Origin of the sequence: Vibrio sp. RW (genome assembly GCF_027587105.1) — a bacterium.
Taxonomy (GTDB): Bacteria; Pseudomonadota; Gammaproteobacteria; order Enterobacterales; family Vibrionaceae; genus Vibrio; species Vibrio toranzoniae.
This window is the reverse complement of record NZ_JAPPTM010000013.1, coordinates 1-115343: the sequence shown is the minus strand read 5'-3', so window position 1 is coordinate 115343 and position 115343 is coordinate 1. Positions and strand designations below refer to the sequence as shown.

General features: G+C 44.6%; 102 protein-coding genes, 8 tRNA genes and 1 other RNA gene (1 of these 111 running past the window's edge). 79 read left to right on the top strand and 32 right to left on the bottom strand.

What is annotated here, in order from left to right:
• Positions 1–273, top strand: the 3' end of a protein-coding gene (mscS, locus tag OCT63_RS13385) for a small-conductance mechanosensitive channel MscS (RefSeq protein ID WP_161674841.1). It extends 594 nt beyond the left edge of the window; only the last 273 of its 867 coding nucleotides appear in the window; its start codon lies beyond the left edge, outside the window; its stop codon occupies positions 271–273.
• A gap of 99 nt (positions 274–372) precedes the next feature.
• Here mscS and OCT63_RS13380 read toward each other — a convergent pair whose 3' ends face one another.
• Positions 373–624, bottom strand: coding sequence for a hypothetical protein (locus tag OCT63_RS13380; protein ID WP_161674844.1), 252 nt, complete (start codon positions 622–624; stop codon positions 373–375).
• A 115-nt stretch (positions 625–739) separates the two neighbouring features.
• On the opposite strand from OCT63_RS13380, the gene OCT63_RS13375 reads away from it, so the two are divergent.
• A complete protein-coding gene (locus tag OCT63_RS13375) occupies positions 740–1261 on the top strand; it encodes a TetR/AcrR family transcriptional regulator (RefSeq protein ID WP_060468636.1) in 522 nt (173 codons plus the stop codon).
• Positions 1262–1327: 66 nt separating this feature from the next.
• On the opposite strand, the gene OCT63_RS13370 is transcribed toward OCT63_RS13375, so the two are convergent.
• On the bottom strand, positions 1328–1957 hold the full coding sequence (locus OCT63_RS13370; protein WP_161687800.1) for a LysE/ArgO family amino acid transporter: 630 nt from the start codon (positions 1955–1957) through the stop codon (positions 1328–1330).
• Positions 1958–2099: 142 nt separating this feature from the next.
• Between OCT63_RS13370 and OCT63_RS13365 the strand changes: the two genes are divergently transcribed.
• Positions 2100–2996, top strand: coding sequence for a LysR family transcriptional regulator ArgP (locus OCT63_RS13365; protein ID WP_161679719.1), 897 nt, complete (start codon positions 2100–2102; stop codon positions 2994–2996).
• A 110-nt stretch (positions 2997–3106) separates the two neighbouring features.
• Complete coding sequence (locus OCT63_RS13360) at positions 3107–3820, top strand: oxidative stress defense protein (protein WP_017056550.1); 714 nt, start codon at positions 3107–3109, stop codon at positions 3818–3820.
• A 113-nt stretch (positions 3821–3933) separates the two neighbouring features.
• Here OCT63_RS13360 and serA read toward each other — a convergent pair whose 3' ends face one another.
• From serA to zapA, 5 genes are all read right to left on the bottom strand, one after another.
• Entirely contained in the window at positions 3934–5163 is a 1230-nt protein-coding gene (serA, locus tag OCT63_RS13355; protein WP_161674852.1) for a phosphoglycerate dehydrogenase, read from the bottom strand.
• A gap of 261 nt (positions 5164–5424) precedes the next feature.
• The gene (gene rpiA, locus OCT63_RS13350; protein ID WP_060468632.1) at positions 5425–6081 is read right to left on the bottom strand and encodes a ribose-5-phosphate isomerase RpiA; all 657 of its coding nucleotides are present in this window, start codon (positions 6079–6081) and stop codon (positions 5425–5427) included.
• Between the two features lie 103 nt (positions 6082–6184).
• The gene (locus OCT63_RS13345; RefSeq protein ID WP_161687802.1) at positions 6185–6784 is read right to left on the bottom strand and encodes a 5-formyltetrahydrofolate cyclo-ligase; all 600 of its coding nucleotides are present in this window, start codon (positions 6782–6784) and stop codon (positions 6185–6187) included.
• Positions 6785–6790: 6 nt separating this feature from the next.
• Positions 6791–6974: non-coding RNA, 6S RNA (gene ssrS, locus OCT63_RS13340), on the bottom strand.
• 11 nt (positions 6975–6985) lie between these two features.
• Complete coding sequence (gene zapA, locus OCT63_RS13335) at positions 6986–7294, bottom strand: cell division protein ZapA (protein ID WP_004735366.1); 309 nt, start codon at positions 7292–7294, stop codon at positions 6986–6988.
• 308 nt (positions 7295–7602) lie between these two features.
• On the opposite strand from zapA, the gene OCT63_RS13330 reads away from it, so the two are divergent.
• The 3 genes from OCT63_RS13330 to OCT63_RS13320 are packed head-to-tail and all read left to right on the top strand — an operon-like array spanning position 7603 to position 10616.
• Positions 7603–8178: a YecA/YgfB family protein gene (locus OCT63_RS13330; RefSeq protein WP_019826273.1), complete on the top strand. Its 576-nt coding sequence runs from the start codon at positions 7603–7605 to the stop codon at positions 8176–8178.
• 23 nt (positions 8179–8201) lie between these two features.
• Complete coding sequence (gene ubiH / locus OCT63_RS13325) at positions 8202–9380, top strand: 2-octaprenyl-6-methoxyphenyl hydroxylase (protein WP_269983869.1); 1179 nt, start codon at positions 8202–8204, stop codon at positions 9378–9380.
• A gap of 12 nt (positions 9381–9392) precedes the next feature.
• The gene (locus OCT63_RS13320; protein WP_269983866.1) at positions 9393–10616 is read left to right on the top strand and encodes an FAD-dependent 2-octaprenylphenol hydroxylase; all 1224 of its coding nucleotides are present in this window, start codon (positions 9393–9395) and stop codon (positions 10614–10616) included.
• Between the two features lie 126 nt (positions 10617–10742).
• Here the strand turns inward: OCT63_RS13320 and OCT63_RS13315 are convergent, their stop codons facing one another.
• From OCT63_RS13315 to ygfZ, 3 genes are all read right to left on the bottom strand, one after another.
• Positions 10743–10949: a DUF1107 domain-containing protein gene (locus tag OCT63_RS13315; protein ID WP_269983865.1), complete on the bottom strand. Its 207-nt coding sequence runs from the start codon at positions 10947–10949 to the stop codon at positions 10743–10745.
• A gap of 561 nt (positions 10950–11510) precedes the next feature.
• Entirely contained in the window at positions 11511–11972 is a 462-nt protein-coding gene (locus tag OCT63_RS13310) for an aminoacyl-tRNA deacylase (protein ID WP_161674858.1), read from the bottom strand.
• Between the two features lie 4 nt (positions 11973–11976).
• Entirely contained in the window at positions 11977–12948 is a 972-nt protein-coding gene (ygfZ, locus tag OCT63_RS13305) for a tRNA-modifying protein YgfZ (protein ID WP_161674861.1), read from the bottom strand.
• A gap of 167 nt (positions 12949–13115) precedes the next feature.
• On the opposite strand from ygfZ, the gene OCT63_RS13300 reads away from it, so the two are divergent.
• Together OCT63_RS13300 and OCT63_RS21510 are read left to right on the top strand one after the other, a co-directional pair.
• Positions 13116–13376 (top strand): FAD assembly factor SdhE, encoded by a 261-nt coding sequence (locus OCT63_RS13300; protein ID WP_004735374.1) that lies wholly within the window; start codon positions 13116–13118, stop codon positions 13374–13376.
• Complete coding sequence (locus OCT63_RS21510; protein ID WP_306345493.1) at positions 13336–13743, top strand: protein YgfX; 408 nt, start codon at positions 13336–13338, stop codon at positions 13741–13743. The genes OCT63_RS13300 and OCT63_RS21510 overlap by 41 nt, the downstream gene beginning before the upstream one ends.
• 48 nt (positions 13744–13791) lie before the next feature.
• Here the strand turns inward: OCT63_RS21510 and nadB are convergent, their stop codons facing one another.
• The gene (gene nadB / locus OCT63_RS13295; protein ID WP_136979121.1) at positions 13792–15408 is read right to left on the bottom strand and encodes an L-aspartate oxidase; all 1617 of its coding nucleotides are present in this window, start codon (positions 15406–15408) and stop codon (positions 13792–13794) included.
• Positions 15409–15795: 387 nt separating this feature from the next.
• On the opposite strand from nadB, the gene rpoE reads away from it, so the two are divergent.
• The 11 genes from rpoE (at position 15796) to acpS (ending at position 25231) form a co-directional block, all read left to right on the top strand.
• Entirely contained in the window at positions 15796–16374 is a 579-nt protein-coding gene (rpoE, locus tag OCT63_RS13290) for an RNA polymerase sigma factor RpoE (protein WP_004739025.1), read from the top strand.
• A 26-nt stretch (positions 16375–16400) separates the two neighbouring features.
• Positions 16401–17024 carry an RseA family anti-sigma factor gene (locus OCT63_RS13285; protein ID WP_161674865.1) on the top strand — a complete coding sequence of 208 codons (624 nt, stop codon included), beginning with the start codon at positions 16401–16403 and terminating at the stop codon, positions 17022–17024.
• Positions 17021–17983, top strand: a complete 963-nt coding sequence (gene rseB, locus OCT63_RS13280) for a sigma-E factor regulatory protein RseB (protein ID WP_077680884.1) — start codon at positions 17021–17023, stop codon at positions 17981–17983. Before OCT63_RS13285 ends, rseB begins: the two co-directional genes overlap by 4 nt.
• The gene (locus OCT63_RS13275) at positions 17980–18450 is read left to right on the top strand and encodes a SoxR reducing system RseC family protein (protein ID WP_161749605.1); all 471 of its coding nucleotides are present in this window, start codon (positions 17980–17982) and stop codon (positions 18448–18450) included. Before rseB ends, OCT63_RS13275 begins: the two co-directional genes overlap by 4 nt.
• A 137-nt stretch (positions 18451–18587) precedes the next feature.
• Positions 18588–20381 carry a translation elongation factor 4 gene (gene lepA, locus OCT63_RS13270; protein WP_017056563.1) on the top strand — a complete coding sequence of 598 codons (1794 nt, stop codon included), beginning with the start codon at positions 18588–18590 and terminating at the stop codon, positions 20379–20381.
• A 244-nt stretch (positions 20382–20625) separates the two neighbouring features.
• Positions 20626–21522 carry a signal peptidase I gene (gene lepB / locus OCT63_RS13265; RefSeq protein WP_269983864.1) on the top strand — a complete coding sequence of 299 codons (897 nt, stop codon included), beginning with the start codon at positions 20626–20628 and terminating at the stop codon, positions 21520–21522.
• 26 nt (positions 21523–21548) lie between these two features.
• Complete coding sequence (gene rnc / locus OCT63_RS13260; RefSeq protein WP_017056565.1) at positions 21549–22226, top strand: ribonuclease III; 678 nt, start codon at positions 21549–21551, stop codon at positions 22224–22226.
• The gene (gene era, locus OCT63_RS13255; protein ID WP_017056566.1) at positions 22219–23190 is read left to right on the top strand and encodes a GTPase Era; all 972 of its coding nucleotides are present in this window, start codon (positions 22219–22221) and stop codon (positions 23188–23190) included. The genes rnc and era overlap by 8 nt, the downstream gene beginning before the upstream one ends.
• A 102-nt stretch (positions 23191–23292) precedes the next feature.
• Positions 23293–24021, top strand: coding sequence for a DNA repair protein RecO (gene recO, locus OCT63_RS13250; protein ID WP_269983863.1), 729 nt, complete (start codon positions 23293–23295; stop codon positions 24019–24021).
• Positions 24018–24755, top strand: a complete 738-nt coding sequence (gene pdxJ, locus OCT63_RS13245) for a pyridoxine 5'-phosphate synthase (RefSeq protein ID WP_102508279.1) — start codon at positions 24018–24020, stop codon at positions 24753–24755. The genes recO and pdxJ overlap by 4 nt, the downstream gene beginning before the upstream one ends.
• A 95-nt stretch (positions 24756–24850) precedes the next feature.
• Complete coding sequence (gene acpS / locus OCT63_RS13240) at positions 24851–25231, top strand: holo-ACP synthase (protein WP_161687814.1); 381 nt, start codon at positions 24851–24853, stop codon at positions 25229–25231.
• 127 nt (positions 25232–25358) lie between these two features.
• On the opposite strand, the gene barA is transcribed toward acpS, so the two are convergent.
• Positions 25359–28172, bottom strand: a complete 2814-nt coding sequence (gene barA, locus OCT63_RS13235) for a two-component sensor histidine kinase BarA (protein WP_161687816.1) — start codon at positions 28170–28172, stop codon at positions 25359–25361.
• Positions 28173–28337: 165 nt separating this feature from the next.
• Here barA and rlmD point away from each other — a divergent pair, with 165 nt between their 5' ends.
• From rlmD to rpoS, 13 genes are all read left to right on the top strand, one after another.
• Positions 28338–29657: a 23S rRNA (uracil(1939)-C(5))-methyltransferase RlmD gene (rlmD, locus tag OCT63_RS13230; RefSeq protein ID WP_161679709.1), complete on the top strand. Its 1320-nt coding sequence runs from the start codon at positions 28338–28340 to the stop codon at positions 29655–29657.
• Between the two features lie 115 nt (positions 29658–29772).
• Positions 29773–31995, top strand: a complete 2223-nt coding sequence (relA, locus tag OCT63_RS13225; protein ID WP_060468616.1) for a GTP diphosphokinase — start codon at positions 29773–29775, stop codon at positions 31993–31995.
• Positions 31996–32287: 292 nt separating this feature from the next.
• Positions 32288–33085 (top strand): nucleoside triphosphate pyrophosphohydrolase, encoded by a 798-nt coding sequence (gene mazG, locus OCT63_RS13220; RefSeq protein WP_060468615.1) that lies wholly within the window; start codon positions 32288–32290, stop codon positions 33083–33085.
• A gap of 150 nt (positions 33086–33235) precedes the next feature.
• A complete protein-coding gene (locus OCT63_RS13215) occupies positions 33236–34876 on the top strand; it encodes a CTP synthase (RefSeq protein ID WP_060468614.1) in 1641 nt (546 codons plus the stop codon).
• Positions 34877–34956: 80 nt separating this feature from the next.
• The gene (eno, locus tag OCT63_RS13210; protein ID WP_017056575.1) at positions 34957–36255 is read left to right on the top strand and encodes a phosphopyruvate hydratase; all 1299 of its coding nucleotides are present in this window, start codon (positions 34957–34959) and stop codon (positions 36253–36255) included.
• A gap of 267 nt (positions 36256–36522) precedes the next feature.
• Positions 36523–36804 (top strand): cell division protein FtsB, encoded by a 282-nt coding sequence (gene ftsB, locus OCT63_RS13205; protein WP_060468612.1) that lies wholly within the window; start codon positions 36523–36525, stop codon positions 36802–36804.
• On the top strand, positions 36804–37505 hold the full coding sequence (gene ispD / locus OCT63_RS13200) for a 2-C-methyl-D-erythritol 4-phosphate cytidylyltransferase (protein ID WP_161687818.1): 702 nt from the start codon (positions 36804–36806) through the stop codon (positions 37503–37505). Before ftsB ends, ispD begins: the two co-directional genes overlap by 1 nt.
• A gap of 2 nt (positions 37506–37507) precedes the next feature.
• Positions 37508–37987 carry a 2-C-methyl-D-erythritol 2,4-cyclodiphosphate synthase gene (gene ispF / locus OCT63_RS13195; RefSeq protein ID WP_161679740.1) on the top strand — a complete coding sequence of 160 codons (480 nt, stop codon included), beginning with the start codon at positions 37508–37510 and terminating at the stop codon, positions 37985–37987.
• Positions 37988–38009: 22 nt separating this feature from the next.
• Positions 38010–39056 carry a tRNA pseudouridine(13) synthase TruD gene (gene truD / locus OCT63_RS13190; protein ID WP_269983862.1) on the top strand — a complete coding sequence of 349 codons (1047 nt, stop codon included), beginning with the start codon at positions 38010–38012 and terminating at the stop codon, positions 39054–39056.
• Between the two features lie 75 nt (positions 39057–39131).
• Positions 39132–39875 (top strand): 5'/3'-nucleotidase SurE, encoded by a 744-nt coding sequence (gene surE / locus OCT63_RS13185; RefSeq protein WP_060468608.1) that lies wholly within the window; start codon positions 39132–39134, stop codon positions 39873–39875.
• A complete protein-coding gene (locus tag OCT63_RS13180) occupies positions 39876–40502 on the top strand; it encodes a protein-L-isoaspartate(D-aspartate) O-methyltransferase (protein ID WP_017056581.1) in 627 nt (208 codons plus the stop codon). It abuts the gene before it with no gap.
• Positions 40503–40537: 35 nt separating this feature from the next.
• Positions 40538–41452 carry a murein hydrolase activator NlpD gene (gene nlpD / locus OCT63_RS13175; RefSeq protein ID WP_060468607.1) on the top strand — a complete coding sequence of 305 codons (915 nt, stop codon included), beginning with the start codon at positions 40538–40540 and terminating at the stop codon, positions 41450–41452.
• 98 nt (positions 41453–41550) lie between these two features.
• Complete coding sequence (gene rpoS / locus OCT63_RS13170; protein ID WP_065311187.1) at positions 41551–42531, top strand: RNA polymerase sigma factor RpoS; 981 nt, start codon at positions 41551–41553, stop codon at positions 42529–42531.
• Positions 42532–42666: 135 nt separating this feature from the next.
• Here rpoS and mutS read toward each other — a convergent pair whose 3' ends face one another.
• The gene (mutS, locus tag OCT63_RS13165; RefSeq protein ID WP_269983861.1) at positions 42667–45228 is read right to left on the bottom strand and encodes a DNA mismatch repair protein MutS; all 2562 of its coding nucleotides are present in this window, start codon (positions 45226–45228) and stop codon (positions 42667–42669) included.
• A 124-nt stretch (positions 45229–45352) separates the two neighbouring features.
• Between mutS and pncC the strand changes: the two genes are divergently transcribed.
• The 22 genes from pncC (at position 45353) to luxS (ending at position 64136) form a co-directional block, all read left to right on the top strand.
• Complete coding sequence (gene pncC, locus OCT63_RS13160; protein WP_060468640.1) at positions 45353–45847, top strand: nicotinamide-nucleotide amidase; 495 nt, start codon at positions 45353–45355, stop codon at positions 45845–45847.
• A gap of 139 nt (positions 45848–45986) precedes the next feature.
• On the top strand, positions 45987–47027 hold the full coding sequence (recA, locus tag OCT63_RS13155) for a recombinase RecA (protein WP_060468604.1): 1041 nt from the start codon (positions 45987–45989) through the stop codon (positions 47025–47027).
• A 314-nt stretch (positions 47028–47341) separates the two neighbouring features.
• The gene (gene alaS, locus OCT63_RS13150; RefSeq protein ID WP_060468603.1) at positions 47342–49924 is read left to right on the top strand and encodes an alanine--tRNA ligase; all 2583 of its coding nucleotides are present in this window, start codon (positions 47342–47344) and stop codon (positions 49922–49924) included.
• 215 nt (positions 49925–50139) lie between these two features.
• On the top strand, positions 50140–51321 hold the full coding sequence (locus OCT63_RS13145) for an aspartate kinase (RefSeq protein ID WP_082710351.1): 1182 nt from the start codon (positions 50140–50142) through the stop codon (positions 51319–51321).
• 92 nt (positions 51322–51413) lie between these two features.
• On the top strand, positions 51414–51611 hold the full coding sequence (gene csrA, locus OCT63_RS13140) for a carbon storage regulator CsrA (RefSeq protein ID WP_009847619.1): 198 nt from the start codon (positions 51414–51416) through the stop codon (positions 51609–51611).
• Positions 51612–52083: 472 nt separating this feature from the next.
• Positions 52084–52176 (top strand) — tRNA-Ser (locus OCT63_RS13135).
• Positions 52177–52219: 43 nt separating this feature from the next.
• Positions 52220–52296 (top strand) — tRNA-Arg (locus OCT63_RS13130).
• A 44-nt stretch (positions 52297–52340) separates the two neighbouring features.
• Positions 52341–52433: transfer RNA gene (locus tag OCT63_RS13125), tRNA-Ser, on the top strand.
• 89 nt (positions 52434–52522) lie between these two features.
• A tRNA-Arg gene (locus OCT63_RS13120) sits at positions 52523–52599 on the top strand.
• 80 nt (positions 52600–52679) lie between these two features.
• Positions 52680–52756, top strand: a tRNA-Arg gene (locus OCT63_RS13115).
• A gap of 79 nt (positions 52757–52835) precedes the next feature.
• Positions 52836–52912 (top strand) — tRNA-Arg (locus OCT63_RS13110).
• A 75-nt stretch (positions 52913–52987) separates the two neighbouring features.
• Positions 52988–53064 (top strand) — tRNA-Arg (locus tag OCT63_RS13105).
• Positions 53065–53145: 81 nt separating this feature from the next.
• Positions 53146–53222, top strand: a tRNA-Arg gene (locus tag OCT63_RS13100).
• 375 nt (positions 53223–53597) lie between these two features.
• Positions 53598–53855, top strand: coding sequence for an oxaloacetate decarboxylase subunit gamma (locus tag OCT63_RS13095; RefSeq protein ID WP_017056589.1), 258 nt, complete (start codon positions 53598–53600; stop codon positions 53853–53855).
• A 31-nt stretch (positions 53856–53886) separates the two neighbouring features.
• Positions 53887–55662: a sodium-extruding oxaloacetate decarboxylase subunit alpha gene (gene oadA, locus OCT63_RS13090; RefSeq protein ID WP_060468595.1), complete on the top strand. Its 1776-nt coding sequence runs from the start codon at positions 53887–53889 to the stop codon at positions 55660–55662.
• A gap of 9 nt (positions 55663–55671) precedes the next feature.
• Complete coding sequence (locus OCT63_RS13085; RefSeq protein ID WP_060468594.1) at positions 55672–56802, top strand: sodium ion-translocating decarboxylase subunit beta; 1131 nt, start codon at positions 55672–55674, stop codon at positions 56800–56802.
• 172 nt (positions 56803–56974) lie between these two features.
• Positions 56975–57928 carry an NADP-dependent oxidoreductase gene (locus tag OCT63_RS13080; RefSeq protein WP_060468593.1) on the top strand — a complete coding sequence of 318 codons (954 nt, stop codon included), beginning with the start codon at positions 56975–56977 and terminating at the stop codon, positions 57926–57928.
• A gap of 6 nt (positions 57929–57934) precedes the next feature.
• Complete coding sequence (locus tag OCT63_RS13075) at positions 57935–58396, top strand: YqaA family protein (protein ID WP_060468592.1); 462 nt, start codon at positions 57935–57937, stop codon at positions 58394–58396.
• 9 nt (positions 58397–58405) lie between these two features.
• Positions 58406–61264, top strand: a complete 2859-nt coding sequence (locus OCT63_RS13070) for a M16 family metallopeptidase (protein WP_269983860.1) — start codon at positions 58406–58408, stop codon at positions 61262–61264.
• A gap of 99 nt (positions 61265–61363) precedes the next feature.
• Entirely contained in the window at positions 61364–62932 is a 1569-nt protein-coding gene (gene gshA, locus OCT63_RS13065; RefSeq protein WP_269983859.1) for a glutamate--cysteine ligase, read from the top strand.
• A 10-nt stretch (positions 62933–62942) separates the two neighbouring features.
• Complete coding sequence (locus OCT63_RS13060; protein ID WP_102507340.1) at positions 62943–63593, top strand: transglycosylase SLT domain-containing protein; 651 nt, start codon at positions 62943–62945, stop codon at positions 63591–63593.
• A gap of 24 nt (positions 63594–63617) precedes the next feature.
• Positions 63618–64136 (top strand): S-ribosylhomocysteine lyase, encoded by a 519-nt coding sequence (gene luxS, locus OCT63_RS13055; RefSeq protein WP_017056597.1) that lies wholly within the window; start codon positions 63618–63620, stop codon positions 64134–64136.
• A gap of 112 nt (positions 64137–64248) precedes the next feature.
• On the opposite strand, the gene OCT63_RS13050 is transcribed toward luxS, so the two are convergent.
• Together OCT63_RS13050 and OCT63_RS13045 are read right to left on the bottom strand one after the other, a co-directional pair.
• Positions 64249–65520 (bottom strand): HlyC/CorC family transporter, encoded by a 1272-nt coding sequence (locus OCT63_RS13050; protein ID WP_161672936.1) that lies wholly within the window; start codon positions 65518–65520, stop codon positions 64249–64251.
• A gap of 128 nt (positions 65521–65648) precedes the next feature.
• A complete protein-coding gene (locus tag OCT63_RS13045; protein ID WP_046223306.1) occupies positions 65649–66443 on the bottom strand; it encodes a cytochrome C assembly family protein in 795 nt (264 codons plus the stop codon).
• Positions 66444–66643: 200 nt separating this feature from the next.
• Here OCT63_RS13045 and ffh point away from each other — a divergent pair, with 200 nt between their 5' ends.
• The 5 genes from ffh to rplS all read left to right on the top strand — a co-directional run bounded on the left by ffh (position 66644) and on the right by rplS (position 70248).
• Positions 66644–68029 (top strand): signal recognition particle protein, encoded by a 1386-nt coding sequence (ffh, locus tag OCT63_RS13040; protein ID WP_060468587.1) that lies wholly within the window; start codon positions 66644–66646, stop codon positions 68027–68029.
• Positions 68030–68240: 211 nt separating this feature from the next.
• Positions 68241–68489, top strand: coding sequence for a 30S ribosomal protein S16 (rpsP, locus tag OCT63_RS13035; protein WP_004735508.1), 249 nt, complete (start codon positions 68241–68243; stop codon positions 68487–68489).
• 24 nt (positions 68490–68513) lie between these two features.
• A complete protein-coding gene (gene rimM, locus OCT63_RS13030; protein WP_017056602.1) occupies positions 68514–69068 on the top strand; it encodes a ribosome maturation factor RimM in 555 nt (184 codons plus the stop codon).
• Between the two features lie 26 nt (positions 69069–69094).
• Positions 69095–69835: a tRNA (guanosine(37)-N1)-methyltransferase TrmD gene (gene trmD / locus OCT63_RS13025; protein ID WP_269983858.1), complete on the top strand. Its 741-nt coding sequence runs from the start codon at positions 69095–69097 to the stop codon at positions 69833–69835.
• A 59-nt stretch (positions 69836–69894) separates the two neighbouring features.
• Entirely contained in the window at positions 69895–70248 is a 354-nt protein-coding gene (rplS, locus tag OCT63_RS13020; protein WP_046223309.1) for a 50S ribosomal protein L19, read from the top strand.
• Between the two features lie 193 nt (positions 70249–70441).
• Here rplS and yacG read toward each other — a convergent pair whose 3' ends face one another.
• From yacG to nadC, 8 genes are all read right to left on the bottom strand, one after another.
• Positions 70442–70639: a DNA gyrase inhibitor YacG gene (gene yacG / locus OCT63_RS13015; RefSeq protein WP_017056605.1), complete on the bottom strand. Its 198-nt coding sequence runs from the start codon at positions 70637–70639 to the stop codon at positions 70442–70444.
• Between the two features lie 80 nt (positions 70640–70719).
• Complete coding sequence (gene zapD / locus OCT63_RS13010; protein ID WP_029627015.1) at positions 70720–71460, bottom strand: cell division protein ZapD; 741 nt, start codon at positions 71458–71460, stop codon at positions 70720–70722.
• A 26-nt stretch (positions 71461–71486) separates the two neighbouring features.
• Positions 71487–72101: a dephospho-CoA kinase gene (coaE, locus tag OCT63_RS13005; protein WP_060468586.1), complete on the bottom strand. Its 615-nt coding sequence runs from the start codon at positions 72099–72101 to the stop codon at positions 71487–71489.
• Between the two features lie 2 nt (positions 72102–72103).
• The gene (locus tag OCT63_RS13000; protein ID WP_269983857.1) at positions 72104–72973 is read right to left on the bottom strand and encodes a prepilin peptidase; all 870 of its coding nucleotides are present in this window, start codon (positions 72971–72973) and stop codon (positions 72104–72106) included.
• 67 nt (positions 72974–73040) lie between these two features.
• Positions 73041–74270: a type II secretion system F family protein gene (locus OCT63_RS12995; protein WP_060468584.1), complete on the bottom strand. Its 1230-nt coding sequence runs from the start codon at positions 74268–74270 to the stop codon at positions 73041–73043.
• Positions 74271–74285: 15 nt separating this feature from the next.
• Positions 74286–75971 (bottom strand): type IV-A pilus assembly ATPase PilB, encoded by a 1686-nt coding sequence (gene pilB, locus OCT63_RS12990; protein WP_161685598.1) that lies wholly within the window; start codon positions 75969–75971, stop codon positions 74286–74288.
• Complete coding sequence (locus OCT63_RS12985; RefSeq protein WP_161685601.1) at positions 75972–76370, bottom strand: pilin; 399 nt, start codon at positions 76368–76370, stop codon at positions 75972–75974. It abuts the gene before it with no gap.
• Positions 76371–76626: 256 nt separating this feature from the next.
• The gene (gene nadC, locus OCT63_RS12980; RefSeq protein ID WP_161685604.1) at positions 76627–77517 is read right to left on the bottom strand and encodes a carboxylating nicotinate-nucleotide diphosphorylase; all 891 of its coding nucleotides are present in this window, start codon (positions 77515–77517) and stop codon (positions 76627–76629) included.
• 83 nt (positions 77518–77600) lie between these two features.
• On the opposite strand from nadC, the gene ampD reads away from it, so the two are divergent.
• The 5 genes from ampD to lpdA all read left to right on the top strand — a co-directional run bounded on the left by ampD (position 77601) and on the right by lpdA (position 85782).
• Positions 77601–78200: a 1,6-anhydro-N-acetylmuramyl-L-alanine amidase AmpD gene (ampD, locus tag OCT63_RS12975; protein ID WP_161678964.1), complete on the top strand. Its 600-nt coding sequence runs from the start codon at positions 77601–77603 to the stop codon at positions 78198–78200.
• Positions 78201–78681: 481 nt separating this feature from the next.
• On the top strand, positions 78682–79443 hold the full coding sequence (pdhR, locus tag OCT63_RS12970) for a pyruvate dehydrogenase complex transcriptional repressor PdhR (RefSeq protein WP_161685606.1): 762 nt from the start codon (positions 78682–78684) through the stop codon (positions 79441–79443).
• A 62-nt stretch (positions 79444–79505) separates the two neighbouring features.
• Positions 79506–82184 carry a pyruvate dehydrogenase (acetyl-transferring), homodimeric type gene (gene aceE / locus OCT63_RS12965; protein ID WP_161672952.1) on the top strand — a complete coding sequence of 893 codons (2679 nt, stop codon included), beginning with the start codon at positions 79506–79508 and terminating at the stop codon, positions 82182–82184.
• Positions 82185–82210: 26 nt separating this feature from the next.
• Positions 82211–84109, top strand: a complete 1899-nt coding sequence (gene aceF, locus OCT63_RS12960; protein WP_161672954.1) for a pyruvate dehydrogenase complex dihydrolipoyllysine-residue acetyltransferase — start codon at positions 82211–82213, stop codon at positions 84107–84109.
• A gap of 242 nt (positions 84110–84351) precedes the next feature.
• Positions 84352–85782 (top strand): dihydrolipoyl dehydrogenase, encoded by a 1431-nt coding sequence (gene lpdA / locus OCT63_RS12955; protein ID WP_017056618.1) that lies wholly within the window; start codon positions 84352–84354, stop codon positions 85780–85782.
• 312 nt (positions 85783–86094) lie between these two features.
• Here lpdA and OCT63_RS12950 read toward each other — a convergent pair whose 3' ends face one another.
• The gene (locus OCT63_RS12950) at positions 86095–86700 is read right to left on the bottom strand and encodes a LuxR/HapR/OpaR family quorum-sensing transcriptional regulator (protein ID WP_032547912.1); all 606 of its coding nucleotides are present in this window, start codon (positions 86698–86700) and stop codon (positions 86095–86097) included.
• A 333-nt stretch (positions 86701–87033) separates the two neighbouring features.
• On the opposite strand from OCT63_RS12950, the gene hpt reads away from it, so the two are divergent.
• A complete protein-coding gene (hpt, locus tag OCT63_RS12945) occupies positions 87034–87564 on the top strand; it encodes a hypoxanthine phosphoribosyltransferase (protein WP_017056620.1) in 531 nt (176 codons plus the stop codon).
• A 104-nt stretch (positions 87565–87668) separates the two neighbouring features.
• Here the strand turns inward: hpt and can are convergent, their stop codons facing one another.
• On the bottom strand, positions 87669–88328 hold the full coding sequence (gene can / locus OCT63_RS12940) for a carbonate dehydratase (RefSeq protein WP_046223321.1): 660 nt from the start codon (positions 88326–88328) through the stop codon (positions 87669–87671).
• Positions 88329–88614: 286 nt separating this feature from the next.
• Between can and OCT63_RS12935 the strand changes: the two genes are divergently transcribed.
• From OCT63_RS12935 to OCT63_RS12925, 3 genes are all read left to right on the top strand, one after another.
• Entirely contained in the window at positions 88615–90246 is a 1632-nt protein-coding gene (locus tag OCT63_RS12935; protein WP_046223322.1) for a SulP family inorganic anion transporter, read from the top strand.
• Positions 90247–90549: 303 nt separating this feature from the next.
• On the top strand, positions 90550–91467 hold the full coding sequence (locus tag OCT63_RS12930) for an ABC transporter ATP-binding protein (RefSeq protein WP_161685616.1): 918 nt from the start codon (positions 90550–90552) through the stop codon (positions 91465–91467).
• Between the two features lies 1 nt (position 91468).
• Positions 91469–92239, top strand: a complete 771-nt coding sequence (locus OCT63_RS12925) for an ABC transporter permease (RefSeq protein WP_161685619.1) — start codon at positions 91469–91471, stop codon at positions 92237–92239.
• A 107-nt stretch (positions 92240–92346) separates the two neighbouring features.
• On the opposite strand, the gene panC is transcribed toward OCT63_RS12925, so the two are convergent.
• From panC to sfsA, 7 genes are all read right to left on the bottom strand, one after another.
• Positions 92347–93237, bottom strand: coding sequence for a pantoate--beta-alanine ligase (gene panC, locus OCT63_RS12920; protein ID WP_161685622.1), 891 nt, complete (start codon positions 93235–93237; stop codon positions 92347–92349).
• Positions 93238–93245: 8 nt separating this feature from the next.
• Entirely contained in the window at positions 93246–94040 is a 795-nt protein-coding gene (panB, locus tag OCT63_RS12915; protein ID WP_161678958.1) for a 3-methyl-2-oxobutanoate hydroxymethyltransferase, read from the bottom strand.
• 22 nt (positions 94041–94062) lie between these two features.
• Positions 94063–94548, bottom strand: coding sequence for a 2-amino-4-hydroxy-6-hydroxymethyldihydropteridine diphosphokinase (gene folK / locus OCT63_RS12910; RefSeq protein WP_161685625.1), 486 nt, complete (start codon positions 94546–94548; stop codon positions 94063–94065).
• The gene (gene pcnB, locus OCT63_RS12905; RefSeq protein WP_060468572.1) at positions 94545–95900 is read right to left on the bottom strand and encodes a polynucleotide adenylyltransferase PcnB; all 1356 of its coding nucleotides are present in this window, start codon (positions 95898–95900) and stop codon (positions 94545–94547) included. Before pcnB ends, folK begins: the two co-directional genes overlap by 4 nt.
• 159 nt (positions 95901–96059) lie before the next feature.
• On the bottom strand, positions 96060–96959 hold the full coding sequence (gene gluQRS, locus OCT63_RS12900) for a tRNA glutamyl-Q(34) synthetase GluQRS (protein ID WP_161685627.1): 900 nt from the start codon (positions 96957–96959) through the stop codon (positions 96060–96062).
• A 222-nt stretch (positions 96960–97181) separates the two neighbouring features.
• Complete coding sequence (dksA, locus tag OCT63_RS12895; RefSeq protein ID WP_004738189.1) at positions 97182–97628, bottom strand: RNA polymerase-binding protein DksA; 447 nt, start codon at positions 97626–97628, stop codon at positions 97182–97184.
• Positions 97629–97763: 135 nt separating this feature from the next.
• On the bottom strand, positions 97764–98507 hold the full coding sequence (sfsA, locus tag OCT63_RS12890) for a DNA/RNA nuclease SfsA (RefSeq protein ID WP_269983856.1): 744 nt from the start codon (positions 98505–98507) through the stop codon (positions 97764–97766).
• Between the two features lie 94 nt (positions 98508–98601).
• On the opposite strand from sfsA, the gene hrpB reads away from it, so the two are divergent.
• The 10 genes from hrpB to OCT63_RS12840 all read left to right on the top strand — a co-directional run bounded on the left by hrpB (position 98602) and on the right by OCT63_RS12840 (position 115342).
• On the top strand, positions 98602–101040 hold the full coding sequence (hrpB, locus tag OCT63_RS12885; protein WP_269983868.1) for an ATP-dependent helicase HrpB: 2439 nt from the start codon (positions 98602–98604) through the stop codon (positions 101038–101040).
• Positions 101037–103436 carry a penicillin-binding protein 1B gene (gene mrcB / locus OCT63_RS12880; protein WP_269983855.1) on the top strand — a complete coding sequence of 800 codons (2400 nt, stop codon included), beginning with the start codon at positions 101037–101039 and terminating at the stop codon, positions 103434–103436. The genes hrpB and mrcB overlap by 4 nt, the downstream gene beginning before the upstream one ends.
• Before the next feature lie 38 nt (positions 103437–103474).
• On the top strand, positions 103475–105808 hold the full coding sequence (locus tag OCT63_RS12875) for a patatin-like phospholipase family protein (RefSeq protein ID WP_269983854.1): 2334 nt from the start codon (positions 103475–103477) through the stop codon (positions 105806–105808).
• 271 nt (positions 105809–106079) lie between these two features.
• The gene (gene acnB / locus OCT63_RS12870) at positions 106080–108668 is read left to right on the top strand and encodes a bifunctional aconitate hydratase 2/2-methylisocitrate dehydratase (protein WP_161752762.1); all 2589 of its coding nucleotides are present in this window, start codon (positions 106080–106082) and stop codon (positions 108666–108668) included.
• A gap of 282 nt (positions 108669–108950) precedes the next feature.
• Positions 108951–109319 (top strand): YacL family protein, encoded by a 369-nt coding sequence (locus tag OCT63_RS12865; protein WP_269983853.1) that lies wholly within the window; start codon positions 108951–108953, stop codon positions 109317–109319.
• A 219-nt stretch (positions 109320–109538) separates the two neighbouring features.
• A complete protein-coding gene (glnK, locus tag OCT63_RS12860; protein ID WP_017056636.1) occupies positions 109539–109877 on the top strand; it encodes a P-II family nitrogen regulator in 339 nt (112 codons plus the stop codon).
• A 27-nt stretch (positions 109878–109904) separates the two neighbouring features.
• On the top strand, positions 109905–111134 hold the full coding sequence (locus OCT63_RS12855) for an ammonium transporter (RefSeq protein ID WP_017056637.1): 1230 nt from the start codon (positions 109905–109907) through the stop codon (positions 111132–111134).
• A 294-nt stretch (positions 111135–111428) separates the two neighbouring features.
• On the top strand, positions 111429–112442 hold the full coding sequence (locus OCT63_RS12850; RefSeq protein ID WP_060468566.1) for a Fe(3+) ABC transporter substrate-binding protein: 1014 nt from the start codon (positions 111429–111431) through the stop codon (positions 112440–112442).
• Positions 112443–112688: 246 nt separating this feature from the next.
• The gene (locus OCT63_RS12845; RefSeq protein ID WP_161678952.1) at positions 112689–114314 is read left to right on the top strand and encodes an ABC transporter permease; all 1626 of its coding nucleotides are present in this window, start codon (positions 112689–112691) and stop codon (positions 114312–114314) included.
• Positions 114314–115342: an ABC transporter ATP-binding protein gene (locus OCT63_RS12840; RefSeq protein ID WP_161672982.1), complete on the top strand. Its 1029-nt coding sequence runs from the start codon at positions 114314–114316 to the stop codon at positions 115340–115342. Before OCT63_RS12845 ends, OCT63_RS12840 begins: the two co-directional genes overlap by 1 nt.
• Position 115343: the final 1 nt, after the last annotated feature.

Below are 115343 nucleotides of genomic sequence, written 5' to 3'. Positions count from 1 at the left end.
TCTTATAGCGCTGATCTTCAGAAGACAAAAGCATTACTGACTAAGATCTGTGAATCTGATGAACGTATATTAAAAACACCAGGTGTTAAAGTTGGTGTTCATACGCTAGCGGATTCTTCAGTAAACTTCGTAGTTCGTCCATGGGTTAAAACTGCAGAGTATTGGGATGTTTACTTCGACTTAATGCAAGAAATCAAAGAAGGCTTGGATAAAGAAGGTATCGAAATTCCATTCCCACAAATGGATGTGCACATGAATAAAGTAGAAGCTTAATTTCTAGGTAGTTTTTATAGCTATAAGCTTTTATAAGGAAAGGCGGATAACTTAGGTTATCCGCCTTTTTATTGTCTTCAATATCACTTCTCTTGTTCGTTAGTTGTTATCACGGCTTAGCTTCTTTCTTTGTATATCCCTATTTTTCGTTCTACTCGACGTTGGCCACAACGATGCTTTCAACATCGCATATAAGGGCTTTCTTACTTCTTGTCCTCCCAAAATAGCCAATAAACATAAACCGCCAGGAATCAAAATCATCATCAGTAGTGGTCGAAGTAGGTAAGAGAAGCAAAAGATCGTGGGCAGAAAAATCAGTACTTGTCCCAGTCGGTTTAATATATTCATCATGTCCGTATCTCCAAGATAAAAATGAGCATGCTCATTTTATAATTGAGCGCGCTCAATTTGTCAAATTAAAGCACTAAGAGTATGATCAAGCTTGATTTGAGAAGGGTGTATTTTCGTGAGTAAGAGAGAGATAACGAAACAGAAGATCTTAGCGTCTGCTTGGGAGTTGTTTGGGGAGAATGGTTATGACAACACCACAACTCGACAGATCGCTCGTCACGCGGGTGTGGCAGATGGCACGGTGTTTAGTCATTTTGAAACTAAGCTGACGATTCTTCGAGAAGGGATGCTATCGCAGTTGGAAAAGATTGGTCAGGAGGTGTTAGCTGCTGACCAAGATAAACGTGCTGTGGATGTCGGTATCTCGCTGATTGAACACTACTACCGCTATTATTTTGATAATGTTGAGTTAAGTCGAGCGTTACTCAAAGAGGTCATTTGGGATCTAGATTATTACCGCACCTTTGATCAGGCACTCTTTCAGACGGTTAATGTCGATGTATCTATTTCTGAAAAAATGCCATTGATTATGGATAGCTATTTCATGACCTTGATAAATCACTTGAGCCAACCAGAGCCAAGCCTTGAAGCTGCGTTGAGTGAACTGAACAGTAAAATTCGAGTCATTCTAGCGTAACTCATTATATTAATGAGTTACTTACGGCGTGTCTGGCTTGGTCGGTAGTCTTTGTTCTTTAAGTGGTTACCAGTATTGTTCAATCAGTCCATGAGTAAGCACAGCAGCAATTGCGAACATCATGGTCGCTACTGCGATATCAATGCCTTTCTTAACATTCGGTTTAGATAGCGTTGGGCCTAGCTTTGCTGCGCCCAATGACAAAGAGTAAAACCAAACGAACGAAGCCAAGATAGTCCCCATAGCAAAAGCAATTCTGTCGTTACCTTCAAACTGCCCGCCAATCGAACCAAGAATCACTACGGTATCCAAATAGAGGTGTGGGTTTAATACGGTAACCGCCAATGCACCCAAAATAACGGTGCGCTTACCACGAGCCAGTATCTCTCCTTTTGACTCCTCGTTTGAGGGTGCTTTAAAGGCACTGCGTAGCGACAACAAACCATACACGGTTAGAAAAGCGATACCACCTAACGTTACTGAGGTGAGTAGCAATTCATTTTGCGACAAAATCGCACCACCACCAAAAATACCCAATGAGATAAACAGAGTGTCGAGCAGGCTACAAATTGTCGCAGTGGTTAAATGATGGTTGCGCTTTATCCCTTGATTTAAGACGTACGCATTCTGAGCGCCAATAGGGATAATCATGCTTGCCCCTAGACCAAAACCTTGTAATAAAACCCAAAAACTCATTTTAACCTCCACTGATTTAACGATATTTACGTGCTATATGGCGAAGATACTCTGACCTTTTGAATAAGTATAATTAATGATTTTAATCTATTATTAGAGTTGCTAATGTGGCGTTGAGTTAGCTTAAAAAGGAAGCAAATTGATGCGTGGATTAGATTATAAGTGGATAGAAGCACTGGATGCTGTGGTGAAACAACGTAGCTTCGAAAGGGCTGCGGAGCAGTTATATATCTCCCAGTCTGCGGTGTCTCAACGTATCAAACAACTGGAAAAGTGGCTAGCTCAACCTGCTTTGGTGAGAGAAAACCCGCCAAGGCCAACCCCTGCGGGTAAAAAGTTATTGGGTTTGTATCGCCGGGTTCGTTTGTTAGAGCACGAACTTGTCCCTGAATTAATGAATGAAGATGGTAATCATCCTCTTTCTATATCGATAGCAACCAACGCAGATAGTTTGGCGACATGGCTGTTACCAGCATTATCGGATGTGATGAGGTCTCGCCAAGTGGAACTGAACCTCGCGATTCATGGTGAGGCGAGAACCATTGATAAGATAAAAAGTGGTGAGGTTGCCGGCGCGATCAGTTTGGAGTCTCAAGCGATTCCAGGCTGCAGTGCTGATTATCTCGGCAGAATGGATTATGTATGTGTGGCGAGCCCTGACTTCCATCAGCGCTATTTTTCTGAGGGCGTAAACTACGCCACATTAAGCAAGGCACCAGCGGTCTCTTATGACCAATATGATGACCTGCATAAGAAGTTTCTTCATGACCATTTTAATGTACCAAGAGACAGTGTGATCAATCATACAGTAGGTAGCTCAGAAGCGTTTGTACGTTTGGGTTTATCAGGTGTTGCCTACTGTTTGATCCCTCGATTGCAGATCATTGATGAGTTAGAGTCTGGGGCATTGATTGATATCACGCCTGGTTTTCTGCTGTCTTATCGCATCTACTGGCATCACTGGCAGCTTGAAAGTGGGGTACTCAAAGAGATATCTCAAGCGATATTAAGTTATGCTCACAACCACTTGCCTCAGTAATCTGTCGATTTTTTCATCGTCAATGTTCTGTTAGAAATGAGAGGTTAGGATTGGCTAAACGACAAATTGCTCTATGATGAAAGTACATTTGCTTAGCACAGGTCTACCTAATGAAGTTTGCACCAAAGATGTTAGTAACGTCTCTTACTCTTACTGCAGCGTTGAGTGCTGTGAGTTTTCCTTCATTGGCAAACTCCCCCTCTTTTCCGCATATTTCAACGACGGGCTATGGTGAAGTAGTTGCGACACCTAATATGGCAACATTTTCTGTTAGAGTCGTAGAATCGACGATGACGGCTGAACAGGCAAAAAAAACCGTTGATAAAGTTGTAACGGGTTTCCTCAACAAGCTGCATCACGCTGGCGTCAAGGAAGAGAGTGTACACAGCTCTAATCTCTATCTGTCTCCTCAATACCATTACCCTAAAGATGGCAAGCCTGAGCTAGTTGGCTATAGAGCTTCACGTAACGTGACGGTTCAAGTGAACGATTTAGCTAACTTAAATGAGTACATGGATATTGCTATTGGGCAGGGTATTAATCAGATCGATAATATTCAGCTTCAGGTTCGTGACGAAGCTAAGTACCAAGAACAAGCGCGCTTAGAAGCAATTAAAGATGCAAGGTTGAAAGCTAAGTCGCTAGCGAGTGGTTTTGAACGTGAGTTAGGTGATGTATGGCGTGTAGATTACAACGCACAATCTTCTCAGCCCGTACTGATGCGCTCAATGGCGATGGATGCGAGAACAGAGTCGAACTCTTATGAAGATTCAACGATCACTATCCGCGATCGTGTTAATGTGATCTATCAACTAGAAGAATAGGGAACGCATATCTGAGAGGTATTAGATCACTATGATCTAGTTACCTACGATAGGCCAAATAGTAAAAAAGCTCTCATAATGAGAGCTTTTTTACTAATGATCGAGTTTGATGATTAGTGAAGTAGACGAGCACGGATTGTGCCTTCGATCTCTTTCAGTTTAGCCAGTGCTTCTTCTGAACGATTTGCTTCCACATCAATAACCACATAACCCATATCTGCCGCCGTCTGTAAGTACTGACCTGCGATGTTGATGCCTTCTTCTGCGAAGATGGTGTTGATCTGAGTTAGAATGCCAGGACGGTTTTCGTGGATATGGAGCAAACGAGACGTTCCAGTATGCAATGGCAGTGATACTTCTGGGAAGTTAACACTTGATAGCGTTGAGCCGTTATCTGAGTATTTCGCTAGCTTACCTGCTACTTCTACACCAATATTCTCTTGTGCTTCTTGTGTTGAACCACCTACGTGAGGAGTCAAGATGACATTGTCGAACTGCATTAACGGAGACTCAAATGGGTCTGCATTGGTTTTTGGTTCTGTTGGAAAAACGTCGATCGCTGCACCTGCAAGGTGACCAGAATCTAGAGCACCACACAGAGCCGGGATATCAACCACAGTGCCACGTGCCGCATTAATAAAGATAGAGCCTGGCTTCATTCGCTCGAACTCCTCTTTCCCCATCATGTTCTTAGTTTCTTTAGTTTCAGGTATGTGTAAAGAGATCACATCGCACTTGTTTAGCAATTCAGTCATAGTATGAACTTGAGTGGCATTACCTAGAGACAGTTTGTTCTCGATGTCATAGAAGTAAACACGCATCCCAAGATTTTCCGCAATAATACCCAGTTGAGTACCAATGTGACCGTAACCAATAATGCCTAAACGCTTACCACGAGCTTCGTAAGAGTTGTCGGCACTCTTCTTCCAAATACCACGGTGAGCGAGAGCGTTCTTTTCTGGGATACCACGTAATAGCAATAAAACCTGGCCAAGAACCAATTCAGCAACACTTCGTGTATTTGAAAATGGCGCATTGAATACAGGAATACCGCGCTTCGCCGCAGCTTGAAGGTTTACTTGGTTTGTACCGATACAGAAACAGCCGACAGCAACAAGCTTTTCAGCCGCATCAATAACTTCTTGGGAGATGTTTGTGCGAGAACGAATACCAATGAAGTGAACATCTTTAACAGCCTCAAGAAGCTCATCTTCTGGTAATGAGCCTTTATGATACTCAATATTGGTATAACCAGCGGCTTGCAGTACTTCTACAGAAGAAGGGTGAAGACCTTCTAGAAGTAGAATTTTTATTTTGTCTTTTTCCAGTGAAACTTTGGCCATTGTTCTCGTCCTTAAAGTGGAAAGGTGGGGCAAATGCGGCGCACGTGCAACAAAATGGCTGAGAGGGGAACTAATTCACCATTTTGTCAGGAGACAAACGTTTTCCTTGTGCGTCTTCTGAACAATAAAGTAACAAAAAAAAAATGTTTTGGGTAAGAAAATTACGGAATAAGACATAATTTTACGGGGACAAAGCAAAAAAAACGGCGCCCTTGGGCACCGTATGTAATGAAGTAACAGAAAAACTCAATCTCCTGGTATTTATTCTTCTATTTTTGCACCTTCAGGCGTGCCAGTGATCACCACATCTGCGCCGCGGTGAGCAAACAGACCAACTGTAACTACACCAGCGATAGCATTGATATTATCTTCTAATTGTTTTGGATTTTCGATCGCCATGCCGTACACGTCTAGGATCATGTTACCGTTATCCGTTGTGCAACCATCGCGGTAAACTGGGTCACCACCAAGTTTCACGAGCTCGCGAGCCACGTATGAACGTGCCATTGGAATAACTTCAACAGGAAGAGGGAATTTACCTAAAACATCAACCGCTTTCGTGCCATCTACGATACAAATAAACTTGTCTGAGATTGCCGCTACGATTTTTTCACGAGTAAGAGCAGCGCCGCCGCCTTTGATCATATCACGTGAACCGTTAATTTCGTCAGCGCCATCAACATAAACGTCTAGTTTGAAAACGTCGTTGCACTCAAATACTTTGATTTCTAGTGCTTCTAGTTTTTCAGTAGAAGCGACAGAGCTTGAAACCGCACCTTTGATTTTGTCTTTCATGGTGCCAAGTGCGTCGATGAAGTGATTTACTGTAGAGCCAGTACCTACACCTACAATGCTGCCTTCTTCAACATATTGAAGTGCTGCCCAGCCAGCTGCTTTTTTCATTTCATCTTGAGTCATGCCATTCTCCTGAATAAGGTCGTGCGCTTTGAGTTAATCGTTCGCGTATTGAAGTTAACGTTTGTATATCGAGGTTAACGTTTGCGGGCGCGATTATAGCGCTTTAATGGTTATTTTCCCATTGCCAAGTTTTACTCGGAGTCACGATTTTAGGTAAGGGAATGTCCCATTCCTCAATTGGCAGCGTATCGACATGTTGGCAATCGTGAGCCAAACCAATAGGGGTTGCGCCATTACCTGTCTCAAACCATTTCGCTAAGGTGCGATCGTAATATCCGCCGCCCATCCCTAAACGATGGCCTTGAGAGTCAAAGCCGACAAGGGGGGTTAGGATGAGGTCGAGTTGCTGACAAGGTTTCACCAACATTTGATTAAGCTGAGGTTCGACAATGCCGTACTTATTCAAAACAGTGGGTGTGGTTGGAGAGTAGTGCAGAAACAAAAGATGTCCGGCTGAGAAGGGGTGCAATACTGGTAAATAAGTTTGCTTACCTTGCGACCATAACCATTCAATTAAAGGCTGGGTATCGAGCTCGCCATCAATCGAAATATAAAGAGCAATATGCTGAGCAGACTGAATCTCATCAAGCTGCATGCACTGCTTAACGAGGTCTAAACCGGATTGAGTTTGTTGTTCGCCAGATAAGGCATTGCGTTTGATACGGATCTGTTTGCGAAATTCGCTGCGTGTGAGCGTCTTCATAAGAAGGGATACCCCAAAGTGCCGTTGAGAATAGATGGCCCTTGAACCAGCGAGTTCAAGGCGGGTCAGCAATGATTACCGTAGGCTTCTCGGTCGGGCCGAGCATGCTCAATAGCATTCAAGTACTAACCCTTAGGGATTGCTTATCGGCTCGGGGACGTGAATCCTCTGACAAACACTCCAGGGTAAATTTTGTGTACGCTATTGCTGTCCGTGCTTAACTTTACTGAGGACATCTGAAAGTGATGTCGTGAGCTGTTCCATTCGCTCGGTCAGTGCGTTTTGTTCGTCATTTGCTTCAAACTTCTTCGTTTGTAATTCGTAGCAAATATTCAGAGCTGCAATCGTTAGCAGCTTCACTTCATTGGTTACCTTAGTACGTTCAGCCATCTCTTTCAATCGATTATCGAGATCGGCCGCCGCTGCAATCAATGACTCTTCTTGCCCTGGTGGACAATTCACTCGAGTCAGTTTTCCTAATATTTCAACGTCTACCGCTTGATTACTCATGATGGATGAACTCTTTAACGCGCTATTTTAAGGCTGTTGCCCTTCGCCATTTTTTGAGAAAGAAAAAGTGCAAGTACCGATGAGGAAGCAATCTCCTCTGAGGGAGAAACTATAGGTAAACCGCTATTAAGATTCAAGCTTTTCAGAGTGACTGTTTGTAAATGAGAGCTTGAGCACACAGTAATTCAGCAAATTGAACAATTGGTAGTCAGTCATCCTTCAATTGCTAGGGATCGATGCTTACCAGAATTGGGGTGAAGTGGTACGATTATACTATCGATATAAAGAATAACTGAGCGAGCTATCTGATGAGCGAAACTACTTTACCTGACTACCTAACGGTTGCGACTGAACTTCAATCGGCAAGTCTAGCCGTAACCCCTGCTGAGATGCATGGTTTATTAACGGGTATGTTAAGCGGAGGCTTAAACCTTGCAGATAAAAGCTGGCAACCACTTATCTTCGATTACACCAATGAAGGTATGGGCTGGCCAGATCGCGCGCTAACGCTAGCGGAAGCAACACTGAAAGTCACAACAAGCGAAATCACAGGCTCAGGCATGGAGCTGTCTATGTTGCTGCCGGACGAAGATGCAAGCGCGAGCGTGTTTGATCTTGCTGATGGTGTGTCTGATTGGATTAACCATTTCATCTCTGGTTTGGGCCTTGTTGGCGCTCAATTGAACAAAGCATCTGAAGGCACGAAAGAAGCCTTGGCTGATCTTGAAGAGATGGCGAAGCTAGGCATTGACGAAGAAGATGATCTGGAAGAGCAAGCACAACTTCTAGAACACGTTATTGAGCACGTAAAAGCGTGTGCATTAACGATTCATGCTGAATTTGGTGCACGCCCATCTGAAGATGCGGCGCCAACCATTCACTAATCGTTTGTCGGTTTGAGGTTATGATGGCTCAGTATGATGTTGTAATTGCTGGTGGTGCAATGGCGGGGGCAACTCTCGCCCTTGCTTTGAATCACCTAAGCCAAGGTTCGTTGTCGATTGCGGTCGTTGAGCCTTATCAGGTTGATCATCAAGCTCACCCTGGGTTTGATTCTCGTTCGATCGCTTTGTCCTATGGCACGGTCCAGATCCTAGATTCATTGCACTTGTGGCAATCTATCGCTCCTGTCGCTACCCCGATTAAAGATATCCATGTATCAGATCGCGGGCATGCAGGGATGACGGATATCTACAGTGAAGAACTGGCTGTAGATGCACTTGGCTATGTGGTCGAGTTAGCGGATGTCGGTCGAATCTATCAGCAGAAGCTGGAATCAGAGGCGGCAATTACGATGCTTTGCCCTGACTCAGTGGCGAAAATTGAACGCAGTGAATCACTGACGATTATTGACCTCAACAGTGGCCAAACCATAACGACTAAGTTACTGCTTGCGGCTGACGGCGCAATCTCAACCTGCTGCCAACAACTCAATATCTCATTGAGTGAGCATGACTTTGAACAGGTTGCTGTGATTGCCAATATCGTGGCGAGCGAACCTCATCAAGGTCGAGCGTTTGAGCGTTTTACTCATCATGGGCCAGTTGCTCTATTACCGATGAGCGATAACCGTTTGTCTCTGGTTTGGTGTTTGCCGCCGGAGCAAGCCGATAAAGTTATGGCTTTCAACGACGACGAATTCCTTGAACAGCTTCAGAACGATTTTGGTTGGCGATTGGGTCGACTAGAAAAGGTTGGTAAGCGTGCAAGCTACCCACTAATTCTTCGTCATCGTAAGCAAAATATTTCTCATCGATTCGCGATTGTAGGCAATGCAGCTCAAACACTTCACCCAATTGCAGGGCAAGGGTTTAACCTCGGTATTCGTGATGTGGCCTCTTTAGCGGAAGAATTGTGTACTCAGTTGGATGATGTAGGTCGTTACACTGGTCTTGTTAACTTTAGAAAACGTAGAGAACAAGACAGAGGCGCGACGATTACGCTGACTTCAAGTCTTGTTCATCTGTTCTCAAACGATTTCTTAACCGCTCGAATCGGGCGTAATCTTGGGTTAGCCGTAATTGATAACCTTCCACCACTTAAAGGTCCACTTTTGCGTCATACGCTTGGCCTAGTAGAAAGATAAGGTAGATAAATAATGATGCAAAGTGTTGATATCGCGATTGTTGGTGGTGGCATGGTTGGCCTAGCGCTCGCGGCTGCATTGAAAGACAGCGATCTAAGAATTGCCGTGATAGAGGGCAAAGCACCTAGCGAAGGTCTGAATGAATTACCGGATGTTCGTGTGTCGGCATTGAGCCGCTCAAGCGAAGTGATTCTACGTAACCTAGACGCATGGCAAGGTATTGAACAAAGACGTGCTGCACCGTATCAAGCGATGGAAGTGTGGGAGCAAGACAGCTTTGCTCGTATTGAGTTTGATTCAACGTGTTTAGCGCAGCCTAATCTAGGCCATATTGTTGAAAATCGCGTGATTCAATTAGCCTTGCTTGATCAGGTTAAGAAGCAAGACAACGTCAGCCTCTACATGCCTGCAACGTGCAAAACAATGGCAATTGGAGAGAGCGAAGCGTGGCTAACTCTAGACAACGGCCAAGCACTGACCGCTAAGCTAGTCGTCGGTGCGGATGGCGCTAACTCTTGGGTTCGTAAGCAGCAAGATATCCCATTAACACATTGGGATTACGGACACAGTGCGATTGTCGCGAACATCAAAACTACAGAACCGCACCACAGCGTTGCCCGTCAAATATTCACACCTCAAGGCCCGCTGGCATTCTTACCAATGCAGCCGAGCAACATGAGCTCGATTGTTTGGTCTACCGAGCCTAATCGTGCCGAGAATCTCGTATCCATGTCGGATGCTGAATTCAATAAGCAGTTAACGGCAGAGTTCGATTCAAAGCTTGGATTGTGCGAAGTCGTCGGTGACCGTTTTGCCTTCCCGCTGCGCATGCGATATGCACGAGACTTCGCTGTTGATCGTGTGGCTTTGGTCGGTGATGCGGCCCATACCATTCACCCACTAGCAGGGCAGGGTGTGAACCTTGGCCTATTAGATGCTGCAAGTTTAGCGCAGGAGCTGTTAAAGCTGTGGGCTGCTGGTGAAGACATTGGTACCAAACGTAATCTACGTGGTTATGAGCGCTGGAGAAAAGCTGAAGCGGCGAAGATGATTGCTTCAATGCAGGGCTTTAAAGATCTGTTTGAAGGCGACAACCCGGCTAAGAAGCTGATTCGTGGCATCGGTATGAAGCTTGCGGGTCAACTACCTGGTGCGAAAGATGAAATAATGAAGCGGGCACTTGGTCTATCAGGAAATTTTCCTGAGTTAGCCAAGCGCCCGGTGACTCATCGGTAGTCGTTCAATGTTTCAGGTGGTTAGTCACCTGAACTAACGCCTTAGCGTCACTCTCAGCGTCATGAGTACGAAAAAAGGGTTGGCACATGCCAACCCTTTTTGTTTTGGATTCTTTAGATAATCAGATTAGGCGTAAGCACAGCGCAGCTTCATGATTTCACTATTTATTTCTTTTACCGTTTGAAAGTGGCGCTTCTCTGCTCGATCTGGCAGGACTAGCTTGCCGTTATCAAATTCAAATTTCCCGATGCCGTAAATGTAGATTCGTCCTTTGAAAAGTCGACTTACATGTTTAGCAATCATACTCGGTGTATAGCGCTTAAACAGTCTCATTCTTAATTATCCTTATATTTACCTAGCCTGCATATTATAGAAAAACTCCAAGATCATAATTGTGATAAGCATGGAGTAATACGCAGTAGAGTTGACGTTAATTAGATATTTGTGCTGTTCGAAGCACTTTCTTCAGTAAATATCTTTTTTTACGTGAGCTCGTCCCCAAAATAATGCTGAGTGGTGAACTGCCGTAAACTTTCCTGTCCGGTATTAAGCAGTGACAATGTTACAAATATAAGAATAGGCGGGATTTTTTTGTTTGTGTAATCAAATTGTAAATTTTGGACAAAAAAAAGCCCGTCTAAAACGGGCGAATAGTCACAGATGCATTACACAAAAGTGGATACTGATATTACTCAGTGGATTCACTTATACTGATTACCTAAAGGCTAGTCAGCAAACTCACAATAACGTAAATATTATCTTTTGACTACTTATGCTTTTATTTTGATTAACTATTTAATTGTGGCGTGTCCTTCTTATGATGAAGTTCACACTAAAAATGTACTCAATGAAATAATAGGATGAAGCTTGCGATCTACGACGCGATCGAGAGGATCATCGACTGATGTCTGCAACGATCGGTACGCATAGGGCCATAAGATCATTGAGTTCCATCGCTACACCAGCCCTTCGATCACCTGAGCTAATAGTCACGGTTGAGTTGTTCTGAATGGAAGGGTCAAAAATGATCGGCATATGTCTTTTTAGGACTAGAGGGCCGACACATCCAACTTTAAAGCCGGTGATGGCCTCAACATCATCGAGTGATACGCAGGTCATTCGGCGGCAATTCAGTATCGAGCGTACTTTCTTGGGGTCGACAGAGCGATTACCAGCAGTACAAGCCAACGCATACTGGTTCCCCATATCTTTCAGCAGGATGCATTTAACCATTTGAGAGGTGTCGATACCTCGTTCTTGTGCTGTTTCTTCGATGCTGGTGGTTGGTTTACTTTGTATCAGCAGGCGATAGTTCACCTGCTGTTGATCCAGCCATTGTGTAATCGGTGTTTCCACGTGATTACTCGTCGTCGAGGCTGTAAGGCAATGGTAGGATGTTCCACGCTTGATCAGGTTGTGCAGTCAATCGAAGCTGAACATCGTCATCAAGGTTGTTTGGTAACACCATCAAACCAATCGCTTGGTTATCAGAAAATTGATAGACGTTTAAGAGTCGGCCAGCACTACGCCAGTTCTCACCAACGCTACGCTCTAGTTCAATAGGACTCTCTAGAGACAACACGTCCGCTGTTGTGCCTGACACAATACGCATCTCACGCTTGTTCATGCCACGATACTTGGCGCGTGCTACGGTTTCTTGACCTGTGTAACAACCCTTTGAAAAGCTAATGCCGCCAAGAGCATGTAGGTTCAATGCTTGCGGGATGTGTTCGTTTTGCTCTGCTTTCGATAGATTAGGCTGAGCATCAAGAATCTCATGATACTGCCATAACGCCTCTGATACTTTCTCCGCAGTGCTGCTTGATACCAAGGCTTCAGCGGCTTCTTCTGTAACAAGCAGAGCCCAACGGTTGTCTGATACTAAAACGGCTGTGCCGCCAGAGATAGCACGCACATTGCCTTGGCTTTCTGAGATAGAATTAATGTATTGATTCGCAGACGCCCCCATCACACCGATAACAACGTCAGACGTTTGTTCGATATCGACCTTAGAGAATACAGCATACTTCTTGATTTCAACTAATTCGATCTCAATAGCAGATTTAGGTTGCATGAGTGCGTAGCCACCATTGTGGTGGAATAAGCGAAAGATGCTCCATACCTTTCCTTTTGCATCGCAGTGCGCGCCTAACGTGGATTCATCACTAGGAAGAGTGACGACATCACATGTTATTTGACCTTGCAGGTATGATTTTTTGTCATCGCCTACCATGGTAATGGCACTCCAGTCTGACACGTGTGTCATCATCAGTTCTGGAAGCGAATCATTTTGTGTATGAGCGAGCGGCTGAAATGTATTTTTCCAATCCATATTATCTTTCCTAAGAATTTTATTTTCCTCTATGTTAATCCGGTTCTGTTTCTTTGTCAGCCTAGGTTTTTTTGTGAGCTTAGATAGGGACTGTGACTCACACAGTAGTTGCAGAGCGCCTGACTTGTTACACTCCGAGAAAGCAAAATTATAGGTGAGGATAGCTAATGTACACTGCAGAGCAGAAAGCACGAATTAAATGGGGTTGCCGTCGGGGCATGTTAGAACTTGATGTCGTCATCATGCCATTTTTTGAAGAGTGTTTTGATTCATTGCAAGAGCAGGAGCAGCGAGAGTTTGTTTCTCTACTAGAGTGCGATGATCCAGATCTGTTTACTTGGGTAATGGGGCATGGACGCAGTGAGAACTTAGGTCACGCATCAATGGTTGATAAAATTGTCGCACATAACCTCAGCAAGGTTCGTTAAGCTTCAGCTTAACCCTTCATATTCTGCATTATTCGCAAAAGGCACTATTTTTGGGTGCCTTTTGTTTTTCATTGTTCTTTCTTCCATTCCGCTCGTTATTAGCCTCTATTGCTTACCTTTAATAATCAACTTGTTTAGAACAAATAATGTGATATTGAATTCCGCTTATGGGCACTTTGATTATAAAGATGATGGTGAGATAAAGCTGAATGACCAAGGTTATAAATTAAAGTCCGTTGACAAAGTCTGGGCACAGTTCTTTGTCAAACTGCAATTCGAGTGTGGACACTCTGTCTTACTATGGCGAGACAGCTGTCGTGAGCGTGAGTATCGTCATTTACTGGCACACTTACAACGAGAGCGCTAGATAAAAAAAAGGAGCACTGGCTCCTTTTTATTTATCTGTTACTTATATTTACGATTGGGTTTTCTCTGGTGTAAGAATTGTTGGGCCACTGTCTTTTGCAAGCTCAGGGTAATCTAACGTGTAGTGTAATCCGCGGCTCTCTTTACGTTGCATTGCACAGCGAACCATTAACTCAGCAACCTGTAGCAAGTTACGCAGTTCTAACAAGTTATTCGAAACCCTGAAGTAGCTGTAGTACTCATGAGTTTCTTGTTGCAACATCTGGATACGGCGTAGTGCACGTTCTAGTCGTTTATCGGTTCGAACAATCCCCATGTAATCCCACATGAATAGGCGTAGTTCGTGCCAGTTGTGCTGAATGATAACCTCTTCATCACTGTTGGTGACTTGGCTTTCATCCCATGCTGGTAGTTCAGCACAAAGCTGAGACTGATCGATGTTTTCCACGATGTCTTTGGCTGCCGCCCATGCGTAAACCACACATTCAAGCAGTGAGTTAGAAGCCATACGGTTCGCACCGTGTAGGCCGGTGTAGCTCACTTCACCAATCGCATATAGGTTAGTTAAGTCGGTTTGACCTTGCTTATTTACCATCACACCACCACAAGTATAGTGAGCAGCTGGTACGATAGGGATCGGCTCTTTGGTCATGTCGATACCCAAATCCATCAAACGCGTGTGGATCATTGGGAAGTGCGTGGTGATGAACTCTTCAGGTTTGTGACTGATATCGACATACATGCAATCAGCACCTAAGCGCTTCATTTCAAAGTCAATTGCACGAGCAACTACATCACGCGGAGCCAATTCACCGCGCTCATCGAAATCTTTCATGAAGCGGGAGCCATCTGGACGACGAAGGTAGGCACCTTCACCACGCAGTGCTTCCGTTAGTAGGAAGTTGCGCGCTTCTGGGTGGAATAAGCACGTTGGGTGGAACTGGTTGAACTCAAGGTTGGCTACTCGGCAACCCGCACGCCAAGCGATAGCAATGCCATCACCTGAAGAGACATCTGGGTTGGAGGTATATTGGTAAACCTTTGAAGCGCCGCCTGTTGCTAGCACAACAAATTTAGCGCGCACGGTTTCGACGTGTTCTTGGTTACGGTTCCAAATGTAGGCACCGATAACCTTGTCTTTCGAACCACCAATTTTATCTTCAGTGATCAAGTCCAGCGCATTGTGGCGCTCGAAGATCTCGATGTTGGGGTGGTTGTTGACGTTATCTTGTAGCGAAGTTTGCATCGCCATGCCGGTGGCATCGGCTGCATGCAGAATTCTGCGGTGGCTATGTCCCCCCTCACGAGTGAGGTGATATTTTGGCTGACCTTCCGTGCTGTTCTCATCTTTATCAAATGGAACACCACCATCAATCAGCCATTGCACACACTCTTTAGCATTTTCAGCAATGAATTGAACGGTATCTTCTTCGCATAACCCGGCCCCAGCAATTTGAGTATCCTCTACATGAGACTCAATACTGTCCGACTCATCGAACACCGCGGCGATACCACCTTGTGCGTAATACGTCGATCCTTCGCTGCGTGGTCCTTTGCTTAATACAATTACTTTTGCATGTTCTGCTACGCGTAAAGCTAATGACAAGCCTGCCGCCCCACTTCCTACCACTAATACATCACACTGATGTTCACGGTTTGCGTTCATAAAACTTATTAAATCCCGGGCTATAGTCGAATTGTCTACACTCAATTGACTTTGTCTTGTTTTAGGAGTTGCAGTAAGACTGTTATAATCTTCTGAGTCATCCTAAAACGCTATGCAAAATCAAGATATAGACAGCTATCTAGAAATATTTAATTGCTCAATACCATTGCTTTTGCTCAAGTTTTCCCAAATTGATAGGGATAGCTATTTTCATTACATCACATTGTGAAACAATAATGGCAAATAATTTTAAGAAAGTTGGAACTTTCAGTATTTGGCTTAGTCACAATAGTGCTCTTGTAGACGGTGGTGTCAATACTACATTTCGCATAATTAGTACCCATATCTGTGAAGGTAAGGGTTATAACAATAGGAGTACCCGCTCGAATGAACGAGCAGCTAACCGATCAAGTGTTGATTGAGCGAGTTCAGAGTGGAGATAAGCAGGCGTTTAACTTATTAGTGGTTAAGTATCAAAATAAAGTCTGTAATCTTATCTCTCGATACGTGAATAATTCCGGTGATGTACCTGATGTAGCACAAGAAGCTTTTATTAAAGCTTACCGCGCGATACCTAACTTTCGTGGCGAGAGTGCCTTCTATACATGGCTGTATCGAATTGCCGTGAACACCGCTAAAAATCATATCGTTGCCCAGGGCCGCAGGCCGCCAGCAACGGATGTAGATGCAGAAGATGCAGAATATTACGAAACAGGCAGCGCGTTAAAAGAAATATCGAACCCTGAGAACTTAACGCTGTCAAAAGAGTTGAAACAAGTTGTTTTTGGTGCGATTGAAGCGCTACCAGAAGACTTAAAAACTGCAATGACGCTGCGTGAGCTCGAAGGTTTGAGCTACGAAGAGATTGCAGAAGTAATGGATTGCCCTGTAGGAACCGTACGTTCGCGTATTTTCCGAGCTCGTGAAGCGGTGGAAAAGAAAATTAAACCTCTTTTGCAACGCTAGAACTTGTAATAATTATGGTGAAAATAATGGCTGATAAAGAAAAGCTTTCGGCACTCATGGATGGTGAAACGATCGATAAAGCTCTCATAGTAGATCTTGAATCTGATCAAGAAAGCATGAATACCTGGCAGAGTTACCATTTAATTGGTGACGTGATGCGTGGGGATGCGCCAGAAACGAAAAATTGGAACATTGCTGACAGTGTGGCAGCGGCGCTTGAAGCCGAGCCTGCGCATAGTGCAATGCCAAACCTGCACCAAGTGAATGTTGAACCTACGGTTGCTCCAATCGAAGAGCAACCAAAGCCTCAGCAAGCGAAACGTCAGCTTCCTGCATGGCTACAACAGTTTGGACAAGTTGCCGTGGCAGCGTGTGTTTCATTAGCGGTTGTATTGGGTGTTCAGCAGTATGGTGGTAACGATCCAGCAGCACCAGAGCAGTTACCTGTATTACAGACGATTCCATTTGCGGGCTCTGCAGAACCAGTAAGCCTAACGCGAGACTCTGTTTCTAAGCCTGTATCTGAGGCTAACTTACAAGAACAACGTAAACGCGTTCATGCATTGCTGGAAGATTATGAACTGCAGTTAAGATTAAACGGTGACGCATCATCAATGGAAGATGCACATTTAGAATCGGATATTGAATGAAGAAAATCCTGGTCAGTGCACTGACACTGTTCAGCTTGATGTCTCCAACAGCCTTTGCAGAAGAACTCTCTGCAAAGGCGTTATTGCATCAAATGAATGAGGCCAGTCAGCATCTAAATTACGAACTCTCCTATATATTGATAAAGAAGAGCAGTATTGAGCCTCTGCTTTATCGTCATGCAGTTAACGACGATCAACAGCTCGCACACCTTGTTTATCTCAGTGGCCCTGTGCGTGAAGTCATTCGACGTGGCAATGAAGTTAGCTACGTCGAGCCGGGGACTGAGCCATTTACTATTTTGTCTGGCAGTATGGTTGCCCCTGTCATTCCGATGATTAATAGAGATATCGATTCTCTTAACCGGTACTACGACTTCGTAAAAGTTGGGCGATCTCGTGAAGCGGGGAGCACAACACAAGTATTACGCGTGGTGCCGAAAGATGGCCTTCGTTACTCTTACGTAGTTTGGGTCGACGAGAAAACTCATCTTCCTTTACGTGCCGATCTTTTAGATCGTGATGGCGAAGTGCTAGAACAGTACCGCACTATCTCTTACGTGGTGAATGATAAGATCGCAGAAGCAATGGGTGGCTTGAATCAAGTTAAACTGCCGAAGGTTTTGTCATTACCAGAAGGCTTGGTGAGTGAAACTAACTGGCAAGCTTCTTGGATTCCTGAAGGATTTAAGTCAAAAGAGCTTAGCCGTTATCAAATGGCGGTGACCGAAAAAATGGTTGAGAGTCAACTTTTCAGTGATGGGTTGTTTAGTTTTTCGGTGTATATCGCCGACAAAGATGAGCACTCATTGAAAGGGCAATTGGTACGTCAAGGGCGCAGAACCTTACATAGTTTAGTGATGGGCAACAGGGAAGTATCTGTAGTCGGCGATATTCCGCCTGCAACGGCTAAGCGTATCGCTCAATCAGTCACGTTCAATAACTCGGTACCAGTGCAATGATGACCGCGCTGGCGACCGTTAGCTCAGTCGAGCAAAAAGGTAAGCAATATTTTGTTCAACTGAGCTGCGAACAGCAAACCAGTTGCAGTAGTTGCTCTTCTCAAAAAAGCTGCGGAACCGGTATTGTCACCAAGGCCGTTGGCAATAAAGCTTTGTTTTGGCAGTTTAAAACCAAAAGCCTTGTTAAAGCCGGACAAATTGTAGAGATTGGCTTCCCAGAAAAAAGTCTGCTTCAGTCGGCGGCTATTGTTTACCTCGTCCCACTTTTCATGTTGATGATTGGTGCTGGCTTTGGACAACTCTTGTTACAGCCCTTGCTCCAAGGGGGCGAAGGGGTTGTTATACTCTGTGCTGCACTATTTACCACTGGTGGTATTGCTTTAGCGAAGCGGTTAGCCAAACCAATGGAAGACAAATCCAAGCAAGAAGTCGTCTTGATTCGAATTCTAGGTGAGTCTCTCGTCTAATTTATGATGCGTCTTGCCCTTAAATTGGGTAGAATCTGCCAACTTGATTGAAATGCCGCCACCAATGCTAATATTAGGTTGGAAGCATAGCGGCTTTCTTATTATCCCTATACAAAGAGTTTAGTCATACCAAGCCTATGAAGCACATTCGTAATTTTTCGATTATCGCCCACATCGACCACGGTAAGTCGACCCTTTCTGACCGCTTAATCCAAGTTTGTGGAGGATTAAGTGAACGTGAGATGGCAGCTCAAGTCCTCGATTCTATGGATATAGAACGCGAACGTGGTATTACAATTAAAGCGCAGAGTGTGACTTTAGATTATAAAGCTAAAGATGGTGAAACTTACCAACTTAACTTTATCGACACCCCTGGACACGTAGACTTTTCTTATGAAGTATCTCGCTCTCTAGCGGCTTGTGAAGGCGCGCTACTTGTAGTAGATGCTGGTCAAGGTGTTGAAGCACAAACTCTAGCAAACTGTTACACAGCAATCGAAATGGAGCTGGAAGTGGTGCCAATCTTGAACAAGATTGACCTACCCGCAGCTGAACCAGAGCGTGTTGCTGAAGAAATCGAAGAGATCGTTGGCATCGATGCTATGGAAGCGACTCGCTGTTCTGCGAAAACAGGGGTAGGTGTTGACGATGTTCTAGAAAACATCGTAACGGCTATTCCACCACCGGAAGGTGATCCAGATGCGCCTCTACAAGCCCTTATTATTGACTCTTGGTTCGATAACTACCTTGGCGTAGTTTCTTTGGTACGTATCAAAAACGGTAAGCTGAAGAAGAATGACAAGATAAAAGTCATGTCGACAGACCAAGTTTGGGGAGTTGACCGTCTAGGTATCTTCACACCTAAGCGAATCGACACCACTGAGCTGAATACTGGCGAGGTAGGTTGGGTTGTTTGTGGCATTAAAGACATTCTAGGTGCGCCTGTTGGTGATACCTTGACGCTTGCTAAAGGCGGCTGTACTGAACGTCTACCTGGATTCCAAAAAGTGAAGCCTCAGGTATATGCAGGCCTGTTCCCTGTTTCATCTGATGACTACGAAAACTTCCGTGACGCACTAGGCAAACTAAGCCTAAATGATGCATCACTGTTCTACGAACCAGAAAGTTCAGCAGCACTTGGCTTTGGTTTCCGTTGTGGCTTCTTAGGAATGCTTCACATGGAGATCATCCAAGAGCGTCTAGAGCGTGAATACGACCTAGACCTCATCACAACGGCTCCAACCGTAGTGTATGAAGTTGTAAAAACAGATAAAACAGTTCTGTACGTTGATAGCCCGGCTAAACTGCCAGCGGTTAATGACCTCGAAGAAATTCGTGAACCAATTGCACGCTGTAATATTCTGGTACCTTCGGATTACCTAGGTAACGTAATCACACTGTGTGTTGAGAAGCGTGGCGTACAAGTAGACATGGTTTACCATGGTAACCAAGTTGCTGTGACGTACGATCTTCCTATGGCAGAAGTGGTTCTAGACTTCTTCGACCGTCTGAAGTCAACGTCTCGCGGTTACGCATCATTGGATTACAACTTCCAACGCTACGAGCCATCAAACATGGTACGTGTAGACGTATTGTTGAATGGTGAAACGGTTGATGCACTAGCGATCATTACGCACAAAGACATTGCTCAGTCTCGTGGTCGTCTACTGGTAGAGAAGATGAAAGAATTCATCCCTCGTCAGATGTTCGATATTGCGATTCAAGCTGCGATTGGTAACCACATCATTGCTCGTTCTACAGTGAAACAACTGCGTAAGAACGTAATCGCAAAATGTTATGGTGGTGATATCAGTCGTAAGAAGAAACTTCTTAAGAAACAAAAAGAAGGTAAGAAGCGTATGAAGCAGATCGGTAACGTTGAACTGCCTCAAGAAGCTTTCCTTGCCATCCTTCACGTTGGAAAAGACTAGTATCAATCGTACTAACTAACTGCTAAATATTACTGGTTAAAATCGCTTATTTCTTTGTTGCAAAGATAGCAATTAGGCCCACTAGTCACTGCACTTTGCATCTAGAACTAAGCGATTTTTCCTGCGTAATCTTTTAAGCATCTAGTCAGTGTGATTGATAATAATTAGAAATATTAAGCAGAGTGAAAGGGTTATACTCTTTCACTTTCGTTATTTTTAAAGAAATGAAATTTAAGGGATATCAATGGCTAATACATTTTCACTTATCTTAGTGATCGTAACTCTAGTGACTGGCATTGTATGGGCATTGGAAAAGTTGTTGTGGGCAAAGAAGCGCCAGCAGAAACTGGCTGACGTTGAAGCACAATCGACAGGCCTAGACGCTGAAACTAGCGCAAAAGTTACGGCTCAGCCTTGGTGGGTTGAGAACAGTGTTTCCATTTTCCCGGTCATTGCATTTGTTTTGATTCTGCGTTCATTTATTTATGAACCGTTTCAGATCCCGTCTGGCTCGATGATGCCAACCCTTTTGGTGGGTGATTTTATCTTGGTAGAGAAGTATGCGTACGGTCTAAAAGACCCGGTATGGCGTACTCAACTGGTTGAAACGGGCAAACCAGAACGTGGTGATTCAATCGTATTTAAGTACCCACCTCAGCCTAATATCGACTACATCAAGCGTGTTGTTGGTATGCCAGGTGACACCATTCGTTACAGCAGTCGAAAAGAGATTTGCATTCAAGCGAAGGGTACAAGTAGCTGTGATCCAGTGAAACTAAGTCACGTTGAAGAAAGCCAATTTGTTCAAGATGGTGTGCCTCTTATTCAGCTGAATGAACAGCTTGGAGACGTAGAGCACCAAATTTTAGTTAACCCATTACGCCGTGATCGTGTGCAAGCATATCAGCCCCGTAATGGTGTTAACGAGTGGGTCGTTCCAGAAGGCCAGTACTTTGTGATGGGTGATAACCGTGACAACAGTGCCGATAGCCGTTACTGGGGCTTTGTCCCTGAAGCAAACCTTGTTGGTAAGGCCGTTGCGATTTGGATCAGCTTCGAGTTCGAACGTGGTTCAGACAGTGTACTTCCAACATGGATTCCTACTGGTGTGCGTTTTAATCGCATCGGTGGGATTCATTAATCGATCAATTAACACATCGAGAGATCATGAATTCTCCAATTGATAAACTAGAGAGAAAGATTGGCTATCAGTTTAATGATGCCGATCTTATCCACTTGGCGCTGACTCACCGCAGCGCCGCAGGTAAACATAACGAACGTCTTGAGTTTCTGGGCGATTCAATTTTAAGTTTTGTTATCGCTGATGATCTTTACCACCGTTTTCCTAAGGTAAACGAAGGTGACATGAGCCGTATGCGTGCAACACTGGTGCGTGGTCATACATTGGCTGAACTAGGTCGTGAATTCGAACTAGGAGATTACTTAAAATTAGGTCCAGGTGAGTTGAAGAGTGGCGGTTTCCGTCGTGATTCTATTCTAGCGGATGCGGTTGAAGCGATTATTGGTGCTGTCTATTTAGATAGTGATACCGAGACGGTTCGTCGCATTATTTTGAGCTGGTACCAATCTCGCCTAGAAGCTATTCAGCCTGGAGTATCTCAAAAAGATCCAAAAACTCGCCTTCAAGAGTTTTTACAAGGTCGAAGAAATCCTCTACCTGTCTACACAGTGACTAATATTAAAGGTGAAGCACACAACCAAGAGTTTACGGTTGAGTGTGAAGTGGCAGGTGTGGATAAACCTGTTATCGGTAAAGGCACTAGCCGCCGCAAGGCAGAGCAAGCGGCTGCTGAAACAGCATTAGAGCAACTAAGCAATGTCTGATAACAACCAAGATTTCGATATCGATGCATTTTTTTCATCTGATAGCAAAAAAACGGGCCTACCGGAAAACCAACACTGTGGCTTCATCGCTATTGTAGGTCGCCCAAACGTAGGTAAATCGACGCTTCTGAACCATATTCTGGGACAGAAGATTTCTATTACATCACGTAAACCACAGACGACACGTCACCGCATTATGGGCGTCGAAACTGAGGGGGATTACCAAGCGATCTTTGTTGATACTCCTGGACTTCATATTGAAGAAAAGCGTGCAATCAACCGTTTGATGAACCGTGCGGCGAACAGTTCTCTGAGTGATGTGAACCTAGTTTTCTTCCTTGTGGATGGAACACACTGGACTGACGACGATGAAATGGTTCTGAACAAACTGAAGAAGACGGACTTCCCAGTTGTACTTTGCATTAACAAAGTTGATAACGTTCAGGATCGTACTAACGTCATGCAGCATATGATGGAAGTCTCTAAGAAGATGGAATTCGTTGATGTTGTGCCAATCTCGGCGAAGCAAGGTAAAAACATTGATGTATTACGTAAGCATGTACGTGAGCATTTACCAAAAGCGACCCATCACTTCCCTGAAGAGTACGTGACGGATCGCTCGCAGCGCTTTATGGCGTCTGAGATTATCCGTGAAAAGCTGATGAGATTCACAGGCGAAGAGCTACCTTATTCGGTAACGGTTGAAATAGAGCGCTTTGATTACAACCCAGACAACGATGGCTTCCACATCAACGCCCTGATTCTTGTTGAACGAACGGGTCAAAAGAAAATGGTGATTGGTAAAGCGGGCGAGAAGATCAAAACAATTGGTCGTGAAGCGCGTATTGATATGGAAGATCTATTTGGCCGTAAGGTTTACTTAGAAACTTGGGTCAAGGTTAAATCGGGTTGGGCTGATGATGAGCGTGCACTTCGCTCATTAGGTTACATCGACGATCTATAATATATTGAACGTCACTTTCTGATATCACGAAAGTAGAACTTAATATAATTTCTAGAGAGAGTGCGAACTCTCTCTTTTTGTATCTGTAAGAAGGGTAAGTGATTGAGCGAAGGTTTACATCGATGCTTTGTGTTGCACCGTCGACCATACAGTGAGTCGAGTCTGATCTTGGACGTCTTCAGCGAAGAGTTCGGTCGGGTGACCTTGATGTCTAAAGGCGTTCGAAGCAAGCGTTCCAATTTGAAAGGTGCATTACAACCTTTTACGCCGCTATTGCTAAAGTGGTCTGGCAACAGTTCAATGAAAACCTTACGTCAAGCTGAGCCGATTAGTTTAGGGCTTCCTCTCTCGGGGATAAACTTATATTCAGCGATGTACGTGAATGAGCTGATTGGTCGAGTGTTGATGGCCGAAGTACCCATGCCTGCACTTTTTCATGACTATCTTCATGCTTTAACAGAACTGGCTCATAATGAAAATCCGGAGCCAGCATTGCGTCGTTTTGAGTTGGCTCTACTATCCGCGATGGGATATGGTGTCGACTTTTTGCATTGCGCTGGTAGCGGTGAACTGGTCGCGCCAAACATGACTTATCGATACCGAGAACAGAAAGGTTTTATTGCTTCAGTGCGTCGAGATAATCTGACATTTATGGGCGATGAACTTATCGCAATCAGCGAGCGTAGGTTTATCACTAAAGAACAGTTAAAAGCAGCAAAACGCTTTACACGCATAGCCTTAAAGCCGTATCTTGGCGGCAAACCATTAAAAAGCAGAGAGCTATTTATGCCAACAATAGCCCTCTCTAGAGCACGGAGTATTGGAAAATGAGCTCAATCCTTTTAGGCGTTAATATCGATCATATTGCAACACTACGTAATGCACGTGGGACTAAATACCCAGATCCAGTACACGCAGCTGAAATCGCTGAACGTGCAGGCGCTGATGGCATTACCATCCATTTACGTGAAGATCGTCGCCATATTGTTGATCGTGATGTGCGTATTCTGGCTGAAACTATTCAAACACGAATGAATTTAGAGATGGCTGTGACGGACGAAATGGTTCAAATTGCACTCGATACTAATCCTGAGTTCGTTTGCTTAGTTCCTGAGAAACGTGAAGAGCTGACCACTGAAGGTGGCTTAGACGTTGTCGGCCAACTTGAAAAGATCAAAGCGGCGACGGAAAAACTGTCTGCTGCTGGTATTAAGGTGTCGCTATTTATTGATGCGGATCGTCAGCAAATCGATGCAGCTAAAGTATGTGGTGCGCCGTTCATTGAGCTTCATACTGGTCATTACGCTGATGCGAAAACAGAAGAAGATCAACAAGATGAACTGAAAAAGATTGCAGCTGGCGCAAGCTATGCTGACGATCTTGGTATCACTGTCAATGCGGGTCATGGCCTGACTTACCACAATGTAGCACCGATTGCGGCGCTTCCTGAGATTTATGAGCTGAATATTGGCCATTCTATCATGGGACGTGCTGTCTTTGATGGCTTGAACAGAGCCGTTGCAGACATGAAATCCGTTATGGAAACAGCACGTAATAATAAGTAGTTAGGCAAGCGGTAACTTAGGTAAGCGGTAACCATAAGCGACAAATTGAGTCGTAGCATGTTGAGTAGTAACGAGTTGAGTAGTAAAGGTTAATAATGGCTGTTGTTGGATTAGGTACCGATATCGCAGAAATTGAACGCATAGAGAAGGCACTATCACGAAGTGGTGACGCTTTTGCTCAGCGTATTTTGACGAGTTCTGAATTTGAAGTCTTTCAGAAAATTAAGCAAAAAGGGCGCTACCTTGCAAAGCGTTTTGCCGCAAAAGAAGCGGCATCTAAAGCGTTAGGTACGGGGATTGCCCTTGGTGTGACCTTTCATGACTTCGAGATTTCAAATGATGAACATGGTAAGCCAGTATTGATCCTACATAAGAAAGCTCGTGAAATCGCCGATACGACTGGAATCAGGTCGATCCACCTCACTATCTCGGATGAGCGCCACTATGCTGTGGCAACGGTATTACTCGAATCCTAAACCTGTTGCCGCTAATCTAAATTTAGTGCCTAATTAATCAGCTAACATAAAAAAGCAGAGTCCATGAGCTCTGCTTTTTTATTGGTTTGTATTCTGAGTCGTTAAACGCTAAATCGCTAACTAGATATCAGATGCTAGATGGTTTTAAATAATGAACCGCGGTTGCTTGAACCTTATCTAACTCATCCTGAAGTTCAAAAAGCTCCGGTTCAATATCTTCAATGGAAATGCCAGATCGCAGCTCTTTCTCTATCGTTGCACATACCGATTTAAGCCTTGGTACACCACTGTATGAGCTGCTGCCATGCATCTTGTGGATAATGTGTATTAGCTCTTCAACAGGGTAATCACTATCTTCTATCGCTCTCTCAGTTGCCTCATAAACCTCAGGAATAAAGTCCACTAGCATTTGCAACATATCTCGTGCGAGGTCTTCTTTATTGGCTGCTTGTTTCATTGCAGCTTGCCAATCTATGATGATGTTTTTGTGCACACTTATTTCACTTTCTGATATTTGGCTATTATCGATTTCGACTGAGACTGCTGGGTGATCTGGGTCTATTTTTTCGATATGCTCAACCTCAGAGGTTGGGCTCCAATGAATCAGAACCTGTTGTAATATATGCTCTTCAATAGGTTTCGTTAGGTAGTCATCCATGCCCGCCTCAAGCAACCGGTCACGTTCACCAATCATGGCATGAGCGGTCACTGCAATGATCGGAGTATTCGCATTATTTGCTAGTTTTTTGATATTCTGACAAGCGGTCACACCATCCATTTGTGGCATTTGAATGTCCATGAAGATGATATCAAATGGTGTTTCTGTCGCTTTGTCGATGGCCTGCTGACCGCTAGTGCAACTGATGACGGTTTCTACGCGTTCTTTCAGTAGTGCGGTAATCAATTTAAGGTTTGCAGGGTTGTCATCGACAGCCAATACGGTGAATGGAAGCTTCACTTCCGAGTGCGTTTCAATTGCCGGTGCAATCAAGGTTGGAGCTTGGTTCGATACTAGGGTTTGAAGCAGTTTCTTACGAGAAAGAGGCTTGGTGATGCACTGAACATCCACTTCTTTCATCAATTGTTCACCTAACGCTAATTCGGTACTTGGTGTACCAATAATTACGTTCTGAGCTATTTTTTTAGCGCCAATAGCCCAACCACTTACGGTATCAAATTGGTATTCTTGGTTTGATGCAAGGTTTAGCAGAACGTAGTCATACGAGGTTGACTCGTCAGGCATCACCGAACGATAAGTGACCACAAGCCCTTCTTGGGTTAAGATCTGTTGGGTAATTGACGCTGCTTGCATATTTGGTTCGATCAACAGTAGTTGTTTGTTTTGTAGACACTGAGTTTCAATCAGCTCCGTCATCGGCATATCAGTGGTAGAAAGCCTCAACGTAAACCAGAAGGTTGAACCTTGGTGAAGACGACTGGTTAGACTGATTTCACCACCCATTTGGCTCACCAATTTTTGGGTGATAACCAGACCTAAACCTGTACCACCATAACGACGAGAAATACTTGCATCTGCTTGGCTAAAGGCTTGGAAAAGTTGAGCTTGTTGACGTTCCGATATACCAATACCAGTATCACGAACCATGAATTGAAGCTCGATATTGTCTTCGCTTTGTGAGCGAAGTTCAACGCTGATATCAATGTTGCCATGCTCAGTAAACTTGATGGAGTTACCAACTAGGTTCGTCAAGATCTGCTGGATACGTAGTGGATCACCAACAACGCCTGGCGGTACTTTAGGGTCGATCTTGAGGGTCAGTTCTAAGCCTTTTTCATGAGCATTAGTTGCTTGAAGGTTCACAACTTCTTCGAGGCTGGATTGGAATTCAAATGGGATGTTCTCTAAGGCTAGCTTGCCAGCTTCGAGTTTCGAGAAATCCAAGATATCGTTAATAATACTGAGTAGGTTGTTCGCCGAGCGTTCAATAGTTTGCAAGTAATCAGTTTGGCTGTTCGATAGATGGGTTTTGAGCATTTGGCGAGTAAAGCCAATTACACCGTTGAGCGGCGTTCTTAATTCGTGAGACATATTCGCCAAGAATTCAGACTTAACACGAGCCGCTTCCTGAGCACGCTTTTTCGCAATGTCTAATTCAACGTTTTGAATCTCTAACTGTTCAAGTGTTTCACGTAGATCGGAGGTCGCTTGGTCAATACTGTGTTGCATTTCAACGTGATATTCCGACAGCGACACTGCCATCGCATTGATACCGTTTTTCAGCGAGTCTAGTTCACCATGCATTTTGCCTTCGATACGTACATCGAGATGACCACGACGAATTCGGTCGACCATGTTTTTCATGTGTGTGATCGGCTGGGTCACGTCGTGCATTAAGCGGAAGGCAAACACACCTGAAAGCCCAAGCCCGAGAACCAATACTAAGAATGCAGAAAACACCTCTTGATATTGTTGTAATCGAAGTGATGAAAGGTCTAACTCTATCGCGATATAACCGATCGCTTGGTTGGCTTGAGATTGGCCATTGGCTGAGTTTATATACTGACCTTCAGCAATGATAGGCGTCCGAAGAATCAGCGTATTATCGAGCAGGTTCGATGAGCTTAAATGCGGAATCGGTTTATCTTTGGGGTAGGTCAGGCTTTCAAAGTCAGGGTGAAAGTTTGAGGTTACAAACAGCTCGTGACGTTCATCAAACACCGCGATACTGCGCACCAGCTTAGAATTTTTTCGATGCGCATAGCTAATCAGCTGTCGAACAGACTCTCGACTTTCGAGCTGCATGCCTGATTCACTCGCAATCGCCAGTGGTTCAATGATGCTAGTACCAGTGTTCACCACTTGACCTTCAAGGTCTTGATAGCGGTTAAATGAGAAAAATGCACTCAATAGCAACCCAATAATCAATGTTGGAGCTAGAGTTAAGGTAATTACACGGGCTCTTAAGCCATATCTGGTCATGTTCTTTAATTACATCGAGGTCTGGATATGGGAAAATAACGCACCCAATGGCGGTTAAGTGAACGGTAAGCTTAATCAAAGCCGTGACGTTCGACAATGATTCCAAGGCAGAATAGTGAGCCCTGGATACCAATTACTAATTAAAAGATACATTAGGCATAAGCAATGGCACGTTTTTTCCAACCAAAAAAGAAAACTCAATTCGAGACCAAGCATCAATCGGTTTTGGTTGAACGAATGGATCACAATGGCGCTGGCATCGCTTATCAGAAAAACAAACCTGTTTTCATTGATGGGGCATTGCCCGGTGAGCAGGTGGTCATTCAACTGACTGAGAGTAAGAGTAAATTTGCACGCGCGAAACTCATCAAATTATTAAAGCCAAGCGAGCAGCGCCTAAAGCCGTTTTGTAAGCACTTTAATCAGTGTGGTGGCTGTCATCTTCAGCATTTTGGTTACGCCTCTCAGGTTGAGCACAAAGCACAGTCTCTTTCACATCTGATGAGCCAATATCAAACCGTTGAAACCGAAGTTGCCCAACCGATCGTGGGTGATGAAACGGGTTATCGTCGTCGCGCGCGTATCAGCCTATTTGTTGATAAAAAGACACAGCAGCTTCAGTTCGGTTTCCGTAAGAAGCAAAGTAAGCAGATTGAAAATATCACCGACTGTGCTGTGCTTGATTTTCGTCTTAATGTACTGCTGCCAAAGCTGAAAAATTTACTTAACACTTTCAGTAACCTTACCTCTTTAGGACACGTAGAATTGGTGTTGGGCGATACTGGCCCTGTCATGGTGCTACGTCACCTTAAGCCTTTGGTTGAAAAAGATGAGCAATCTTTGATTGAGTTGGCTCAGACAGAAGGCGCTACGCTGTATTCTATGCCAGAAGCGGACAAGTTGATTCGTTTGGTGGGTGATACGCCAGCTTATAATGAAACCGGTGTGACATTGCCGTTTGAGCCAAATCACTTCATTCAAGTGAATCAAAAGGTCAATCAACAGATGGTGGCTCAAGCGATCGAGTGGCTAGAACCTCAAGCGGATGAGCGGGTGCTTGATCTGTTTTGTGGTTTAGGTAACTTCAGCTTACCTATCGCACAACAGTCGGCGTTTGTGGTCGGTGTGGAAGGTGTTACTGAAATGGTACAACAGGCCGCATCTAATGCAGAATTAAACCAGCTAAGTAATACGGAATTTTACCAAGCGAACCTTGAAGAAGACTTATCCTTACAGCCTTGGGCAAAAGAGAAATTCGATAAAGTATTGCTCGACCCTGCAAGGGCTGGAGCGAGTGGGATCGTTGATCAAATTTCAGCGTTAGGCGCGAAGCGTGTGGTTTATGTTTCGTGTAATCCTGCTACTCTAGCTAGAGATTCTGAGAGCCTAGAAAAACAAGGCTATCAATTAGCCAAGCTTGGTATGTTGGACATGTTCCCCCACACCAGCCATCTAGAATCGATGGCTCTTTTTATCAAGGCTTAAAAATGAATCACAAAGGCGCAGTTAAGACTGCGTTGATATCAATATGAGTCGAACTAACTTGGAACCAGTTAGTCATATTGAATTGGGTATAAAACATAATAACTAGGAAGACATGATGGTTGCGGTACGAAGCGCACATTTAAACCCAAGCGAACAGTTTGAGCTAGAACGTTGGATTGCGTCACTGAATCAAGATGCAAAGACCTCGAATAAACTGATCAAAGTTTATCTTCACTGTGAAGAGCTTTTAAAAGATCATGAACAAGCTTCGCTCTTGCTTTGGCGTGGGCGCGAGATGATCGAAATTTTGGTCACCTTGTCTATGGATCGTGCCACTTTAGTGGCAGCACAACTTTTCCCCGTCGTCTCAAGTGGTGTTTTTGAGCGTGAAGCGTTTGAAGAAAGCTACGGCAAAGAAATCGTAAAGTTGATTGATGGCGTCGAAGAGATGGCGGCTTTGGGCCAGCTAAACGTCACCCTTGAAGGCAGTGCTGCCTCGGGTCAAGTCGATAACGTTCGTCGCATGTTATTGGCTATGGTCGATGATTTCCGCTGCGTAGTTATCAAGCTGGCGGAGCGAATATGTAACCTTATTGAAGTGAAAAAGGCTCCAGATGCTGTGCGTCGTGCAGCGGCGAAAGAGTGCTCCAATATCTACGCTCCATTAGCAAATCGCTTAGGCATTGGTCAGCTTAAATGGGAAATTGAAGATTACGCATTTCGTTACCAACAGCCAGACACCTACAAGCAGATTGCCAAGCAGTTGTCTGAGCGTCGCATTGTACGTGAACAATACATCACAGACTTCGTTAACGACTTAACGGCAGAAATGCAACGTTCAAGCATCAATGCTGAAGTGAGTGGTCGACCAAAACACATCTACAGTATCTGGCGTAAAATGCAGAAGAAAGGCTTGGCCTTCGATGAGCTTTTTGACGTGCGTGCTGTGCGTATCATCGCCGATCAACTTCAAGACTGTTATGCCGGCCTAGGTGTGGTTCACACCAAATATAAACACCTTCCCAGTGAATTTGATGACTATGTAGCTAACCCTAAACCCAATGGTTACCAATCTATCCATACCGTGGTTCTTGGTCCTGAAGGTAAGACCATTGAGATTCAAATCCGTACCAAGCAAATGCACGAAGATTCTGAGCTGGGGGTTGCTGCGCACTGGAAGTATAAAGAAGGTGCTACAAGCGCTCGCAGTGGTTACGACGAGAAAATTACTTGGTTGCGTAAACTTATCGATTGGCAAGAGGAGATGTCGGATTCTGGTGAGATGCTAGATGAAGTTCGTAGCCAAGTGTTCGATGACCGTGTCTACGCCTTTACACCTCGCGGTGACGTGGTCGATTTGCCGATGGGGGCTACGCCTCTCGATTTTGCTTACCACATCCATTCGATGGTAGGGCACCGCTGTATTGGTGCCAAAGTAGCAGGACGTATCGTACCGTTTACCCATAAACTATCGATGGGCGACCAAGTAGAGATCATCACTCAGAAAGAACCGAATCCATCGCGTGATTGGCTAAATCCAACCACAGGTTTCGTTCACTCAGGTCGTGCTCGTGCAAAAATCAACGCATGGTTCAGAGCACAAAGCCGCGAGAAAAATTTAGAAGCCGGTCGAGATATCCTTGAAGTTGAACTCGCGAAAGTGGGGGCTACCCTAAAAGATGCCGACCAATATGCGCTAAAACGCTTTAACGTCAACACTCCTGATGAGCTTTATGCTGGCATCGGCAGTGGAGACTTACGTATTAACCAAGTGGTTAACCACATCAATGCATTGGTCAATAAACCAACGGCGGAAGAAGAAGATAAAAAAGCGTTAGAAAAGCTGCTTGAGTCGGAAAATAAGCCTGCACAACAGAGTCGTCCAAATAAAGATGCGGTAGTGGTTGAAGGTGTTGATAACCTAATGACACACCTCGCTCGCTGTTGTCAGCCTATTCCAGGCGATATGATTAAAGGTTACATCACTCAAGGTCGTGGTATCTCTGTTCACCGTAGTGACTGTGAACAACTAAGCGAACTTAACCTACATGCTCCAGAACGTATTATCGATACTGTTTGGGGGCATGGATTTGTCGGCTCATACATCCTAACGCTACGCGTCGAAGCGTTAGAGCGTAATGGTTTGTTGAAAGACATTACCTCACTGTTCTCGAATGAAAAGATCAGTGTGACCACAATGAAGAGCCGTATCGACTATAAACGTCAGCTGTCGGTAATGGATTTTGATTTGGAAGTGACCAATATTGAAATTCTGAGTCGAGTGACGAGCCGAGTAGAACAAATCAAAGATGTCATGTCGGTTAAACGCCTAGGCTAGTTTTTACGTCGTACTTGGCCTTCTAACTGTGTTAACTGCACTATACTCGCTTCATCACATAGGCAAGCTATGCTCAGAAGTCTCGTAAGTTTGTTGCCTTGTTAGAAGAACCAAGTACTTAGTAAAAACCGAACAATGCATTGAATGACGCGTTGTTTAACAAGAAAAACAGAAAGGTGAGTGGTTTTGGCTGCTCACCTTTTTTAGTTCTAGTATTTTTTTAGTTTGAGAACCTTTTAGTTTCAGTGAAGCTATAAGTTTAAAAATCAAAGACAGTAATAGGAAGAAAACGATGAATCACCCGATTGAACACCTTGAACAGATTATGACTAAGCTGCGCGATCCAGAAGGTGGCTGTCCTTGGGATTTAAAACAAAATTTTGAAACAATTGTGCCGCATACTATCGAAGAGACCTATGAGGTAGTGGACGCGATTCACAACAAAGACTGGCCGAACCTACAAGAAGAGTTGGGTGACTTGCTGTTCCAGGTGATTTTCTACAGCCAGTTAGCTAAAGAGCAGGGGTTGTTTGAGTTCTCTGATGTGGTTGATGGTATCAATGAGAAGCTAACACGTCGCCATCCGCATGTGTTCTCTGATACCGAGTTTGCCAGTGATGAAGAAATTAATGCCAACTGGGAAGCTGAAAAGGCCAAAGAAAAAGCACAAGCAGGCAAAACTCAAGAAAGTATTCTAGACTCAATACCAAACTCGCTACCTGCACTTTCGCGTGCTACAAAGATTCAAAAGCAGGTTGCGAAATTTGGCTTTGATTGGGACGCTATTGGCCCGGTGGCAGATAAGGTTTTAGAGGAAGTTGACGAAGTGTTGGAAGAGGCGCTGCAAGTCACACCGAACGAAGATTTGATTGAAGAAGAGTTGGGAGATCTGTTGTTTGCGACGGTCAATTTGGTGCGACATTTAGGTAAAAGCCCAGAAACGGCGCTGAACAAAGCTAATCTAAAGTTTTCTCGTCGCTTTAAAGGAGTGGAACAAAAAGTTCGTCAACAAGATAAAAATTTAACCGATTTTTCTCTACAACAGCTTGATTCCATGTGGGATGAGGTCAAAGTTGAGGAGAAAAGATAATCAAAGCTTTTATCATGAATTGATTTGAAGCAAAAAATAAAAAATTGCAGTGTGATAGATTTCACGTTGTGGCGATAAGGGGCTTCTGGTATATTTTCATCCCGTCCAGAAGTAATCCATTTCCCTCATTCAACCAATTTCAGGTTAAACATGACGACAAATTACATTTTTGTTACTGGCGGGGTTGTATCCTCTCTAGGTAAAGGTATTGCAGCAGCATCTCTTGCGGCTATTTTAGAAGCTCGTGGTCTTAAAGTGACTATGATGAAGCTTGACCCTTACATCAACGTTGATCCAGGCACTATGAGCCCGACTCAACACGGTGAAGTGTTCGTTACGGAAGATGGCGCTGAAACTGACCTTGACCTTGGTCACTATGAGCGATTCATTCGCACCAAGATGACTAAGCGTAACAACTTCACTGCAGGTCGTGTTTACTCAGACGTACTCGCTAAAGAGCGTCGCGGTGATTACCTAGGTGCAACTATTCAGGTTATCCCGCACATCACTAACTCTATCAAAGAGCGTGTTATTTCAGGTGCATCTGGCCACGATGTTGCGATCGTTGAAGTTGGTGGTACGGTTGGTGATATCGAATCTCTACCATTCATGGAAGCGATTCGTCAGCTAGCAGTAGAACTAGGCCGTGAACGCGCAATGTTCATGCACCTTACTCTAGTGCCATACCTAGCAGCAGCGGGCGAAGTGAAAACTAAGCCAACGCAACACTCTGTAAAAGAGCTACTGTCTATTGGCATTCAGCCAGACATCCTAGTTTGTCGTTCAGACCGCAACATTCCTGCGAACGAGCGTAAGAAAATTGCCTTGTTCTGTAATGTGCAAGAAAATGCAGTTATTTCTATGCGTGATGTTGACTCTATCTACAAGATCCCTCAGCTTATTAAAGCTCAAGGTACTGATGAACTTGTATGTAAGCGTTTCGGCATCACGGCTCCAGAAGCTGACCTGTCTGAATGGGAACAAGTTATTTACGAAGAAGCTAACCCAACGGGTGAAGTGACGATTGGTCTGGTTGGTAAATACATTGAACTACCAGATGCCTACAAATCAGTTAATGAAGCGCTAAAACACGCGGGCTTGAAAAATCGCCTAAGCGTTAATATCAAATACGTAGATTCACAAGACCTTGAGTCTCGTGGCGTAGAGCTTTTAGAAGGCCTAGATGCAATCCTAGTGCCTGGTGGCTTTGGTGATCGTGGTGTTGAAGGTAAAATTCTTGCTGCTCAATACGCTCGTGAAAACAAAGTACCGTACCTAGGTATCTGTCTAGGTATGCAAGTAGCGCTTATCGAGTACGCTCGTAACGTTGCGAAAATGGAAGGGGCACACTCTTCTGAGTTCAGCTCTGAAACTAAGTACCCAGTCGTTGGTCTTATCACTGAATGGACTGATGGTGAAGGTAAAGTTGAAGAGCGTACAGAATCATCTGACCTAGGCGGCACGATGCGTCTTGGTTCACAGCTTTGTCACCTAGCGAAAGGGACGAAAGCTTACGAATTATACGGTAGCGCGACGATCCATGAACGTCACCGCCACCGTTACGAAGTGAACAACAATCTTCGTCCACAAATCGAAAAAGCGGGCCTAAAAGTATCGGGCCTATCTGCGGACAAGAAGCTGGTTGAAGTAATTGAAAACCCGAACCACCCATGGTTTGTTGCTGCTCAATTCCACCCAGAGTTCACTTCAACACCTCGCGATGGTCACCCATTGTTTGCAGGTTTCGTGAAAGCGGCTGGTGAGTTCCAGCGTGGCGAATTAGAGAAATAAAAGGAATACAGGTAGCTGCGTAGGTTGTGCTGCTACCTTTAAATTTGACATTTATATATTCAACGAGAAGGAAACATTCAATGTCTAAGATCGTTAAAGTTCTAGGTCGTGAAATCATCGATTCACGTGGTAACCCAACTGTAGAAGCTGAAGTACACCTAGAAGGCGGTTTCGTAGGTATGGCTGCTGCTCCATCTGGCGCATCTACTGGTTCTCGCGAAGCTCTTGAGCTACGTGACGGCGACAAATCACGTTTCCTAGGTAAAGGTGTTCTTAAAGCTATTGAAGCTGTAAACGGCCCAATCGCTGAAGCTCTAGTTGGTAAAGACGCTAAAGCTCAAGCTGACGTTGACCAAATTATGCTTGACCTAGACGGTACTGATAACAAGTCTAAGTTCGGCGCGAACGCTATCCTAGCTGTATCTCTAGCTAACGCAAAAGCTGCTGCTGCTGCGAAAGGCATGCCTCTATACGAGCACATCGCTGAGCTAAACGGTACTGCTGGTCAGTTCTCTATGCCTCTACCAATGATGAACATCATCAACGGTGGTGAGCACGCAGATAACAACGTTGACATCCAAGAGTTCATGATCCAACCAGTTGGCGCTAAAACTCTTAAAGAAGGTCTACGTATCGGCGCTGAAGTATTCCACAACCTAGCTAAAGTTCTTAAGTCTAAAGGCTACAGCACTGCAGTTGGTGATGAAGGTGGCTTCGCTCCTAACCTTAAATCTAACGCTGAAGCTCTAGAAGTTATCGCAGAAGCTGTTGCAGCTGCTGGTTACGAACTAGGTAAAGACGTTACTCTTGCTATGGACTGTGCTGCATCTGAGTTCTTCGACAAAGAAGCTGGCATCTACAACATGAAGGGCGAAGGTAAAACTTTCACTTCTGAAGAGTTCAACCACTACCTAGCTGAACTAGCGAACAACTTCCCTATCGTTTCTATCGAAGACGGTCTTGACGAGTCAGATTGGGATGGCTTCAAGCACCAAACTGAACTTCTAGGCGACAAGCTTCAAATCGTTGGTGACGATCTTTTCGTTACAAACACTAAGATTCTTGCTGAAGGTATCGAGAAAGGCGTAGCTAACTCTATCCTTATCAAGTTCAACCAAATCGGTTCTCTAACAGAGACTCTAGCTGCAATTAAGATGGCTAAAGACGCTGGCTACACTGCAGTAATCTCTCACCGTTCTGGCGAAACTGAAGATGCAACTATCGCAGATCTAGCGGTAGGTACAGCTGCAGGTCAAATCAAAACTGGTTCTATGAGCCGTTCTGACCGTGTTGCTAAGTACAACCAACTAATCCGTATCGAAGAAGCTCTAGGTTCTAAAGCTCCTTTCAACGGTCTTAAAGAAGTTAAAGGTCAATAATTCCTAGCGAATTATGCACTAATGCTTTTAAATGCCTCGCTTATGCGGGGCATTTTTTTGCCTCTATAAAACTGTCTTTTTATACCTACAATTCGTCATTATTGAGACCTACGGAGAAGGGAGGTGGGAATATCATCTTGTGTTACGAACAACAATAATTCCCCGACTTATTGATTCCCTGGTACCACATATCTCGCACCAATAAGCGCATTATGGTATATATGTGCCTTATTCTAGTTCCTTCTTTTTCAACCAGCGAAAGGTGTTATGCGAATTTTTGCTTTAGTTTTGCTCATAGTGTTTGGCTGGCTACAACACACACTGTGGTTTGGTAAAAATGGTATCTCTGATTACTACGGTGTGAACAACGAAATCCAAGTTCAGCAGCAAGTAAATGAAAAGCTTCATCTTCGTAATGCTGAGATGTTTGCGGAAATTGACGATCTACGCCAAGGCTTAGACGCGATAGAAGAGCGTGCACGTCATGAACTTGGAATGGTGAAAGAAGGCGAAACGTTTTATCGTATCATTGGTGAGGAATCCCATTAATGTCGATTCAACTTCAAAGCGTGATTGCCGTTGTACCTGCGGCGGGCGTGGGCAGCCGAATGCAGGCCGACCGTCCTAAGCAATATCTAAAAATTAGCGGCACAACGATTTTAGAGCACACCGTTGAGAAATTATTGTCTCACCCGCAAGTCTCTCAAATTGTCGTTGCTATTAGCGATGATGACCCATACTACCCAGAGCTTGCCTTAAATCAGAATCCAAAAGTGATCAGAGTGTCTGGTGGAAGCGAAAGAGCGGACTCAGTACTCTCTGCCTTAGATTATATCGCTGAGCAACAGCTTGGTGATTGGGTTATGGTTCACGATGCGGCAAGGCCTTGTGTTCAATTAGGTGACATCGATAAGTTGATCTCCGGTGCAATGAGTCATGAGGTAGGGGCGATTTTGGCTGCTCCTGTTCGTGATACGATGAAGCGTGGTGCCCAAGGGCAGATCGAGCATACCGTTGAACGAGCCGATTTGTGGCATGCACTGACGCCGCAAATGTTTAGAGCAAAACCTCTGTGGAATGCATTAAGTGAGGCGCTTCAACAAGGTGTTTCTATTACCGATGAAGCTTCAGCCTTTGAGTGGAAAGGTTTATCGCCCGCTTTAGTTACAGGGCGCTCAGATAATTTTAAGATTACTCAGCCAGAAGATTTAGCCCTTGCTGAGTTCTATTTAAGTCAGAATAAGGAATAATGATGATTCGTATTGGCCATGGCTTTGATGTACATAAGTTTGGTGGTGAAGGCCCGGTAATTATTGGTGGCGTGAGCGTCCCTTATGAACAAGGTCTTATTGCACACTCAGATGGTGATGTTGCCCTGCATGCGTTATGTGACGCTCTATTAGGTGCGATTGCTGCGGGTGATATTGGTCGTCATTTCCCAGATACCGATGATGAGTGGAAAGGTGCAGACAGCCGTGAGCTATTGAAAGACGTTTATCGTCGAGTAAAAGAGCAAGGCTACGTGATTGGTAATGCCGATATTACTATCATGGCGCAAGCGCCAAAAATGGCGCCTCATATAGTGTCTATGTGCCAAGCTATTGCACAAGACTTAGAAACCAGCATCAGTAATGTGAATGTAAAAGCCACGACCACTGAGCGTTTAGGTTTTACAGGTCGCAAAGAGGGCATCGCATGTGAAGCGGTGGTCCTAATTACCAAAAGTGCGTAAGCACCAACACGAAAAGAACAGCATGTCAGATATTTTATCTTCATTGGCTTATCTAAACGGTAAACCAACTGCGAAAGCAAAACTAAAAGCAAAAGCCGAACACTTTGTCGTTAATGAAGACCTAGGTTTTGAGTTTACCGGCGAAGGCGAGCACCTAATGGTTCGCATTCGTAAAACGGGTGAGAACACGAGCTTCGTGGCGAATGAGCTGGCTAAAGCTTGTGGTGTTAAGTCGAAAGATGTGAGCTGGGCGGGTTTGAAAGACCGTCACGCGGTTACCGAGCAGTGGTTGAGCGTCCACCTACCGAAAGGTGAGCCTGACTTTTCAGCGTTCTTGGCACAATACCCAAGCATCGAAATCCTAGCGACAGCACGTCACAACAAAAAGTTACGTCCAGGCGATTTAGTGGGCAACCAATTTGAGTTGACCTTGTCTGAAGTAACGGATTGCGATGATGTGGTCAAGCGTTTGGAAAAAGTCGTTCAAGTCGGCGTGCCGAACTACTTTGGTGCTCAGCGTTTTGGTAATGAAGGCAACAACTTATCTGAAGCTCGTCGTTGGGGCCGTGATAACGTTCGTACTCGTAATCAGAATAAACGCAGCTTGTACCTTTCTGCGGCTCGCTCGTGGATCTACAACCTGATCCTGTCAGACCGTATTGAGCAAGATGCGTTTGCATCTGCATTGGTGGGCGATATCGTGGTGAAAGACGGTACTCAACTAGCAGTAACGGCTGACAACATCGAAGTAGTAAACCAAGACATCGCGAACGGCGCAGCATTGGTTACTGTTGCTTTGGCTGGCGATAATGCCTTGCCTACGACGGATGAGTCTCAAGCTTTAGAGCAGAAACACCTTGATGCTGAACCGGATCTAATGGCTCTGATTCGTGGTAACCGTATGCGCCATGATCGTCGTGAAGCGTCACTGAAACCAACGGATTTAACTTGGGAAGTGAACGAAGATAATGTCACGCTTAAGTTCTCTCTTGATGCGGGTTGTTTCGCAACAGCGATCGTTCGCGAATTGATTGAAGAAGTACACGTAGAAAGAAGCTACGAGCAATAACGATTCTGCTTGGAGCTAAGTCACTTGATATTGGAATTTAGTCACTTGGCATTGGAACAAAAGAAAGGATACAAGATGAAGATTTTACTCAGCAACGATGATGGTGTGCATGCTCAAGGTATTCATGAGCTAGCAAGTGAATTACGTGATCTTGCTGAAGTTATCATTGTTGCACCTGATCGTAATCGCTCAGGTGCTTCAAATTCATTAACTTTAGAACAACCTTTGCGTGTTCAAGAAATTGCTGAAAATACCTATTCGGTACAAGGCACACCGACCGACTGTGTGCATTTTGCGTTAAATGAACTGCTCAAGAACGATATGCCCGATCTGGTTTTAACGGGCATTAATCATGGTGCTAACCTTGGTGACGATGTACTTTATTCAGGCACAGTGGCTGCTGCAATGGAAGGGCACTTCTTGGGCGTTCAATCGGTGGCGTTTTCCCTGGTGGGTAAAAAACATTTTAAGACAGCGGCAGTGATTGCTCGTGGTATCGTCGAACAACATTTAGTCAACCCAATCCCAACTAACCGCCTATTAAACGTCAATGTGCCTGACCTGTCTTTAGAACAGTTGTCTGGAACTCAAGTAACACGCCTTGGCGCTCGTCACCATGCTGAAGATATGATTAAGCAAAAAGACCCCCGCGGTCATGATATTTATTGGCTTGGTCCTCCGGGCAAAGAGCAAGATGCCGGCGAAGGTACCGATTTTTACGCTATCGAACATGGCTTTGTATCGGTAACACCGTTACAAGTTGATCTGACGGCACACGAGTCGTTAGGTGCGATGACAACATGGTTAGGAGAGAAGTAAGTGAGCAACCCACAAGCCGAGCGCTTAGTTACTTTTTTGATTGAAAATGGTATTCAGGATCATAAGGTTCTCGATGCTATTTACCAACTGCCGAGAGAGAGCTTTTTATCACAGGCAATGTACCATCAAGCTTATGATAACAATGCGCTGCCTATCGGACAGGGACAAACAATCTCTCAGCCATACATCGTTGCTAAAATGACAGAGTTACTTGAGTTACAACAAGACAGTCGCGTTTTGGAGATCGGAACCGGTTCTGGTTACCAAACCGCAGTATTAGCTCAGCTTGTTGACCATGTTTATTCGGTTGAAAGAATAAAGTCGCTACAGTGGAATGCTAAGCGTAGGTTGAAGCAACTCGATTTCTACAATATCTCAACCAAACACGGTGATGGCTGGCATGGGTGGTCTTCAAAAGCCCCTTTTGATGCGATTATTGTCACCGCTGCTGCTGAGTCGATTCCTCAAGTGCTTTTGCAACAACTTAAAGATGGTGGTCGTTTACTGATTCCTGTCGGTGATGATGAACAGCAATTGTTGAAGATTGTTCGCCATGGTGACGAGTTTTTATCGAGTGTTATCGAGGTCGTGAGATTTGTACCTCTCGTTCCTGGTGAGTTAGCTTAATCAAAATACTACTGGTGTAGGTGGATAGAGAGTCGATGGGTTCGAAGTTGTTAAAAGGAAGTACTTTACTGCTTGGCTGTGCACTTGTTGGGTGTGCAGCGAATTCGCCTGCGCCCGTTTCAAGCCTTAACAAGAATTACTCATCGATCGATCGTGGTAGTTATCGCGGCAGTTATTATGAAGTAAAAAAAGGCGATACGCTTTATTTCATCGCTTATGTGACCAACAAAGACGTGAATGACCTCGTTAGCTACAACAAATTGTCTGCCCCATATACGATCCATCCAGGACAGAAGCTTAAGTTATGGCGCCCGAGCTACAGCGCGCCAGCGTATGGTAAATCAACGGTAGCGGCTGCAGCAGTTGCTGCGCCTGTCGCGGCATCAACCACGTCATCTGCGGCAAGTACCCCTAAAACCATACCTAAGCAGAGTAAAAACTCTAAATCTTCCCCTGCTCAAACTACCATCAAAGTGGTTAAAAAAGATTCACCAAAGAAGGTTGAACAATCCAAATCAAAAGAGTATGTTGGTTCTAAAGGTAAACAAAATGTTACACCGACCACCAAACCAACAAGTGATAAAGTATCCAAATGGTTATGGCCAACAAAAGGGAGAGTGATTAAGAACTTCTCTGTAGGCGAACAAGGAAATAAAGGCATAGACATAGCAGGACAGCGAGGTCAGCCAATAGTATCTACTGCAGGGGGAACGGTTGTTTATTCGGGTAATGCATTGCGAGGCTACGGCAATCTAGTGATTGTGAAGCACAATGATAATTACTTAAGTGCATACGCGCATAATGACCGGTTATTAGTATCTGAAGGGCAAAGTGTGAAACCAGGGCAGAAGATTGCAACAATGGGAAGCTCTGGAGCCAGCAGTGTCAGGCTGCACTTTGAGATTCGTTACCAAGGCAAATCAGTTAATCCAAAACGATACTTGCCTTAAATACAAGGTCTCTTAATAGGACATTGTATGAAGTGACATAGTCATTTAGCGACATATGAAGTTGTAATGTCATGCTAATTTCGCCAGGGGGAGGCGTTATGAGTATAAGCAATGCAGTAACCAAAGAAGAGTTCGATCTTGTCCAAGCAACCACGGAACCGGAAGCACTTGGAAAAGCAAAGCGAACAGTCACTAAGAAAACCGAAGCGAAAGAAGAAGTTGAAGTTACGTCTAAAAGCTTAGATGCCACTCAACTTTATCTAGGCGAGATCGGTTTCTCACCACTATTAACCGCAGAAGAAGAAGTGCTTTATGCACGTCGAGCTCTACGCGGTGATGAAGCAGCACGTAAACGCATGATAGAAAGTAACCTGCGTTTAGTGGTAAAGATTTCCCGTCGTTATAGCAATCGCGGTTTAGCACTTCTCGATCTAATTGAAGAAGGCAACTTAGGTTTGATTCGCGCCGTAGAGAAGTTTGACCCAGAACGTGGTTTCCGTTTTTCGACCTACGCGACATGGTGGATTCGTCAAACCATTGAACGTGCGTTGATGAATCAGACTCGGACTATCCGTTTACCAATCCATGTTGTGAAAGAGCTGAACATCTACCTACGTACTGCAAGAGAGCTATCACAAAAGCTTGACCATGAACCAACGGCAGAAGAGATCGCTTCTAAGCTAGATAAACCCGTTGGTGATGTGAGCAAGATGCTTCGTCTAAACGAAAGAGTGAGTTCTGTAGATACGCCAATTGGTGGTGACGGTGAGAAAGCACTGTTGGATATTATTCCAGACATCAACAATTCAGATCCTGAGGTTTCAACTCAAGATAGCGATATCAAGAATTCGTTGATCTTCTGGCTTGATGAGCTGAATCCGAAGCAGAAAGAGGTGCTTGCACGTCGATTTGGATTGCTTGGTTATGAACCGTCAACACTAGAAGAAGTTGGTCGTGAAATTAGCCTGACTCGTGAGCGTGTTCGTCAAATTCAAGTTGAAGGTCTGCGTCGTTTACGTGAGATTCTGATCAAACAAGGTCTGAACATGGAAAACCTGTTCAACGTTGAAAATGACTAAATGATATTCAATAATATCGAAATAAAAAAACGCTGACTTAATGTCAGCGTTTTTTAGTTTTAGCTTCTGATTGAGCTTTTTAATTTAGCTAGAAACCACAGCGCTTGGTTATTCTAAACTAGAGTGCTTCTTAAGCTAGAGTAGCTTTTTCAAGCGGTAGAGTTCTTCTAATGCCTGTCGAGGTGTTAGATCATCAGGATCGACACTCGCTAGTGCTTGTTCCACTTCACTCGGTTCAGGGATTAGACTCAGTTGGTTTGCGATATCAACGTCGCTTGGTCTCGACATCGGAGCCCCGATACTGAGTGCTTCTAGTTGCGTTAGTTTAGCGCGAGCATTTTTGATCACCACTTTAGGAACCCCGGCTAAGCTGGCAACCGCTAAGCCATAAGATTTACTCGCTGCACCTTCTTGTACTGCATGCATAAAGGCAATGTTGTCGCCATGTTCAACTGCATCTAAGTGTACGTTTGCCAATGTTGGAAGCTGGTTCGGTAACTCGGTTAGCTCAAAATAATGCGTGGCAAACAACGTCATCGAATTAATTTGATTTGCTAGCCATTCTGCACTTGCCCAAGCTAGCGACAAACCATCATAAGTACTAGTACCACGGCCGATCTCATCCATTAATACAAGGCTATTTGGTGTCGCGTTATGCAGAATGTTAGCGGTTTCTGTCATCTCAACCATGAAGGTTGAACGGCCAGAAGCCAAATCATCCGATGCGCCAATACGAGTAAATATACGGTCGATAGAGCCAATCGTCGCGCTTTCAGCTGGCACATAACAACCGATATGGGCCATCAATGCGATAAGTGCAGTTTGGCGCATGTAGGTCGACTTACCACCCATGTTTGGACCTGTGATGATCAGCATTTTACGCTTATCGTTTAGGTCGATAGGGTTGGCGATGAAAGGTTCATCCATCACTTGTTCTACTACTGGGTGACGACCCGCTTGTATCTGTATACCGGCCACTTCTGTCATGGTTGGACGACAGTAATCAAGTGTATCTGCTCGCTCAGCTAAGTTTTGTAGTACATCAAGTTGAGATACTGAAGAAGCGATGTTTTGTAGTCGTTCTAGGTATGGCAGTAGTAAATCAAACAACTCTTCCCACAACTGCTTCTCGATAGCCAGTGCCTTCGATTTAGAGTTAAGCACTTTGTCTTCGTGCTCTTTCAGCTCAGGAATGATATAGCGCTCAGCGTTCTTCAGCGTTTGGCGACGAACATAATGTGGCGGTACAAGGTGGCTTTGTCCGCGGCTTACTTGAATGAAGAAACCGTGTACGTTGTTGTAACCAACTTTTAGCGTGTCGATGCCGTGACGTTCACGCTCTTCTTGCTCAAGCTTATCCAGAAACTCAGTTGCACCTGCAGCAAGATCACGCCATTCATCTAGCTCGGCGTTGTAGCCTTCTGCAATCACACCGCCGTCACGGATAACCACGGGTGGGTTCTCTTTGATTGCACGTTCAAGCAGTTCTGAAACCTCATCTACAGGAGAGGCATACTGAGCAAGTTGAGTTAGGTACGGGTGCTTAAGCTGTGTCAGTGTTTCAGCTAGCTCTGGTAAGTATTCCATTGCTTGGCGAAGGCGCGCCATATCACGTGGGCGAGCAGAACGAAGTGCAAGACGAGCAAGAATACGCTCGATATCACCAATCTGCTTTAAGGTTGGCTGTAGCTCTGTAAAGAGAGCCAAGTCTTTCATTTCACCAATCGCATCTAAGCGTTGATCAAGTGCCGAGATATTGCGCATTGGTTGATGTAACCAACGCTTAAGCATGCGACTGCCCATAGCGGTTGCGGTGTGATCAAGCACTTCAGCAAGAGTGTTATCTGTGCCACCGCCAAGATTTTGCGTGATCTCTAGGTTGCGGCGAGTCGCAGCATCGAGGATCACCGAATGATCTTGCTTATCCATGGTCAGTGAACGGATGTGCGGCAGGGCAGTACGTTGCGTGTCTTTCACGTATTGGATAAGACAGCCAGCGGCACAAAGGCCAAGCTTGGCACCTTCAACGCCAAAACCCACAAGGTCACGAGTACCAAATTGTTGGTTCAGCTGCTGCTTCGCGGTATCTAATTCAAATTCCCATACTGGACGACGGCGATTGCCGTTACGGCTTGCCATTAAATCGACAGGTTCGAAATCCTCAGGGAATAGTAGCTCACGTGGTGAGGTTCTCTGTAGCTCAGCGGACATCGCTTCTTCAGTTTCAGGCTCGCAAAGTTGGAATCGGCCAGAGGTAATATCAAGCGTCGCGTAACCGAATTTACCGTTGTGGTGGTAAATCGCGGCGATTAAGTTGTCGACTCGCTCAGAAAGCAGGGCTTCGTCGGTTACGGTACCCGGTGTCACGATACGCACGACCGCACGCTCTACAGGGCCTTTTGAAGTGGCTGGATTACCAATCTGTTCACAAATTGCTACGGATTCACCAAGTTGCACTAACTTTGCAAGGTATCCTTCAACGGCATGGTATGGAACACCTGCCATCGGAATCGGTTCACCATTTGATGAACCACGCTTAGTCAGTGAAATATCGAGGAGTTGAGAGGCTTTTTTAGCGTCATCGTAGAAAAGCTCGTAGAAATCGCCCATGCGGTAGAACAACAGAATTTCTGGATTTTCTGCTTTGAGTTTTAGGTACTGCTGCATCATGGGAGTGTGTTTTTGATCGGCTTTCACAGTTAACTTCTTTCGTTTATTTCTATTGCGGCTTAGGATACGTGAAAGCGTTTCGTGCGAAAAGCGGCTGATGCGAAAAGATGCAAATCCAAATGATATGACGGTAATTAAAGGGAAGCTAATAATGCAGATGACTCAAGCTCTTAGTGAAAAACTCGGACCATTACTGGCAAAGCATAAACAAGTGCTAGTGACCGCTGAATCTTGTACCGGCGGTGGTGTAGCGACTGCTGTCACCGATGTGGCGGGCAGCTCAGCATGGTTTGACCGCGCCTTTGTGACTTACAGTAATGAAGCTAAGCAAGAGATGATTGGTGTTCAGCTTGAAACCTTGGTTGAGTTTGGTGCGGTGAGTGAACCCGTGGTGATAGAAATGGCCAAGGGGGCGCTACAACATTCAAATGGCACTATTTCTGTGTCGATCAGCGGTATTGCTGGCCCTGGCGGCGGCACGGAAGAAAAGCCCGTTGGTACCGTCTGTTTTGCTTGGAAATCGCTAAATGGCTGGGATAAAGTAGAAACGAATGTATTTACAGGTGATAGATCACAAGTACGCCAACAAGCCACGCACCATGCCCTGCAAGTTATTTATGATTACCTATCAATGGAAGGTAAGTAACATTTGTACAAATTATTTTCATACAGGTATAGACACTGTATGAATCAACAGTATAATGAGAGCCAATTAGTCACCCCTATGTGGGTTAGAAATAGATTCTAGATCGCTTGTTGAGACAACCGATTATGTGGAGATAGAAATGGACGAGAATAAACAAAAAGCGTTAGCCGCAGCCCTTGGTCAGATTGAAAAACAATTTGGTAAAGGTTCTATCATGCGTCTTGGTGATAACCGCACAATGGACGTAGAAACTATTTCTACAGGTTCTCTATCTCTAGATATCGCACTTGGTGCTGGTGGCCTACCGATGGGACGTATCGTAGAGGTTTACGGTCCAGAATCATCAGGTAAAACAACGCTAACGCTTGAGCTTATTGCTGCAGCACAAAAAGTTGGCAAGACGTGTGCTTTCGTTGATGCGGAACACGCACTAGACCCTATCTACGCTCAAAAGCTTGGTGTTGATATCGATGCACTTCTTGTTTCTCAACCTGATACGGGTGAGCAAGCATTAGAAATCTGTGATGCATTGGCTCGTTCAGGTGCAATCGATGTGCTTGTTATTGACTCAGTAGCAGCACTAACACCAAAAGCAGAAATTGAAGGCGAAATGGGCGATAGCCACATGGGTCTTCAGGCTCGTATGCTTTCTCAAGCAATGCGTAAGTTAACAGGCAACCTTAAGCAGTCTAACTGTATGGCTATCTTCATCAACCAAATCCGTATGAAGATTGGTGTGATGTTCGGTAACCCAGAAACAACAACAGGTGGTAATGCTCTTAAGTTCTACGCATCTGTTCGTCTTGATATCCGCCGTACTGGTGCGATCAAAGATGGTGATGAGGTTGTTGGTAACGAAACGCGTATCAAGGTTGTTAAGAACAAAATCGCTGCACCATTCAAACAAGCTGAAACTCAAATCCTATACGGCAAAGGCTTCAACCGTGAAGGTGAGCTTATCGATTTAGGTGTTAAGAACAAGCTAGTAGAAAAAGCGGGCGCTTGGTATAGCTACAAGGGTGACAAGATCGGCCAAGGTAAAGCTAACGCTGGTAAGTACCTACGTGAAAACCCAGAGATTGCTCTGGAGATCGATACTAAACTTCGTGAGTTGCTACTAACGCCTGCTGTTCTTGAAGAGAAAGGCGTAGAGAAAGAAGAAGAAAACGAAGAGCTATAAGCTAACGTTTTATCGAGCGTATGTTTGAAGGAATATTCGCTTTGAAAGAATTTGAAGCCTCACATATTTTATGTGGGGCTTTTTTATTGAAGCTCTTCCGTCCTGGTCTGTGTTTATTTAGCTTGCCTTAGTGGTTAGGTCGAAAGTGTAGTTTTGTTTTTTCTCTGCTCAGCTAGTGGAATATTCTCCATTTTGCCTAATTCTCAATAAAATCCTGCCCAAGGGTGTCTTTTCTACAAGAAAACTAGTCGAAGCCTTAACCATGATCTACAATACGGCAAAATTCTAACTCGACTATTTTCAGGAAGAGCTGCATGTACATGAGCACTGATGAGGTTCGCAACGCGTTCCTTAAGTTCTTTGAGAGCAAAGAACACCAAATCGTAGACAGTTCATCGTTAGTTCCACATAACGATCCAACCCTGCTATTTACTAACGCAGGTATGAACCAATTCAAAGATTGCTTCCTAGGCGCCGAAAAACGTGCCTACACACGAGCAACTACGGCTCAGCGTTGTGTACGTGCGGGTGGTAAACACAATGACCTTGAAAACGTAGGTTTCACGGCTCGTCACCACACATTCTTTGAAATGCTAGGCAACTTCAGCTTTGGTGATTACTTCAAAGAAGAAGCGATTGCGTTTGCTTGGGAATTCCTGACTGAAACTCTTCAACTGCCACAAGAGCGTCTATTGGTAACGGTATACGAGACAGATGACGAAGCATTCGATATCTGGAACAAGAAAGTAGGTGTACCTGTTGACCGTATCGTTCGCATCGGCGACAAAGAAGGCGGTAAACAGTTCGAGTCTGATAACTTCTGGACAATGGGTGACACGGGTCCTTGTGGTCCATGTACTGAAATCTTCTACGATCACGGTGAGCACATCTGGGGCGGTCGTCCTGGTACACCTGAAGAAGATGGTGACCGTTTTATCGAGATCTGGAACAACGTATTCATGCAGTTCAACCGTCACGCTGACGGTACAATGGAACCGCTACCTAAGCCTGCTGTAGATACAGGCATGGGTATTGAGCGTATCTCTGCAATCATGCAGGGCGTTCACTCTAACTACGAAATTGATGTATTCCAAAAGCTAATCAAAGCGACAGCTGAAGTTGTTGGTCATGATGATCTATCTAACCAATCGCTGCGCGTGATTGCTGACCACATTCGTTCTTGTTCATTCCTAATCGCTGATGGCGTTATGCCTTCAAACGAAGGTCGTGGCTACGTTCTACGTCGTATTATTCGTCGTGCAGTTCGTCACGGTAACAAGCTTGGCGCACAAGGTGTGTTCTTCCACAAACTTGTGGGTGTACTGGCTGAAGTGATGGGTTCTGCCGCTGATGAGCTTAAGAAGCAGCAAGAGCTTGTTGAAAAAGTACTTCGCATCGAAGAAGAAAACTTCGGTCGTACTCTAGAGCGTGGCATGGTTATCCTTAATGACGCACTAGATGCACTTGAAGGCAAAGAGCTTGACGGCGAAACCGTTTTCAAACTTTACGATACATACGGCTTCCCAGCTGACCTTACTAACGATGTAGCTCGTGAACGCGACTTTACTATCGATGAAGAAGGCTTTGAGAAGGCGATGGAAGCACAGCGTCAGCGTGCACGTGAAGCTGGCCAATTCGGCACTGATTACAACGCGACGATCAAAGTAGACACCAACACTGAGTTCTGTGGTTACACAGGTACTGAAGGTTCAGGTGAGATCTCTGCGCTATTCGTTGACGGCGAAGAAGTATCTTCACTATCAGCTGGCGACAAAGCAATCATCATCCTTGAAGAGACGCCATTCTACGCTGAATCTGGCGGCCAATGTGGTGATGCGGGTACGCTAAAAACGGCATCGGGTCTATTCAAAGTACAAGACACTCAGAAGCTCGGTAACGCATTTGCACACCACGGTGAGCTAGTTGAAGGTGTACTTGCTAAAGGCGATAAAGTAGAAGCAACGGTTGATGCCGAGCGTCGTGCAGCTATCGCACTCAACCACTCTGCAACTCACTTGCTTCACTCTGCCCTGCGTGAAATTTTAGGTGAACACGTTGCTCAGAAAGGTTCTTTAGTTAAGCCAGACAACCTGCGTTTTGACTTCTCTAATCTTGAAGCGGTAACGCCAGCACAGATTAAAGAAGTTGAGCGCTTGGTTAACGCACAAGTTCGTAAGAACCACGTGATTGAAACCAACATCATGGATATCGAGTCTGCGAAAGAAAAAGGTGCAATGGCACTGTTTGGCGAGAAGTACGATGATGAAGTTCGCGTTCTGTCTATGGGCGATTTTTCTACAGAACTTTGTGGTGGTATTCACGCGAGCAACACAGGCGATATCGGTCTGTTTAAGATTACTTCTGAAGGTGGAATCGCTGCTGGTATTCGTCGTATCGAAGCGGTAACGGGTGAGGTTGCTTTAGATGCAGTAGAGGCTCAGAACAACGCTTACGAAGAGAAGCTTGTTGAGGCAGCAAAGAAAGCGAAATCTCTAGAGAAAGAAATTCAACTGCTTAAAGAAAAGATGGCTGCAGCTGAAGGCGCAAACATCATGGGCAAAGTGGAAGAGATCTCAGGTACTAAAGTACTGGTTGCTGCCATTGAAGGTGCAGACAACAAGAACTTACGTACTATGGTTGATAACGCGAAAAACCAAGTGGGTAGCGGCATCATACTGATTGCTAACGTAGCAGAAGGTAAAGTTGGCCTGATTGCGGGCGTAACCAAAGACCTAATCGGCAAAGTAAAAGCGGGTGACCTCGTTAAGATGGTTGCTGAGCAAGTTGGTGGTAAAGGCGGTGGTCGTCCAGATATGGCTCAAGCGGGCGGTACTGATGTTGAAGCACTACCTGAAGCGCTTAAATCTGTACGCACTTGGCTAGAAGAACGTCTTTAAGCTTAAGTAATTGATACAAAGATGCCCAATCAGATGATTGGGCATCTTTTATTTTGCCTATTGGAAGTGTGTAAAAGGCCGGATTGAGATTAACCAAGAAGTCTAATAGTAAGTTAGACTCCTTGGTTCATTTTTTATTGCTTCGCTATGACGCAAAGCATGTGTTTTTTTGTCATATATAGATATCGGTCTTGGGAAGGTGAGGACGGGTGAAAATGCCTCTTATCGTACAGAAATTTGGTGGAACGTCGGTGGGTTCGATAGAGCGCATCCATCATGTAGCAGATAAAATCATTGAAGCGAAAAATGAAGGTAACCAGATCGTTGTTGTCGTTTCTGCTATGTCAGGTGAAACAAATCGATTGGTTAACCTAGCCACACAAATTGATAGCGTCCCCAACGCTAGAGAACTGGATGTGCTGTTAACGGCTGGAGAACAAGTTTCCATGGCCTTATTGGCAATGACGTTGCACAAGTTAGGTTATGAAGCGACATCGATGACTGGCTATCAAGCAAAGATACACACCGATTCCAATCATAATAATGCGACGATTGAGCATATTGATACAGCTCCTATTCAAGCGCTGCTCGATGATAACCAGATTGTGATAGTGGCAGGCTTTCAAGGCGTCAATACCAAAGGTGATATCACGACATTAGGCCGTGGCGGTTCAGATACTACGGCGGTAGCGCTAGCGGGCGCACTGCAGGCGAAAGAGTGCCAGATTTATACCGATGTTGATGGTGTTTACTCTTGTGACCCTAGAGTCGTAAAGCAATCTCAAAAGTTAGATACATTAGATTTTCCTTCTATGGAAGAGATGGCTCGTCGAGGTGCTAAGGTATTGCACCTGCCGTGTGTTCAGTATGCCTGGCAACACAATGTGCCATTGCGAGTGCTTTCAAGTTTTGAAAAAGGCGAGGGTACATTGATCACGGGCAACCAGTGTTTGAATGATATTACTGGAATAGCGATTGAAAGAGATATGGAGCGGATTGAGTGTTTGAATGAAGATTTACCGTCTTTCATTTCTCATTGTCAATTGTTAGGGATCGAAGTCTGTAGTGTGATCGAGGAAACAGAACGAGCAGCACTCATTATTAAACAAGACATAAGTGCTAAATTAAAACTAGTTTTTGCTGCACAAATCCGTAATAGTGAACAAGTTAGTTTGTTAACTGTGGTAGGAAGCCGAACACGAGAAATTGTGGTCAGTTCACATGGATTGTTGTCTGAAGGCGAAATTGATGTACAGCATCACTTATTGCAGCAGCAGTCTTTAACTTTGGTGATATCACCAACGCAAGTCGATATGGCTGCTAACATATTACACAATGCATACATCGTTACGCGTGAAACACAGGGTTATCTTAAAAAAGAAGTGCATTTTGGTTAAATAAAATCAATCGATAGCTTACGAAAATATAACTTTTGTTGGATAATACTCACGTAGCTAGATAAATTTAGAGATTACTCAAGGAGCAAAGAATGCTAATTTTGACTCGCCGCGTTGGCGAAACACTGATGATTGGTGATGAAGTAACAGTTACTGTATTGGGCGTGAAAGGTAACCAAGTACGTATTGGTGTTAACGCACCTAAAGAAGTATCTGTTCACCGTGAAGAGATCTACATGCGCATTCAAGCTGAAAAAGGTAATGGTAACGTTGCACCTGGCAACTACTGATATTTTTTGCGTAGAGAAGAGGCTAGCATTGTCGCTAGCCTTTTTTGATCTTGGGGAGCGAGAAATATTGTGTGGATGAAAATGGGTTTAATAACAGGCTTTTTGATGCTGCGAAGCGAACATGTCATAAAACTGTGAAATACAGACATGACTGAGCATGGCCCTTTATCGGGTTTTGTTTGCCAAAGCTCAAGATTTGTTAACTTCTCCTATGGCGTAATATCGCATCCCATAGTATGGTGAAAACAGCAGTAGCACTTGCTGCTGGATAAATTAGATAATTGTTTTCGGCTGTTTATTATTGTTAATCTTTCGCCTTAATTTTTAAGGGAAAAAGTGGTTTCTAGAGCTTGTAAGTTTAATTTGCAAGCGCTTTGATTAAATAGCAAACGGTTGAGTGTTTTTGTCCAATTTTTTTCAATAAAGTGTTTGACATATTTTCGGTAAAACGTAATATGTGCCTCCGCAAGACGGTGAGGTGGCCGAGAGGCCGAAGGCGCTCCCCTGCTAAGGGAGTATGTGGTTTGTAGCCGCATCGAGGGTTCGAATCCCTCCCTCACCGCCATTTCTTGCGAGTCTAGAATTAGCAAGTTAGACAATATAAATGTGCGCTCTTAGCTCAGCTGGATAGAGTACCTGGCTACGAACCAGGCGGTCGGAGGTTCGAATCCTCCAGAGCGCGCCATTCTCTTTACTCTTCTTTGTAAGTGTTTTGAGAATAATGAATTAGGTGAGGTGGCCGAGTGGCCGAAGGCGCTCCCCTGCTAAGGGAGTATGTGGTTTGTAGCCGCATCGAGGGTTCGAATCCCTCCCTCACCGCCATTCATTACAGGCCAATGGCCTTTTTTTTTCTTCGTAGCAAGAAGAATGTGATATATTTCACAACTTCATTCTAAGTGAATGAACACCGTGCGTCCTTAGCTCAGCTGGATAGAGTACCTGGCTACGAACCAGGCGGTCGGAGGTTCGAATCCTCCAGGACGCGCCACTAATTAAGGGCTTCTTTCTTACGAGAATGAAAATCCTTGTATTGAATTACTGATTACGGTGAATTGATACTAAAACCGTGCGCTCTTAGCTCAGCTGGATAGAGTACCTGGCTACGAACCAGGCGGTCGGAGGTTCGAATCCTCCAGAGCGCGCCACTATTTAAGGGCTTCTTTCTTATGAGAATGGAATCCTTGTATTGAATTACTGATTACAGTGAATTGATACTAAAACCGTGCGCTCTTAGCTCAGCTGGATAGAGTACCTGGCTACGAACCAGGCGGTCGGAGGTTCGAATCCTCCAGAGCGCGCCAATATTTAGGGGTTCTTATGTAAATTAGAATCCTGATATTGATGTATCGCTTAGCGAGACTTAATATCAAAACCGTGCGTCCTTAGCTCAGCTGGATAGAGTACCTGGCTACGAACCAGGCGGTCGGAGGTTCGAATCCTCCAGGACGCGCCACTATTTAGGATTTATCTCTTATGAGAATGAAATCCTTATATTGATACGTTGTTAGTAACAATGAATTAATATTAAAACCGTGCGCTCTTAGCTCAGCTGGATAGAGTACCTGGCTACGAACCAGGCGGTCGGAGGTTCGAATCCTCCAGAGCGCGCCACATTATTAAAAAAAGCCTCGTTTATACGAGGCTTTTTTTATATCTGTCGTAATTTTGTTGCGATAATGTTAAATTTACCCATGACTTAACTTGTTGTATTTAAAGTAATTATAGAGTACTTCTTTATTATTCTACCTTTCCCATATCAATTCTTAGCAAAGCCTCTTTTAAGTCACAGTTTAAATATCTAAAAATGACGTATTTGACAGATTTATGTGATCTGATCGGCGAATAATTAACCCTATGTGTGCGTTATCCGTAACAGAACCTTAAACAAAATTGACAAACTTTTACCAATCGAGATAATCCATGGGTCGGGATCACTATTCGCTGAAATCCTGCACGTATGTCAGGATGACGAAGAAAGGAAGCAACATGACTAATATTGGAAGCCTGCTAGGAGATGCGGCGACTCTAATGATAACGGGGATGTCCGTTGTCTTTATTTTCCTAACTATTCTAGTTTACCTCGTTCGGTTGATGTCAAAACTGGTACCTGAAGAAGTACCAGAGCCGATCGCAGCACCTAAAAAAAATCAAAAATCACAATCAAACCCTTCAGCTGTTAGTCCACAAGTTGTGGCAGCAATTTCGGCCGCGGTTCATCAATACCGTGCGTCTACTGCTAAGTAGCATTTAAAGGATTAAAAAGGAGTTTATGAGCATGTCTAAACCACTAGCTATCACAGATGTGGTACTTCGTGACGCGCACCAGTCACTATTTGCTACTCGTATGCGTATCGAAGATATGCTGCCCATTGCGGCAGAGCTGGATAAAGTCGGTTACTGGTCTTTAGAGACTTGGGGCGGCGCAACGTTTGATTCGTGTATCCGTTTTCTAGGAGAAGATCCATGGGAGCGTTTGCGTGAGCTGAAAAAAGCGATGCCAAATACACCAATGCAGATGCTACTGCGTGGTCAAAATTTATTGGGTTACCGTCACTACGCGGATGATGTAGTAGAGAAATTTGTTGAACGTGCCCATAAGAACGGCATGGATGTATTCCGTATTTTTGATGCGATGAATGACGTACGTAACTTTGAAACAGCAGTGAAAGCAACGATTGATGTTGGTGGTCACGCTCAAGGTACCTTGTCTTACACAACCAGTCCGGTTCACAACTCAGATACTTGGGTTGATTTGGCTAAACGCCTAGAGGACCTAGGCTGTCATTCATTATGTATTAAAGATATGTCAGGTTTATTAAAACCCTATGAAGCGGAAGAGCTGATTACACGTATTAAAGCTTCTTGTGACGTTCCTCTAGCGTTGCATAGCCACGCGACAACAGGTCTATCGACAGCAACAGCGGTTAAAGCCGTTGAAGCGGGTATTGATATTCTAGACACCGCTATTTCTTCAATGAGTTGTACTTACGGTCATACGCCAACCGAAACGGTTGTTGCGATGTTAGAAGGTACAGAGCGTGATACCAATCTTAAGCTTGATCAGATCGAACCCATCGCGGCTTACTTCCGTGATGTACGTAAAAAGTACGCAAAATGGGAAGGTCAGCTAAAAGGTGTGGATTCTCGTATCTTGATTGCTCAGGTTCCTGGCGGCATGTTAACCAACATGGAAGGTCAGCTTAAAGAGCAAGGCGCAGCCGATCGTATGGACGAAGTACTTGAAGAGATCCCTCGCGTTCGTAAAGAGCTTGGATACATTCCTTTGGTAACACCAACTTCTCAGATTGTCGGTACTCAAGCGGTTATTAACGTGCTAACGGGTGAACGCTACAAGAGCATCACTAAAGAGACGGCAGGTCTACTGAAAGGTGAATATGGCCAAGCACCAGCGGAAGTGGATGCTGAATTGCAAGCGAAAGTCCTTGATGGTTCAGAACCAATTACTTGTCGCCCTGCTGATTTAATTAAATCAGAAATGGATATACTAACGACAGAGCTTCTAGAAAAAGCAAAATCAGACGGTATTTCATTAGCTGAAGATACGGTTGATGATGTGCTTACTTACGCATTGTTTCCACAAGTTGGTCTTAAGTTCCTTAAGAATCGTCGTAACCCTGAAGCATTTGAACCTGCACCAACGCTAGAAACAGAGGCTCCAGTTGTAGCTGCTCCTGTACAAGCTTCTGGTGGTATTGGAAGCTACAGCGTGAAGGTGGATGGCCAAGTTTATGATGTCGAAGTTGGTCCACAAGGTGAACTCACATCAGTCGCGCCATCAACCAAACCAGTTCAGGCTGCACCAGTCGCCGCTTCTGATGCTGAAGCGGTTCCAGCTCCACTTGCGGGGAACATCTTTAAAGTCATCGTTCAGGCGGGCGCTGAGGTTGCTGAAGGCGACGTTCTGCTTATCCTAGAAGCAATGAAGATGGAAACGGAAGTTCGTGCTGCTCGTGGTGGTATCGTTCAAGAACTGAATGTTAAAGAAGGCGATGCAGTTACTGTAGGCGCTCCACTACTAAGCTTAGCGTAAGGGAGTACCATGGAAGGATTGATGACCTTATGGTCTGAAACAGGGATTGCGAACTTTGAGTTCGGTCAGATCTGTATGATGTTGATTGGTTGCTTATTGTTGTTTTTGGCAATTCGTAAAGGATTTGAACCGTTACTTCTACTACCTATTGGTTTTGGTGCTGTATTAGCAAACATTCCAAATGCTGGGTTTACTGAGCCAGGTGGTTTGCTTTACTACGTTTATTATATTGGTATTGAAACGGGTATTTTCCCACTGCTGATCTTTATGGGTGTTGGTGCAATGACGGACTTCGGTGCGTTGATTGCGAACCCTAAAACACTGTGGCTAGGGGCTGCGGCTCAGTTTGGTATTTTCGCAACACTATTTGGCGCGATCTTACTGAACTATGTTCCAGGAATGGAATTCTCGATGGCCGACGCTTCTTCCATTGCGATCATTGGTGGCGCCGATGGCCCAACAGCGATTTTCTTGGCGAGTAAGCTTTCTCCTGATCTTTTAGGTGCCATTGCAGTAGCGGCGTATAGCTACATGGCATTGGTTCCTATTATTCAGCCGCCAATCATGAAGGCGTTAACGTCTCCTGAAGAGCGTAAGATTAAGATGGCTCAACTTCGTCATGTTAGCAAAGCAGAGAAGATCCTCTTCCCGCTTGCTGTACTACTGATGACGATTTTGTTCTTACCTTCAGCAACGCCTCTCGTAGGTATGTTTTGCCTAGGTAACTTAATGCGTGAAGCGGGTGTGGTGGATCGTCTATCGAAAACAGCCCAAAACGAACTGATTAACGTTGTGACTATTTTCCTTGGTCTCGGTGTGGGTTCTAAGCTTCAAGCAGATACGTTCTTGAACTTAGAGACTCTGGGTATTCTAGGTTTAGGTGCGGTCGCGTTCAGTATCGGTACGGCGGGTGGTGTATTGATGGCGAAGGTTCTAAATCGCTTCTCGAAAGAAGACATCAACCCATTAATTGGCGCAGCTGGTGTATCTGCGGTTCCAATGGCGGCTCGTGTTGTCAATAAGGTTGGACTTGAGGCAAACCCTCAGAACTTCTTGTTGATGCATGCGATGGGCCCGAACGTGGCAGGTGTACTGGGTAGTGCGGTTGCGGCGGGTATTCTATTAGCGCTAGTCGGTTAATGGATTACTTAGGTCATGTATCGTTACGTTAATTGGTCGTCAATTTACGAATGAGCGGTTAACTTAGCCTTATTAAATGGTTTATAGTCAAAGGGATGCTTTCGCATCCCTTTCTTTTTATTAATTAGGGTGCTTGCTCATCAGGGCTTTTATCAATCAAGGAAATGTAGAAATGGAAAATAAACAGATTGCGATTACTCAATTCGGCGGCGTCGAAAACCTTAGTATTCAAACCAGTGCGATTCCTGAGCCTAAGGCTGGAGAAGTGGTGGTTAAAGTTTCCTTTTCGGGCATTAATCCGATTGATGTGAAAACCCGTGCTGGCCTTGGTTGGGCAGCAGCACAAAACAAAGACAACCTTCCTTGGGTGCCGGGATACGATATTTCAGGTCAAATTGTCACGCTAGGCGATCAGGCTGAACGTTTTACTATTGGTGATAACGTGGCAGGCTTTATTGGCTTCCCACTGCAAGGTGGCGGTTACAGCCAATATGTATGTGTTTCAGAAGCGGCACTTAGCGTGGTTCCTGATTCTGTCACCCTAGAAGCGGCTGCGGCATTACCACTTGCTAGTCAAACAGCAGCACAAGCACTCAATAAAGCCGAAGTGAAGGAAGGCGATCGCGTGCTTATCTTAGCGGGCGCGGGCGGCGTTGGTCACCTTGCGGTTCAAATTGCAGTGGCAGCAAAAGCCGAGGTTTACACGACCTGCAGCGAATCTAACCTCGACTATCTTGCAACGCTAGGCGCTCATGCCATCAACTATAAATTTGCCCCAGCTTCAGAGCGAGTTTCTGATGTTGATGTGCTGATTGATTTGGTCGGTGGCGATACAGCGCTTGATGCGTTGAAGTGCCTGAAAGATGGTGCGAGAGTGGTCACTGTTCCTACTCTATCGGCAGAGTTGATCTGCGAGAAAGCGAAATTATTAGGTTTTACTGCATCAGGCATGTTGGTGGAGCCAAACCCTGAGCAAATGGACACCATGCTTTACATGGTCAGTGTCGGATTGCTTAAAACAGAAGTTCAAGGTATCTATCCGTTAGACGAAGTGCAATCGGCTCATCTTCAGGTTGAAACCGGACACACCAGAGGCAAGGTGCTACTTAAAATGCAAGAAGGCTAATATGCAGTGCTAGAGTTCTTTAATTCTCTTTTTGAAAGCATAGCGCTGTGGTTTTCTGACTCGGCGCTTTGGGTACTCTTCATCAGTGGCTTCTTAAGTGCCACATTACTGCCCGGCGGTTCAGAAGCCAGTCTTGTTGCGGCATTGAGTTTAGAACAGTTCTCTGTCTCATCGATTATTCTAGTGGCGACACTCGGCAATACTTTTGGCGGTCTTACTAATTATTGGGTTGGTTTGTGGTTGCCTAATCGAACTCAATCTGAAAAACATGGTCATAAGGCTATGGCTTGGCTGAGCCGCTATGGCTATTGGACACTGTTATTCAGTTGGTTACCCGTTATTGGTGACCCTTTGTGTCTCGCGGCGGGTTGGCTAAGAATGAAATTTATCCCTAGCGTTATTTTGATAGCGATTGGCAAAGCCGCTCGCTACAGCTTACTTGCCGCTATCTACTTCGGTTTTTTCTAAGGAGAACCTATGAAAAAGGTTTTACTTGGTACATTTTCTCTTATCGCCATCGCAGGCTGTTCTTACAATGTACCTAGCTCAACATCCTTCTTTTCCTCATTGCCAGAAGGCGTCACTTTAGTCGAGGAGGTTAAGCCTTCTAAAGACAAAGTTGTCATTCCTTACACCAAGTATCAATTGGATAATGGCTTAACCGTTATTCTATCTCCGGATGATTCTGATCCTCTTGTGCATGTGGATGTGACCTATCACGTAGGTTCTGCTCGTGAGCAGATTGGTAAGTCGGGCTTTGCTCACTTCTTTGAACACATGATGTTTCAAGGCTCTGAGAACGTCGGTGATCAGCAACACTTTAAGATCATTACCGAAGCGGGTGGTTCGTTAAACGGTACCACTAACCGTGACCGTACCAACTACTTTGAAACCGTTCCATCTAACCAACTTGAGAAAATGTTGTGGTTAGAATCAGACCGAATGGGTTTCTTATTGGATGCGGTTTCTCAGAAGAAATTTGAAGTTCAAAGAGGCACGGTTAAAAACGAACGTGCTCAAAGTTATGAAAACCGTCCTTATGGCTTGATGTGGGAACGCATGGGTGAAGCGCTTTACCCTGAAGGTCACCCTTACTCATGGCAACCAATCGGTTATGTGGAAGATCTAGACCGTGTCGATGTGAATGACCTTAAGGCATTCTTCCTACGTTGGTATGGCCCAAATAATGCTGTGCTAACGATTGGTGGTGATATCGACGTTGATGACACGCTAGAGTGGGTGAACAAGTACTTTGGCCCTATCCCTCAAGGCCCAGAAGTTAAGGCGGCAGATAAACAACCTGCCGTGCTAACAGAAGATAAGTACATTACCTTAGAAGATAATATTCGTCAGCCGATGGTACTAGTCGGTTGGCCAACCACGTATCGCGGTGAAGAGACACAAGCTTCACTGAATGCACTGTCTAACGTGTTAGGTTCTGGCACCAACAGTTACCTGTATCAAAACTTGGTTAAAACACAGAAAGCAGTCAGCGCTGGATCTTTCCATGATTGTGCTGAGCTTGCTTGTACCATGTACGTGTATGCAATGGGCAACTCAGGTGAAAAAGGCGATTTGACGGTTCTTAATAAAGAATTGATGGATACTCTAGAGCAATTCTCGAAAGAGGGCGTTCAACAAGATCGTTTGGACCAGATCACCGGTATGGCAGAAGCGGATGCGGTTTTTGCACTGCAAAGTGTCAAAGGTAAGGTTTCACAGCTCGCGTCTAATCAAACCTTCTATGGCCAGCCTGATCGTATTGAATCACAACTGGATCAAATCCGCGCGGTGACTCCCGATAGCGTAAGTAAAGCTTATCAAGACTTTATCGAGGGTAAACATAAGGTGACACTCAGTGTCGTACCTAAGAAGCGACTTGAGCTAGCGGTTCGCGAAGCTACATTCACCACTCCAACTCGCACGTTACCTGAATATGCCAAAGTCACTGAAGATCAGCTCGATTTCAGAAAAGCACCAAATACCTTTGATCGCAGCGTAATGCCAGAAGTGACCTTTGGTGTTAAAGCGACGATGCCTGAGTTGTACCGCATGTACTTTGCGAATGGTATGGACTTGATTGGTACCGTGACCAGTGAAACGCCGACAGTACAGCTACAAATTCAACTTCCAGCAGGCGAACGTTATGTTCGTCAAGGTCAAGAAGGCCTTGCGAACCTAACCGCTTCGATGATGGAGGAAGGTTCAACAAAACGAGCCGTTGAAGAACTACAGGCAACATTAGATAAGCTTGGCAGCAGTGTGAGTATCAGTGCGGGCAGTTATACCACTAATATTTCAGTTTCTACGCTAGAGAAAAACCTGCCTCAAACCTTAGCGATCGTGCAGGAGGTTCTGTTTGAGCCTAAGTTTGATGAGCAAGACTTCGAGCGTGTTAAGAAACAGATGCTAGAAGGCGTTGTGTATCAACACCAACAACCAAGTTGGATGGCTTCTCAAGCTACCCGTGAGGTACTGTTTGGTGACACTGTTTTTGCTCGCGCAAGTGATGGAACTCAGGAATCTCTGTCGAAATTGACCTTAGATGACGTGAAAAAATTCTATGGCCAACATTACACACCAGAAGGGGCCAATATTGTTGTTGTGGGAGACATCTCGAAGAAAGAGGTGGGGAAACAGCTACAATTCTTTGAGCAGTGGCAAGGCGATGCAGCCCCATTAACGCGCCCACAGATCGTCAAAGAGCTTTCAGGGCAGCATCTGTATTTAGTTGACAAACCGGGTGCGCCGCAAAGCATTGTTCGTTTGGTGCGTAAAGGTCTGCCGTTTGATGCGACGGGTGAATTGTACTTGAGCCAACTGGCTAACTTTAACTTAGCCGGTAACTTCAATAGCCGTATCAACCAGAATCTACGTGAAGACAAAGCTTACACTTACGGTGCAAGCGGTTATTTCGCGAGTACTCGTGAAACGGGTGCGGTAGTTTTTAGCGCGCAGGTAAGAGCCAATGCGACTGTTCCATCGATTCAAGAGTTCATTAATGAACTGAATGAATTTAGTCAAAGTGGATTAACTGACGAAGAGGTGAAATTTATGCGCCTTGCTGTCGGTCAACAAGATGCACTTAAATACGAAACGCCAAGTCAAAAGGCTGGGTTATTGAGTAATATTGTCGCATTGAGCCTTGATGAAAATTACCTACAACAGCGTAATCAGATAGTTGAAACGGTTTCAAAAGATACCTTAAACGAGCTATCGAAGAAATGGTTTGACCCGAATGATTATCAAATAATAGTGGTTGGCGACGCGACTTCGCTTCGTCCTCAACTAGAAAAGTTAGATATTCCAATAGAAGAGCTTGAAATCATTCGTTAGAGTACACATTAAAGGGGGAGGAAAAAGACTCTATTTTTCTCCTCCAACCTAATTTATGATAGTTCTAATCAGAACGATATAAGATAAGTGAACTGAATTTTGACTGATTTTGCTGCGCGACTAAAGCAAGTTGCAACCAACCCTAAGACCTTTTCTCAATTTGGTCGTGGTGTTGAAAGGGAAACGTTACGCTACACGAAGGATGGGCACCTTGCGACTGGGCCGCACCCAAAAGCTTTGGGATCTGCGTTGATGAACGGATGGGTAACGACCGATTTTTCCGAGTCGCTACTGGAGTTTATTACGCCTGTTTCTAACGACGTTCCGACGCTTTTGAATCAATTGTCTGATATCCACCATTTCACACAAACCAAGTTAGATGGCGAAAAGATGTGGCCGCTTTCTATGCCTTGCTACGTAGGCAGTGAAGATTACATTCAGCTCGCTCAATACGGCACCTCTAATAATGGCAAGATGAAGACGCTATATCGCGAAGGCTTAAAGCGTCGTTACGGTAGTCTGATGCAGATTATTTCCGGTGTTCACTTCAACTTCTCTTTCCCAGATAGCTTTTGGGATAGCTTGTTTGGAGAGCAAACAGAAGAAGCGCGTTGTAAATCTAAGTCCGATGCTTACTTTGGTTTGATTCGTAATTACTACCGTTTTGGTTGGTTAATCCCATATTTCTTCGGCGCTTCGCCTGCACTATGTCCTTCTTTCATCAAAGGAAGAGAGACAAAGCTACCTTTTGAAAAGATAGGCGAAACGCTGTATTTACCCAATGCAACAGCACTACGTCTGAGCGATCTTGGCTATACTAACAGTGCGCAAAGTGTGCTGAAAATTGGCTTTAATAGCCTAGAACAGTACTTAGACGGATTGAACCAAGCGATTCGGACACCATCGGAAGAGTTTGCCGAAATTGGTACTAAAGTTGATGGTGAATACCGTCAGTTGAATAGTAACGTTCTTCAAATCGAGAATGAGCTTTATGCGCCAATTCGTCCTAAGCGTGTCGCGAAAAGTGGTGAGAAGCCATCAGAAGCACTCGCGCGTGGCGGTGTCGAATATATTGAAGTTCGTTCTTTAGACGTAAACCCGTTCAGTTCAATTGGTATTAATGAGCAACAGGTCCGCTTCCTCGATCTATTCTTAACGTGGAGCGTGTTAACAGACTCTGCGGAGATGGATAACTGTGAGTTGGAATGCTGGCGTGATAACTGGAACAAGGTGATCTTAGAAGGTCGTCAAGTTGGCCTAGAGCTTCAAATTGGTTGTCATGGCGAGCGCTTGTCTCTGCAAGATTGGGCGAAGCGTGTATTTAAAGATCTACGCTCTATCGCTGAAATGATGGATGCAGAGCAAGGTGGTCGTGCATACCAAGAAACTTGTGATACGCTGGGATCTTGGATTGATAACCCTGAGTTAACGATTTCTGGCCAGTTGCTAGAAGAGACAAAAAAACTGGGTGGCTTAGGTAAAGTAGGCTGCGCGTTAGGAAGTGCTTACGCTCAACAACATACAGCACATCAATATAAAGTGTATTCAGCTGAGTTGATGGAAGCCGAAGTTCGACGTTCAGTGATTGATCAACAGCAAAGTGAAGAAGCCAGCACTCAAGATTTTGATAGCTTCTTAGCGGATTACTTTTCGTATTTAAAAGCATAGCGAGACTTTGGTGGAAAGGAAGCAAGCCTTATTAGGTCAACCTATTCATGTAAGTGGTAAATGGTCACCGGTGGTGACTGTTGGTGTTGTCTCCAGTTTATTGGTTGGTTGTGCAACACCGCCACCTAAGCAGCAAGATAATCTGTGCAGTATATTCAGAGAGCACTCTTCATGGTATGAAGGTGCATTGGATATGCAAGAAGAGTGGGGCACGCCGATTAACGTAGCGATGGCTTTTGTGAAACAAGAGAGTAGCTTTCGTCACGATGCCCGCCCACCCAAAGATTACCTTCTTGGCTTTATCCCTTGGGGGCGGGTAAGTAGCGCCTACGGGTATGCGCAAGCGCAAGACCCTGCTTGGGAAGACTTTCAAAAAGCGACCAATAACGGTGGGTCAAGAACCAATTTCGATGATTCATTGATGTTCATTGGTTGGTATACCAGCGAAACTCGTCGTCAGCTTGGTATCTCGTTGTGGGACCCGTATAACCAATATCTGGCCTATCATGAAGGGCGTGGTGGTTATAAGCGTCAATCATACAAAAGCAAACCATCTTTGATTAAGGTGGCTCGTAAAGTCGAACAGCAAGCAAAAGATTATGGATGGCAACTGAAACAGTGCCGCAAAGAACTGGAAGACAATCGAAGTTGGTTTTTCTAAAGCCAACCGTCATGGAGAATAGTAATGCCTTTATTAGATAGTTTCACTGTTGATCATACACGCATGAACGCACCAGCCGTTCGTGTCGCGAAAACAATGCAAACCCCAAAAGGGGATACCATCACTGTGTTTGACTTGCGTTTTACCGCGCCAAACAAAGATATCCTATCTGAGAAAGGTATCCATACGCTAGAGCACCTATACGCTGGATTCATGCGTAATCAACTGAACGGTTCAGATGTAGAGATTATCGATATCTCACCGATGGGGTGTCGTACCGGTTTCTACATGAGCCTAATTGGTACACCAACAGAGCAGCAAGTGGCTGACGGATGGTTGGCTGCAATGCAAGATGTACTGAAAGTTGAGAATCAAAATAAGATCCCTGAACTGAACGAATACCAATGTGGCACCGCGGCAATGCACTCTTTGGATGAAGCTAAAGAGATCGCTAATGCCATTATTGCAGCAGGTATCTCTGTAAACAAAAATGACGAACTGGCATTGCCAGAGTCGATGCTTCAAGAGCTTAAAATTGACTAACCACTTCTTAGTTCACATTGAGTCTTGATATCAAAAGGCCCGCTTCATTGAACCGGGCCTTTTTGGTTTTCGTAATATAGTGGTTTAAGTTATGACTTACTTACACCTATTATTACCCGTTAACTACTTGTGGGAACACGCGTACTAGTTTGATACGGTTTTCTTTTAGTTCAAGTATTTCCATGGGGTGACTGGCAACCTGAACGCTAAGATGACTCTCAGGGATGTCCTCAAGATGTTCCAATATCAACCCATTAAGTGTTCTAGGGCCATTGGTTGGTAGTGCCCATTGCAGGCCTTTATTAATGTCACGGATATTGGCACTGCCTTCAATTAAAAAACTGCCATCACTTTGTGGCGTGATCTCTTCAGATAAGCTTGGTGTCATTGAAGTCGTAAACTCACCCACGATCTCTTCAAGAATATCTTCTAGCGTAACCAAGCCGTTGATATCGCCATACTCATCGACAATTAAACCAATACGTTGTTTATTACGCTGGAATTTAAGCAGTTGAATGTTGAGTGGCGTGGATTCTGGAATAAAGTAGATTTCGTCTGCCGCACGCAAAAGTGTTTCTTTATTGAACTCGTTTTTTTCAAGCATCAAACGGTAAGCTTCTCGTAGCCTCAGCATACCAACCACTTCATCTATCTGATCACGGTATAGAACCACACGACCATGAGGAGAGTGAGTGAGTTGGCGGACGATAGACTTCCAATCGTCATTGATGTCGATGCCGGTGATTTCATTTCGAGGCACCATAAGGTCATTCACGGTGACGTGCTCTAAATCTAAGATAGAGACCAACATATCTTGGTGACGTTGAGGTATCAGGCCTCCTGCCTCATTTACCACAGTTCTGAGCTCTTCTGAGCTTAAGTGATCGGTCGCATCGTGACTGGTTGTGACCCCTAAGATACGAATAAAGCCATTAGTAATGAAGTTAACCAAGATCACTAGTGGTGACATTACCTTCATTAGTATCATCAATAAAATGCTGCTGGCGTAGGAGACGCGTTCAGGAAATAGAGAGGCAATGGTTTTTGGTGTTACCTCGGAAAATACAAGGATCACCAGAGTTAGAGTACCAGTCGCGATAGCCACACCGATATCTCCGTAGATGCGCATACCAAGGATAGTAGCAATCGCCGATGCTAGAATGTTGACGAGATTGTTGCCGATGAGAATGAGGCCAATCAATCTATCTGGACGGTTCAGAAGTTTTTCTACGCGTTTGGCACCTTTATGGCCCGTATTGGCCAAGTGCTTAAGACGGTAGCGGTTCAGGGACATCATGCCCGTTTCTGAACCAGAGAAATAACCAGAAATTACAATGAGACACGCGAGTAGCGCAAATAAGATACCCGTTGATATGTCGTCCAAAACTATTCTTTTCCTATTTGTGTATCTTGATTAATTTATGACCGAACATGGTCGAGATGTCAATTGAATATATCGTACTCAATATTTTAAAGGCAAGGGATGCGGTACCTTGCCTTTAATTTTGGGGATTAACTTAGGATGATTTCCTGAACGAAGCGACTACCAAAGTAGGCTAAAGTGAGCATGCTTGCGCCAGCTAATGCGAACCATGTGACTTTTTGTCCGCGCCAACCTTTTTGATAGTGACCCCATAGAAGGATGGAGTAGATAACCCAAGCAATAAACGACAACACGGCTTTGTGTGCCTTTCCTTGGGCAAACATATCTTGTACGAAGATAAGACCTGTCAACAATGTACCTGTTAACAAGCCATTCCCGATAAGAATGATCTTGAAAAGTTGTCGTTCCACCATCATTAATGGAGGTAGATTAGGATTCATCACTAGCGCTTTTTTCTTTTTAAGTTTGTGATCTAGCCACGCCAGCTGTAAAGCGTATAGCGCGCCAATAGTGAGCATGGCGTACGAAAATAGCGCCAAAGAGATGTGCACTAGAAGTTTTGGATCATGTTCTAAATGTTTGATGAATGTGCTTGGAAGGAAAGTTGCGGCCATCAAATTAAGCGCAGCGAAGCTATAAACGACTGGCAAGATAAACCACAGTCGGGTTTTGAGCATAGCACCGCTCATCACCAGTGAGATGATTAAACTAATTAATGAAGCAACGTTCAAGATACTGAGGTTTTGACCACTGGCATTAAAGATTAAATCGCCAAGCAACCAAGCATGGAAAGCTAAAGCAAGTAAGGCGCTGATAAACACCGTTTTTACACGGATTCCTGTTTGGTGCACGAGACCTGGAATGATCGTGGAAATCGCCATTGTATAAAGAAAGGCTGCTGCGATCGCAATAAGACTGTCCATGGTATCCATTTAAATGATTACTAATAGACGAATTATACCTCGCATCGCTCTTTGGGGCTATGGTGAACCTCACTCAATTCCAAGTGAACAATGTCTCACATCACAAGCGCGGATGATTAACGCTCTACAACGGGTATGACTCTAATCCACGCTAATGTATACTCACAGTAATAGTCGCAGGATTGAGCGAAGAGAAAACTATGTTTGATAATTTAACGGATCGTCTATCCAAAACGCTGAAAAATATCAGCGGTAAAGGTCGCCTGACCGAAGACAATATTAAAGAAACGCTGCGTGAAGTACGTATGGCGCTACTTGAAGCCGACGTTGCGCTGCCTGTTGTCCGCGATTTTGTTAAGCGCGTAAAAGAAGGCGCGGTGGGTGTTGAGGTATCTAAATCTCTCACTCCTGGTCAAGAATTCATTAAGATCGTTCAAGCTGAACTTGAAGCGGTAATGGGTGAGTCTAACGAGGCTCTGAACCTAGCAGCGCAACCGCCAGCGGTTATCTTAATGGCAGGCCTACAAGGTGCAGGTAAAACCACATCGGTAGGTAAGCTATCTAAGCTTCTAACCGAGCGCGACAAGAAAAAAGTATTGGTCGTGTCTGCCGACGTTTACCGTCCAGCGGCGATCAAACAGCTTGAAACGTTAGCAAGCGATGTTGGTGTTGATTTCTTCCCGTCTTCATCTGATCAAAAACCTCTTGATATAGCCAACGCTGCAATCGATCACGCTAAGAAGAAGTTTTACGACGTGCTATTAGTCGATACCGCTGGTCGTTTGGCTATCGATGAAGAGATGATGGGCGAGATCAAAGAGCTTCATACTGCAATTAACCCAGTAGAGACGCTGTTCGTTGTTGATGCGATGACAGGTCAAGATGCTGCGAACACTGCAAAAGCCTTTGGTGATGCGTTACCACTAACCGGTGTTGTCTTAACGAAAGTGGATGGTGATGCGCGTGGTGGTGCTGCACTGTCTGTACGTCATATCACAGGTAAACCGATTAAATTCTTAGGTGTTGGTGAAAAGACTGATGCACTAGAACCTTTCCACCCAGATCGTGTAGCTTCTCGTATTCTTGGTATGGGCGATGTACTGTCTCTTATTGAAGACCTACAGAAAAACGTTGATACCGATAAAGCAGAAAAACTGGCGAAAAAGTTTAAAGAGAAGAAAGGTTTTGACCTTGAAGACTTCCGTGAACAGCTTGGTCAGATGCACAATATGGGTGGTATGATGGGCATGATGGATAAGCTTCCAGGCATGTCCCAACTACCGGACAACGTTAAAGATAAAGTTGATGACAAGATGTTCAAGCAGATGGAAGCGATCATCAACTCTATGACAATGAAAGAGCGTCAACGTCCTGACCTAATCAAAGGCTCACGCAAAAAGCGTATTGCTGCTGGTTCAGGTACACAGGTACAAGATGTAAACCGTATGCTTAAGCAATTCACCCAAATGCAGAAGATGATGAAGAAGATGCAGAAAGGTGGCATGAAAGGCATGATGCGCAACATGCAAGGTATGATGGGCGGCGGTGGCGGTATGGGCGGTGGCTTTAACCCGTTCGGCCGATAATCTATAAATGTAACCTTTAGCTACGTTACTTTTCATAGTGTTAGCTGTGTCACGGAAAGTGTATGGTGGCTATGTTGGTGAAAAAACAGCTAAAGCCCTTGCATTGCACCGGAATAAGAGTAAAATTCCGGGGCTTTAATTTGGCACGAGACCCCAAGCTATTACTTAGACTTGGGGTTAATTATTTTATTAAGAAAGCAAAGAGGACGACATGGTAACCATTCGTTTGGCACGTCACGGTGCAAAGAAGCGCCCATTTTATCAAATCGTAGTTGCGGATAGCCGTAACTCTGTAACTGGCCGTTTCATCGAGAAAGTAGGTTTCTTTAACCCTACTGCTCAAGGTCAAGAAGAAGGTCTACGTCTAGACCTAGATCGTGTTAACCACTGGGTTGGTCAAGGCGCATCTCTATCTGATCGTGTAGCTAAGCTAGTTAAAGACGCTCAAAAAGCGGCTTAATTCTTTTTTAAAGAGAAATAGCTTATGTCGATGAAGGATAAAGAAACGATGAGCGAGCAAAACAATAGAATTGTCATGGGTAAACTTGGGTCTACCTATGGTATTCGTGGCTGGCTTAAAGTGTTCTCCTACACAGACAATGCTGAAAGCATATTTGATTACACCCCTTGGTATTTAAACCAAAAGGGTAAGTGGGTTGAGTACAAAGTTGAGAGCTGGAAACGTCATGGCCAAGGTTATGTATGTAAGCTAGCGGGATTAGATGTTCGTGAAGACGCGCAACTGATGACTAACTTTGAAATTGCTATTGACCCTGCTTCGTTACCTGAATTGTCAGAAGATGAATTCTACTGGCGTGAATTGTTTGGTATGCAAGTTTTTACTACTAAAGGTTACGACCTTGGTAAGGTCACAGACCTATTAGAGACTGGCTCGAACGATGTTCTTGTAATCAAAGCAAATCTTAAAGATGCTTTTGGTCAAAAGGAACGGTTAGTACCGTACCTTGAAGAGCAAGTGGTCAAGAAAGTTGATCGCGAAGCTCGACGGATCGAAGTTGACTGGGATCCTGGATTCTAATTCCAAATTACAGAGCGAGAGAACACATGTGGGTTGGCGTAATAAGCCTGTTTCCTGAAATGTTCCGTTCTGTTACTGATTTTGGAGTAACAGGTCAAGCGGTTAAAAAAGGTCTTTTATCTATTGAGACATGGAGTCCTCGTGATTTCACTCATGATAAACATCGCACTGTTGATGACAGACCTTACGGTGGTGGTCCTGGCATGTTAATGATGGTTCAGCCTTTGCGCGATGCTATCCAAACTGCCAAGCAAGCATCACCGGGAAAGACGAAGGTTATCTACCTTTCACCTCAAGGTCGTAAACTCGACCAAAAAGGTGTTGAAGAGTTGGCAACAAACGAGAATTTACTTCTTATTTGTGGTCGCTACGAAGGGGTAGATGAGCGCATCATTCAATCAGAAGTCGACGAAGAATGGTCGATTGGTGATTTTGTGATGACGGGTGGCGAATTGCCAGCCATGACGCTGATTGATTCAGTCTCTCGGTTTGTTCCGGGGGTACTTGGAGATTTCGCTTCAGCAGAAGAAGATTCTTTTGCAAATGGTTTGCTAGATTGTCCCCATTATACGCGCCCTGAGGTGCTAGACGATAAAGATGTGCCATCGGTACTCAAGTCTGGAAACCATAAGGACATTCGTCGCTGGCGATTGAAACAATCGTTGGGCCGAACTTGGCTAAGAAGACCAGAGCTCCTGGAAAACCTAGCTCTGACTGACGAACAGGAACAATTACTGGCTGAATTCATTAAAGAGCAACGCTCTTAACGAAAAGCAAGCAGTAACCTATTAAATTTAGTATCAGTTTATTCTAGGAATTTATACAAATGAGCAACATCATCAAGGCTCTTGAAGAAGAGCAACTAAAATCAGACCTTCCTAAATTCGCACCAGGTGACACTGTTGTAGTTCAGGTTAAGGTAAAAGAAGGTGACCGTGAGCGTCTACAGGCTTTCGAAGGCGTTGTAATCGCTATTCGTAACCGTGGTCTACACTCTGCATTCACAGTTCGTAAGATCTCGAACGGTGAAGGCGTAGAACGTACGTTCCAAACTCACTCTCCAATCGTTGATAGCATCGAAGTTAAACGCCGTGGTGCAGTACGTCGTGCCAAGTTGTACTACCTACGTGAGCGTTCTGGTAAGTCAGCTCGTATTAAAGAGAAGCTTACTAAAAAGTAATTCTTTTTGCATTCTATCGATAAAAGCGGAGCCATTTGGCTCCGCTTTTTTGTGTCTGTAATTTCGAGCTGAACAGGCAAGAGAGTCTCAATTCGATCGTTCCTCGCTCTTGAGAAAATAAGGAATCACCGACAATAAAAAAGGATAGACGTTAAACGCCAACCCTTCAAAATTTACTCGCTATGCTAAGTGGCTAGTGTGGATCTTCCGACCAACCATCGCTATCCGACATGTCTGGTGCGCCAGCGATGCTGTTCTCTTCATCTGCCCATTCACCAAAATCAATCATCTGACATTGCTTACTGCAAAACGGGCGATGTGGGCTTTGTTCACCCCATTCAACGTCAGTATTACATTGAGGGCATTTAACGATGGTGATTTTCTTCGACATAGTGATTCTTAATTTGAGGGGGGATAATAGTGAGTTTAGGCTCGAATGAGCACTCAAGCCAAACGGTAAAAGGAAATTAATTAGGTGCAGATGGCCAATTCAAATTCGATATCTTGAGTACAGGCTTGCCCTGTTTCAAAGCTCATGAATTTAACGGCAAAACGGTTTTTATGACCCGAGATCATCGGGTAAGCGCCGTATTGCATCGGAATCGAAAGACGAAGGATATTTGCTTCATCAGCATCGCTCTGGAAGAAGCCTGCACGAGCAATTTGCTCTTTAAAGTGGCCAGTTTCTCTGGTTAGCTTTAACCATAGCGTTAGCGCTTCGTACAAAGGTTGTAGGCTATCCATCCACATCTTGGCATCTCTCATTCTTTTGTCGAGAGGAAGGTGCAGCCAGTAATGCAGTGCGGGTAAATCAAAGCAGCATGAGCCACCTGGTAAGTTAAAACGTTGGCGAATAGCACTCAGGAAGCGGTCTTCCTTCAGTGATTGACCAAAACGCTCGGCTTGCATCAGTTCACGATAGATGTTGCCAATGTCTTTGAGTAATGACGTTAGCATCTCTTGATCGACACCTTCAACGTTTAACCAGCTTTTATAGGTCAAACGCTGCTTCTCAATGTCTTTTGCGAGTTCGCTCTTAAGCTGAATCTGTTCGAAAATTTCAATCAGGTCAAAGATAGAACGGAAAAAGAGTTGATACTGTTGAGCATCGGAAAATGTAGAAGACAAGTGTAGTTGTCTCAAGAGCGATTCAACTCTTAAGTAAATTCGTGTTTTCTCATTCAGAGGATGTTCAAATTTGTGGGTGATCATCAAGCAAGCCTTCATTCAACATAGTTCTATTCTGACCCATCTACTGTACTGATTGCCAGATACTTTTGATGTAAATCTGTGATTTGAGGCAAAAGTTCTTGGTTTTTAGTATGGTTTTCAATCACATCATCGGCAATGGCTAAACGTTGTTCTCTTGAAGCCTGTGATTTTAAAATTGATACAACTTGTTCCCTAGAAACATTATCACGATTCATCGTACGCTCTATTTGCACTTCGGAAGGCACATCAACGATCAATACGCGGTCGGCCATACCTTGCATTTGGTTTTCAACCAATAGAGGAGCTACTAATAAAGCATAAGGAGAGGTGACTTTAGACAGGTCACTGTCAATTTTGTTGCGGATCATCGGATGAAGAAGATCATTGAGCCATTGCTTTTCTTTTGCATCAGAGAAGATCTGCTCACGTAGTTTACTTCGGTTTAGCGTCCCATCTTCAAGTAAAATCGCTTCACCAAAATGGTCAGTAATCTGTTGTAGGCCTTTGCTGCCTGGTGCCACGACTTCACGAGCCACTATATCAGCATCGACAATATCAATATTAAAGTGTTTATTGAAAAGGTTAGCTACCGTGGTTTTACCACTGGCGATCCCACCACTTAATCCGATAATGATTGCCATGATCAAATTCCTAATACAGACGTGAAATACCAATCCATGATGTCGTTACCCCACATCAAGCTTACCCAACCAGCAATGGCGAGGTAAGGTCCAAAGGGGAAAGCTTTATCTATGCCTTGTTGTTTTAACCTCAGTTGAATCAATCCAAAAATAAGGCCGACGAGTGATGATAAAAGAATGATCATTGGTAGGTGCTGCCACCCAAGCCATGCCCCAAGTGCTGCTAATAATTTAAAGTCACCATAGCCCATTCCTTCTTTGCCAGTTAGCAGCTTAAACAACCAGTACACTGACCACAAAGCTAAGTAACCAGCCATCGCACCAACCACCGAATCCTGAAGAGATACTGGGCTGATATTAAACAGAGCTAATGTAATACCAGACCAAACCAAAGGTAAGGTGATTTGATCAGGCAGCAGCATAGTATCGAGATCAATAAAGGTCGCCGTAATCAATGCGAAGGTGAAAAAGATCAGCGCGATTGCGTAGAAACTAAAACCAAAGTGACTCGCCACCACGGTACAAAGTGTTGCAGTAAGTAATTCTACCAAAGGGTAGCGAGCACTGATTGGATTCGCACAACTGTGGCACTTGCCCTTTAAGAACAACCAGCTCAAAACGGGGATATTGTCGATGACTCTTAATTGGGTGTCACATTTCGGGCAAGTTGAACGTGGAGTGCTAAGATTAAATTCCCCTTCAGGTGCTGGGATTTTATATTGAGAGAAATATTCGGAGCACTCTTGTTGCCACTCACGTTCCATCATAATCGGTAATCGATGAATTACAACGTTGAGAAAGCTGCCGATAAGAAGGCTAAAAATGAAAGCTAATACAGGGAATAGCCAAGGATAGTAGTGAAGTACTTCCATAGTGTCTTTTTACCACGTGATCTATATGAGTCGAAGTTTGCTACTCATGGGTGTTAAGTCGCTTTTACTATCCTAACACACTCATTAGATTAAAGATTGGTAAGTACATTGCAACTACAAGCCCTCCTACAACGGTGCCCAGAAAGACAATGATCAGCGGTTCCAAAATCTTACCTAAATTATCAACGGTATTATCGACTTCAAATTCATAAATAGTCGCAACTTTGTTGAGCATGTCGTCTAAATTTCCCGATTCCTCACCAATCATCACCATCTGTAGCACCATTTCAGGGAACACGTCTGTATTACGCATCGCGATATACATTGGCATACCTGCGGCCGTTTCACGGTGAACTTCTCCAATCGCAACCTCATAATGAAGGTTACCCGCGGTTTTTGCCGTGGTTTTAAGGCTAGTCAGGATCGGGATACCGGAACTGAAACTAGTAGAAAGAGTTCGACTGAATTTGGCGATAGAAGCTTTAGATAGAATCGTACCGAGTATAGGAAATTTTAAACTAAGTCGGCTGGTGGTTAATCTGAGTGAGTAAGAGCGCTTACGCAGTAATTTAAAACTAACCATTACAACACTAACGGCAATCAAAGCGTACAGACTATAAGCTTGCATCCAATGTGATAACTGCAAAACCTGCTGGGTAAACCAAGGGAGATCAGCGCCAAAGCCTGCAAACATGGATTCAAATTCTGGAATAACCACGGTTAGCATTAGGTAAGAAACCGATAAGGCAACTAACACCACCATAGCAGGGTAAATGAGTGCTTTGATGACTTTTGAGCGGAGTTGTTCACTCTTTTCACGATATGTCGCTAAGCGATCAAAGACTTGCGCAAGGTTACCTGAAAGTTCGCCAGTTGCGACTAAGTCGGTATAGAGCTCATCAAAGTGGCTACTGGCCGTACGCATCGCTCTTGAAATAGGGGTGCCGGCTTCGATGCCTTTACAGATATGCGACAGAATAGATTTCATTTCAGCTTTGCGGTGGTTATCTGATACCAATTTAATCGCCTGTACGATGGGAACACCAGTGGTTAGCATAGTGGCCAGTTGGCGAGTCAAAATAGTGATGTCTTTTGCTTTGACGCGATGCGTTAAGCGTGTAATGGCCGAGATACTTTTCTTTTTGATTTTTTTTATCTGGATATGCTGTTCATTGAGCTTCTCTCGTACTTCCAATTCGGTTAACGCTAAAGTTTGGCCAGACACTTTCTTACCTGAGCTATTTATACCTCTCCAATGGTAGCTTTTTAATTGTGACTGTTTGGGCTGAATACTCATTTGTTCTCCATTGGACTATATGTACAGAACACGCTGTAGTTCTTGATAGCTGGTGATACCTTCAAGCAGCTTATCAAGCCCTGATTCTTGTAGGGTTCGCATGCCTTCCCGACGAGCAAGGCTTTCAATTGTTAGCGCGTTAGGCTTGTTGATAAGGCTGTTTTTGAGTTTGTCGGTAAACGGCATCACTTCGTAGATACCGACTCGGCCAGAATACCCTTGAGTACACTCATTGCACCCTTGTGGGTTGGCTTTGTAAATGGTTTGGCTGTTGGGAATAGAGTGACGCAGAAATATGTCCGGTGAATCATCCAGCGTTTTGCAATGGTTGCACAAGCGCCTTGCGAGTCGCTGAGCAATAATTAGGCTTAATGATGAAGCAAGGTTAAAGGGCTCTATCCCCATGTGAGCGAGTCGAGTGACGGTTTCTGCGGCAGAGTTTGTATGCAGTGTTGAAAGGACTAAGTGGCCTGTTTGCGAGGCTTTGATCGCTATCTCTGCCGTTTCTAAGTCACGGATCTCTCCGACCATCACGATGTCTGGGTCTTGTCGTAAAAAGGATCGTAGTGCTTCAGCAAATCCAAAGCCGATCTTTGGTGTGACTTGTACTTGGTTGATACCACGTAAGTTAATTTCGACTGGATCTTCTGCGGTAGAGATGTTGCGTTCTGTGGTGTTGAGAACTCGAAGGCCGGTGTAAAGAGAGACTGTTTTGCCACTGCCGGTTGGTCCGGTCATTAAAATCATCCCTTGCGGTCGTTTCAGTGCATTAAGGTAGAGTGCTTTTTGTTCTTCGCTGTAGCCGAGTTTATCGATATCTAAATTGGCAGCGCTACTGTCTAGCAGACGCAGTACGATCTTTTCGCCCCATAAGGTCGGTAGCGTCGATACACGCATATCAATCGCGAGCTCATCATTTAACCGCAACTTGATGCGACCGTCTTGAGGCAATCGACGCTCGGCAATATCCAACTTAGCGAGAATTTTTAAGCGGGCCGATAACCGACGGCTTAAATGAGAAGCGGGCTGTTGAATTTCGACAAGGATGCCATCGCAACGCAGGCGAACTCGGTAGTTTTCTTCATAAGGTTCGAAGTGGATATCAGAGGCGCCTTTGCGCACCGCATCAACCAATATTTGATTAATAAAACGGCTCACAGGGGAATCATCTTGGCTGAGATCTTCAATTGACGTGATTTCATCGTCAGAGACTTCAACTAGGTTGGCGAGTTCATCTTGAGTGATCTCTTTTCGCTTGGAGTCTTGTCCGAAAATCGAGCGGCCATACAGTTTGCGTATCGCGCCTTCTAATTCTGAATAATTAGCGACGACGAGTTCAATTTGCAACCCTGTCGCAAATCGGAAATCGTCTTCAGCGTGTAAGTCGGTCGGGTCGGCAGAGGCGAGCGTGAGCGTAGAGCTAGAAACGGCAATCGGAATAGCACAATACTTGGTGATCAGCTCACGAAGCCCTAGCTGTTCACATAAGGTTTCGTAGTTGGTATTGGCGAGTTGTACTAACGGTAAACCGAAAATGGTTTTGATATTGCTTGCTAAGGAATCGCCGGTGAATAAATCAAGAACGAGTAAAGCTTCAGGCGTAGAAACACCTGAAGCTTGTACATATTCCGCAACGGCTTGTTCTTGAGTCAGGCTAAGTAAATTAGCCTGACGTAGAACGGTTGGGAGGTTGGTTAGCACTTATGAGCAACCGTTTATACTAACACCTGCCGATACGGTTAAAGCACAGGTCCATGCACCATTTGTAGCATCTCTTGATAGGATGACTTTAGAACCACGACCACCACCTGATGTTACTTCAACTGTAACGTCATTAGATGCTACTGCAACAGTTCCCAGAGAGAATGGAGTTGCATTAACCGCTGCTGAAGTTTGCGGGTAATTACCATTAACAGCAATATAATCTTCAACATTTGTTTTAAGCGCAGTAGCTGTTGCATATGCAGCGCCTGCGGCTCCTTTTTTTACGTAGGTCTGATATTGTGGTATCGCAATAGCAGCTAATACTCCAATTACAGCCACAACGATCATCAATTCAATTAAGGTAAAACCTTTCTGATTTGTTCTTTTGTTGTTCATTTTTCTCTTCCATTATTTGGTTTGTTTCAGTGCAAGCACTGGTTGATGGAGAGAATATAAGTCGAAATGGAGAAGTGGAATGGTGTGCAGGTGTGGTCGCGAGTGGTTTGGTGTTTTATAGTGTACCGTTGCATATTGAGCGCAAAATTATGCGATCAGCTTAAACTAACCACTTGATATATTGATAAGACAAGCAATAAAAAAGGCATCGCCTATAGCCATGCCTTGGTAGTTAAAATATTGATAGTTAAGTAGATTAACCCATGAATCTCATCGATAAATCCATTGCTTTTAGGTGCTTGGTTAGCGCACCTACAGAGATATAATCAACCCCTGTTTCAGCGAACTCAGCTATTGTCTCTAGAGTGACGTTACCTGAGTTTTCAAGTGCCGCTCGGCCAGCGTTGATTTTAACGGCTTCGCGCATCATGTCGGTGGTGAAGTTGTCTAACATAACGATGTCTGCGCCTGCGGTGATCGCTTGTTCTAGCTCTGCTAGGCTCTCTGTTTCTACTTCTACTGGCTTGCCTGGGTTCAGCTCTTTTGCCGTAGAGATAGCTTTCTCAATACCACCGCATGCGATGATGTGGTTTTCTTTAATTAAGTAAGCATCGAAAACGCCAATACGGTGGTTGAAACCGCCGCCACAAGCGACTGCGTATTTTAGTGCGCTGCGTAGGCCTGGAATGGTTTTACGTGTATCTAACAGGCGGCATTCTGTGTGTTTGATTTTATCGGCGTAGATTGCCGTTGCTGTTGCACAACCTGATAGTGTTTGGATGAAGTTCATTGCGTTTCGCTCACCTGTTAATAGTGCGCGTGCTGGACCTGTTAATGAACAAAGCGTTTGATTTGGCTCAACCTTGTCACCGTCTTCTACGTTCCACTCTATAGTGACTTCACCGCCCAATTGCTTAAACACTTCATCAGCCCAAGCTTTACCACAGAATACGCCGTGCTCTCGGGTAATGATGGTTGCGCTATTGATTGCGTCTGCAGGGATTAGACTTGCCGTAATATCAGCCGCTGGATCCAACGTTCCGCCTAGATCTTCTTTGATGGTATCCGCGACGGCACGTGTGATCTCTAGAGGCAGTTGCTCTTTTAAGTAGTCAAGGCGTTGGTGGCTGTTATGTGTGTTTTTCATCGCAAATCTAATCTTGAAAGGGAGTGGGAATGGAATGATACTCTTGCTTAACTTCAAATTAAAGAGGCTAGCGCGACTGCTCTATGGGCAAGGTCACATCTTATTGTGCTAGCAGAAAAGAAAGTGAGACTAAGATGACGATCAGCTCCAACGGATGGTACGACAACGCTCGGCATGTTCCTTCCCCGTATTTTGATGTAAGGCCTAGTGTTGATGATATCTCTCTGCTGGTGGTTCACAACATCAGTTTACCGCCGGGTCGGTTTGGTGGGCCCTATATTGAGCAATTTTTTACTGGGAACCTGAACCCCAATGCCCATCCGTTTTTCAAGGTGATTCACCAGATGGGCGTTTCTGCTCACTGTTTAATTCGTCGTGACGGTGAAGTTGTGCAGTTTGTTTCGTTTCTTGATCGAGCTTGGCATGCTGGTCAGTCTAGCTTTTCCGGGCGTGAAAAGTGTAACGATTACTCTATTGGTATTGAATTGGAGGGCAGTGACTTTGTTTCGTACACCGAGCTGCAATATCAATCTTTAGTACAATTAACCAAGACTCTAATGTCGAATTTTCCAGCGATTACTAACCAGCGAATTACTGGACACCAATATATCGCGCCCCTTCGTAAAACTGATCCAGGCTTGGTTTTCGATTGGCAGAAGTTTAAAGGAAAGCTCAAGATTTAGGCCTAAACCTTAATAGGATTCAGTGTGTACTGAGCCTTAAGTCGTCAACATTTAGTATAATCACTTGTGAATTTTTGTTGTTGTTATGTAAAGGAAGTGGTTGAGGAGAGGGGATCAATAAATTGAGAGTGTGACGGGCCTATCAAACACTCAGATATTAATATTTATGAACAGGATTTTACTCTCAATTGTGCTCTTGGTTCGATTTTTAACCAGTTTAAGCTAGTATTCCTGAAACAATTCATTTTTATCCTGAAACTTTCTCGCACGAAAGCTCCCCAAAAGTATTACTCCTGTAAATGGTAAGACCAATTTGGTTGCTGTTTTAAATTTCATTTGTTAAATCGTGGTTAATTCATGCTGTATTCTATGATACAGGTCAACTTTAGGCTGGACAGTGGCGTTTTAATTATGTTAATTTCTGCTCAACTTAAAATTGGTATTACCAATTGTCAGCGAAGAAAAAGAAGAACAATAAACTATGGCTTATCAAAGGATTCGTCAGCCAAAACTCTCCGATGTTATCGAGCAAGAGTTAGAAAGGTTGATTGTGGAAGGAACACTGGCTCCAGGGCAGCAACTGCCGCCTGAGCGCGAACTGGCGAAACAGTTCGATGTGTCTCGTCCTTCAGTCCGAGAAGCGATACAACGTTTAGAGGCAAAACGCTTGCTTACTCGCCGTCAAGGTGGAGGTACGTTTGTTAGCGAAAGTATCTGGAAAAGCTTTTCAGATCCTTTGCTTAATTTGTTGTCCTCCCATTCTGAAACCCAACTAGACTTGTTGGAATCGCGTCATGCGATGGAAGGGATTTCGGCTTACTTTGCGGCATTGCGTGGCACCGAAGAAGACTTTACTCGAATTCAAGCATGCCAAGAAAAAATTCATGGTGCGCAAGATAAGGGTGATATTGAAGCCGAATCTGCAGCGGTGATGGCTTTTCTTGTTGCTTTAACAGAGGCAGCGCACAATGTAGTGTTATTGCACATTGTTCGTAGCTTGGCTCCGTTACTCGAACAAAACGTCTTAGAAAATTTAAAGCTGTTGCATCGTCGTAAAGACGTTGTGGAGAAAGTGAGTATACATCGAGCTAACATTGTAGATGCGATCGTTTCAGGGCTGCCAGAACAGGCGCGTGAAATGTCACATTCTCATTTAGCTTACATCGAAGAAACATTGCTTGATTTGACGAAGGAAGAATCGCGTCGCGAACGTTCTCTACGTCGAATTCAACAGGGTAGATAGTCGTAATACTTCGGCTGTTTACGTGTTTAGTAGAATCCAACTAACAAAAAGGATAGATCGCCATGTCTGACATGAAGCATGACGTTGATGCTCTGGAAACTCAAGATTGGTTAGAAGCTCTTGAGTCAGTAGTACGTGAAGAAGGTGTAGAACGTGCACAGTTTTTACTAGAACAAGTTCTAGATAAAGCGCGTTTAGATGGTGTTGATATGGCTACAGGCATCAACACAAACTACATCAACACAATTCCAGCAGCACAAGAGCCAGCTTACCCTGGTGACGTAACTCTTGAGCGTCGTATTCGTTCGATTATTCGTTGGAACGCAATCATGATCGTATTGCGTGCTTCTAAGAAAGACCTAGACCTTGGTGGTCACATGGCTTCTTACCAGTCAGCAGCAGCGTTCTATGAAGTTTGTTTTAACCACTTCTTCCGTGCTCCAAACGAGACTGACGGTGGCGATCTAGTTTACTACCAAGGTCACATCTCTCCAGGTATCTACTCTCGTGCATTCGTTGAAGGTCGTCTAACTGAAGAGCAACTAGATAACTTCCGTCAAGAAGTTGATGGTAAAGGTATCCCTTCTTACCCGCACCCTAAATTGATGCCTGAATTCTGGCAGTTCCCTACTGTATCTATGGGTCTAGGTCCGATTTCTGCTATCTACCAAGCGCGCTTCCTTAAGTACCTTGAAGGTCGTGGCCTGAAAGATACTTCAGCGCAACGTGTATACGCGTTCCTAGGTGACGGTGAGATGGATGAGCCAGAATCACGTGGTGCTATCTCTTTCGCTTCGCGTGAGAAGTTAGACAATCTATGTTTCCTCATCAACTGTAACCTACAGCGTCTAGATGGCCCTGTAATGGGTAACGGTAGCATCATTCAAGAACTTGAAGGCCTATTCAAAGGCGCAGGTTGGAACGTTGTTAAAGTTATCTGGGGTAGCAACTGGGACTCTCTACTTGCTAAAGATACGACTGGTAAGCTTCTTCAACTAATGAACGAAACTATCGATGGTGACTACCAAACGTTCAAGTCTAAAGATGGTGCATACGTACGTGAACACTTCTTTGGTAAGTACCCTGAAACTGCTGCACTTGTTGCAGACATGACTGATGACGAGATCTTCGAACTGAAACGTGGTGGCCACGATTCTTCTAAACTATTCTCTGCATTCAACAATGCAAAAGAGACAAACGGTAAGCCAACGGTAATCCTAGCTAAGACTGTTAAAGGTTACGGCATGGGCGAAGCCGCAGAAGGTAAAAACATCGCTCACGGTGTTAAGAAGATGGACATGACTCACGTTCAATACCTACGTGATCGTTTAGGCCTACAAGAGCTTCTTTCTGATGAGAAAGTCGCTGAACTTCCTTACCTGAAACTGGAAGAAGGTTCTGCTGAGTACGAATACCTACACGCTCGTCGTAAAGCTCTACAAGGTTACACGCCAGCACGTCTGCCTAAATTTACGCAAGAGTTCAAGGTTCCGGAGCTAGACGCATTCGCACCTCTACTTGGTGAGCAGAAGCGTGATATCTCTACCACTATGGCTTATGTACGTACGCTAAACATCCTGCTTAAAGATAAGAATATTGGTAAGAACATTGTTCCTATCATCTGTGATGAAGCTCGTACATTCGGTATGGAAGGTCTATTCCGTCAGGTTGGTATTTACAACCCACAAGGTCAAGAATACACACCTGAAGATAAAGGCATCGTTTCTTACTACAAAGAAGCGACATCAGGTCAAGTTCTTCAAGAAGGTATCAACGAGCTAGGTTCTATGGCGTCATGGCTTGCGGCTGCAACGTCATACAGCACAAACGATCTGCCGATGATCCCGTTCTACATTTACTACTCAATGTTCGGTTTCCAACGTATTGGTGACATGGCATGGCTAGCAGGTGACCAACAAGCTCGTGGCTTCCTACTAGGTGCGACTGCTGGTCGTACAACACTGAACGGTGAAGGTCTACAGCACGAAGATGGTCACTCGCACATCCAAGCGAACACGATCCCGAACTGTATCTCTTACGACCCAACGTTTGCTTACGAGCTAGCAGTAATCATGCAAGACGGTATCCGTCGCATGTACGGTCCTGAGCAAGAGAACGTTTACTACTACCTAACAGTAATGAACGAGAACTACGCAATGCCTGCAATGCCAGAAGGCGCTGAAGAAGGCATCCGTAAGGGTATCTACAAGCTTGAATCTCACGCTCCTCAAGGTGATAAAGCGACTAAGGGCAAAGTTCAACTAATGAGCTCTGGTACTATCATGAACGAAGCGCGTAAAGCAGGTGCAATTCTAAGTGAAGAGTACGGCGTAGCATCTGACGTATTCTCTGTAACGTCGTTCAACGAACTTACTCGTGACGGCCAATCGGTAGAACGTGACAACATGCTTCACCCAGAAGCTGAAGAGAAAGTACCGTACATCACAACAGTTCTTGGTAAAGAACCTGCAATCGCAGTGACTGACTACATGAAGAACTACGCTGAGCAAGTACGTGCGTACATGCCAACTGAGTCTTACAAAGTACTTGGTACAGATGGTTTCGGCCGTTCTGACAGCCGTGCAAACCTACGTCGTCACTTCGAAGTTAACGCTGGCTACATCGTAGTTGCAGCGCTAACTGAACTGGCTAAACGTGGTGATATTGAGAAATCTGTCGTTGTTGAAGCAATTGCTAAGTTCGATATCGACACTGAAAAAACTAACCCGCAATACGCATAAGACTGGCATTAAGGTAGGAAAAAACAATGACAATCGAAATTAATGTACCAGACATTGGTGCTGACGAGGTTGAAGTAACTGAGATTCTTGTAAACGTTGGCGACAAGGTTGAAGAAGAGCAGTCACTGATCACTGTTGAAGGCGACAAAGCTTCAATGGAAGTTCCAGCGTCTCAAGCGGGTATCGTTAAAGAGATCAAAGTAGCGGAAGGCGATTCAGTTTCTACTGGTTCTCTTATCATGATTTTCGAAGCCGAGGGTGCAGCTGAAGCTGCACCTGCTCCAGCAGCAGAGGCAGCTCCAGTAGCTGCGCCTGCAGCGGCAGCAGCGGCAGAGCTTAAAGAAGTTCACGTTCCTGATATCGGCGGTGATGAAGTTGAAGTAACTGAAATCATGGTTGCTATCGGTGATGCAGTAGAAGAAGAGCAATCTCTTCTTACTGTTGAAGGCGACAAGGCTTCAATGGAAGTTCCTGCACCATTCGCTGGTATCGTTAAAGAAATCAAGATCGCTTCTGGTGATTCAGTTTCTACGGGTTCTCTAGTGATGGTATTTGAAGTTGCTGGCTCAGGCGCAGCAGCTCCAGCTCCAGCTCCTGTAGCAGAAGCAGCACCAGTTGCAGCGGCTCCAGCAGCATCAGCTGAGAAAGAAGTAAACGTTCCAGATATCGGTGGTGACGAAGTAGAAGTTACTGAAATCATGGTAGCGGTTGGCGATACAGTAGAAGAAGAGCAATCTTTAATTACTGTTGAAGGTGACAAAGCTTCAATGGAAGTGCCAGCACCATTCGCTGGTACAGTAAAAGAGATCAAGATTGCAGCGGGCGACAAAGTGTCAACTGGCTCTCTAATCATGACTTTCGTCGTTGAAGGCGCAGCTCCTGTTGCAGCACCTGCACAAGCAGCAGCTCCGGCTCCTGCGGCGGCACCTGCTCCTAAAGCAGAAGCACCTGCAGCGGCTCCAGCAGCATCAGATGACTTCCAAGAGAACGGCGAGTATGCTCACGCATCTCCAGTTGTTCGTCGTCTAGCTCGTGAGTTCGGCGTAAACCTAGCGAAAGTTAAAGGTACTGGTCGTAAGAGCCGCGTACTTAAAGAAGACGTTCAGTCTTACGTTAAAGATGCACTTAAGCGTCTTGAGTCTGGTACTGCAGCATCTGGCAAAGGTGGCGACGGTTCTGCTCTTGGTCTACTACCATGGCCAAAAGTTGACTTCAGCAAGTTCGGCGAAACTGAAGTTCAGAAACTGTCTAAGATCAAGAAGATCTCTGGCGCAAACCTGCACCGTAACTGGGTAATGATCCCTCACGTTACACAGTGGGACAACGCAGACATCACTGAGCTAGAAGCATTCCGTAAAGAACAGAACGCAATCGAAGCGAAGAAAGACACTGGCATGAAGATCACACCACTTGTGTTCATCATGAAAGCTGTTGCTAAAGCGCTAGAAGCATTCCCTGCGTTTAACTCTTCTCTTTCTGAAGATGGCGAAAGCATCATTCTTAAGAAGTACGTAAACGTGGGTATCGCAGTTGATACACCAAACGGCCTAGTGGTTCCTGTCTTCAAAGACGTGAACAAGAAAGGCATTTACGAGCTATCTGAAGAACTCATGGTTGTTTCTAAGAAAGCACGTTCTGGTAAGCTAACAGCGGCAGACATGCAAGGCGGTTGTTTCACAATCTCTAGCCTTGGTGGTATTGGCGGTACTGCATTTACACCAATCGTAAATGCGCCAGAAGTAGGTATCCTAGGTGTATCTAAGTCTGAGATTAAGCCTGTTTGGAATGGTAAAGAGTTCCAACCACGTCTACAGCTTCCACTGTCTCTATCATACGACCACCGTGTGATCGATGGTGCAGAAGGTGCACGCTTCATTACTTTCCTAAACAGCGCGCTATCTGACATTCGTCGTCTAGTTCTGTAATTGAGAAAGTAATTATTAAGGTGACTTTCGAGTCACCTTAATTCTTTATATAAAGACTATTTTTAGAGAACAGTTTCCTGCATTTCTCATAATCTGATGGGGAATTGTTGTCTAGCTCACAGGCTAACTTAAAGCTACTTTCACACTGTTAACATCTCTGTAAAATGTTTCCTGTTTGAAAGCCCAATAATTTTAAGAACATCTACTCAGCCTGTTAGGGATAATGACTACAAGAGGTCACAATGAGCAAAGAAATTAAAGCCCAAGTTGTTGTACTTGGTTCAGGTCCTGCTGGCTACTCAGCGGCATTCCGTTGTGCGGATTTAGGTCTAGAAACAGTACTAGTTGAACGTTACAGCACTCTTGGTGGTGTATGTCTAAACGTTGGTTGTATTCCATCAAAAGCACTTCTTCATGTTTCTAAAGTAATCGAAGAAGCAAAAGCGATGGCAGAGCACGGCGTTGTATTCGGCGAGCCACAAACGGACATCAACAAAATCCGTATCTGGAAAGATAAAGTCGTTGACCAACTTACTGGCGGTCTTGGCGGTATGGCTAAGATGCGTAACGTGACTGTTGTTAACGGTTTCGGTAAGTTCACAGGTCCTAATAGCATTCTTGTTGAAGGCGAAGGCGAAGCAACAACGGTTAACTTCGACAACGCAATCATCGCTGCGGGTTCTCGTCCAATCAAACTTCCGTTCATCCCACATGAAGACCCACGTATTTGGGATTCTACGGATGCACTAGAACTAAACGAAGTACCAGAAAAACTGCTTATCATGGGCGGTGGTATCATCGGTCTTGAGATGGGTACGGTTTACCATTCTCTAGGTTCTAAAGTTGAAGTTGTTGAGATGTTCGATCAAGTTATCCCTGCGGCGGATAAAGACATCGTTAAAGTTTTCACTAAGCGCATCAAAGACAAGTTTAAGCTTATGCTTGAAACTAAAGTGACAGCGGTTGAAGCAAAAGAAGACGGTATCTACGTTTCAATGGAAGGCAAAAAAGCACCAGCTGAAGCTGAGCGTTACGATGCTGTTCTTGTTGCTATCGGTCGTGTTCCAAACGGTGCACTTATTGACGCTGAAAAAGCGGGTATCGAAGTTGATGAGCGTGGTTTCATCAATGTTGATAAGCAAATGCGTACTAACGTTTCTCACATTCACGCAATCGGTGATGTTGTTGGTCAACCAATGCTTGCTCACAAAGGTGTGCACGAAGGTCACGTAGCTGCGGAAGTTATCTCTGGTAAGAAGCACTACTTCGACCCTAAAGTAATCCCATCAATTGCGTACACTGAGCCAGAAGTTGCTTGGGTAGGTAAGACTGAGAAAGAAGCGAAAGCGGAAGGCCTGAACTACGAAGTTGCTACTTTCCCTTGGGCTGCTTCTGGTCGTGCAATCGCTTCTGACTGTGCAGACGGTATGACTAAGATGATCTTCGATAAAGATACTCATCGCGTAATCGGTGGTGCTGTTGTTGGTACTAACGGTGGTGAACTTCTTGGTGAAATCGGCCTAGCAATCGAAATGGGTTGTGATGCGGAAGATATCGCTCTTACTATCCACGCTCACCCAACTCTACACGAGTCTGTTGGTCTAGCTGCGGAAGTATTCGAAGGTTCAATCACTGACCTTCCAAATAAGAAAGCAGTGAAAAAGAAAAAGTAAATACTCTTCATACTTGAAGCCGCAGCGTTGTTAACTGCGTAAGTTCACCCTAATCACATAGTAAATCTATGCTCATAGGGTTGAACTTTAGTTTCTTAACAAAGAAAGGGTTGCCTAGCTGCAACTCCAATTATTTTGAGTATATCTAGATTATAAAAGCCGCTGATTCGTCAGCGGTTTTTTTATGCCTGAAGAAAAGAGCAGAAACACTTTATTCGAGATACGAGTACGCTACGGGATGCGAAGAGCGACTACACTCCACAAAAAAAGGGCTGACCCATTAGGTCAACCCTTTAACAATTTATCTCGAATCTACTTATAAATACACAACATGTTTAAGTAGCTGTCTGTTAAGTTTTCTTGCTCTTCTGGTGTTTCGAGACGTTTTGCTTGAATGAATAACGAGTAGCAGATGCCGTGAAATAGGTTCGCAAGATGCTTAGGATCATGCTCATCACACACATCTCCACGCTCAATCGCCTTACTAAACATATTTTGTAATAACATTTGGTTAGTGCGGTTGGTTGTGACAAATAAAGGCCATACTTCATCACGAGTTGATGCGCTCCACTCGAACCAAACATTCAGCCAATGGCTATCTTGAGCCACTAAGTTCACCATTTCAGTGGCAATATTATGTAGATTTTTTTTCGCGTGAATATCGAGATCGATATTATCTGAAAGGAAGTTAGAGAATTGGCGTACGACATGATTCAGTACTTCATCAACCAGATCTTCTCGTGTAGGGAAGTAGTTAAATACGGTTGCTACAGACACCTGAGCAATATCTGCGATATCTGCGTGGCCACCTCGGCCAATGCCGCGGCGAGAGAATACCTCAAGTGCGATTTCCATCAATTGAAGTTTTCTTTTTAAGGGTGAAAGCCTAGTTCTAGGCCTCTTAGATATTGAGTCCATTTTATTTTCCTTGCCAACGATTTTTATATTAATGATTTTATTATTATTTAAGCCAGGATGAGTGTAATAGTGCATATGCAAATGGTCAATCCTTTGAGCGTGTTTATAGACAGTTACATCAAACTTGATACATAAAGCGTGATCAGTATGAATGTGAAAGTAAGAGAGTATGAGGCAAGGTATCCGTACCTATCTCATTGAGAATCTCACAGTAAATTTGAACCATAAGGTGGTGTGGGTATTTGAGCAATGCTAGACTTACGCACAAATTGAGCGGCACCAATGGCAAAGCTGTCTACACTTGTCGCAATCACCAAATAAAATGAGAGCAGTATGAAGCATACAGTTGAAGTCATGATCTCTGAGCAAGAAGTTCAGGATCGAGTGAACGAACTAGGCAAACAGATCACGGAGCACTATAAAGGGAGTGAAGATCTCGTTTTAGTTGGCTTATTACGTGGATCTTTTGTCTTTATGGCGGATCTTGCTCGTGCTATCGATTTAACTCACCAAGTTGATTTCATGACCGCATCTAGCTACGGCAATGGCACGGAAAGCTCACGTGATGTTCGTATTTTGAAAGATCTTGATGATGATATCCAAGGTAAAGACGTTCTACTTGTCGAAGACATTATCGATACTGGTAACACACTGACTAAAGTGAAAGAGATTTTGAGCCTACGCGGTCCTAAATCTATCGAAATTTGTACACTGTTGGATAAGCCTTCTCGCCGTGAAGTGATTGTAGATACTAAATGGATTGGTTTTGAAATTCCTGATGAGTTCGTTGTTGGTGTGGGTATCGACTACGCACAAAAATACCGTCACTTACCATACATCGGTAAAGTGGTTCCTCAAGAGTAAAGTAATTACGACTCTGTTGAATGAAAATAAAGAAGGCTCGCATTATGCGAGCCTTCTTTTTATCTATCAGAAACTAGTCAGGATAGAAGTGAGTAAGGCTGATTTTAGCCAAGAATTGGCGTCGACAAGATCTTATTGAGCGCATCTAAGTGGCTACTCTCTAATGTGTCATTGCTTGAGCAACGTACGCCAAGGTCTTGCAGTTTGCCATTACCTATACCATAAACAACGCCGTGGATTTCAACGTCTTGACCGCGTTCCCATGCCGTTTGCAGGATGGTTGAATTGCCTAGGTTATAAACTTGTTCTGCGACGTTTATTTCGCATAGTTTGTCACCCCATTGTTCACGAGGTAAAGACTCAATTTGCTTACGATATTTTAGGTAGTTGTCACGGATGTGAAGTAACCAGTTATTGATCAAGCCAAGCTTAGGGTTATCTATCGCCGCATTAACACCGCCACAACCGTAGTGGCCACAGATAATAATGTGTTTAACTTTGAGTACATCCACAGCGTACTGTACAACAGATAAGCAGTTCAGGTCGGTATGAACCACTTGGTTGGCCACATTTCGGTGAACAAACAGTTCGCCAGAATACAAACCGGTGAGACGCTCGGCCGGTACACGGCTATCAGAGCAGCCGATCCATAGGAAACCAGGATTTTGCCCTTCTTCAAGCGCAGTAAAGTATTCAGGGCGTTCAGAGCGAATTGACTCTGACCATTTAGAATTGTTTTCAAAAAGCTGTTTAATTTCTGGCATTTTGCGTCTTACATCCCTTAATTAAGAATCACAACTATACACAATGTTACAAATTCAATCTTGTAAAAACTGTGTCAAATAGTGCTCATCTGACGTGTTCTAGTCGTTAAATTTATTAACTTAGCTTAGAAGCTTTGATTTGGTTATAAGGCATGAATAATGTGATTAAATTAACACTTTCTGTGCGAGTAACTCATTTGCTAAAGTTATAAGGTTTGTCATTTCATCATCGGGAAGGTGTATTTTGTTTGGAAGTCGTTTTACGGATATCAACCTCAAAGGGGATATGTTTGGTGGTGTGACAACCGCCATCATCTCACTGCCCTTAGCGTTGGCATTTGGTGTAGCTTCTGGTGCGGGAGCTGAAGCTGGTCTGTGGGGCGCTATCATGGTCGGTTTGTTTGCGGCGCTGTTTGGCGGTTCGAGTAGTTTGATATCAGAGCCAACCGGACCAATGACGGTAATCATGACGGCCGTGATGACGAGCATGGTGGCCAAGTACCCTGAAACCGGAATGGCAATGACCTTCACAGTCGTTATGATGGCGGGGGCATTTCAGATATTACTCGGGACACTAAAGCTCGGAAAATACGTTACTTTGATGCCATATAGCGTGATTTCCGGATTTATGTCGGGCATCGGCGTTATTCTGATTATCTTACAGCTTTCGCCATTATTAGGGCACGCCGCTCCATCTGGTGGAGTGATGGGCACTCTCTCTGTGCTTCCTGATACGTTGGCTAATTTAAAAGTCAGCGAATTGTTTCTAGGTGCGTTGACGCTCGGCATTCTCTTTGGCTTCCCTGCAAAGTATCGTAAGTATGTGCCAGCACAACTGGTTGCGTTAGTTGTTGTAACTCTTTTATCGGTTATCATTTTCGACACTGACTCTATCCGCCGTATTGGTGAAATCCCGGCGGGTTTACCTTCATTAGTTATTCCTACCATTAGCCCTGATCAATTTACCACTATGGTTATTGATGCTTTGGTGCTTGGTACTCTTGGTTGTATTGATACGCTTCTTACCGCGGTGATAGGAGACTCACTGACACGTAAAGAGCACGATTCCGACAAGGAACTTAGAGGGCAAGGCATCGCTAATATGCTTTCTGGTCTATTCGGAGCATTGCCTGGTGCGGGTGCCACCATGGGAACCGTAACCAACATTCAGGTCGGTGCACGTTCTCCGTTATCTGGTGTTATTCGTGCCTTAGTGTTGGCGTTGGTGGTATTGGTCGCGGGTGGCTTAACCGAGCCGATTCCTATGGCGGTACTGGCTGGCATCGCCATGTATGTGGGCTTCAACATCCTCGATTGGAGTTTCATTCAGCGGGCACATAAGGTGAGTTACACAGGTATGGGCGTGATGTACGGTGTGATGCTGCTAACCGTTTTTGTTGACTTGATTATTGCCGTTGGACTTGGTGTGTTTATCTCGAATATCTTGATTATCGAAAGATTAAGCAGAGAGCAAGCTCGGCAAGTTAAGGCCATCAGTGATGGTGATGATGAAGAGGACATTCCGCTGACAGATAGCGAACGTCAACTGCTAGATAGTGCTAACGGGAAGGTGTTGTTTTTCTATCTTTCTGGCCCAATGATCTTTAGTGTTTCAAAGGCTATTTCACGTCAGCATTCAAGCATCTCTGATTATGAAGTGATGATCTTAGATCTCACGGACGTGCCTATGATTGATGTAACGGTCGGACTTGCTCTAGAAAATGCGATTAAAGATGCTTTAGATGCACAGTGCGAAGTATACCTGCTGTGTCCTAATGAGAATACCCGTCAACAATTAGAGAAGTTTCACGTACTTGATTTGGTACCTGAATCCAATACTTATCGATTTAGATACGAAGCACTGACGGCGGCAACAAGCTATGTTGATAGGGATGAACATCAATTTGAATCTGTCTAAGCCTAAATCGACCTCATTACTCGATTGGTTTTAAGCTGTTGTTCAGCATCGACTCATCGGCATGAGTGCCGTTAAGTGAATGACTTAGCGGCATTTTTATTTTTATAGAGTACAAAAACTATCAAGCTTTCAAAAGAAACGGATAATCGATATTTGTATTCATCGTAATTCAACGATAGACTTGTTTGCAAAATGGCCGTGCAGACAAGTCAGGGTTAGTTTCAACCTGTTCGCTTAAAGCTTTACACTTTTCCTCATGCGCGGCTAACCACATCTATCTATAGCAAATGGCAGTCTATCTCTATGTATGCATTAGAAATTGAGCAATTAAGAAAAACTTATGCTGGGGGCTTCGAGGCTCTGAAGGGCGTTAGTTTGCAAGTAGAAAAAGGCGACTTTTACGCACTACTTGGTCCAAATGGTGCGGGTAAATCAACTACCATTGGTGTTATCTCTTCACTGGTAAATAAAACGTCAGGCAAGGTTAAAGTGTTCGGCTACGACATTGATACCGATCTAGAGTTGGCGAAGCTGAACTTAGGCCTTGTGCCTCAAGAGTTTAACTTTAACCCGTTTGAGACCGTTGAACAGATCGTGCTGCAACAAGCGGGTTATTACGGCGTGCCAAAAGCATTGGCGAAAGAGCGAGCGAAAAAGTACTTATCTCAGTTGGATTTGTGGGAAAAACGTAGCGAACGTGCGCGTAACTTGTCTGGTGGCATGAAGCGCCGTTTGATGATCGCACGTGCTTTAATGCATGAACCACAGTTGTTGATTCTGGATGAGCCAACAGCTGGCGTTGATATAGAACTGCGTCGTTCAATGTGGGAATTCTTGCAAGAGATAAATAAGAAGCAAGGCATTACTATTATCTTGACCACGCACTACCTAGAAGAGGCGGAAATGTTGTGTCGCAATATCGGTATCATCAATCGTGGCGAGCTCATTGAGAATACAACAATGAAGGCACTGCTTGGTAAATTGAGTGCAGAGACCTTCATTTTTGATCTCGAAGAGGGCACGGCTGAACCTAAAGTGGAAGGTGTTAATAGCCAAGTGATGATGAATGGCTCGCTAGAAATCGAAGTCGACAAGAACCTAGGTTTGAATACCATCTTTGCTCAATTGAGCGAGCAACAGGTTAAAGTCCTCTCTATGCGTAACAAAGCGAATCGTTTAGAAGAGCTATTTGTGAGTATTGTTCGTGAGGGGAGTAAGTAATATGTTCAGCCTATATTGGACAGCTTTTTGCAGCTTGTTGACCAAAGAGATCAACCGTTTTACGCGTATCTGGGTGCAAACATTGGTACCGCCTGCGATTACCATGACGCTGTATTTCATTATTTTTGGCAACCTTATCGGGGCCCGTATTGGTGAAATGAACGGTTTTAGTTACATGGAATACATTGTGCCGGGTCTGATCATGATGTCAGTGATCACCAACTCATATTCGAATGTGGCGTCGTCCTTCTTTAGTGCAAAGTTCCAAAAGAACATTGAAGAGCTACTCGTAGCACCTGTTCCTAACTATGTGATTATCGCCGGTTTCGTAATGGGCGGTGTGGTTCGTGGTTTGTTAGTGGGTACTATCGTAACCTTCGTATCACTGTTCTTTGTCGACCTCCAAGTTGAGCATTGGGGGGTGATCATTGCGACGGTATTTTTAACGTCGGTAGTGTTCGCTCTGGGTGGCTTGATTAATGCGGTATTTGCGCGCACATTCGATGATATATCTATCATTCCAACGTTTATTTTGACACCTCTTACTTACCTTGGTGGTGTATTCTACTCGATCAGTTTACTGCCTGAATTCTGGCAAGGTGTGTCCAAACTGAACCCGATCGTGTATATGGTAAACGCATTTCGATATGGCTTTCTAGGTGTATCTGATGTGGGTATTGTGACGTCTTTCAGCGTGCTGGGGGTTTTTATTATAGGGTTATACGCAATCGCACATTACCTTGTGAAGAAGGGGATTGGTTTACGCAGCTAACGTCTTGTCGTTAATGCTTAACCCTTAGTGTGTGGAGTGACAGGTAAAGAAAAAGGTCGATATTACATCGACCTTTTTTAGGTTCTCTTGTTTCATAAAGAAAGTGATTACTCAGCCGTTTCTTCTTTCACTTCTTCTTTCGTTTCCGTTACCAAATCAAGAACTTGGTTGTCGATAAGACGAGTCTTACCTAGGAAAGCTGACATAAGAATCACTGCTTGAGTTGATTCTGAAGTGATGGCTTGCAGAGTCTTGGCATCACAAATGAAGATCTCATCTGGTTGCAGATCTGCAGCGCGAAGCTGATCTGTTGCATCTTCAATCACTGATGCGTAATCATCACGACCACCACGAATTGCGCTGCTAATCCAACGCATAGTGCGTGCAAGAACTGGGGCGCGTTGGCGCTCATCCATAGTGAGATTGCTATTGCGAGAGCTCATTGCCAAACCATCCATTTCTCGAACAGTAGCAACACCCACGATTTGAATATCTAATGCTAGGTCAGTTGTCATTTGACGAATGACAGCAAGTTGCTGGAAGTCTTTCTCGCCGAAGCATGCAAAATCTGGCTGAACAACATTAAACAGCTTAGTCACAATTGTCGCGACACCGCGAAAATGCCCTGGGCGAGAAGCGCCCTCAAGCATGTGTGATAGGCCCGGAACTTCGATAAATGTTTGTTTATCTAGGCCCTCTGGATACATTACTTCTGGAGTAGGGGTAAACACAAGCTCAACGCCTTCCCCGGTTAGTTTACTTAGATCAGCTTCTAACGTTCGAGGGTAGTTGTTTAGATCGTCGGCACGGTCAAACTGCATTGGGTTAACAAAAATGCTAACCACAACAATATCCGCTAATTCACGCGCTTTCTTTACCAGCGTAAGGTGGCCTTCATGTAGGTTCCCCATTGTTGGTACAAAAGCTATTGTGCGTCCATCACGCTTAAACTGTTTAATCTGCTCACGAAGAGCCGCTATTTCAGCAAAAGTTTGCATAGTTATTCCTAAGCGATTGTATGAGCGTCATCAGGGAAACGCGCACTCTCTACTTCTTCTTTGTACAGTGCAACTGCTTTTCGCATGTCACCCGTTTCGGCTAAGAAGTTCTTAGAGAATTTCGGCATGTAGTTCGCAGAGATACCGAACATGTCATGCATTACTAGGATCTGCCCATCGGTAACATTACCTGCCCCAATACCAATAACGGGTACGTCACAAGCTTCAGTAATTCGTTTTGCCAATGAAGCCGGGACACATTCAAGTAGCACGATTTGTGCGCCAGCGTTTTGTAGAGCTAAAGCATCAGCAAGCATTTTTTCGGCCTGCTCATCGTCACGGCCTTGTACTTTGTAGCCACCAAAGATGTTCACAGATTGAGGTGTTAAACCTAAGTGTGCACATACTGGTACAGCACGTTCTGTGAGCATCTTAACAGTATCAACCAACCAACTGCCGCCTTCGATTTTTACCATGTTCGCGCCAGCACGCATTAAGCTTGCTGCGTTCTCACAAGCCTGCTCAGAGGTAGAGTAGCTCATAAATGGCATATCAGCCATAAGAAGGCAGTTTGGGCTACCAGAACGCACTGAGCGCGTATGGTAAGCAATGTCTTCTACAGTTACAGGTAAAGTATCGTTATGGCCTTGTAGTACCATACCAAGTGAGTCACCGACAAGCAGGACTGGCATTTCTTGGCTTTCGAACAATTGAGCGAAACTCGCATCATAAGCTGTCGAAGTCGCGAATTTACGGCCTTCACGTTTGCATTTGATAAGGTCGTTAATGGTTACTTTTTTCATTGGTTTTCCTTAATGCGCTTGACTATTGTTGCCAAACATTGAGCCCGTTCTTATCAATTAACTTGAGTAAGTCTGTCAGCTCAGTCCCATCTGGGAGCTGTAAACTTGGTGCGATTTCAGCAAGCGGGTAGAGAACAAACTCTCGTTCTTTCATTCCGTAATGAGGAACAGTTAAACGCTCTGAATCGATCACCTCATTGCCGTATAGCACAATGTCGAGATCCAAGGTTCTTGGCCCCCAACGCTCGTCTTTACGGACGCGCCCTTGCTCTAACTCGATTTTTTGAGTGCAATCAAGCAGTTCAATTGGCGTTAATTCTGTTTGGATAGCCACTACCGCGTTGATGTAGTCTGGTTGATTTTGTGGCCCCATTGGAGTGCTACTATATAGCTGCGAACTCGCAATAAACGTTGATCGCGGTAGGCTTTTTAGCGTTTCGATAGCCAAATTTGCTTGGCTAACTGGGTCGGCAAGGTTGCTGCCGACCGCAATGTAAGCGGTTATCATTCTGACTGCTTACTCTTTTTATTACGGTAAGTCTTACGGCGACGATGACCTGATTTTGAGGGCGCTGCTACGTCGTTGGCCATCGCTTGGCGCATGTTGCGACCTGCAGTCTGATAACGCTCCCACCATTTCGCTAACTCTTTGGTTTCGCCACCTTCAATCTCCCCACGCATTTCTAGGAAATCGTAGCCTGCACGGAACTTATTAAGCTCCATAAGGCGAACAGCACGTTTACCATTACGACGAGGCAATCGTAGTTGCAGTTGCCAAACTTCACGAATGGTTGCTGTATGGCGACGAGGAATTGCAATAGATTTTACTTGTTGATCAAGAATGATGTTGCTCGCTTCCATGACCGCATCGTAGTGCGCCATACCCTGCTCAGCGACTAGCTTGTCTGCGAGCTTGTTCATTGGATACCAAAGAATTGCTGCAAACATAAAGGCAGGATTTACTCGTTTACCTTCTTCGATGCGAAGGTCTGTTGAGTCGAGTACTAAGTCCAGCATCTGTTCAGTATGAGAGTCGTAATTGGCAGTGAAGTGCTCTGCCACAGCTGGGAACATCTGCTGGAAGAGGTTGTATTCACGCATTAGGTGGTAGGTTTCTAAGCCATGACCTGATTGAAGCAATTTAAGAGATTCTTCGTAAAGACGCGCTGCTGGGATGTCTTTGAGAAGATGTGCCAGTTCTTCAATAGGATCGGCGGTGTCTTCTTCAATATCGAAGTCTAGCTTAGCGGCGAAACGCATTGCACGCAACATACGTACAGGGTCTTCACGATAGCGAGTTTCAGGATCGCCGATTAGGCGGATCAGCTTGTCTTCTAAATCTTCTACACCACCTGCGTAATCGTGGATGCTGTAATCAGCAATGTTGTAATACATCGCGTTAATAGTGAAGTCACGACGCTCTGCATCTTCATCAACATTGCCGTACACGTTATCGCGTAGCAACATGCCTTCTTCCGATTGGGCAGAAACGTTTTTCGATGGTTCCTGGTGGTGGCCACGGAAAGTCGCTACTTCAATGATGTCTCGGCCAAACATGATATGGGCTAATCGAAAACGGCGACCGATAAGGCGACAGTTTCTGAAGAGGTGTTTGATTTGTTCTGGCGTTGCGTTGGTCGCAATATCAAAATCTTTCGGCTGAGAGCCTAATAAGATATCGCGTACACCACCACCGACTAAAAACGCGTCAAAACCCGCACCATTCAGGCGATATAACACTTTTAGTGCGTTATCACTGATCTGCTTGCGTGAAATATTGTGCTCTTGGCGAGTATAAACATTCAGAGCTAACTCGTGGAATCCGCGTTGTTCGCTTGGGGTATTGTCGTTTGTATTCATTAGTTTAGAACAAAGTAGGTATCGCCAACTTTGTTTTTCTCTTAGTCCAAAGTGGTAGTGCAGAGTTTAATTGCGGCTAATAATAGCTTAGCGCGAGCCATTTGAGAACATCATCGGCTTAACCGCTGCTGTTGGTTATGGCATTTTTATGTGTCGCTTTTAATATTTACCATTAGTTTCGAGCTCATTACGATGCTCTTTTTGTAAACTATCAGGTAATTGACTGACGTGCCATTGCTGGCAGCCCCACAATAAAATCTCATCCATTGAAGCTTCAAAAAGGGCTGCTGGGATATCAAAACCTAAGAATCGCATAGCGTTGAGTAACGTTGGTTTTGGGTTGTCGAGATCTATCGCGGTGGCATGGTTCTGTTTTGACAGTTTATTCCCCAAACCATCGGTTGCCAATGGTAAGTGCAAGTAACTCACTGTTTTTTGCTTAAGCGTTTGGTACAAGCTGATTTGGCGACCTGTTGGTTCTATCAAGTCCGCCCCTCTTACGACTTCTGTTACCCCTTGCTCAATGTCATCAAGGACAACCGCTAAGTTATAGGCAAACAATCCATCTCGGCGTTTGATAATGAAATCTTCTTCCGCTAATGCTTTAGGTATCTGAATCGAGCCGTGACGAACATCATTAAACGACTCAATAGGGAAATCCATACACAAGCGCACCGCTTGCTCACCTGAATCAATCAAACCTGCGTGTCGGCAGTGGCCATTATAGAAACCGCCTAAGGCTTTTATCTGTTTACGAGTGCATTGGCAGTAGTAGGCTTTTTTATCAGCGACCCATTGATCAATTTGAGCTTGATACATGTTGTGACGTTGACTTTGATAGACGACTTCGCCATCCCAAAATAGGTGGTAAGCCTCAAGCGTTTTAAGAATGAGGTCTGCAGCGCCGGCCATTTCTCTTGGCGGGTCAAGGTCTTCCATACGAACTAACCATTGTCCTTGGTTAGATTTCGCTTGAAAGTAGCTACCTAGAGCAGCAACAAGCGAGCCAAAATGAAGAGGACCTGACGGTGATGGTGCAAAGCGCCCGATATAATTCATGGGTGAATAACCTAATTCTGATGGTACTGCAGTAGCTGGTTCTTAAGGTGTTTAATTCGTTGTTATAATGCGTTTGGCTAGCGTGTTAAGACACTGAATGAGCGGTTTAATGCATAGAACTCAGCTTTAAAGTTGTTATTTGCTATCAAGTGTATGAAATTTTTAACGGAGATGGCCAACAAAAAAGGGAGCCAAAGCTCCCTTTCTTTACATCCGCAAGAATTAACCTTGCATCTGTTTCTCTTTGATCTCTGCAAGCGTTTTACAGTCAATACAAAGGTCAGCGGTTGGACGAGCTTCAAGACGGCGGATGCCAATCTCGATCCCGCAAGAATCACAGAAGCCGAAATCATCTTCTTCGATCTTGTCTAGTGTCTTTTCAATTTTCTTGATAAGACGACGCTCACGGTCACGGTTACGTAACTCTAGGCTGAATTCTTCTTCTTGAGAAGCGCGGTCAACTGGGTCTGGGAAATTCGCCGCTTCATCCTGCATATGGTGCACAGTACGATCAACTTCTTCCCTGAGCTGGTTGCGCCAAGCTGCTAAAATTTTTGTAAAATGTTCCGTTTGCTCAGGTGACATGTACTCTTCACCGGGCTTTTCTTGGTACGGTTCAACACCTGCGATGGCTAGGATGCCTAGCGCTTTTTTCTTAGATTCTGGCATACAGCATCTCCTATTTACACCTAGTCAACTGCAAAGCAGCTAATTTTAAGGCGGGTATCTATAGCAGAAAGAACGAATGGTGGCAAATACTCTTATTCAAACTTGCAATCAATGTGATTAGTTCTGCATCTTTGTTTAACTATTGATAAATTCAACAGCTTGTTTTAGTTGTATTTGAGTACTGCTGAGCTCTGCTTTGTAGCAAAGCACTTCAACTCCAGCGTCTTGTGCTTGTTTTAGTAATAACGAATATTTGGCGTCTATATGGTGTGCCGCGGATACTTTTTCAATACCTGAATGTAAAACAGTGAATAAAAGTATGGCTCTATTTCCAGATTCGACCATTTCTGTGAGTTCACGCAGATGTTTTTGGCCTCTGGTTGTCACAGCATCAGGGAAAAAACCTTGTCCTTTGGTTGATGATTCTTGCTTAGTTGACGTTAATTGCTCGTCGAGCAAAGTGACGCTTTTGACTTCGATATAACAAGGCGGCTTTTCGTTATCTTCAAGCAGAATGTCGATTCGACTATTCTCACTGCCATATTTCACTTCAGTTCGTAACGCGTTGTAGCCTAAGAGTTCAACTATAGTCCCATTTTCAATTGCTTCCACTGCTAGCTGGTTTGCCCGAGCAGTATTTACACAAATACGGTGACCTTTGTCTGTTTCTGAGATCTCCCAGCTGTTTGGGTACTTTCTTTTGGCGTTATCTGATGTTGAGTACCACACCGTGTTGCCAGGTGTCGCGCATCCCGTCATCGCTCCAGTGTTAGCACAATGAATCGTACGCTCGCTGCCGTCTGGAAGTTTGATGTCAGTAAGAAAACGTTTATAGCGTTTAATAAGAGTCGCTGACTCTAATGGCGGATTGAAGTGCATATTACTTATTTAGAGAGGTCGGTTTTTATGTACAATGCTGCCAACATTACACCACAAGGTTCTCCCATTGCCACAACTGCCCATAGAAGCTGTGATGCCAGATCTGCTCGCAGGCGTAGAAACACACACTCAACTTATTCTAAAGGCCGCTCCCGGTGCAGGTAAGTCAACATTTTTCCCTTTGCAACTGGTTAAGACCAATGCTGTTCAAGGCAAAATTATCATGCTTGAACCTAGGCGTTTGGCGGCTAGGAATATTGCCACTTACTTGGCGAGCCAACTAGGAGAGAAGGTAGGGGAGAGCATAGGTTTTAGAGTTCGTGGTGAATCTAAAACTAGCAGTGCAACTCGTTTGGAGATCGTTACCGAAGGGATCATGACAAGAATGATCCAAACCGACCCTGAATTGAGCGGGGTCGATATGGTGATCTTCGATGAGTTCCACGAGCGCAGCATTCATGCGGATACTGCTCTCGCTTTTAGTTTAGAGATCCAAGAGGCGTTGCGTGACGATCTAAAAGTGGTGGTGATGTCGGCGACATTAGACCAACAAGCTTTGCAGTCTTTATTGCCCAATGCCAAATACGTTGAATCCCAAGGTCGTACTTTTCCGGTTGAGTTCCGCTATCAGCCTCTTAATAGCAATGAGTACTTAGCCCCTAAAATGGCTAGCGTGATTCGCTTTTTGATGGAGAAGGAATCCGGTTCGTTGTTGGCATTCTTACCTGGGGTGTCTGCGATTAAGCAGGTGGAGTCTCAACTAGAAAAACTCTCTAATGATATCGATGTGTGTCCTTTGTACGGTCAACTCAGCTTTCCTCAACAACAGAAAGCGATCGCACCGTCTGAGAAAGGGCGTCGAAAAGTGGTGTTGGCCACCAATATAGCGGAAACCTCTCTGACCATTGAGGGCATTCGGTTAGTGGTGGATTCTGGTCTTGAGCGAGTCGCCAAGTTTGATTTGAAAACCGGCATCACCAAGCTTGAGCAAGTGAAAATCTCCCAGTCTTCCGCTGAACAGCGAGCAGGCCGTGCAGGACGAATTGAAGAAGGTCTGTGTGTTCGCTTGTACAGCGAAACGCAGTTAATGCAGCAACCCGCTGTACCGGAGCCTGAAATTCTACATTCGGATCTCTCTTCGCTGGTGGCTGAGTTGACGCAATGGGGCGCTGCAAGTGCAGACGAGTTGCAATGGCTAGACATTCCGCCACGCGCTTCAATTGAGCAAGCCAAGCAACTGCTGCAAAGCCTTGAGTTATTAGTCAGTAGTGGCCAATTTACGGCGCTAGGTAAACAAGCTCAGCGTTTAGGTCTTGAGCCTCGTATCGCCAGCATGCTGATAAAAGCGCAACAGGGCAGCCAAGCATTGCTGAATGCCGCGATTGTCGCCGCTGCTTTACTTGAAGAGCCTGAACGCAACGTCACCGATATTCAACATTCGTTGCACCGACTTAAGCAAAGAAAGCACTCGAAAAACAACGTAGTGATGCAGCGAGCGAAAAGTCTCGCCAGTAAACTCAATCATCACGTAGATTTGTCACAACTTGACGAATCATTGTTACCATTAGTGCTTTGTTTTGCATTTCCTGACCGAATAGCTCAGGCGAGAAGCGCGACTGGCAGTGCTTTCCTTCTTGCGAATGGTCATGGCGCTGAGGTTCGTGATGATGATCCATTGGCGAACAACGATTACATCGTGGTGATTGATTTGATGCGCAGCACAGGACGAGCCAGTCAGGTTTTCTTGGCAACCGCTGTCGATATTGCGCAGTTAGAAGAAGCGTTTCCCAAACTCTTCGTCTGTTCAGATTATGCGGATTGGGATGAGAAGCGTGGCCGCTTGGTTGCTGAGCAGCGAGTGTCTTTGGGTAAACTGATTATCAGCACCAAAGCCTTACCTGAGCCGAGTGCGAATCAGGCAAGCCAAGCGCTACTGAATTATATCGCTCGGTGTGGTCTTGATCGTTTACATTGGACGCCCGCCGCGAAGCAGCTAGTTGAACGCGTACGCTGCGCTCAGCTTTGGATGCCAGAACATGATTGGCCTGCGATGGATAATGCTAGCTTAATTGAACATCTAGATATCTGGTTGTCGCCGTATTTGAATGGCATTAAGTCAGCAAAAGGGTTGTCGAATGTGTCGATTGAACAGGCACTGTCGGCGTACCTTGGTTGGCCGTTGAATCAAGAAATCGACCAATGGCTACCGACGCATTACGTGATGCCTACAGGCAGTAAAAAAGCGATTCGATACCAATATCAATCGGAGCCTGTGATCTCGGTGCGAATGCAAGAAGTCTTTGGTGAACAAGACTCACCCTTGATAGCGCAAGGTCGTAAAAAAGTCGTGCTTGAGTTACTTTCTCCAGCGCAGCGACCACTGCAAATCACTCAAGATTTAGCTGGCTTTTGGGCTGGCGCGTACAAAGAAGTACAAAAAGAGATGAAAGGCCGTTACCCAAAACATCCTTGGCCTGATGATCCTGCTAACCATGTAGCAACCACTAAAACCAAACGACAGTTGAACCGATGATGACCAAAATGTTAACGCCCAAAAAGGCACCTCCTAAAAAAGCGCCAGCAAAGAAGTCACCTGCGACCAAAGCCAAACCTCGAAAACCGAGAGCTGCCGCGAAGAAGACCAAGCCAAGAGCCAAAAAATCGGGCAACCGAGGTTGGTTGAAAATCTTGTGGGGGATTGCTTGGAAAGCGGGTTTAGCCTTGGCTGCGCTATTGTTGTTTGTTGGTATCTACCTAGACTCTGTAGTCAAACAGCGATTTGAAGGCCAACTGTTTGATTTGCCAACCGTGGTTTATGCACGTGTGTTGGATCTGTCTCCAGGTACAGCGGTGAATTTAGTCCAGGTAAAGAATGAACTGGATGTACTGAATTACCGTAAGGTGAACTCTCCTCGTCATCCGGGCGAGTACTCTTCCTCTTCAACCAAGATAGAGATGATTCGTCGTCCGTTTGAGTTTGTCGATGGGCCAGAAGCCGATCGTCATGTGATGCTGCACTTCAATGGCAACGAATTAACTCGAATCCAGTCGCTAGAGAGGAAAGGCGACATGGGTTACCTGCGTGTAGAGCCGAAAATGCTTGGCATGCTTGAAAAAAGTAACGATGAGCAGCGTTTGTTCTTAAAACGTAATCAGTTCCCTGAAGTAATGGTTGATGCACTATTGGTAACCGAAGACCGAAACTTCTATCAACACGATGGAGTGTCCCCATTAGCGATAGCTCGTGCGATGGTGGTTAACGTTAAAGCGGGGCGCACGGTACAAGGTGGCAGTACGCTGACTCAACAGTTAGCGAAGAACCTGTTCCTATCTAGTGAGCGCACATTGTGGCGTAAGGTTCGTGAAGCTTACATTGCTCTGATCTTGGATCATCGTTATAGCAAAGATCGAATCTTAGAGGCTTACTTGAACGAGGTTTACTTAGGTCAAAATGGCGGTCAAGCCATCCATGGCTTCGGTTTGGCTTCGCGCTTGTATTTCGGACAACCTATTCAAGAGCTTCGTATTGACCAATTAGCGTTGCTTGTCGGAATGGTGAAAGGACCATCGTATTATAACCCCGTTCGTTACCCTGAGCGTGTCAAAGCTCGTCGTGATTTGGTACTTCGTTTGCTAATGCAACAAGACATACTGACACCGAAACAGTATGAAGAAGCCGCGAGTCGCGATCTGGATATTCAAGACAACCCGCGTATTGCGAGCCGTCAGCCTGCGTATTTTCAACAGGTCAATATTGAACTGAAAAAATATGTGGGTGAGCGATTTGAAGCCAAGAAAGGGATACGAGTTTTTACCTCTCTGGACCCGGTTTCTCAAGACCAATTAGAAAAATCCATAGCACGTAAGGTGCCTGAGTTATCCAAAACCGGAGGTAACCAGCTTGAAGCCGCGGCGATTGCTGTCGATAGGAGTACCGGTGAAATCCGTGCGATGGTAGGGGGGAAGCGTACTGGCTACGATGGCTTCAACCGTGCTCTGAATGCGAGCCGCCCTATTGGTTCACTGGTGAAGCCTGCAATTTATCTGACAGCATTGGAACAGCCACAAAAGTACACGCTTGCGACGACTTTGATGGACACACCACTCAGCCTGAAAGGCAGTAAAGGCAGCGTCTGGAGCCCGAGAAACTTCGATCGTAAGTTCCGCGGTGAAGTGCCTTTGTATGTGGCACTTTCGAAGTCTTATAACGTGCCAACGGTTCGATTGGGGATGCAGCTAGGCATTGATAGTGTCTCAGATACGATTGGAAAGCTGGGTGTCGATAAAAATGAGATACGCCCAGTGCCATCGATGTTCTTAGGTGCGTTCTCGCTGACACCGTTTCAGGTCGCACAAATGTACCAGACGATCACCAACTCTGGGCGTATCGCGCCGTTATCGGCACTTCGTTCAGTGGTTGATAATGACGGTGAGGTTTTATATCAATCGATTCCTCGCGTATCGCAAAGTGTTGATCAGCAAGCGGCTTGGCTAACGACTTATGCGATGAAACGTGGTGTGTCGGAAGGTACGGGGCGTTTCCTACAAGGTCAGTTTTCATGGGCTGGTTTAGCCGGTAAAACGGGTACCAGTAACGACAGCCGAGACAGTTGGTTTGTTGGGGTTGATGGCCGTGAGGTAACGACGATATGGCTAGGGCGCGATGACAATAAACCGACCAAGCTAACGGGTTCTAGTGGTGCATTGCGTGTTTATGCTGATTACCTAAAACAGAGAACGCCAGAACAATTATTACTGCCTTGGCCTACTGGAATCTCTACGGCACGCTTCACTCGGACTTCTGACGATGCTTTAGAGTTTAACTGTGACGGTGCAGTTAAGTTACCCGTTTGGGATGAGAGTGGCAGTATTAAGAAGGGTTGTGAAAGTCAGCCAAAACAGTGGCTAAAAAAGCTTTTTCAGTGGTAAAGTCGCAGCAGAAAACAATGACAAGGATAGTTTAAAGAATGATTTCTCGTTGGCTAGTGAGTGGTTTAGGCATTGTCAGTACTGTGATCAGTTTTCAGCTGTTTGCATATACAGCGGTGAAGGTTGATGAGTCTCAGCAGACTGAACAAGTGAGTAAAAGGCCAACGATTGCTGTTGTGCTTGCTGGTGGAGGAGCCAAAGGTGCAGCTCATATTGGGGTACTTAAAGCCTTAGAAGAGATGCGAATTCCGGTGGATTATATTACCGGTACCAGCATGGGCTCTTACGTTGGTGGATTGTATGCGACAGGAATGAGTGCCGATGAGATTGAAAGTTTTATTTATACGGTAGATTGGAATCGTGGTTACCGAGATCGTGTTAACCGTAGTGATCGCCGAGTACGTGATAAAGAATATGAAGACCGCTATCAGCTAAACACCGACCTAGGATTAGGTTGGGGAGAAGTCAAAGCGAGTAAAGGTGTGGTACAAGGGCAGAATATGCTGCGTATTCTACGTGAGACTACGGGTAACTTAGCCCCGATAGACTCTTTTGATCACCTTGCTATCCCTTATCGTTCAGTCGCAACGGACATTATCGCTCTTGAAGAAGTGGTCATCGAGCATGGTTATCTTGTTGATGCCATGATGGCAAGTATGTCGGTGCCCGGAGCGCTTCCGCCTTATGAAGTCGAGGGGCGAATGCTCGTTGATGGCGGCGTGACCAATAATATGCCTGTTGACGTTGCAAGAGCGATGGGCGCTGACATCGTTATCGCCGTTGATATTAGTACTAACTATAAAGGTATGGAAGACTACACCAATTTTCTAGCGGCCGCCGATCAACTCTCTAATTACCTTGTTCGCCGTAGTACTCAAGATCAAGCCGCTACGTTAACGGAGGACGATGTGTTCTTGCGGCCCGATGTTGGACAAATGGAAACCACAGAGTTCGATAAAATGCCGACGGCTTACCATGCCGGATACGAGGAAGCTAAGCAGTATACCGATCAGCTTTCCAAGTTGTCGCTCTCCTATGCGGACTACCAACACTATATTGATGATAAACAGAAGGCTCGTAGACAGCTTAAACACGGTGACAAAACTGTGGTCGACAAAGTGGTTATCAATAACAACACCCATTACTCAGATAAGCTGATTGGAAACCGTTTAAACCTCGATTCTGGTGAGGTTCTGAAAACCAGTGAAATTGAATCTAAAGTACAAGATCTCTATGCATTAGATAGGTTTGAGTTGGTCACTTATGAATTTGAGACTGTTGATGGCGAAGAGCAGCTACAAGTGGATGTTAATGAAAAGTCTTGGGGCCCAAACTACCTCAATTTTCGATTCTTTCTTGAAGATGACTTCTCTACAGAAAGCCAATACTCGATTGGTATCTCTGCCAACTTTACCGATATTAATCAACATGGTGCTGAGTTGAGAACCAACGTCGAGATGGGGACTGATAAGAGAATTGAAGCCGAGCTTTTCTCGCCATTCTTTTCGAGTCAAAAATTGTTCACTTCAGCATCGGTTGTTTATAGCAAAGAGAACCGAAATCTACCGGCAGATATTGATGATATTGAAGAACCGACACTGGACGTAACGAAAGATTATCTCCCAATGACGTATAGTGAATATATCGGTGAACTGGCATTAGGCTATCAACCTACCTTGTGGCAAGAACTGAAATTTGGTCTTCGTTATACTTATGGGGATGTTGAGGTATCTTCGTTACCTTCACTGGGCAGCGGTGGCTTCAAGCGTCTTGGTGGATTTATGGGTTACCGACTGGATACTTTGGATAACTTCAGCTTGCCGACCAAGGGTTACTTTGTCGATTTAGAGTACCTTGTCTCTCATGATGACTTTGAAAATGACAGTTCGCTTGGGGATTCTGATTTAACATCGAATAGTGATACTGTTTATGAGTTTTCAGCAAATTTCATGGCTGCACAAAGTATTGAGAAGCATACTTTAGTCGCAAAGCTGGATTTTGGTATGGTCGAAAGCAAAAATTCTGTTTTTCCCATTGATCCGAAAGAGCTTGGTGGATTCCTGAATTTATCCGGTATTCCAAGAAACAGCCTAATAGGCCAGAACTTAGCGTATAGCAGCTTAACTTATCGATACAAGTGGTTTGAAAACGACTTTGGTTTGTTTGAGTCTCCATTCTATATAGGTGCATCGATAGAACATGGTGGAGTATGGTCTAACAATGAGCTGAGCATTGATGAAGCGCCAATGTTCACGGCTGGTTCAGTTTTTGCTGGAGTAGACTCCCCAATAGGGCCCATTATTCTGGCTTATGGACGAACCGAAGATAACTACGACTCGGTCTACTTAATTATTGGCACGTCTTACAAATAAACATGAGTGGGAGAAGTGTTTAACTGCGTAAATAGGTAAAAATAGTAAGACTTTCGTCTTAACTTGCTATGTTGGTCAAAATGATAAGATTTTAATTTAACGTTAAATTTGCTATTCTACCGCCCACAGTTTGGCCTCTATGACGCCGCTCATCAATACAAATTGAATGACAAAAATGGCAATGGAGAGCCAAGTTTCCAAGGATGTCCACTTCTTTATTTTACTAATAATTATGAAGGTAAGAAGTGAACCGCAATGAGAGGAAAAAGTCGTGCTTGAAGCCTACCGTAAACACGTCGCAGAGCGTGCTGCCGAAGGAGTTGTTCCAAAACCACTAGATGCTGAGCAGGTAGCTGGCCTAGTTGAACTTCTGAAGAATCCACCTCAAGGTGAAGAAGAAATCATTCTTGATCTACTAGAAAACCGCATTCCACCAGGCGTTGATGAAGCTGCTTATGTAAAAGCTGGTTTCCTTACGGCTATCACAAAAGGTGAAGTAGCTTCTCCACTAGTAAGTAAAGAAAAAGCGGCTGAGCTGCTTGGCACTATGCAAGGCGGTTACAACATCGAGTCTCTAGTATCTCTACTTGATGATGCTGAGCTAGCTCCAATCGCTGTTAAAGCACTGTCTCATACTCTACTGATGTTTGATGCGTTCTACGACGTAGAAGAGAAAGCAAAAGCTGGCAATGCTGCTGCACAACAAGTACTTCAATCTTGGGCTGATGCTGAATGGTTTACAGCGAAAGATAAAGTAGCAGAAAAAATCACAGTAAAAGTATTTAAAGTCACTGGTGAAACGAACACCGATGACCTATCTCCAGCGCCAGATGCATGGTCACGTCCTGATATACCAGTACACGCAAAGGCGATGCTGAAGATGGAGCGTGAAGGTATTACTCCTGACGATCAGGGTAACGTTGGTCCAATTACTCAAATTGAAGAACTACAAAAAGATGGCATTCCACTGGCTTACGTTGGTGATGTTGTGGGTACCGGTTCTTCGCGTAAATCAGCGACAAACTCAGTGCTCTGGTTCATGGGTGAAGATATCCCATTTGTACCAAACAAGCGCACTGGTGGTGTTTGTCTAGGTGGTAAAATTGCTCCAATCTTCTACAACACAATGGAAGATTCAGGCGCACTACCTATTGAACTGAACGTACAAGACATGAATATGGGCGATATCATTGATATCTACCCGTACGAAGGTGTTGTTCACAAAAACGGTTCTGTGATTTCAAACTTCGAACTCAGCAAAGTGCTTCTAGATGAAGTTCGTGCTGGTGGTCGTATTCCACTGATCATCGGTCGTGGCCTTACAGGTCGAGCTCGTGATTCTCTTGGCTTAGCTGAAACCGATTTGTTTGCTAAACCAATTGATCCTTCTGCTTCTGATAAAGGCTACACGCTTGCTCAGAAGATGGTAGGTAAAGCATGTGGTGTTGAAGGCGTTCGCGCTGGTCAGTACTGTGAGCCTAAGATGACAACCGTAGGTTCTCAAGATACGACGGGCCCTATGACGCGTGATGAGCTTAAAGATCTTGCATGTCTTGGCTTCTCTGCTGATTTGGTTATGCAGTCTTTCTGTCACACGTCGGCATACCCGAAACCTGTTGATGTAAACACTCACCATACGCTACCTGATTTCATCATGAACCGTGCGGGTGTTTCACTACGTCCGGGTGATGGTGTTATCCACTCATGGCTAAACCGCATGTTGCTTCCTGATACTGTTGGTACCGGTGGTGACTCGCATACTCGTTTCCCACTAGGTATTTCGTTCCCTGCGGGTTCTGGTCTAGTCGCATTCGCGGCGGCAACCGGTGTTATGCCGCTTGATATGCCTGAATCTATCTTGGTTCGTTTTAAAGGTGAAATGCAGCCAGGTATCACGCTACGTGACCTAGTACACGCAATTCCTCTATACGGCATCAAGCAGGGTCTACTGACCGTAGAGAAAGCAGGTAAGATCAACGAATTCTCTGGTCGTGTACTAGAAATTGAAGGCGTTGAACACCTATCTGTTGAGCAGGCATTCGAACTGTCTGATGCATCTGCTGAGCGTTCAGCTGCAGGTTGTACGGTTAAGCTTTCTGAAGAGTCTATCTCTGAGTACTTGAACTCGAACATCGTGATGCTTAAGTGGATGATCGCTGAAGGCTACGGTGACGTGCGTACTATTGAGCGTCGTATTACGGCAATGGAAGAGTGGCTAGCAAACCCTGAGTTGTTGTCTGCTGATTCAGATGCGCAGTACGCTCATGTTATTGAAATTGATCTTGCTGACATCGACCAACCAATCCTATGTGCACCAAACGATCCAGATGATGCTCGTCTTCTTTCTGACGTTCAAGGTACTGAGATTCAAGAAGTGTTCATCGGTTCTTGTATGACAAACATCGGTCACTTCCGTGCAGCAGGTAAGATGCTTGAAGAGTTTAACGGCTCACTAAATACTCGTCTATGGGTGGCTCCGCCAACGAAGATGGATAAAGACCAGCTGACAGAAGAGGGTTACTACGGCATCTTTGGCCGTGCTGGGGTTCGTATTGAAACTCCGGGTTGTTCTCTATGTATGGGTAACCAAGCTCGTGTCGCAGACAAGTCGACGGTAATGTCTACGTCTACTCGTAACTTCCCGAACCGTTTGGGTAATGGTGCGAACGTCTACCTAGCGTCTGCTGAGCTTTCAGCTGTTGGCGCGATTCTTGGCCGCATCCCGACCAAAGAAGAGTACTTAGAGTATGCAGAGAAGGTTAATGCAACGGCTGCTGACACATACCGTTACCTGAATTTCCATAAAATGGGTCAGTACACGGAAAAAGCGGATACAGTTATCTTCCAAGAGCCAGCTTAGTTCCTCGTTATATTTGTAGCTGCAGCGTTGTTGACTGCGTACGTTCACTCTAATCACATAGAGCTTCTATGCTCATAGGGATGAACTTACTTGTCGCCTAGCTGCAACTCCAACTATTTAGAGGAACCCAAATGATAGAGCGTCTACTTCGGTAGGCGTTTTTTTATGTCTGAATCTAGGACGACGAGCGACTCGATCTCTTGATGACTTAGCTATATACTCTCGCCTCATTTTTTACTACCTATTTATTGAGCCTTATTTTTATTAGCGCTTTGGAGTCTTATGGAATTCGAATTTGTTAGAAACACTCTAATGGGTGAATACTATGTGAAATGCAGCATGGGCCATGAGATTGTTGGCCGTTGGCTTCAAGAAGAGATCGGTAAAGATAAGCAGAAATTAGATCATGTGATGGCGCTTATTGATCGCTCCCGACAGGATCTGAGTAATGAGGCGACGCTACTCGGTAAAGAGATCAGCCTAGCGATCAATGAAGATGAAGTCACGATTCAAGAAAACGTACTCGGCCACGAGCAAGAGATGGAAGAAGGCAGTGAGTTTGATTTCTATAACTGTGAAAGCCAGGCAAGCTGTGGAATCGATGATTTCGAGCTACTCATTGATCGTTGGATGGATTTCTTGGGTTACTAGCTGTTTCGGGCTTTTAAGGTTCCCGTTGCCCAAAACTGGAGCAACAATAGCGTTACGCATTAAGATAGTGAAAAGGCTGCACCGCATTGGTGCAGCCTTTTTTGTTATTACGGCCTTGTTTATGTTATCCCCTTTAATATCAATAGTTTAATTTTTTGGCACGCTACTTGGATTGTAATAAGAGAATGAACGGATTACTGAAGAATTTAAGGAACGAATATGAAAATAATAAATGCCATTGTTAAGCCATTCAAATTAGACGATGTACGTGAAGCGCTCTCTGATGTGGGCATTGAAGGTATGACGGTTTCTGAAGTGAAAGGTTTCGGTCGTCAGAAGGGACACACTGAATTGTATCGTGGTGCGGAATACCAAGTTGATTTTCTACCGAAGGTAAAGATAGAGATTGCAACCCAAGCAGAGAATGTTGACCGAGTTGTTGAAGCGATTAGCCAAGCGGCACACACCGGGAAAATAGGTGATGGCAAAATCTTTGTGTATGACCTAAGCCAAGCCGTACGAATTCGTACTGGTGAAATGGATGCTGAAGCACTTTAAAGAATTACAAGGACTGGAGACTTTAATATGGAACTTACAACAACAGTAACGGAACTACGTTACGCACTAGACACTTTTTTCTTCCTCATTTCGGGTGCGTTGGTAATGTGGATGGCAGCAGGCTTCGCGATGTTAGAAGCTGGCTTAGTTCGTTCAAAGAACACCACAGAAATTTTAACTAAGAATATCTGTTTGTACGCCATTGCTTGTACGACTTTCTTAGTGGTTGGCTACAACATCATGTATGTAAACAATGGCGAAGGCGGCTGGTTACCTTCGTTTGGTGCTTTAATTGGTACGCAGGGTGAAGGTGCAGATCACTCTCTAGAGTCTGATTTCTTCTTCCAAGTCGTATTCGTCGCAACAGCAATGTCTGTCGTTTCAGGTGCGGTTGCTGAGCGTATGAAGCTTTGGTCATTCCTAATCTTCTCTGTTGTACTAACAGCGTTTATCTACCCGATGGAAGGTTACTGGACTTGGGGCGGTGGTTTCCTATCTGAAGCGGGTTTCAGTGACTTCGCTGGTTCAGGTATTGTACACATGGCTGGTGCTTCAGCAGCGTTAGCTGGTGTTTTACTATTAGGTGCTCGTAAAGGTAAATACGGGAAAAATGGTGCAATCTATCCAATTCCTGGTTCAAATATGCCACTAGCAACATTAGGTACCTTCATTCTTTGGTTCGGTTGGTTTGGTTTTAACGGTGGTTCTCAACTTATGGTTTCAGATTTTGAGAATGCGACAGCAGTTGGTCAAATCTTTCTGAATACAAATGCGGCAGCAGCAGCGGGTGCCATTGCAGCACTACTAGTATGTAAGACAACTTGGGGTAAAGCAGACCTAACAATGGTACTGAACGGTGCATTAGCTGGTTTAGTTGCTATTACGGCAGATCCACTATCTCCTTCTCCATTATTTGCGGTCGCTATTGGTTCAGTATCTGGTGCATTAGTGGTATTCAGTATCATTGCTCTAGATAAAGCTAAGATTGATGATCCTGTAGGTGCTATCTCTGTACACGGTGTGTGTGGTTTCTTCGGCCTAATGGCTGTGCCACTAAGCAACGCTGATGCAACATTTGGTGCTCAACTACTGGGTGCTGCAGTCATCTTTGCTTGGGTATTCGGTGCGAGCCTAGCGGTATGGGCTGTGCTTAAAGCAACAATCGGCATTCGCGTCACTGAAGATGAAGAACTTGAAGGTATGGACATGCACGATTGTGGTGTAGGCGCTTACCCAGAGTTTGTATCAGTAAAGTAAGAGCAGCAGTAACCGCCTGATCTGAAAAGTTAAGCTGTAAAGTAAAGCCCTTCAACTCATGGTTGTAGGGCTTTACTATTTATAGTCGCCTGGCTCAGGCTGTGATATATCAAGCGAGGCTAAGTGTTTAACTAGAAATTGTGATGAGAATGGTTGTAATATATTGTTACAAAAGTGCGAGTTTTAAGATGCTGAACGGAGTGTTTTTTTGTCGGTCGTCATTGTAATTATGTTATTGATGAATATAATAACGCAACTGATAGACATTATCATTTCGATATAAAGGACTTTACAATGAAGAAACTGCTAACACTTTCAGCTCTAGCGTGTAGTGTAATTGCTCCGACAGCAATGGCTGCGGAAGAAGTAAATGTGTACTCTTACCGTCAACCTTTCCTAGTTGAGCCAATGTTCAAGGAATTCACGAAAGAGACTGGCATTAAAGTAAACGTTAAGTTTGCTAAAAAAGGTTTAGCAGAGAAGTTAGCTCAAGAGGGTGAATACAGCCCAGCTGACGTTGTATTAACTGTCGATATCAGTCGTCTATCTGAACTTACTAAACAAGATCTGGTTCAATCTGTTGAAAGTGATGTACTGGAAAAGAACATTCCCGCTCAATACCAAGATACTGCTAACGAGTGGTTTGCTCTAACAACTCGTACACGTAGCGTTTATTCTTCGCGTGACCGTGTTGGTCGCCTAGGTGAAGAGTTCACTTATGAAGATTTAACTAAGCCTGAATTTAAAGGTAAAATCTGTACACGTAGCGGCAAGCATCCATACAATGTTTCTCTAGTATCTTCAATGATCGCTCATAAAGGTGAAGCTGAAACGAAAGAATGGCTAGAAGGCGTAAAAGCAAACCTAGCTCGTAAGCCTCAAGGCAACGACCGTGCGCAAGTTAAAGCAATCAAAGAAGGCCTGTGTGACGTTGCTCTTGGTAACAGCTACTACCTAGGTAAGATGATTAACGATAAAGAACAAAAAGCTTGGGCTGATGCGGTTTATATCAACTTCCCTAACCAAGAAACAACAGGTACTCACGTAAATATCTCTGGTATGGCAATGGCTAAATTCTCTCCAAATAAAGAGAATGCCGTTAAGCTGATGGAATTCCTTTCTGGTAACACAGCACAAGGAATGTATGCAGAAGTAAACTATGAATACCCAGTTAAAGTCGATGTGAAGCCTTCTGAACTTGTTGCTTCATGGGGTGAATTCAAAGCGGATACTATTTCTCTAGACCAAATTGCTGACCACCACGCGGCTGCAATCAAGCTATTAGACGAAGTTAAGTTCGATCTATAACTTATTCTTGTAGGCTTTTGCCCGCAAAAAATCACAACCCCAAGTCGCCACTTTTTGGCCACTTGGGGTTGTTTGTTTTTTGAAAGTCACTTTTTGATACAAAGCTCGCCGTTAATCCTCTGAGTTATGAGCATCTCACCTTGAAGTCATTACAGTATATGGGTATAAATACCCCCACCATTAAAAGGATATGAGATGTATTTGCAAATGCATTTGTGTTTCATTAAGCCTCGTTGTAGTTAGGCGATGAAAGAGAAGAATTATTTATGGAACACCAGCAGCGTCATCATTGCTGTATTGCTGGTTTTACCTGTCTTAGCGATTTTTACGACTGCTGTAGGAGAAACTGATGAGCTGTTTTCTCATCTGATATCTACAGTGATGCCCACCTATGCCTATAATACGGTGGTTTTAGTCATAGGAACCATGTTCCTGTCTTTAGTTTTTGGTATTCCGTCGGCTTGGGTTATGGCAATGTGCCGTGTTCCGGGTGAGCGTGTTTTGCAATGGGCACTCGTACTACCATTAGCAATGCCTGGCTATATTATCGGCTATATCTTTACCGACTGGTTCGATTTCGCCGGGCCTATTCAGATCCTATTACGGGATTTGACTGGATGGGTACCCGGAGAGTATTGGTTTCCAGATATCAGAACCTTGTCGGGCGCTATTATTGTTCTATCTCTCGTCCTTTATCCTTATATTTATTTGTTGTGCCGTGCAGCATTCATGGAACAAAATGTATCTCTATTGCAGTCGGCTCGGTTGCTTAAATGCTCGCCTTGGGAGAGTTTTCGCCGTATTTCATTACCGCTTGTTCGACCATCAATGGCGGTAGGGTTGTCTCTTGTTGCGATGGAAACCATCGGTGACTTCGGTACTGTAAGTTACTTTGCTGTTAACACACTAACGACTGCGGTTTACGATACTTGGTTGGGCTATTCGAGCCTAACAGCCGCTGCAAAAATATCGGCAATCATGTTGGTGATCGTCATTCTCTTATTGAGTACCGAGCGATATAGCCGTCGTAAACAGAAACTGTTCCAGAATCAATTCAGCAGTCGTGAAGACTTTCGCTACGATCTTTCCGGTTGGAGAAAGTGGTTGGCACTGTTCTGGTGTTGGGGATTAGTGTGCGTTGCATTCTTGTTCCCTCTTGGCCAGTTAATGATCTATGCCTACAAATATTTTGCACAAAGTTGGACGCCTGAATTCAGAGAGTACGCCGTTAATAGCCTTTATGTGTCTGTAGTTGCGGCTATTATTGGCGTTATCATTGCGATGATTGTGAATTTTAATCAGCGTGTTAGCCCAAATAAGAAAAACCAGGCTTACATGAGACTTGCTTCAATGGGTTATGCCGTTCCAGGCACCGTGTTAGCGATTGGCGTGATGGTACCTGTGTTGTTTATGGATCACTTGGTCAATGACATCGCAAAAGTGATGGAGTGGGGGCGACCAGGACTTATTTTCTCAGGTTCCATGTTCGCGCTTATCTTTGCCATGGTGGTGCGTTTTTCGGCGGTTGCCATTGGCAGTATCGAAAGCAGCTTGAGTAAAGTATCTCCTTCATTGGATATGGCTTCTAAAACCATGGGTTGTAATACCAACCAGATGTTACGTCGTGTTCATTTACCTTTGATTAAACGCGGCGCGTTGATCGCAGGTTTATTGGTGTTTATCGAATCAATGAAAGAACTAAATGCGGCATTGTTGTTACGTCCTTTCAATTTCGAAACATTGGCGACTTATGTTTATAACTATGCCTCAGACGAACACCTAGAGTTAGCGGCGATGCCTGCTGTATTATTGGTGTTGGTGGGTTTAATTCCTCTGATCATCGTAAACCGTTCCTTGGAGCAGAAACACTAATGAGTTGTGCATTATCAATTAAAGAGCTGACGTGTAAGTATGAGTCGCAAACCATTTTGGAAGCGCTTTCTTTAGAAGTGGAGCATGGTGAAATTGTTTGTCTGCTTGGTGCCAGTGGCTGCGGAAAAACCACCTTGCTTAAGGCGATCGCGGGTTTACTTCCATTGAGTAGCGGCGTAATGAGCTTAAACTGTCAAACCATCGATGATGGTGAGAGTTGGTTACCACCAGAACAACGAAACATTGGTATGATTTTCCAAGATTACGCCTTGTTCCCGCACTTGACGGTTAACCAGAATGTCGGTTTTGGCTTGAAAGGTCTCTCTGAGCATCAAAAGAAAGAGAAGGTCCAAGAGATGTTGGAGTTGGTTCATTTAGATGAATTCGGTGACCGATATCCACACCAACTTTCAGGTGGTCAACAGCAGCGTGTTGCGATTGCGCGCTCTTTGGCTTATAAGCCAGATCTATTGTTGTTGGATGAACCTTTCTCGAACATTGATACTCAAGTGCGTCATGAGTTGATTTCTCAGATTCGTAAGATTTTTAAGAAGCAGGGTGTCACAGCAATCTTCGTAACTCACAGCCGTGAAGAAGCGTTCGCATTTGCAGATAAGATGGCAGTAATGAACCATGGTGTGATTGAACAGTATGGTTCGGCATCTGAGTTATATTTCCATCCTTCGAGTAAGTTCGTTGCAGACTTTTTGGGCGGTGGTAGCTACCTTAATGCACAGCGTATTTCAGAGCATGAATTTGAGACCAGTTTGGGTATGGTTGAAGCCAAACCGCAAACGGAGATCGAATTCGGCAGTGCGTGTGAGCTTCTGCTAAGACCTCAGCATATACAAGCAAGTTACGAGCAAGATAGTGCTATTTCGGTGCTAGAACAGCAATTTATGGGCGATCACTGTCGTTATGTCATCGAAGCGCATGGTCAGAAGTTATTAGCAACTTCATCAGAAGCACTTGAAGTGGGTATGCCGGTCAACGTAAAAGTCGATACCAAAGGCGTATTGGCTTTTTAAA

Coding starts and splice junctions, on each gene's coding strand:
- OCT63_RS13380 (WP_161674844.1), bottom strand. CDS start 624: ATGATGAATATATTAAACCGACTGGGACAAGTACTGATTTTTCTGCCC.
- OCT63_RS13370 (WP_161687800.1), bottom strand. CDS start 1,957: ATGAGTTTTTGGGTTTTATTACAAGGTTTTGGTCTAGGGGCAAGCATG.
- OCT63_RS13365 (WP_161679719.1), top strand. CDS start 2,100: ATGCGTGGATTAGATTATAAGTGGATAGAAGCACTGGATGCTGTGGTG.
- OCT63_RS13360 (WP_017056550.1), top strand. CDS start 3,107: ATGAAGTTTGCACCAAAGATGTTAGTAACGTCTCTTACTCTTACTGCA.
- serA (WP_161674852.1), bottom strand. CDS start 5,163: ATGGCCAAAGTTTCACTGGAAAAAGACAAAATAAAAATTCTACTTCTA.
- rpiA (WP_060468632.1), bottom strand. CDS start 6,081: ATGACTCAAGATGAAATGAAAAAAGCAGCTGGCTGGGCAGCACTTCAA.
- OCT63_RS13345 (WP_161687802.1), bottom strand. CDS start 6,784: ATGAAGACGCTCACACGCAGCGAATTTCGCAAACAGATCCGTATCAAA.
- zapA (WP_004735366.1), bottom strand. CDS start 7,294: ATGAGTAATCAAGCGGTAGACGTTGAAATATTAGGAAAACTGACTCGA.
- OCT63_RS13330 (WP_019826273.1), top strand. CDS start 7,603: ATGAGCGAAACTACTTTACCTGACTACCTAACGGTTGCGACTGAACTT.
- ubiH (WP_269983869.1), top strand. CDS start 8,202: ATGGCTCAGTATGATGTTGTAATTGCTGGTGGTGCAATGGCGGGGGCA.
- OCT63_RS13320 (WP_269983866.1), top strand. CDS start 9,393: ATGATGCAAAGTGTTGATATCGCGATTGTTGGTGGTGGCATGGTTGGC.
- OCT63_RS13315 (WP_269983865.1), bottom strand. CDS start 10,949: ATGAGACTGTTTAAGCGCTATACACCGAGTATGATTGCTAAACATGTA.
- ygfZ (WP_161674861.1), bottom strand. CDS start 12,948: ATGGATTGGAAAAATACATTTCAGCCGCTCGCTCATACACAAAATGAT.
- OCT63_RS13300 (WP_004735374.1), top strand. CDS start 13,116: ATGTACACTGCAGAGCAGAAAGCACGAATTAAATGGGGTTGCCGTCGG.
- nadB (WP_136979121.1), bottom strand. CDS start 15,408: ATGAACGCAAACCGTGAACATCAGTGTGATGTATTAGTGGTAGGAAGT.
- rpoE (WP_004739025.1), top strand. CDS start 15,796: ATGAACGAGCAGCTAACCGATCAAGTGTTGATTGAGCGAGTTCAGAGT.
- OCT63_RS13285 (WP_161674865.1), top strand. CDS start 16,401: ATGGCTGATAAAGAAAAGCTTTCGGCACTCATGGATGGTGAAACGATC.
- rseB (WP_077680884.1), top strand. CDS start 17,021: ATGAAGAAAATCCTGGTCAGTGCACTGACACTGTTCAGCTTGATGTCT.
- OCT63_RS13275 (WP_161749605.1), top strand. CDS start 17,980: ATGATGACCGCGCTGGCGACCGTTAGCTCAGTCGAGCAAAAAGGTAAG.
- lepA (WP_017056563.1), top strand. CDS start 18,588: ATGAAGCACATTCGTAATTTTTCGATTATCGCCCACATCGACCACGGT.
- lepB (WP_269983864.1), top strand. CDS start 20,626: ATGGCTAATACATTTTCACTTATCTTAGTGATCGTAACTCTAGTGACT.
- rnc (WP_017056565.1), top strand. CDS start 21,549: ATGAATTCTCCAATTGATAAACTAGAGAGAAAGATTGGCTATCAGTTT.
- era (WP_017056566.1), top strand. CDS start 22,219: ATGTCTGATAACAACCAAGATTTCGATATCGATGCATTTTTTTCATCT.
- pdxJ (WP_102508279.1), top strand. CDS start 24,018: ATGAGCTCAATCCTTTTAGGCGTTAATATCGATCATATTGCAACACTA.
- acpS (WP_161687814.1), top strand. CDS start 24,851: ATGGCTGTTGTTGGATTAGGTACCGATATCGCAGAAATTGAACGCATA.
- barA (WP_161687816.1), bottom strand. CDS start 28,172: ATGACCAGATATGGCTTAAGAGCCCGTGTAATTACCTTAACTCTAGCT.
- rlmD (WP_161679709.1), top strand. CDS start 28,338: ATGGCACGTTTTTTCCAACCAAAAAAGAAAACTCAATTCGAGACCAAG.
- relA (WP_060468616.1), top strand. CDS start 29,773: ATGGTTGCGGTACGAAGCGCACATTTAAACCCAAGCGAACAGTTTGAG.
- mazG (WP_060468615.1), top strand. CDS start 32,288: ATGAATCACCCGATTGAACACCTTGAACAGATTATGACTAAGCTGCGC.
- OCT63_RS13215 (WP_060468614.1), top strand. CDS start 33,236: ATGACGACAAATTACATTTTTGTTACTGGCGGGGTTGTATCCTCTCTA.
- eno (WP_017056575.1), top strand. CDS start 34,957: ATGTCTAAGATCGTTAAAGTTCTAGGTCGTGAAATCATCGATTCACGT.
- ftsB (WP_060468612.1), top strand. CDS start 36,523: ATGCGAATTTTTGCTTTAGTTTTGCTCATAGTGTTTGGCTGGCTACAA.
- ispD (WP_161687818.1), top strand. CDS start 36,804: ATGTCGATTCAACTTCAAAGCGTGATTGCCGTTGTACCTGCGGCGGGC.
- ispF (WP_161679740.1), top strand. CDS start 37,508: ATGATTCGTATTGGCCATGGCTTTGATGTACATAAGTTTGGTGGTGAA.
- truD (WP_269983862.1), top strand. CDS start 38,010: ATGTCAGATATTTTATCTTCATTGGCTTATCTAAACGGTAAACCAACT.
- surE (WP_060468608.1), top strand. CDS start 39,132: ATGAAGATTTTACTCAGCAACGATGATGGTGTGCATGCTCAAGGTATT.
- nlpD (WP_060468607.1), top strand. CDS start 40,538: ATGGGTTCGAAGTTGTTAAAAGGAAGTACTTTACTGCTTGGCTGTGCA.
- rpoS (WP_065311187.1), top strand. CDS start 41,551: ATGAGTATAAGCAATGCAGTAACCAAAGAAGAGTTCGATCTTGTCCAA.
- pncC (WP_060468640.1), top strand. CDS start 45,353: ATGCAGATGACTCAAGCTCTTAGTGAAAAACTCGGACCATTACTGGCA.
- recA (WP_060468604.1), top strand. CDS start 45,987: ATGGACGAGAATAAACAAAAAGCGTTAGCCGCAGCCCTTGGTCAGATT.
- alaS (WP_060468603.1), top strand. CDS start 47,342: ATGTACATGAGCACTGATGAGGTTCGCAACGCGTTCCTTAAGTTCTTT.
- OCT63_RS13145 (WP_082710351.1), top strand. CDS start 50,140: ATGCCTCTTATCGTACAGAAATTTGGTGGAACGTCGGTGGGTTCGATA.
- csrA (WP_009847619.1), top strand. CDS start 51,414: ATGCTAATTTTGACTCGCCGCGTTGGCGAAACACTGATGATTGGTGAT.
- OCT63_RS13095 (WP_017056589.1), top strand. CDS start 53,598: ATGACTAATATTGGAAGCCTGCTAGGAGATGCGGCGACTCTAATGATA.
- oadA (WP_060468595.1), top strand. CDS start 53,887: ATGTCTAAACCACTAGCTATCACAGATGTGGTACTTCGTGACGCGCAC.
- OCT63_RS13085 (WP_060468594.1), top strand. CDS start 55,672: ATGGAAGGATTGATGACCTTATGGTCTGAAACAGGGATTGCGAACTTT.
- OCT63_RS13080 (WP_060468593.1), top strand. CDS start 56,975: ATGGAAAATAAACAGATTGCGATTACTCAATTCGGCGGCGTCGAAAAC.
- OCT63_RS13070 (WP_269983860.1), top strand. CDS start 58,406: ATGAAAAAGGTTTTACTTGGTACATTTTCTCTTATCGCCATCGCAGGC.
- luxS (WP_017056597.1), top strand. CDS start 63,618: ATGCCTTTATTAGATAGTTTCACTGTTGATCATACACGCATGAACGCA.
- OCT63_RS13045 (WP_046223306.1), bottom strand. CDS start 66,443: ATGGACAGTCTTATTGCGATCGCAGCAGCCTTTCTTTATACAATGGCG.
- ffh (WP_060468587.1), top strand. CDS start 66,644: ATGTTTGATAATTTAACGGATCGTCTATCCAAAACGCTGAAAAATATC.
- rpsP (WP_004735508.1), top strand. CDS start 68,241: ATGGTAACCATTCGTTTGGCACGTCACGGTGCAAAGAAGCGCCCATTT.
- rimM (WP_017056602.1), top strand. CDS start 68,514: ATGTCGATGAAGGATAAAGAAACGATGAGCGAGCAAAACAATAGAATT.
- trmD (WP_269983858.1), top strand. CDS start 69,095: ATGTGGGTTGGCGTAATAAGCCTGTTTCCTGAAATGTTCCGTTCTGTT.
- rplS (WP_046223309.1), top strand. CDS start 69,895: ATGAGCAACATCATCAAGGCTCTTGAAGAAGAGCAACTAAAATCAGAC.
- yacG (WP_017056605.1), bottom strand. CDS start 70,639: ATGTCGAAGAAAATCACCATCGTTAAATGCCCTCAATGTAATACTGAC.
- zapD (WP_029627015.1), bottom strand. CDS start 71,460: ATGATCACCCACAAATTTGAACATCCTCTGAATGAGAAAACACGAATT.
- coaE (WP_060468586.1), bottom strand. CDS start 72,101: ATGGCAATCATTATCGGATTAAGTGGTGGGATCGCCAGTGGTAAAACC.
- OCT63_RS13000 (WP_269983857.1), bottom strand. CDS start 72,973: ATGGAAGTACTTCACTACTATCCTTGGCTATTCCCTGTATTAGCTTTC.
- OCT63_RS12995 (WP_060468584.1), bottom strand. CDS start 74,270: ATGAGTATTCAGCCCAAACAGTCACAATTAAAAAGCTACCATTGGAGA.
- OCT63_RS12985 (WP_161685601.1), bottom strand. CDS start 76,370: ATGAACAACAAAAGAACAAATCAGAAAGGTTTTACCTTAATTGAATTG.
- nadC (WP_161685604.1), bottom strand. CDS start 77,517: ATGAAAAACACACATAACAGCCACCAACGCCTTGACTACTTAAAAGAG.
- ampD (WP_161678964.1), top strand. CDS start 77,601: ATGGGCAAGGTCACATCTTATTGTGCTAGCAGAAAAGAAAGTGAGACT.
- pdhR (WP_161685606.1), top strand. CDS start 78,682: ATGGCTTATCAAAGGATTCGTCAGCCAAAACTCTCCGATGTTATCGAG.
- aceE (WP_161672952.1), top strand. CDS start 79,506: ATGTCTGACATGAAGCATGACGTTGATGCTCTGGAAACTCAAGATTGG.
- aceF (WP_161672954.1), top strand. CDS start 82,211: ATGACAATCGAAATTAATGTACCAGACATTGGTGCTGACGAGGTTGAA.
- lpdA (WP_017056618.1), top strand. CDS start 84,352: ATGAGCAAAGAAATTAAAGCCCAAGTTGTTGTACTTGGTTCAGGTCCT.
- OCT63_RS12950 (WP_032547912.1), bottom strand. CDS start 86,700: ATGGACTCAATATCTAAGAGGCCTAGAACTAGGCTTTCACCCTTAAAA.
- hpt (WP_017056620.1), top strand. CDS start 87,034: ATGAAGCATACAGTTGAAGTCATGATCTCTGAGCAAGAAGTTCAGGAT.
- can (WP_046223321.1), bottom strand. CDS start 88,328: ATGCCAGAAATTAAACAGCTTTTTGAAAACAATTCTAAATGGTCAGAG.
- OCT63_RS12935 (WP_046223322.1), top strand. CDS start 88,615: ATGTTTGGTGGTGTGACAACCGCCATCATCTCACTGCCCTTAGCGTTG.
- OCT63_RS12930 (WP_161685616.1), top strand. CDS start 90,550: ATGTATGCATTAGAAATTGAGCAATTAAGAAAAACTTATGCTGGGGGC.
- OCT63_RS12925 (WP_161685619.1), top strand. CDS start 91,469: ATGTTCAGCCTATATTGGACAGCTTTTTGCAGCTTGTTGACCAAAGAG.
- panC (WP_161685622.1), bottom strand. CDS start 93,237: ATGCAAACTTTTGCTGAAATAGCGGCTCTTCGTGAGCAGATTAAACAG.
- panB (WP_161678958.1), bottom strand. CDS start 94,040: ATGAAAAAAGTAACCATTAACGACCTTATCAAATGCAAACGTGAAGGC.
- folK (WP_161685625.1), bottom strand. CDS start 94,548: ATGATAACCGCTTACATTGCGGTCGGCAGCAACCTTGCCGACCCAGTT.
- pcnB (WP_060468572.1), bottom strand. CDS start 95,900: ATGAATACAAACGACAATACCCCAAGCGAACAACGCGGATTCCACGAG.
- gluQRS (WP_161685627.1), bottom strand. CDS start 96,959: ATGAATTATATCGGGCGCTTTGCACCATCACCGTCAGGTCCTCTTCAT.
- dksA (WP_004738189.1), bottom strand. CDS start 97,628: ATGCCAGAATCTAAGAAAAAAGCGCTAGGCATCCTAGCCATCGCAGGT.
- sfsA (WP_269983856.1), bottom strand. CDS start 98,507: ATGCACTTCAATCCGCCATTAGAGTCAGCGACTCTTATTAAACGCTAT.
- hrpB (WP_269983868.1), top strand. CDS start 98,602: ATGCCAGATCTGCTCGCAGGCGTAGAAACACACACTCAACTTATTCTA.
- mrcB (WP_269983855.1), top strand. CDS start 101,037: ATGATGACCAAAATGTTAACGCCCAAAAAGGCACCTCCTAAAAAAGCG.
- OCT63_RS12875 (WP_269983854.1), top strand. CDS start 103,475: ATGATTTCTCGTTGGCTAGTGAGTGGTTTAGGCATTGTCAGTACTGTG.
- OCT63_RS12865 (WP_269983853.1), top strand. CDS start 108,951: ATGGAATTCGAATTTGTTAGAAACACTCTAATGGGTGAATACTATGTG.
- glnK (WP_017056636.1), top strand. CDS start 109,539: ATGAAAATAATAAATGCCATTGTTAAGCCATTCAAATTAGACGATGTA.
- OCT63_RS12855 (WP_017056637.1), top strand. CDS start 109,905: ATGGAACTTACAACAACAGTAACGGAACTACGTTACGCACTAGACACT.
- OCT63_RS12850 (WP_060468566.1), top strand. CDS start 111,429: ATGAAGAAACTGCTAACACTTTCAGCTCTAGCGTGTAGTGTAATTGCT.
- OCT63_RS12845 (WP_161678952.1), top strand. CDS start 112,689: ATGAAAGAGAAGAATTATTTATGGAACACCAGCAGCGTCATCATTGCT.
- OCT63_RS12840 (WP_161672982.1), top strand. CDS start 114,314: ATGAGTTGTGCATTATCAATTAAAGAGCTGACGTGTAAGTATGAGTCG.